Genomic DNA, 115343 nt, shown 5'->3' on the forward strand with positions numbered 1-115343 from the left:
ATTTGATTAATGAAATTTTAGATCTTTCCAGAATTGAAACAGGAAAAATAAAAATTTCAAATGACGAAGTACAAATTGATTCGGTCATATGTGAATGTATAGCATTGATGAAGCCAGCGGCAAACAAAAAAAGGATCAAAATCATCAAAAGCATTGATCAGTGTGTGGATCAAATGATCCACATTGATTCGTTAAGATTAAAACAAGTCATTTTAAATTTGTTAGATAACGCGATTAAATATAATGTTGAAGGTGGACAGATCCATATAACCTGTAAATGTCAAAACGGATTTCTAGTTATTCACATAATTGATACCGGAATCGGGATATGCGAAGAAGAATTGAAAAAAATATATGAACCTTTTTATCGTATTCAACATGTGCAAGTTGAAGGAACCGGTCTCGGACTTTCACTTGTAAAACAACTGATAGAGCTGATGAACGGGGAATTTGGGGTTGTTAGCAAAATAGGAGAAGGAAGTGACTTTTGGATTAAACTGCCTATGTTGAATCGAGAAACGAATCATGCTGTTAAGAAAGATCTAGAACACAGGCAGCACCATTAATATATATATATAAACTGTTTTCTATGTTTACGGAAAATGCCGCATGAGTTATGGGAAAAATGTTATTTTGTTCAAATAGGTTAAAAGAGTTCCGTTTAATGTTGGAATTTAATGACTGATCGTTCAGTTGCCTTGTTACAAAGTGTTTTGCAATATTCAATATGCAAAAGTAAAAGGTTTGATGAAAATCAAAGCTTTTTTCATTCCAGTGATAATGAAAACCTTTTCTTAAGCAAAAGATACCATTTTGTGGAAATACAGGAAATGAGAATTATAAAAAACTTTATTAGACGAACACGTCAAACTTGCCGGCAATGTCGAAAAAGCAGAAGAATTTCATACTTGAACAGGAGGCTTGCTAATCATAGCAGCTTCTTTTTTTCATAAATACAATTTCCTAGTTACAAAATCATGAATACAAGACAATGACGATTCTGAAGCTTTTCCTTCTGGATTCAAACTTCTGCTAAAAAAATGAAATAATTTTAGTATGATTATTTAGTCATAGGTCTTTTTTGCTATTGTTTTTAGTTCAAAAGAACTATTTGGGCAATATTTGTAAGTTTGAATAAAAAAGTCGTAAAATGTCGGATTTTTGACATATTCTGTCCTCTATCATTTTTCTTAAGTCAAAATACGTTCCTCTCATGCTGGAGGCTGGTTAGACAATAAGTTGGAATACAGTTACATTGAACATAGAACAAAAATATCATAAAACATGGCAAGGGAGGGAAAAGATGAGAAACAGTGCAGCCAATAAAATGGAATCAGTTTATCAACCGATTTGGGATTTAAATAATTGGAATGTATTTGGATATGAGGCATTTTTAACCTTTCCAGATGGCCAAATGGACATAGAAAAAATATATGAACTGGCACGGGGAAAAGGATGTCTTTATGAACTGAACATAAAGGCGATATTAAATGCGATTACGTGTTTTCCGATTGAACGTTTGGATGATTCATTAATATTCGTCAATCTTTTCCCTTCCACACTCATTCATCATCAATTCGAAAAATTTGTCGAGCGGTTATTGAAACAATATCCTCAAATACAAGAAAAAGTTGTATTTCAAATAAATCATACACCAAGTGAAAAGCATATATGGGACTTGCCAGATTTAAAAGATAAAATAAACATGTTAAAGAAAAACGGTTTTGATGTAGCATTATATGGCGTTGGAAATGGAACGGCTGTTTTACAACAAATTGTTGATTTTTCAGCAAGCTATATTAAACTTGATCGGCATTTTACTAAAGAATTATATTGTTCTAAAGAAAAACAGCACATTGTCTCGCTTTTAGTGCAATATGCAAAACAACAAATCACTATTATCTTGGAAGGAATCGAAAAGGAGATGGACTTAGCTAAGGCAAAATTGTTAAAAGTTCCTGTTGGCCAAGGAAATTTATTAGGAAAACCAGAAAAATCAGCCGTCCACACCATTGAAGATATTTTTCGATAAGCACTCCGACAGATGAATGAACATGTTTCTCCTGAATTTTATATGGAGAGGTAGATGCAAATGAATCAGTCAGTTTTAGCGAAAGGAAAAAACATACAGGAAGCGATCGAACTAGGTTTGAGTATTTTAGGGACTGATAAGGAGAAAGTTTCGATTGAAATCATCGAAAAAGGCGGCAAAGGATTTTGGAAAATTGGTTCTAAACAGGCGATCGTCAGATTAACAAAGCTGGATGATCAGGAAACATCTTCTAAGCAAAGCTCTATAAAACAGGATCCCTTAGAACAGATCATTGATTCGTTAGAAATCGAATCATTTGCAAGCTCTGAACCAATAAAAGAAAATTCATTAGAAGGTAAAGTGTGGATAAAAGATGGAAAATTATATTGCCAGCCAGCTTCAAATAAATACCCGACCGTTACTGTTGGAAAAGGAATAAAGTTGTATAAAAATGGTCAACTCATTACCGGAACAACCATCGTAACAGAAATGGATGAGTATAAAATTCAAACGGATGAAGTTGTAACGGAAGGTAAATGGGATATTACGATCGACTCTGACAAGCTGCATGTTTTTTTACAAATAGAACCAGGGTATCGAAAAACGTATAAAGTGAAAGATATCGAACCTAGTGAGCATATTGTATTAGAAGGAGAAGAAATTGTTGAAACGATTCCAGCAGTTGATTACAATCAAATTTTAAAAAAACTAGAAGAGCTGCGAGTTATTCATGGATTTAACCATAATGAGATTATTAAAGCAATTCATACGGACCGGCCAGGAAAATTTACAATTGCATCTGGCATGAAACCAAAAGAAGGGGAAAATGGAAAAATCGAGCTTCTCGTTGATTTAAATAAAGGAGCAAAAGTGAAAGAAAAAGAAGACGGAACCGTCGATTTTCGTGAAAAACAGGAGTTTCCTTCAGTTGAAAAAGGACAGGTCATTGCTATTGTACATCCTCCTGTCCCTGGAATACCTGGAATTACGGTTACGAACGAACCTTTACCACCTAAACCGACATATCCGCTTACGATTCAGCCGGGAAAGGGAATCGCTCTTATCGAGCAAGGTAAAAAAATTTTAGCTACAGAAACGGGGCGTCCTCTCATTGAACAAAGGGGATTAATCGTCAGAGTATCTATATTGCCAAAACTTGTACATTCTCATGATGTGAATTTATTATCAGGAAACATTCGTTTTAAGGGTGATCTGGACGTTCTTGGCAATGTGGAAGAGGGAATGGTTGTAGAGGCGGATGGAAACATTTTGATTCAAAAAAATGTATATGGAGCTACAATTTCATCGAAAAATGCCATTGTCGTTCATGGAAGCTTTATTAAAAGCACAATCTCAGCAGGAAAACAAAATATTTATTCATCCGAGCTCATTCGATTATTAACAAGTATTCAAGAACAAATGGATCAATTGATCAAATCCATTTATCAAGTCATTAAGCTCCCTGCATATAAAATGTCAGACTATTCATCAAAAGGATTCCAGCCGTTAATAAAAATTTTGCTTGAAAAAAAGTTCAATAATTTGCTTACGCTTGTAAAGCAATATATTGCGACCTGCAATAATGGGAGTCATATTTTAGAGCTGGAATGGCTAACAATTAGCGAACAGTTAAGACTATGTTTCCTTTCACCTGCTGTAAATGAATACCATACGATCGAAAAAATCAATCAGCTCATGCAAAAAATAACTGAACTGTTAGAGCGGCAAAAAAATGAACAAGATGATCACTGTTTTGTCAAACTAAAGTATGCTCAAAATAGCACCATTTATTCCCGAGGGGACATTTTTATAACTGGACAAGGCTGTTTTAACAGCAAAGTGTATGCTGGTGGAACGATCGCCATAAAAAATGTCCTCAGAGGTGGGGAAATATTTTCCGAAAAAGAGGTCATGGTGAGAGAGAGCGGTTCAGAAAGCGGGGTTATGACAAAAATCAGCGTGCCAAGCAATGGAAAAATTATCATTGATCATGCCAATGAAGGGACAATCATCGAAATAGGAAAAATGAAGCATGTGTTTCATGAAGGGAAAAGAAACATAATAGCGAAATTAGATAAAAATGGAAATCTTGTATTTTAGCGACATAAAAACAGTTGACGTTTGAAAAGGACGTGCCGTTTATTAAAAGATTTTTCAGCAAAACGAACAGGCATGATTTAGAAAGGAAGAATTTTTGTATGTTTTCTTATAGCCTCGATCAATTGAACGAAAAAGCATACGTCCGGTTTGTCGGAGATTTAGATATTGAAGTCGCGGAATTAATGGAAACAGAAATTATTCCGGCTCTGCAAACCTATACAAATATTGAGTTTGATTTTCAAGAAGTTCCTTTCGTTGATTCCACCGGGATTGGACTGTTATTAAATTTAATCGAGACAGTCAAAAAGAATGGGTTGGATGTTCAAGTGAAAATAAAAAACGTTCAACCTTTAGTGAAAGATGTATTTGATATGCTCCAATTAGATAAAATTTTAGGAGAAAATGTATTTGTATAGGTATTACGATAATGAAGTGGGATGAGAGCTATTTTAGAAGCAGAAAACATCATGTAGACAATGCAGTATTGGTAGAAATCAGCAAAACAGCCGATTTCTACCTTTTGATATGTAAAAAAATACTAATATTAGCATTTTGTGTATTTTACAGATTGTTGAGACTGAGTTGGGAGCCCGGGGAAAAATCAAATTTTTTCTATAATGTTTCTGTTAAAATAATTTTTATTTCAAATTGGCATCCCGGCGGTTTTATATCGGGAAAAGATTTGAATTGCAGAACGATCCTTTCAGAATCGACGCATTTCAACTTTTTCGCAGCTTGCAAGCATCTTTTCGGCGACAAAATTTGATTATAATGAAAAACTTATTTTATGAAAATATTTATGTGAAGTTCATAAAGCAAAACGGCTTTTCAGCATTTTAAGTACTTGGATAAACATCGAAGACGCTGTCTGCATCATGGAGACATCCAACAAGGAAAGATGCCGGTTTCATCCGTAATTCATGCTTTCCTTTTGAAAAGGAACATCATCATCCATGCAGAATACACAATAAACTCAAAAAGACGGCACGCAAACTAGAGCAACGAGGTGGAGATTTATGGAGAAATACAAACTGATTATTGCAGATGATGATCACCCTTCAAGACTGATTTTATCCCATTTTATTCAATTGTTCCCCCAATATGAAATCGTCTGTGAGGCAGCTGACGGAGAAGAATTAATTCAACGATTTATGAAGAAAATTCCTGATATTGTTTTAGTTGATGTCGATATGCCGAAAATTAACGGAATGGAAGCTATGAAAATATGTAAAGAAATACATCCGTCCTTGCAAGTCATCTTTACAACTGGGTATGATGAATTTGCTGTTGAGGCATTTAATCTGTCTGCTACAGATTATATCGTAAAGCCAATTGAACGGACTCGATTATTTACAGCGCTTGAAAAGGCGAAAAAAGCGATTGAAATAGAGAAAAAATTATTAAACAAGCATCCATTTAAAGAGATTAAAAAGCTTTCGATTAAATCGAATCAAACCTTTCATTACATCTCATCAGACGACATTCTTTTTATTGAGAAGAACGGAAGAAAAACGGTGTTTCATACTGCAGAACATCAACACGAAACAAACGAATCCCTGCAAGAAATAGAAGGGAAATTGCCTTGTAATTTCTATAAAACTCATCGTTCCTATATTGTTAATTTGAAAAAGATCATAAAAATTGAACCACAAGGCGAAACGTATGCCGCCCATTTTTCTGGAAGCGATAAAGTTGCCTACATTTCGAAATTGAAAATACAAGAGGTGCACGGATTGTTAAGGGCATGATATTTGCAAGGGAGAAGTTTTAAAATGGATTTTTTCTTTTTTATATTGAAAAAGCTTTAAAAATTATTCGGGGATTTTTCATTCAATTCGTAAAATATGTCTGACCCGAGTTTTTAAAAGAAAGGTGTATCATACATGCCGATCTTGTTGAAAGAGAAAGGGTTCATGCTTATTGTCATCGGCTTTGGCCTGCCCATTATTCTAATACAATTATGGAGTTTAGAGAAAACACATATGCCATTTGCCATTTTAATAGCGATTCTTGCAGGGATATTAGAAATATTTCCTATCGAACTCCGCAATGGTAAGAAGCTTTCTTGTTCAAGCATTTTTAACATTGTGGTTCTTGTTCAAATGGGAATTCCGGAAGCTGTGATTGTTGTTTTCATCGCTTCTTTATTCTTATTTTACAATAGCAAATTAAGCTTTATTTCTTGGTTATTTCAGGCTAGTCAATGTGCGGTTGCTGTTTTTTTAGCAGGATTTGTATTTGAGTATTTTTTTGGCAAACTCGGCGTTTTTACATATATAACCTCCGTTTTCGCATTTGCATGCACAACGTTTATATATTTTTTCATCTTTTTTGCCATTACAGTGATCTATAAGGGTCTCGTTTTCTCTCAAAATTTTTCAGATGTTTTGACAAAAGAGATGAATGATACATTGTTGGCATTTGCTGTGACATTTATTTTAGGATTTCGGCTTGCTGCTATTGATTACGATCAACAGCCTTTTCCATTTTGGTTTGAAACGATCTTTGCTGTCGCTGTTTTTTTATTCGCTCGATCCATTGCTCAAGTACTAGTTCGTCATAGAAAAAACCATTTGGCCACCTTAGAAAATATTACACAGTACCCATGGTGCTAGTTGAGCGTCAACGCTCAACTAGCCCAAGAACAACGAGCGAATAGGCCAACAAAATGGCATCAAGCGCCGTTTCAAATCCAGAGATCGAATTGGCGCGAATTTTCGTGATCCGAAATGAATCCACTAAAACCGAGAACGCGGTTTCGACGATTTTGCGTTTTCGTTTCATCCATCGTTTCCATGCTTTCGATTGATGGATTTTCTGGTTTTTCCGAACGGGCGTCCAAAAAGTGATCTTGTATTCATCATACAGCTTCTTTTGCAAGTCTTGGCTCACATATCCTTTGTCACCAAGTGTATACGGATGAGGAAGTTGGGCCATCACGGTTTCCGCAGCTGTCCGGTCGTGACAGGATGCTTCGGTGACGACATATCCCATCGGAAGCGCTTGGTCAGTGATCTGGAGATGAAGCTTAAACCCATAGTAAGCCATCTTTTTGGATGCACAATACCCGATATCTGCGATTCCTTGAAACCGTTTGACGCGATACATTCGTGCGTGGTGGCAGAGTTCAATAGGTAAGCTATCCACTACCGCATAAGCGTGATGTTGCCCACGTTTGGCTAGTTGATATCGTATCCATTTGACGGCAAAGCCAAGATTTCGACAACGGCGGTTATATCGAGAACGTTCAGGAAATAAATCTTTCGAAAATAAGTTTCCGATCACAAATCGGTGCCAAGCTCGTTCGGATGTAAAACCTAACAACTTTCCAAGAACATGGACGGCGATGATGACTTCATCTTCTTGCTTCAACAAATGGTGATTTCGGCGTTGTAAATACATCTGAATCAAAGACAATTGTCCAGATACAAAGAACAAAATCGCTGCATATTGTTTTTGAATTTTCGCTTCGTCTGTTGTAAAATGAAAGTGCTCTTGCATGGGACTTCTCCTTTTAAATGTTTGGTAGCACTTTCATTTTAAAGGAATTTTCCATGCAAGGGCTATTTTTATATCCTGTGATCTTTATCTAGCACCACAGGTTACACAGTATATGGAACAAAAAGTTCATTTGCCGAAGGGGCATTCTAAAAGGGTAGGAGATTTAGCACGCCGCATCGCAGAAGAGTTAAAGTTAAGCCCCAAACATGTTGATGCTGTTCATTACGCTGCCTTGTTGCATGATATTGGAAAAATACAAATGGAGCATGAAATTTTTCAGAAGCACGGGGCTCTTACGCTTGAAGAAGAAAAGCTTTATAAACAACATTCCGAGTTAGGGGCAAAGATGGTTTCAGCAATAATGGGAATCGAAAAAGCTGCCCAGTATGTCCGTTTTCATCACGAACAATGGGATGGAAACGGCTATCCGGATGGAAAAAAAGGAGAAGAAATTCCATTGGGAGCCCGCATTATTGCTGCGGCAAATGAGTATGACAAATTGATGCATTCTTCTGGAATTATCAATCAAAAGAAAGCTTTTCAAAATTTAAAGAATACAAAACTTGATCCAAAATTAGTAGAAATTGTTTTAAAAATAGCTGATTTCAAAAAGGCAGGCAAAGATCATCATCCGGGATTGATTCAGGCTCAAAATCAGCAGCACTTTCACGATATAAAATATAAAGGCTCGAAGCTTCTGAAAGATTTTGCTGTTGTACAAGCTGTATTTTATCAAAATGGCAGCTTCTATCATATAAATGGCGAAAAAGTTCAGATTCCTTGTGAACAACAAATCAAAAGCCTGATTACGAATCATCCTATTCAAAATGGATATGCACATGAATTTATTGAAGATGTTCCAAGTCGGAAAATGTATAACGTTCATTGGATCTGTTTGGAAAAGAAAATATTATGTCTATTGTTTGATGTAAGTCATTTACGAGAATATGAGAGAAAACAAGAATTGAGGATACGTACAATTTACCGTGATTGTTTATACGCCGTCACACAAGGAAAATTGACTCTGATTGAACGGGAAGAATTAAAAAGCTTTAATCAAGGTGAGAAAATTGCAGAATTTCCTGTTTCTGAAAAAAATGATGTTGCGGCATGTAGAACATTTATTGACCAGTTGTTAAAAGATCGGCATATTTCAGAAAAGAAAAGATATAATGTGCTCTTATCTATTTCTGAAGCTGTAACAAATGTATTAAAGCATGCGGTTGAAGGAAAAATGAAAGTTTATTTGAACCATGATTGGTTAAAAGTGATTGTAGAAGATAAAGGAAATGGCATCAAATTAAGCGAACTGCCGAAATCCATATTGTTAGAAGGTTATTCCAGCAAACGGTCATTTGGGCACGGTTTCAGCATTATGTTAAAAATGATGGATAAAATTTCAATATATACAAGTACAGAAGGAACGACGATTATTTTAGAAGTAGATTTAAAGGATCGACTCATAGAGAGAAGAAAAAACATTCCATTATGATAAAGATCATTTTGCAATCAAGTACTTGATCCTTTCGTTCGGAGTGAATGCGGATGAATTTCTTAAAGAATAAAACGATCATTGGTCAAATTATTACAATGATTGCGCTTATTCCGATTATTATTTGTTCTATTTTCATCTTTATTTTTGTCAGGCAGATGGAGAAAGAATTTGATCATTTTCATAGAAATGATGTGTTACGAACAGCAAACATTTTAAAAAGCGCGATTGAAATCAGCGAAAATTCCAAAAAAACGGTTGAACGTTTAATTGACGAAAAGCTGCATTTAATTTCAAAAGAGATTGCAAAAGAATTGCGCGGGAAAACGATCGAGGAAGTGACTCAGCAAGATTTAATTGCATTGCGCAATAAATATGATGTGTACAATATTTCTTTATTGGTAAGAAGAAATGATGATATAATCATTGCCCAATCTTCAGACCCCAATGAAATTGGTTTAAGCACAAAAGAGTGGGGGTATTGGTATGATGCTTTTCAACAACTGATGTCAGGTAAGCCTGTAACAGTAGGGAAAGGTTATTATCAAGAACATTATTGGGTTGGTCCGATCTCCAAATCAGACTGGGAAAACAAATATTTTAAATATGCCTATTATTATGACGGAACAACTGAATTTATGATTAATCCGTATATTCTTGATTCTGAAATTTATCATGCAACGAAGCATTCGGATCCTGAAGCGCTTATTCATTCCATTTTAAAATTTAAAGAAAGTGAAATCGAAGAAATTGCGGTTATAAATGCCAATGTACTGCTTCGGAGCGAAAATCGAGATATTATTGAACCGGAAAGAGATGCGCCGATATTATATGGAAAAAATTCATATAAGCATGAAAAAGATCATTTTTATATTCAAAAAGTTCTGAAAGAGAATCAAATGGAGTCAGTGAAACTGGGGGAAAACTATCGGAAATATTATCTGCCAATTCCAAATGACAGGGTTATTACGATTGTCACCGACTTAAGCGCTGGCACAAAGTTTTTTCATAATATCATTTTTTTGTTTGTCCTGTCATTTGTTGCTGCCTTTGTCATTATATTTTTCGTTTTGCAGGTCATTACGAAAAAATATTTAACTCCGATCCCTACTATTCACCGTTATATTAATAAAATTGCAGCAGGCGATTTGACCGAAGAAATTCATGTCGATCAGAAAAATGAATTCGGTGATATTGCTGCCCATTTAAATGAAATGACTAACCGCATCAGCCAATTAATTGTCGATATTAAAAACGATATTGAAACATTAAGGCTCGTTTCAAACGTTTTATCAGAGACAGTGCACTCTTACTTTCATGTCATGGACGAAGTTTCAACAACCATGACGAAGGAATCGCGGGAAATTTTTCATGAAATAGAATTAGAGGTGAAAGAAATACGACAAAACTATGAAAATATCAATCAACAATTTGAAAAACTAAAAGAAGCGAATCATCTTGAATTCCATCATGTCTCTAATTTTATTATTCAATCAAGTCATCAACTCATAAAACTGAATGATTTGATGAAACAAAATGTCAAAAAAGTTACGGAAATGAATTTATCTTCTTTTGATGCGATACAGCAATTGAATGAAATTATTATTCAATTAGACAACCTTTCAAAGGATTTAGAAAATAAAATAAATAAATTTAAAGTTCAAGAATCATGAAACACATAAAGGTGAAAATGAATTGCTCAGTTTTTCTGCTAAGGAGGGTATGTATGGGTCTTACGGTTCAAAAGGAAATTCAAGATCAAAGCCTCACATTATACATTAAAGGAGTTTTAGATATTTCAACGGCTCATGTGTTTCATGCACATTTTAATGAAATCGGCAATTTTCAAGTATTGACGATTGATTTTAGCTATTTGGAATTCATTGATTCATCCGGAATTGGTGAAATCATCGATTTAATTTATTTATCTCAAGAAAAAAACATAAAATTAGTTTTTAAAGGTATGAATGATTTCACAAACCATTTATTTGAAACAGTTGGATTATACGAAATTTTAAAATCGATTCAAGGGGAGGTTGTTTGATGCAAAGAGACTTTTTAACGTATCAGCAATCTTCCTATACGATAGAAGATGTTAAGAGAAAGGAACAAATGCTGCAAAGGGAAATAAACTTGGCACGGACGATACAAACAACGTTGTTGAACGGGCATGCTCCATCGATCGAAGGGGGAGAGGTATTTGGCTATTCTATACCTGCCCGATTAATTGGCGGGGATTATTACGACTTTTATCCGCTTGTCAACGGAAAAGTGCGCATCGTTATTGGGGATGTGATGGGAAAAGGGATTCCTGCTGCGATGCTCATGATCTTAACGCGCGGCGCCTTTCGGACAGCCGCTGAAAGCACGCAAAGCCCCGGAAAGACGCTGACTTCAATGAACAAAGCGTTATACAATGATTTGAGAAAGTTAAAATCTTTTGTTACCGTTTTCTGTGCCGATTGGGATCCGCTGTCGGGAACGTTTACATATGCAAATGCCGGCCATCATCTTCCGCTGATTATAAGAGGCGATGCGGTACATGAGCTTCCAAAAGTGAAAGGGCTTATGATTGGCGGTCTTCCTAATCAAATTTACCATGAAGAATCGATCCAATTATTTGAACATGATTCAATTTTCTTTTATACAGACGGAATCATTGAGGCGCAGAATAAACGCGGCGAGCAATTTACATTGGCACGGCTGATCGAAACGTTAAAACAAAATCAGGATAAAAATGCTGGGGAGATTGAAAAAAAAGTGCTGGAATCGATTCATAAATTTACAGAAGGCGTTCCGCAAAAAGATGATATGACTATGGTATTCTTAAAAGTAGGGAAACAAAAAGTCGATATTTCAAGTTTAAATTCGCCTGTCATGTAACGTTTATTTGAAAACGTGATTGTTTGGAGGAATTGAAATAAAAAATTTTACACTAGTTGGGAAAATAAATCTTGGGCTGGGAATCGCTTTTATCATAGCTGCTCTTTTCCTATTCATGCAGCATTTTTACAATGTGATTTATTTAAACCGTTTTCTTTTTGAGATTTCGTTCGTTTGTCTTGGACTTTCATGAATGTTTTCAGCAGCTTTTTATCAAAAATCGAATGGAACATGATTATGCTTTTTGGACAAAATGACCCAAACAGCCCATTGTACTGTCTGGGTCATTTTTATATATATATTTCGGTACACGAAAAACATTGACTCGGATAAACGATTGTCATATGATAAATAATGCAGTTTATAAATATTTCACAAAATGAAATATTTATTTAATGAATATTTTTTTTGTAAGGGGGATAAAAAATGAATGTGAAAAAGTTGGTCATATTAAATATTGTTGTTCTCGTTGTTTTGGTTTTAGGAGGTTTTGCCGGATTCTATTATTACAATGAGTCGGTCAACTATATTAAAACAGATTACGCAAAAGTGGACGGACAGCAATTAGTGATCGCCGCCCCTGCTTCCGGAGTCTTGACAAAATTTGATGGAAAGGTTGGAGCACAATTTCAGAAAGATAAAGTCATTGGAAAATTAGCCGTACCTGGGGAGGATGAACCTGTCAGCATTCAAATGCCCCAGTCCGGAACGATTGTCCAAACAAATGCGGTAGAAAATTCATTTGTGGCAGCTGGTACCCCTTTGGCATATGCATATGATTTCGATCATATATGGATCACTGCCAATATTAAAGAAACCATTATTGGGGATGTAAAAGTTGGTCAAGATGTTGATATTTACATCGACGGGTACAGCGAGTCTAAACTTTCGGGAAAAGTAGAGCAAATCGGAAAAGCAACAGCTAGCGTCTTCTCATTGCTTCCAAGTGAAAATGCGGACGCAAACTATACGAAAGTAACACAGGTGATTCCTGTGAAAATATCTATTGCGGATGCAAAAGGGCTAGGAATTATGCCGGGAATGAATGCAAAAGTACGCATCCATAAATAAATGATTTAACCATATAAACTGAAGGAGGTGGAAGCATGCCGTTTATCATCAGTTATACGTTTTTCACTCTGATTGTGCTGATCGTCATGAATGTTTTCCTTGTCAGAAAGAAAAACTGGCATACAAAAAAAGAGGAAGCACTTGATAAGGAAGTGCCGGTTGGAAAAGTGCTGTTCGTTTTAATGTTTGGAATGTTCATTGCGATTTTGAACCAAACAATTTTAAATGTAGCGCTTCCGGTCATGATGACGGATTTAAATGTCAATGCGACAACAGCACAATGGCTGATGACAGGCTTTATGCTTGCAAACGGAATTTTAATACCGATCAGCGCATTTTTAGTTGAAAATTTCGGTTTTCGCAAGCTGTTTATTACAGCGATGATCTCGTTTACAATTGGATCGCTCGTTTGTGCCGTATCAGCAACATTTCCATTGGTGATGATTGGCAGAATTATTCAGGCGATTGGTGCAGGAATTTTAATGCCGCTTGGCATGAACATTTTTTTGACTGTTTTTCCTCCTGAAAAAAGAGGAACAGCCATGGGGACGATGGGGATTGCCATGATTCTGGCTCCTGCAATTGGTCCGACACTCTCAGGATGGGTTGTGCAAAATTATGATTGGCATTTTTTGTTCTACGCGATGGCTTTGATCGGTTTAATTGATATCTTTTTCGCCTTTATTTGGTTCCGTTTAGAAAAAGAATTAACTCGCCCGACGTTTGATATCCAAGGGATTGTTTATTCAAGTATTGGATTCGGCGGCATTTTATACGGGTTTAGCGAGGCTGGAAGCAAAGGATGGTCAAGCGCGGAAGTTATCATCAGCTTAATGGTCGGAGTTGTTTTTTTAATTTTCTTTGCCGTAAGACAATTGAATGTGGAAAAACCTCTGCTTGAACTAAGAGTATTTAAGTACAACCTCTTTACGTTCACATTAATTATCAACTCGATTGTTACTATGGCATTATTTGGAGGAATGCTGCTTCTCCCGATTTATTTACAAAATATTCGCGGTTTTACACCGATTGAATCGGGTTTATTATTGCTTCCAGGAGCAATGATCATGGGATTAATGGGGCCGATAGCAGGAAAAATTTTCGATCGATATGGTGTAAGAGGATTAGCAATTGTCGGTTTGGCCATTACAACATATGGAACATATGAATTCACGCAGCTGACGGCCGATACGCCCTACACAACCTTATTAGGAATATATATGCTGCGGTCTTTCGGAATGTCATTGATCATGATGCCGATCATGACTGCCGGTATGAATCAGCTGCCATTAAAGATGATTTCCCATGGAACAGCCATGTCGAATACGATACGCCAAGTGGCTGGATCTATTGGAACCGCATTATTAGTAACGGTTATGACACAGCAATCAACAAATCATTTATCAGATTATACGAATCTTGTGTCAAAAACTGATCCAATGTTGATGAATCAGCTGCAAGCACTTGGCAGCAGTATGGCTCAATCAGCCGGACTTTCTGCACATGCTGGTCAAACTATTGGTGCTCAGGCACTTTTAGGGCAGGCATTGCAGCAATCAACCATCGAAGGGATCAACGATGCATTTTACATTGCGACCGTTTTGGCATTCATCGCGCTAGTTCTTTCCTTTTTCTTAAAAACACCAAAGAAAACGCTCCAGGAAAGCTCGTTCGAAGCAGCAAAAGTTAAAACCGAAGCATCTTCCCAAGAGTTATAAACAAAGATATAATGAATGAAACGGGGATGTCCGGCAGAGGACACCCTTTATATATGTGAAAGGAAGGGAAAGTAATATTATGAATCCGACATCCTCCTCCATGACGGAATTAGAGAACGAATTTATAAGGATTTTTCGTGATTTGCGAAATTTTTATACAATGGGGAAAAAATATGGCTTGTCAAGAAATGAATTTTTTATTATGAAGTTTTTGCTGAAAAACGGCCCTCAAAAACTATCTACCATTTCCCAAGAATCTGATATATCTCCCAGTTTCCTCACAGGTATTACTGATCAGCTAATCGAAAAAGGCTACATCGAACGGAATAGATCAAAGAAGGACCGCCGAGTTGTCCAAATCTCTTTAACAAAAAAAGGAGAAGAAACCATCATAGCGGTTCAACAGGACTTGATTCAATATATGCGTTCCAAATTCAACGCATTTACAGAAGAAGAAATTCAAGATTTAATTCGACTTTTGCGGAAAATACCATAATATCGTCCGTGGTATTCAAAATCAGTAGTGCCTGACTTTGTGATTTTAGTCAAAAAGAGACGAGCTTGTTTTAAAACGGTGCACTTTTTCAGAGATGATCCATTGACAAGACGGGGAAATTTGTGTATTCAATGTCAAAACGGGTCATGCTGCCTGTTTGACGTGGAGTAGAATCTTAACGGCTGCAAAGGGGGAAAAGAAAATGTGCAAAATTACGATCATTGGCGGAGCAGGAACTCTTGGAGCCGCCATCGCTTTCAAATTAGCAGGGAAAAAAGCGATCGATGAAATTTGTCTCATCGATCAAAATGAAAAGCTGCTGCTCAATCATTTAATGGATATGGAAAATGCTTATCCGTCCAAAACGATTTATAAAGGGACTTTTCACGATTTAAAGCACTCTAATATCGTCATCATTACGGCAGGCATCCCAAACCGAACCGATATTTCTTCTAGAGATGAGTTTTTAGAAGGAAACTTGCAATTGTTTCGTCAAATCGGAGAAGCCGTCGCAAAACATGCCCCAAACGCTTTGATTATCACCGCTTCCAATCCAGTCGATGTTCTGAATTACTATTTAGTTCATACGTTTCAATTTGATAAGAAAAAATTAATCGGATACACCATGAATGACTCCTACAGGTTTGAATGGGCGCTTCGCCGAGTTCTAAAGCTACACGAGAATGATAAAGTATCAAGCCCTGTTATAGGTGAGCACGGAGAAACACAAGTTCCGCTTTTCAGCCAAGTCAAAGTAAACTATAAGCCGCTGCTTTTATCAGAAGATCAGAAAATTCAAGTTAAAGAAAAGCTGACAAATTGGTTTCGAAACTTCAATGACCTAGGCATAAACCGAACAACCGGGTGGACGTCTGCCGTCGGTATGGAAAGGCTGATTGATCAGCTGCTTCAACCAAAAACGTCGACAGCAATCGGTTCTGCGGTATTAAACGGAGAATATGACGTTTCTGGCATTAGTTTAGGTGTACCTCTAACAGTGAATCATACAGGCATCCAAAGCATCCTTGAATGGGAAATCGAACAAAAGGAAAAAGAGTTATTTCAACAATCTGCTGAAAAAGTGAAGCGTCTCATTAACGAGTTTATTATGAATAAAAAATAGACAAAATGGAAGTTTCTTCAAAAAGAGCGCATCTATCTAGTAGACAATAAAAAAGCTCACTATAAACTATGCTAGTTTTTGTTTTGTTGTTCCCAATTCAGCTTTTTAACCATTTTAGGAGGTTACAGCACTGGAATAGATTTTTTTATCCTGTATGATTTTTTGAAAATCATACAAACTGCAGACTTGCCGCTTAACGATAATCTATTGCTGCTCCCAAACGAAGTTGGAAGATCTTAAAGAATTAATGGAGTTGATCAAAATGGAAGCAAAAACTTATGAAATTATTTCTATAAATGTAGGAAAACCGAAAAATTTCATATATAACGGCAAAGAATTCGTCACTGGAATTCAAAAGCAGCCTGTTGATGGACCGGTTTTTTTGTCATTTCTTAATTTTTCAGGCGATGGTCAGGCAGATCTTGTTCATCATGGCGGTAGAGATAAAGCGGTATGCGTTTATCCGTATGATCATTATGCCTATTGGGAGCATGAGCTTGAAAGAAAGCTGGATGTGGTGGCATTTGGTGAAAATTTGACAGTAAAAGGCTTGTTGGAAACAGAAGTTTGCATCGGTGATACGTTCCAATTAGGGGAAGCGGTTGTGCAAGTTAGCCAGCCTCGGCAGCCATGCCATAAGATTGCCAAAAAGCACAGGGTGAATGACTTGCCGCTTCGTGTTCAAAATACTGGTTATACCGGTTTTTATTTTCGGGTGCTGAAAGAAGGCTGGGTGGAGACACAATCAAGCTTGCAGCTCATTGAAAAACATCCGCTAAACATAACGGTTTCTTTTGCGAATCAAATCATGTTTCATGATAAAACAAATAAAGAAGGAATTGAACAAATTCTTCGTGTGGACGAACTATCGGAAAGCTTTCGGGATTCATTGATGAAACGCTTACAATCCATTTAGGAACATCTACCAAAAGAAGGGGTTGGAAAATCGGCTTGTATATAAATTAGAAATGCAAGAGAGATCATTAAAATTTCAATGATCGTTGTTTTTAGATTACTATTTTCAAAGGTTGAGCTTCTGTGGAGAAAGCGTCTTACATTTCAGCTACTTCCCATATAATAAGCCAACGATCCACTGATGCAGGGCAGATCGTTGGCTTATTTTACAAAACTTTGCCATCTAAAAAGCTCCAAAATTTGAGTTCTTGCTTTTTGTGAGAAAATGGGAATTCCTCCAATCTATTTCTGCAACTAGAATCTGATGATTCGATACTTTTTCTCCAGCATTTCGTCTAATTGATTGTACGAGAAAGAGAGGTGCACCTCGGCATGCGAGATGAAGATTTGGTTCAAAAGGCTTTAGAGGGGGACGATTCAGCCTTCCGTGAGCTTCATGACCGCTACATTGGCCAAGTGCTCCGCTATGCATATATGCAGACGGGGGATTATCATCGGTCAGAAGAAATTGCTCAAGATGTCATGTATAAAATGGCGGTTCATTTAGCGAACTTTCAAGGAAGATCAAGCTTTAAAACTTGGCTGTTTACAATTGGAAGGCGGGTTGTTATCGATTACCATCGCAAGTATAAAAAAGAAAATAACACAGTCTATTTAAGCCCTGAGGACTTAGGGCATAAACAGGATAAACATTTAGTAGAACAAAATATTCTGGAATATTCGCTCAGAGAACAGATCATAGCCAGTATGGAAAAATTGTCCCCGGATGAAAAGACGGTCCTTTATTTAAGATTTTTTGAAGGAATGTCTATAAAAGAAACAGCCAAGGTAATGTCGAAAACGGTTATGGCGGTTAAATCGCTGCAAACAAGGGCTAAAAAGAAATTGTCAGCCCATTTAAAAAGCGAGGTGAATGATCATGAAAAAACAACTCGTACCGCCGAATAGCGAAAAGCGTGAAGAGTCAATAAAACAGCTTTTTCATCACTTTTATATAGAACCGACAGATGAATTTAAAGAAAAAAGTTTTCAAAAAGCTTTAGCCGGAATTGAATTAGCTAGAAATAAAGAGAGAAGGAAAAAAGCCGCTAGCAAGCTTCAGCTTGTATTCTCATTTGCGGCCGCAGCAGCTGTATGCATCCTTCTAATGATTTTTCCTCCTTTTCAAACAAATGAGACGAAAGAAGGCGGCCAGCATTCAGATCAACAAAGCATACTAATGTCTCCCCAACAATCTCAAAATGCAGAAAAGGAAGAAGAAAAAGGAGATATCAACCGACCTGAATCGATCGAAATGACAATTTCATTGGAAGGAATGGAAGAAAAGGAGCTGTATCACCTCGTAAACATAAAGCAACTACCTTTTACCACATATATTCCGGATCGTTGGCAGGCAGAATATATTGAAGAAAAAAATTTGATCGGAGCAAAGCTGATAGCGGTGAATGAAAAATATGGGGAAGTTGATGTCATGTTTTTTCCAAAAGGGACATCTTTAGGAGAGGCGGAAAATTACATTACAGATGAATTGCTGGGAAATGTTTCTTATAAAGTTTTATCAGCGGAAGAAGAAGAGAAAAGAAATATACCTGATTGGTCTCTCCGTTCCTTTCATTATGAAAATGTAGAGCAGACGAGAACGGGCGAGATTTATTTAAGCGAGCATAACAGACAGTACTTTTATATACAGAGAGAGTTTGCTAATGAAGCATTGGAAGGATGGGGTTCAAGAACAACAACGATTTTGGAGCAATGGGAATGGAAGGACACGAAAAAAGGATTGTGGGATTAAAAAGTTTTATGAATCAGAAATGTGAGCAGCTACTATTTTTTCCGGTAAATACTTTTTCATCCACGGGGCAAACCCCGTGGATGGTTAATCTTCAGGCAATACTGTTTTTACAATCGTTTGGTCGAGCGCTTCGAAATCATCGTAATGAATCACTTCATAAAGTTCCTTGCGAGTTTGCATATTCTCGAGCTCGCTTTTTTGAGTTCCAGACGATTTAATGGTTTGGAATAGGCGTTCATACGCTTTAGCGGCGGCGCGAAGAGATGAAACAGGATAAATCACCATTGAATAGCCGAGTTCCGAAAATTCTTCTGCTGTATAGTAAGGAGTTTTTCCAAACTCTGTCATGTTTGCGAGAAGAGGAGCTGAAATTGCCCGGCTCACCTTTAAAAAGTCTTCTTTTGTTGAAAGAGCCTCAGGAAAAATAGCGTCTGCTCCCGCTTCAACATATCTTTTGGCGCGTTCAATGGCGCTTTCAATTCCTTCAACTGCATAGGCATCCGTTCTGGCAACAACGACAAGAGTCGGCGCTGCCTGTTTAATAGCTTTAATTTTTTGCATCATCTCCTCTACAGACACAAGCTTTTTGCCGTTTAAATGTCCGCATTTTTTCGGAAGATCTTGATCTTCGATTTGGACAGCAGCTACTCGTGCTTCTACCATTTCTTTAGCTGTTCGGGCGGCATTTAAAACACCGCCGAAACCGGTATCAATGTCAACGAGAAGCGGCAGATCAGCCGCCCGCACGATTTCCCGCGCCCGGCGGGCAACCTCTTCTGACGAGACGATGCCCAAGTCAGGAAGCCCTTGGCTCGCGGTATAGGCGGCGCCTGACAAATAAAGCGCTTGAAATCCTGCTTTTCTCGCTATAAGTGCAGCCATTCCATCATGGGCTCCAGGAATTTGAAGGATTTCCGGTGCGTTCATTAACGTTCGAAACCGATCGGCCAACTCCTCTTGTGTCGATTCTTTTTCAACGATCCAAACCATGGAATCACCTTCTTTTCTGTCATTTCATCTTAGCTTTACAGAACCATTAATTACGTTTCTAGAGGCAAGCCGCGTTTTTCATTAAACGAGCGCTGCCTTTGCTTAGCTCGTCAAGTCTACTCGAGGGTGCCGCCCTGTATCCACGCTTCGCTTACGGTCTGTTTTGTACCCTGATCTTTTGTCTCTTAACTTCCGTCATTTGGTACAAAATCGATTCTTTTCGTTCTTTTTGACTGCCCAAAAAATTTTCGCTTTACAGAACATTTTTCGGTGTGGCTGATTGCCACACCAGCTCGATAGAGTTATCTCAAATGTTCTTACAAGGTTTATAACATGTTTTTTCTTGCCAAACAATGAAATTGCGCCAAAGTAACATGCATCTGATGCAAAACAACGTGTGATCTGCCCCGGATTTATATAACAAATAAGTTTACAAACTCATGTACAAACATCTCTTCCAGCACGTTCTGGTCAAGCGAAACGTCTAAGATTTGCTTGAGCTGCTTGTTTGGGAACCGTGTTGCCAAATTGTTTTCATATTTTTGGATCAGCTTAGGCAGACCTTCTTGACGGCGGAATCTGTGGCCGATTGGATATTCCCGAACAACTTGGCGCGTTTCCGTTCCGTCTTTAAACCGTATTTGAACTGCGTTGGCAATTGACCGTTTGTCCGGATCGAGATAATCTTTGCTGAACTGTTTATTTTCCACAACTGTCATTTTTTCACGAAGCGCATCGATTCTCGGGTCTTGTGCGATTTCATCTTCGTAATGATCTGCTGTTAAATCGCCATAAATAAGACCGATGGCAGTAATATATTGAAGGCAATGATCACGATCAGCCGGGTTGAGAAGAGGTCCCGTTTTGTCGATGATGCGAATGGCTGATTCATGCGTCGTGATCGTGATTTCTTCGATCTCATCAAGGCGATCTTTTACTTCAGGATGAAGCTCAATGGCGCATTCAGCAGCTGTTTGCCCATGAAACTCTGCTGGATATGATATTTTAAATAAAATATTCTCGATTACGTATGATTCCAAAGGACGGGCGAGCTTCAGTTTCTGTCCTCGGAACAGCACGTCTTCAAATCCCCAGTTCGGAGCCGATAGGGCAGAAGGATATCCCATTTCACCTTTTATGGCCATAAATGCAAGACGTACAGCGCGGCTTGTTGCATCGCCAGCCGCCCACGACTTGCGAGAACCAGTATTTGGAGCATGTCGATATGTCCGAAGACTTGAATTGTCAATCCAGGCATTGGAAAGGGCGTTGATGATTTCATCTTTTCCCCCGCCAAGAAGCTTCGTAACGACAGCAGTTGAAGCAACCTTTACGAACAGCACGTGGTCAAGCCCGACTCTGTTCAGGCTGTTTTCAAGTGCCAGCACCCCTTGAATTTCGTGGGCTTTTATGATCGCTTCAAGAACTGTCCTCATATTGAGCGGCTTTTTCCCTTCTGCCACATTCGTTCGGCTTATGTAGTCGGCCGCAGCTAAAATTCCCCCCAAGTTATCAGAAGGGTGACCCCATTCCGCTGCAAGCCAAGTGTCATTATAATCGAGCCAGCGAATCATGCAGCCGATGTTAAATGCACCGTGCACGGGGTCTAATACATATGAAGTGCCAGGGACGCGGCACCCGTTTGGAACAATCGTCCCCGGAACGATCGGACCTAAAAGCTTTGTGCATTCAGGGTAGCGAAGAGCAAGTATGCCGCAGCCCAGCGTGTCTAACAACACATAGCGGGCGGTTTCAAACGCTTCTTTACTTTGAATTTCTTTATTTAGAACATAATCGGCAATTTCTTCAAGCAGTTTGTCTGTTTGTCGATTTTCATTATTTTTTACTAGTACTTCTGCCATTTTTACAACCTCCTAAGCTATCCATTACTGTTGTACTTTCAAAGAGCGTTTTCCTGTATATTTCACGCGCGGACGGAACAAACGGTTGTTATTATGCTGTTCGATCACATGGGCGCACAGGCCTGCTGTTCGAGCGCTGAAGAAAATAGGAGTATATAAATCAATCGGAATGCCAAGCATGTAATAGACAGGAGCCGCATAATAATCGAGGTTCGGATACAATCCTTTTTCCTCTCTCATAATGGTTTCCCCGGCTTCGCATATTTCAAGCAATCGAAAATCGCCCCGTTGTTCGGACAGCTGCTGCAATGCTTTTTTCATAAGCAATGCTCTTGGATCCATTTTTTTCATATAGACGCGATGGCCAAATCCCATGATCCGTTCTTTATTTGCTAATTTTTGTTTAATCAATCGTTCAAAATTTTCCTTTGTACCTGCTTCTTCAATTAAATACATCACCGCTTCATTGGCTCCGCCATGCAGGTGTCCTTTCAATGAGGAAACCGCACCGGCGAGAGCGCCATACAAATCTGCATGTGTAGACGATATGACGCGAGCGGCAAATGTAGAGTTTGGCATTTCATGTTCGATATAAGCGATGAGCGAGCGGTCGAATATTTTCGTTTCAAGTTCAGTTGGTTTTTTTCCTGTAATCATATATAAAAAATTTGCACTGTAGGAGAGATTTTCATCTGGTGAAATGACTTCTTGTTGATTGAGTAGATGATAACTGCTGGCAAGAATGGATGGCATCTGTCCTAGAAGATTGATAGATTTCGTTTTATTGGCCTGTTCAGATCTGTCATCAATGAGCGGGTCAAATCCTGCTAAAATGGAAATGCCTGTTCTCAGGGCGTCCATTGGATGAGTTGTCTTCGGCAGTTTGGAAAATACGTCGTAAAGCACGTCTGGAAGCTCTCTTTTCGCTAGAAGCTCGTTTTCAAATCTAGCTCTTTCTTGTTCAGACGGAAGCTTGCCTTCAAGCAGCAAAAACGCAACCTCGACATATGATTTTGTTTCGGCAAGTTCAATTAAATCGTATCCTCGAATGACAATTTCTTCATTTTCTACATCGAGAAACGAAATCGTTGTCTCAGCTGCCACTACGTTTTCTAATCCTGGTCTAAACTCCATCAAATATACCTCCTTCAAAAGTTTTCGAAAACGCTTTACTTTTAATGCAAACAGGGAAAAATGAATATCGGGATGATCGATCGCTTTCACAAATTTTGTTATTGGGCAATTGCTGAGACAATAACATTGTTCATTTCTTAAAGCCTATTCATTTCTCCCAAATCTCAAAGCGATCTTGCTATAATTGACCGCCTCTCCTTGTCGAAGCTTAAATGGTTAGGAAACCATTTTTTTACTTCTGGAAAAAATATAGCACATTTTTTAAAAAAAGAAAATGAATCTTCGGAATTTTCGTTTTTGTAAAACGACAGCTTTCACAAAATTCATTTGAAGAACTGACTTTAAAAATGGAAGTCAGCTTCCAGCAATCGGAGGCTTTGCGGTTTTAATGTCTTTTGGATGTTGACTGCTTATTTATATTCTATTCAAATCTTTTAAATAGACTGGAAAAATAGTACGATATAAGTAAAAAATAACATACTTTCTTCATTGGATTTCATAAAAGGATGGGAAAAATGACAGAGAAAAAAATCGGCATAATAGATTTAGGATCGAACTCCATTCGCCTCGTTATTTTTCATATTGATCAAAATGGACAATATAAAGAGCTTTACAATTTTAAGATCAATGCCCGTTTAGCTACGTATATTGACGCCGAAGGAAATTTGTCCAACGAGGGGATCGAGGTTGTCATCGATTCTTTAAAAAAATTTGTTCCAATCGTTCAATTTCATCAAGTGGCAGAAACGAAAGGGGTTGCAACGGCAGCTATTAGATCTGCCAAAAACCGGAAAATGGTCTTAGAGGCTATAAAAAGAGAGACGAATTTCGATTTTCGCGTCCTTTCCGGCCAAGAAGAAGCCTATTACGGCTACTTAGCTGTTATACATTCCGTATATTTAACTGAAGGCATAACCATTGATATAGGCGGAGCAAGCACGGAAGTTGCGTATTTTAAAAATCGGGAGCTCGTCCATTCATACAGTTTTCCGTTTGGGGCCCTCACATTAAAGAAAAGGTTTATTGCCAACAGCGAACCGAAAGAATCGGAAATGAAAGAGCTGACAGCGTTTTTGCGAAATGAATTTTCTTCGCAAAAATGGCTTAAAAACAAAAATGTTCCGGTAATCGGGATAGGCGGCAGCGCCAGAAATCTAATACGGCTTCATCAAAATAAAACCAATTACCCGTTATTTGGTATTCATCAATATGAAATGGAACCGAATGAAATTAAAAAAATAAATCAATGGCTGATCGGAATGACTGTCTCGGAGCGTCAAAAATTAGATGGACTGTCGAAGGAACGCGCGGATATCATCATTCCTGCAATTGAAGCAATTTATACGCTGACGGAAATCGTATCAGCTCCATTTTTTACAATGAGCAGCAAAGGCTTAAGGGAAGGGGTCTTTTTTGAGGAGGTGTTTTCCAACTTAAACGTCCGGTCTTTTTCTCAAGTAGCGGACGAAACATTTTCCAAGCTGGCAAGTGATTATAAAATCAACTTGAAGAATACATCATTTCTCCTTCGTCTTGCTTACGTATTTGTCAGTGAATGTGAGGCAAAGAAAATTATATCTTTTACTCAAGAGGAAAAAGAAATTTTGTTTAAAAGCACAAAGCTGGTTCAATTCGGGGAATTTATCGATCATCATTCAAGCAGTCAGCATACGTTTTATATTTTGACAAATCGATCGCTTGACGGAATCAGTCATAAAATGCGGTTGAAACTCGCATGCGTCGCTTCCTTTAAGTCCAAAAAAACTTTGATGAAATATATCTCTCCTTACAAATCATTATTAACGGAAGAAGAAATTTTATCGCTGGAGCGATTAGGCGCGATTTTGAAATTCCTTTATTCCCTCAACACGACACACCGTTGCATCATTTCCGAGCTGGAGGTGAACAAAAAGGAGGGGGAAAAGATGGAAATATCTTTAGCCTGCAACAGTGATTATACTTTTGAAGAGCAGGAAGCAAATAAGCAAAAAAAGCATATGGAACGCGCTTTTAACTGCCAAGTCGAATTATCATTTACACTCGTCTAATGGACATACGAAAGGTAAAAGGTGGGCGAAATTATGCAAGATAAGAAAGAACAATTGATTCCAGATATAAGCCGTCCAGAATTTTATAATAACCGGGAATTAAGCTGGCTTGCATTTAATGAGCGTGTCATGCAAGAGGCCATTGACTTTGAAAATCCTTTGCTTGAGCGGATGAAGTTTTTAGCTATATTCAGCTCGAACTTAGATGAGTTCTTCATGGTGAGGGTTGCTGGTTTAAAAGATCAAGAAAAAGCTGGTTTTAATTTACCGGAAAATAAAGCCGGCATGACGCCAAAGCAGCAGCTTAACGCCATTTCGGCGAAATGCCACACATTGGTCAAACGCCAATATGCAATATTTAATGAATATGTACAGGGGGAATTAAAAGAGGAAGGGATTGAATTTCTCAAGCTTAATGAATTAACTGGCGAACAATTCCGCTTTTTGGAACAAAAGTTTGATGAGCAAATTTTCCCGGTTTTGACGCCTCTTGCGATCGATGCGTACAGACCGTTTCCAATGCTTTTAAATAAATCGTTGAACTTGGCCGTATTGCTTCAATATAAGAAAAAAGAGCGGAAAAACCCTTTTTTTGCGATCGTTCAAGTTCCTGCTGTTTTGCCTCGATTCATTGAAGTGCCGAATCAAGATGGAAAGAGGCAGTTTGTATTTCTTGAGGATTTGATCAGCAGTTTTATTTACAAACTGTTTCTCGGTTACAACATCATTTCGGTCTCACCGTTTCGCATTACGAGAAATGCAGATCTGACCATTGATGAAGAAGGGGCGCGGGATTTGCTGGAAGTGATTGAGAAGGAGCTGAAAAAGCGGAAGTGGGGTGCGGCGGTCAGGCTTGAAATTCAAAAAGGAACGATAGATGAACGTGTTTTAAATTATTTAATGGATGTGCTGGAAATTCAAAAAATGGATGTTTATGAAGTGGACGGCCCGATCGATTTAACGTTTTTATTTCCATTTTATACCCATTTGCTGACCGATTTTGAGCACCTTGTTCATGATTCGTTCATTCCACCACCCCCGCTCGACTTGCCGAACGGAAATTTGTTCGAAGCTATATTAAAACGGGACTTATTATTACACCATCCGTACGAGTCCTTTCAGCCTGTTGTTGAATTTATTGAAAGTGCAGCGGATGACCCTCAAGTGTTGGCAATCAAGCAGACGCTGTATCGTGTAAGCGGAAATTCGCCGATCGTTCAAGCATTGGCAAAAGCGGCGGAAAACGGGAAGCAGGTGACGGTTTTAGTTGAATTAAAGGCAAGATTTGATGAAGAGAACAACATCCATTGGGCAAAAATGCTTGAACAGCACGGAGTTCACGTTATTTACGGCTTTCACCATTTAAAAACGCACAGCAAAATTACCCTTGTCGTCCGGCAGGAAGAAGGAACGGGTAAAATTCAACGCTTCGTTCATCTGAGCACGGGAAATTACAATGACGTCACGGCGAAACTGTATACGGATATCGGCTTTTTTACAAGCGAAGAAACATTTGGGATCGATGCAACCAACTTTTTTAATTATTTGAGCGGTTATGCGGAAAAACCGGATTGGAATCATTTTTCTGTATCGCCATATGATATGCGGGAGACCTTTATCAAACTCATCAATCAAGAAATCGAATGGCACCAGAAAAGCGGCAAAGGCCGGATTATTGCCAAAATGAATTCTTTAACAGATAAAACGATCATCATGAAGCTTTATGAAGCTTCGCAGGCTGGAGTCAAAATTGACTTGATCGTAAGGGGAATTTGCTGTTTGCGACCGCAAATAAAAGGCGTGAGCGAAAACATTCAAGTGCGAAGCATCGTCGGCCGCTTTTTGGAGCATAGCCGTATTTTTTACTTTCACCATTTTGGGGAGGAGAAAATTTTCTTATCCTCTGCTGACTGGATGACAAGAAACATGATTAAACGTGTTGAAATTCTTTTTCCGATTTATGATGTCCGTTTAAAAGAGCGTTTGAAAAACATCTTGGACATACAACTAAAGGACAACGTCAAAGCGCGTTTTCAGGATGCAAACGGCGATTATCATTATGTTGAACGGTCGGAAAACGAACCAGTCATTAACTCGCAAAAAATTTTTTATGAAGAAGTGGTTCGCTACCATGACGCTGACTGATCGGCAGCGCAAGTTTTATGAAAACTAGAGAATTTCTTCCGATGCGGAAATGATCATATCCGATTAAAATGATAGATTTTTGTCCCCTTCAAACAAATTGCTTTCAGATTCGAAATGTTTAGTATTATAATGAGTCTTGAATGAATTTTTTGCTATTTTTTAAAAAAAGGGGATGAATAAATGAAATATCGCAAATTGGGAAGAACGGGGCTAAAGGTTAGCGAAATCAGTTTGGGAAGCTGGCTTACATACGGAAACTCCATCGAAAAAGAAACGGCCATTCGGACGATTGACAAAGCGTATGAGCTAGGCATCAATTCTTTTGATACAGCGAACGTTTATGCAACTGGGGAAGCGGAAAAGGTCGTCGGTGAAGCATTGCGGAAATATCCGCGTGAATCATATGTTTTGGCAACGAAAGTATTTTGGCCGATGGGAGATGGCCCCAATGACAAAGGCTTATCGCGGAAGCATGTGTTTGAACAGCTCCATGCCAGTTTAAAACGCCTTCAATTAGATTACGTTGACATTTATTACTGCCACCGCTATGATCCGGAAACACCGGTCGATGAAACGCTGCGCACAATTGATGATCTTGTCCGGCAAGGAAAAGTGTTATATGTCGGCGTCAGTGAATGGACTGCTCAGCAAATACAAGAAGCTCTTGGCACAGCAGATCGATATTTGCTGGACCGCATCGTGGTCAACCAGCCGCAATATAATATGCTGAACCGTTATATTGAGAAGGAGATTATTCCAGTCTGCGAACAAAACGGTATTAGCCAAATTGTTTTTTCGCCGCTTGCACAAGGTGTTCTGACGGGGAAATATAAGCGCAATGGAGACATCCCGGAAGGAAGCCGTGCGAGTGATCCAAAAGCAAATAAATATATCAATGATTTGCTGACAGATGAAAATTTATTGAAGGTAGAAAAATTAGGAAAAGTGGCGGATAAATTAGGAATTAAACTTTCCCAATTGGCGATTGCTTGGGTATTGCGGCAGCCGAATGTTGCCAGCGCTCTGATCGGATCCACCAAGCCGGAGCAAGTCGAAGAAAACGTCAAAGCAATTGATGTGGAATTAACGGAAGATGTGCTCGAGGAAATTGAGCAAATCCTGTCGTAGTTCTCCTTATGGCAGAATTTTGATTGAAGAACAGACGTTTCAATAAAAAAGGGGAGAAAGGATTGTTTTTGTTCAACAAGTCTTTCTCCCTTTTATTTTTCATTTTTTGGACTTGGAAGCGATGCAGTCACCCCTTTAATTTCTTAATTGATTTGAGTGCCGGACCTTCTACAACATCGCCGTCTATTGAAAATCTCGAACCATGGCATGGACAATCCCATGTTTTCTCGCCGCTGTTCCATTCTAATTCACAGCCTAAATGGGTGCAGGTAGTATCTACGATGTGGAGGCTGCCATTTTCATCTTTGTAGGCACCGGCTCTTTTTCCGTTATAGGAAACGACTGCTCCTTCATCAGGGGCTAAATCTTCCGGCTTTCTTAGAGCAAACTCAAGCTTTCCTTCAATCAAATGCTTTGCAACATCTGTATTTGTTGAAATAAACTGCTTCACGCTTGGATCTGCTTGAAATCTTGCTGGGGTAAAAAGCTCGCGATATCGGTTTTCCTTCCCTTTAATTATATCGACAAGCAGTCGTGCGGCGGCTGTGCCGTTTGTCATTCCCCATTTTCGAAACCCTGTCGCAAACAGGATATTTGCTTTCTGTTCGTTTATATGTCCAATATAAGGAATTTTATCCAACGTTGTTAAGTCTTGAGTAGACCATCGGTAAGGAATTTTTTGTATGCCGAATGCTTGATCGCCAAAAGCTTGAAGGGACTCGTAATGCTGAATCATCGGGATTCCTTGTCCAGTTTTATGATTTTCACCTGCGATCAGCACAAGCTTTTCTCCATTGATCGTGACGGACCGAAGCGACCGAACCGGATTTTCGGCGCTGATGTACATGCCGCCGGGATACTCAATTTTTGTTTTGACAGCAATAATATACGATCTTTCCGCATACATTCTTGAAAAATAAAAGGCGGCATCATAGAAAGGAAAATGCGAACAAATGAATACATAGTTGCACAAAATGTGATAACCGTCTTTTGTCAAAATTTTCGGGTGTGGGCCATGTTTTATATCGACAGCTGCTGTATTCTCATAGATGTCTATCCCTTTTTCCGACGCGTTTTCCACAAGCTTTTGCAAATATTTTAACGGATGAAATTGGGCTTGATTTTTCATCACAACTGCTGTTTTTGCCTGTACGGGAACAGGGATGTTTTCCACAAGCTCTCCTTGAATTCCAAGCTTTTCATATGCTTTATATTCGTTTTCGATTTTTTTTATGTATTGCTCTGAATTCGTATAAACATATGCATCCTCTTCTTTCCAATCGCATTCGATGTTGTGCTCCTGTATCGTTTGTTTGATAAACTCCATTGCATCGCTGGCTGCTTCATAATATAGCTTTGCATTACTTTCCCCAAAGTGCTGTATAAATTCATCATAAATCAGCCCGTGTTGTGCGGTGACTTTTGCGGTTGTATGCCCGGTCGTACCATTTAAAATACGATCCGATTCGATCAGCGCGGTTTTGATTCCTTCTTTCGCAAGCAGATAGGCGCTTGTGATGCCTGTGATCCCGCCGCCTACAATCGCTACATCAACAAAAATATCTTTGTCAAGCTTGTTGAAGGAGGGCAGCTGAACAGAATCTGGCCAAAACGGTTTCGAAAGCTTAGGAAGTTCATTTTTACTAACGGCTTCTTTCATAAAAAAGTTCCTCCTATTAGATCTGATGATGCTTTTATCTTTTCCTAATATTTGGGTTGTTATGTGCATCTGATAATTTTGAGCGACCTTTTTATTTCAATTAAGATATGCTGCTACGTTTCAAAGAAATAAGTTTTTTGCTGATTCCAATCATTCCTTGCTTCTACTTAGGGTTGCTGTAGGAAAATGCAGATTGAGAACACTAAGTAAATTCCGAAATAAAAAGCCTAATTCTCTCATTTTAAATGATGAGAAATTAGGCTTTTTCCTTAATTAGACAATATAAATTATAATGGACAAACATTAAAGCATAAGTTTCTTTACGAAGAGCACTCGAATAGTTATTATATGACTACAACCGAAATAACTAAAATTACACATTTTTATTATCATTGTATTCTTTAAGTAATTTTTCACATAAATCCTTGCAAATTCCTTGAGAATGGTATCTACTCAATAATTCACTTAGGTTTATGAATATTTTATTTTCATTTAATACCACTAGCATTGCAGTAATTAAATCTGATGATTCAAAATACTAAGAATGTTCAATTTTTTATTGATTTCGAAACAAAAAAATCCTTTACAATGGAAGTACAGGTGGTTCCTGTCCAAATCCAATCGTAAAGGATAAGAGTTATGGACAAGAATACACTAATTTCATCATTTGGTAAATGGGTTTCACCCATAAATATTCAAAAACTTAGCGAACAAGTCAAAGAATTGAAACAGGACTATTACACAAAAAAGCTGACAACAGAAGCCTATATTAAACTTTTATTGGTAGCCCAGCTGCTCGAATTTAAGAGCTTAGAGGAAATGAGTGATGCACTTGTAGACGAAGATCTTCAAAAAGCACTCGGATTTGAATCGATAAGTGCCTCTCAGCTATCCCGAAAAAACAATCAGATCCACCCACTAATTCTTGCAAATTTGTTCTTGGATCTTGTTTGGAAAATTCAACGGTACCATTATAAAAACGGAAAGAATATGCCACTGAAAATCATTGATTCAAGTACACTCCCGTTGAATTTGACCCATTATAAATGGGCAAAATTCCGGAAAACAAAAGCTGGTGTAAAGCTACACTTACGGCTCGTTTTCATGGATAAAGACACCGTCTATCCTGAAAAAGCAGTGATTACGACAGCAAAAGAACATGACCGAAATCAACTCGAAGTCCTAGTGGATGATCAAGAAGCCATGTATGTGTTTGACCGCGGTTATGTGGACTATGAACGTTTTGATCGGATGACAGATGATGGCTATTTCTTCGTTTCAAGACTGAAGAAAAACGCAGTCATTCGTGAAGTCTATACATTTTCACTTCCTGATGATTGTCACGTTCTATCCGATAAAATGGTCTACATTGGTACCACACAAAATCGTACTGAAAATGTCTTTCGTCTACTAGAAGTTATGGACACAAAAGGGAACTTACTTCGTTTCATCACCAACCGATTTGATTTAAAACCAGAAGAGATAAGTGATATTTACCGATCTCGCTGGGCTATTGAACTCTTTTTCAAATGGCTCAAGCAACACGTAGAAATTAAGCACTTTTATGGAATGAGTGAAACAGCTATTCAAAATCAAATTTTCTTAGCCCTGATCACGTATTGCTTACATGTTCTCATTCAATTGGAGATGAAAAGTAAGAAATCCCTACTTCGAATTACTCGTTGGTTAAAGAGAGCTCTGTGGAAACCAGCTTATGTTTGGTTGCGAAAATTTGATGGGCGAGCCAGTCCATAATCTCCCTTTTGTCGTTGTCGCTCTGGTTTAACTGTATATATTTACCAAATGGGCAGTGCCACCTTTCTTTAGGTTTTGTCTTTTTGGCACAAATTCACAAAAAATAATTAACAGAAAATTCTAACTATATTTATGCAATGCTAATGATTTAATACATTTTTAAAATCTTGATAAGTGCCCTTTCTATTAATTTTCACCTTTCTTTCAGTGAAAAGGCTATTTATTTTATTATTGACTTTGTTATTGATTCTTCACTCTCAGCCACTGGGTTTTATAATGTTGAAGCAAAAGTCAAAATTGTTTCGATAAAATGTATATCATCTTCATGTAAACCATTTTTTCATCCATTCACTTACAGCTAAAATCCCCACAAGTATCTCTCCTAAAAGAATAAGGCATCTGCCATACGAATAGCCCAGCTTACAGCTATTGCAATGTTCTCAGCGGTAGTTTTACTCATTCTAGTATTCTTTTTTAAGTAAACTGGAAGTCTTGTTCTAACCATAGCAGCTGCATCTGAACCAGCATTTTCAAATTGGGTTAACCAATTTCCGATTTTTTACTATTATTTTTAAACGTTCTGGCAGTAGCTGCGTCTATTATGTTAAAATGTCTTGCCGCATCAAATACCGCATCTCCACCCGCTCTAAGCAACTGTGCGACTTTCACTATAACACCCATATTATAATGAGTACTGCCTAAAAATCCATTTTGAGAAGCTTAAAATGTAATAGTAATGATAACCATTGTGAACATTAAACTTTATTCAGCACCCTTTAATAGGTACAATGAATATTGACACCGCGAGCGAACAAAAGCTGGAATATCGGTGTAAAGGAGTGTGTCTGTCTTGTTTGATTTAATGCCTTTAATGCTGGAGCGAGTGGGAATTTTAGTCATTTTAGCTTTTTTGTTATCAAGGATGAAGGCATTTCGGCGAATGATTCATCATGAGCATGGATTAAGCGAAAAGCTAATGCTGATTGCCGTATTTGGATCTTTTGGCATTATTAGTAATTATACTGGTGTCGAAATTGCTCAAGGCAATATCAGCTCACAAACATGGCAAATAGAAGTGGATGGAGATGCCGCAATTGCCAATACAAGAATTATGGGAGTAGTGATTGGGGGATTGCTTGGCGGTCCATTCGTCGGCATCGGCACTGGTTTAGTAGCAGGACTGCATCGGATGACATTAGGAGGATTTACCGCGTTTGCTTGCGGAGCATCTACTATTTTGGCTGGATTCGTGACCGGTTTCCTTTGGAAGCGTTTTAGAATAAAAGACAATTTTTCACCTTGGAAAGCTGTTTTGACCGGAATTTTTATGGAATGTACTCAAATGGGACTTATTCTCTTACTTGCCCGCCCGTTTGAATCCGCAGTTAAGCTTGTAGAATTAATCGCTCTTCCGATGATTACGATTAACGGATTTGGGACTCTTATTTTTATTTTAATTATTCATTCGATTCTAGTGGAGGAAGAGCGGACGAAGGCGCTTCAAACACATAAATCTTTTTACATCGCGCAGCAGACCTTGCCATTTTTCCGAAAAGGCTTAAATGAGCATTCGTGTAAAAAAGTAGCGGAAATTATTTTAAAATGGACGAAAGCAGATGCCATTTCCATTACCAATCGGGAAATTGTCCTCGCTCATATCGGTGCCGGTTCTGATCATCATAAGCAGGGGCAAACTTTAGTAACAAAGCTGACAAAAAAGGTTTTAGAGCAGGGTAAAATCATTAAAGCAAAATCGAAGGAGGAAATCCAATGCCCAAATTCTGATTGTCCGCTTCAGTCAGCGATTGTTATGCCGCTTCAAGTACACAACCAAACGGTTGGCACGTTAAAGCTTTATTTTTTAGACCCGAGTCTTATGGATAAAGTGGAGCAAGAGCTGGCGGAAGGACTTAGCAAGCTGTTTTCTACCCAATTGGAGCTTGCTGATGCAGAACTGCAGAGAAAACTGCTGAAAGATGCAGAAATTAAAGCTTTGCAGGCGCAAATTAATCCGCATTTCCTGTTCAATTCGTTAAACACGATTTCCAGCTTGATCAGAACTGATGCGGATAAAGCTAGAAAGCTTCTTTTAAAATTAAGCGTGTTCTTCCGAAGTAATTTACAGGGAGCTAGACAATTTGTCATTCCGCTTGAAAAAGAGCTTGAGCATGTTGAAGCGTACTTATCTATTGAGCAGACAAGATTTCCTGATAAATATCATGTAAGTTTTGATATTGACCAAAGCTTAAAGAAAGTAATGGTTCCGCCGTTTACGCTTCAGCCTCTCGTCGAAAACGCCATCAAGCACGCTTTTGCCAATAAGGAGCATGGGAAAGTGTCCATTCGGGCGTATGCAGAAAATGATCAAATGATCTTAATCACCGAAGATAATGGCAGCGGCATTCCTGATCATTTATTGTGCCAATTGGGAAATCAGACCGTTCAATCGAATGATGGAACAGGAACAGCTCTTTGGAATATAAAAAAACGAATAGAAGAAATTTATGGTTCCGCCGGAGCCTTCCATATTAAAAGTGATGAAAATGGAACGAAAGTGACGATTAAGTTTCCATTAGAAATGAAAGGAGAAGTAGCCGTATGATCAAGGCTTTTATCGTGGAGGATGAACCGTTGGCAAGAGACGAACTTATTTACTTGCTTAAAAGGAGCAAGCAGGTAGAGATTGTTGGGGAAGCGGAACAAATGGATGAAGCGATTGAAAAAATCCGCCAGACCGACATGGATGTGATCTTTCTCGATATACAGCTGTCATCTCATGAACAAGGGATTAGACTTGCTGAAAAGCTAATGGAGATTGATCATAGACCTGAGATTGTTTTTGCAACCGCTTATGATGAGTACGCTTTAAAAGCATTTGAGCTGAATGCGGTTGATTACATTTTGAAGCCGTTTGATGAAGAAAGGATATTTCATACAATTGAAAAAATTTCAAAGCGGCTGGAAGCCCGCCAAGAAAAAAGACCGCAATATTTTCAAATGCAGGATGAAAAGATTCCTGTATCATTAGACGACCGCATTCTGCTTATTAACGTGAAAGATATTCTTTATATTGAGTTTAATGACGGAAAAACTATTATCACTTGCCGCGATCAAAAATATGAAGTTAAAGAATCGCTTGTCACTTTTGAAAGAAAGCTGCAGCAAACGCACATCATGCGTGTTCATAGAGCTTATTTAGTCAACTTGAATGAAATAGTTGAAATTCAGCCGTGGTTCAACTCCACGTATCATGTAATCATGAAAAATGGCGAATCGATCCCGGTCAGCAGAACTTATACGAAGGAACTGAAAAAGCGATTGGGCATTTAAAAAAAGCTGAAAGCTTTAAGCAATATTTGTGACAAAATTGTTGCAATTCAATTTAAGAAATTGACGATTTATCCCCGGATTCTTGCATTTTGTTTTGAAAACCGATCATGAAGATGTTTATTTAATACAATGAATGTAAAAAGCAAGAACAAAGGGGAGGTTGCAAAAAAATGAATGCGATTACAATCGTGATTGCCTCAATGTGTATTTTAATGATCGCCTACCGTCTTTACGGAACATTTATGGCTGTAAAAGTGTTGAAGCTGGATGATTCAAAACCGACACCAGCTCACGAATTAAATGATGGAAAGGATTATGTTCCAACGAATAAATGGGTAAGCTTCGGGCATCACTTTGCCGCTATTGCTGCAGCAGGACCGCTCGTCGGACCGATCCTGGCCGCACAATTTGGATATTTGCCCAGTCTGCTGTGGCTTTTGATTGGTGCCGTAATTGGGGGAGCCGTCCATGATGCAGTCGTTTTATTTGCTTCCATGCGGCAAAAAGGGAAATCATTATCGGAAGTAGCAAAAGAAGAATTAGGTCCGGTAGCCGGCTTTTGCACAGGACTTGCCATGCTGTTTATTATTACCATAACAATGGCTGGTCTTTCCATGGTTGTTCTTCATGCATTGGAAAAAAACCCTTGGGGCACGTTTGCAGTCGGAATCACCATTCCTATTGCAATGGGAGTCGGAATTTTCTATAAGAAAACAGGCAATTTAAAATTAGCTTCAACAGTTGGCTTTATTTTATTAATGATAGGTGTTTTCGCAGGACCTTCCATACAAGAAACAGCTCTTGGGGATTGGTTGACATTCGATACTAAAACTTTGGCGCTTATTTTACCAATCTATGCATTTTTTGCTGCGGCTTTGCCGGTTTGGCTGCTGCTTGCTCCTCGTGATTATTTGAGCAGCTTTATGAAAATCGGTGTGTTCATTGCGCTGATCATTGGTGTTTTTATCATTAATCCTTCTATTGAAATGCCGGCCTTTACAGAATTTATCCACGGCGGAGGGCCGATTTTAGCTGGACCTGTTTGGCCGTTTATATCGATTACAATTGCATGCGGTGCGATTTCAGGATTTCACGCTTTTGTCGGATCGGGTACAACGCCGAAAATGCTTAATAAGTGGAGCGATATAAAAGTTGTCGGCTTTGGAGCCATGTTGGTGGAATGTTTGGTCGGCATCATGGCGCTGATCGCTGCAACAGCTCTTCATCCGGCAGATTATTTTGCGATCAATTCCGCGCCGGAAGTATTCCGGACACTTGGAATGGATGTTATTAATTTACCAGCTTTAAGCCAGGAAATAGGTTTAAATTTGGAAGGAAGAACAGGTGGAGCGGTTACACTTGCAGTTGGAATGACTTATATTTTTACTGCGATTCCATGGTTTGAGAATTTGGCTTCGTATTTTTTCCAATTTGTTATAATGTTTGAGGCTGTTTTCATTTTAACTGCGATTGATGCAGGAACACGTGTAGCACGTTATTTAATTCAAGATTTCTTCGGTGAAGTGTATAAACCATTAAAAAAGGTAGACTCCGTTCCGGCTTCCGTATTTGCAAGCGCTTTAGCCTGTTTTATGTGGGGGTACCTGCTTTACTCAGGAGATATTGGATCGGTTTGGGCATTGTTTGGCGTATCGAACCAGCTGATGGCATCCATCGGACTGATTGTCGGTGCGACAGTCATTTTAAAAATTGCCGATAAACGAAGATATATGCTTACTTGCCTCATTCCGTTAGCTTATTTATTTGCTACAGTAAACTATGCAGGCTACTGGATGACCGTAAATGTTTATTTGAATCCGGAAGCTGCAGGCTACAACGTATTAAACGGAATTTTATCCATCATTATGCTCGTTCTTGGTATTGTCATCTTGGCAACGGCATTGAAAAAATGGATTGAAATATGGAATGATCCGGGCTTTCAAATGGAGGCTAAATCAGCCTGACACAAGGGTAATTGGGCGGCTCATTTGTTGATGCCGCTCTTTATTTGTTTAAGCATCACAACAGCGGTGGCGACAGAGGAGGAGAAATGATCAAACGATGGCAAAAAAACTTAATGGAAGTAATGGATCGTAAAAGCAATATCATGTACAATAACAACTAACTAATTAGTTAGTTGTATAAAAAAGGGTGATTTTTATGGCGAGAAATAAAGGAGAAGAGAGCAAAAAGAAAATATTTCAAGCTGCTGCGGAGCTGTTCGCTCATAAAGGTTTTCATGCTACAAAGATCAGCGATATTGTGGCAAAAGCAGGGCTCACGCAGGCAGCTTTTTATCTTTATTTCAACAGCAAGGAAGAAATTTTCGAACAAATGCTTGAAGATTTTGAAAAGCAGTTAATTCATTTTAGTGATGCAGGAAAAAAAGTGGCTGATATACAACCGGAGCAAGTGAAAGACCATGTCCGTGAGACAATCGCTGACATTCTGAAGTTTCTCGGAAAAAATCCTCACTTAACGAAAGTTGCACTCAGGGAGAACAAAGATGATCGTTTACGAAGCATCATTGTTGAAAAAATAGCAGCAAATATGAGCAACAATCAAAGACTTGGAATTGTTAAAACGGAAATTGACACTCAATTTGCCGGTGAAGCATTTCTCTCAGTGATCGAGCACATTATTGAACGATATGTAATGACAGGAGAAAAAACAGAAAATGAACTTGCGGACCAAGTGTCCCTTTTGTTCTTAGAGGGGATTTTGAATAAAAATTAAAAGGGGAACATGAAAGGTGCTGGAATGACGTTAACATCATTTCGCATTAGTGTATATGCGAAATAAAAAAACGAGATTAGATCAGTCGTTTTCCATTGGATAAAATGCTATTTAAAACCGCTAACCAATTTATTCGGTTAGCGGCTGCTCCGTTTTATTAAACGTTACACGATTTGCCAGTTCTAAGTCTTTCACGGCGTCTTCAGCTGTAACAAATCCTTCCCATCCTTCTTCTTCAATGATTCGGCAAAAATCAAGGAAACGGTCTTGGACCATTGCCTCATACCACAATTGCCGCTGCTCCAATTTGATTGTCCGTTCGTATGAAATGCTGGATAGTGCTTTAAGCGGGAACGATTTATTTTTGAAACAATGAAAGGCTGAAGAGCGTACTTTTTCAACAGCGTTTTCTACCGGTTTTTTCGGTATGCTGTCTAGTATTTGATCGATCAGCTCGCCCTGTTCTTTTGAGATTTTGCCCTCTAAATATAATTTTTGGGGAATCCATCCTTCAAGTACAATCCGTCCATGAGTGCAATGAATTTCCCATTTTGTCGATTCCGGTGCGTCAGGATCCATCGTAAAGCCGTGGTAATATTGAACAGGAACTAAAGAATATATGTTGTTTCCCGAACTTTTTTCGTCTTGTTGATAAACTGGTTTATGAAGAACGCTTGCCCAAACACGCTGTTTTTCACCGTTTTCCTCCGTCAGAGCAAAACCGTTCGCATCGACCGCTTCTCCGAGTATGTGGCGACCGACCTCAAAAAAATGAACTCCATGTTCAATAAAAATGCCTCCGCTTAGTTGATCATTCCAAAACCAATGGCCATTGGCGACGTGATGAGCCGAGTTGGTGAGACTTGCATGATGCACGAATCCAAGCAGCCGATGGCGGACGATCCATTCAACAGCTTCTACTAGCGGATTGTAACGCAATACAAGGTTCACGGCGAATGCACGCTTTTGTTTTTTTGCATAGTTCGCATTTTCCAAAAGTTCCTTGGCATAAAGGGCACCAGGTTTTTCTAACAAGACATGCTTTCCGTGTGTTAAAGCCAGTCGGCTAAGTGAGGAGTGAAGATGAGGCGGTGTTGCTAAAATGACAATATCGATTTCAGGATCGGCTATAAGGTCGGCTGCCTCATAATATTCTTTTGGCGTTATCGCATTATGTCTCTGTTTTTGAAAAGCAGCCATCACGCTCTCCCGTTTTGTATCCGTCCTTCCTGCGACAGCTGTCAATTGAAATTCAGGCAGCCGTGCAAGCGCACCGGACAAAAAAGTGGCAAAAGCGCCCGCACCTGCGATCCCCACTCGGTAAGTCTTCATCTTGCCAGACATGGTGTTTTCCCCCTTTACGTTATGGAATTTGACAACTTCATTATAAACGAAAATATAGTCTCGTAAATTTTGAATTGCACAATTAGTAGGATGTATATTTTTCAAAACCGATTCTGTCAAGTGTAAAAAAAGTTTGAAAGATTTGCGTGAATGAGAGCAAGGAAATGACAGGATGATCGTTGAATCAAATCTAGGAAACCTGCTCAAACAACGATTCCTAACAAATAACTTTTAATTATTTATTTGTATGCAAAAGCGATTGCCATCATGATTCAAAGGAAATTCGGGAGTTGCTTCCGGAAAAATCCAATCTGCCTTGATTATAAACATTAGAAAATATAGCTTTCTGCAAATGGACTGATGCAAACAGTTTGGAATCACTTATTGATGCTAAGCTTATTGAACAAAAATCAGCTTTCGAAAATATTTGCCGGCGCTTCCATTAGTTTAGTTGAGACGGGGAAAAAATATAACTGCTGCAACGAAATTTTTTTGTAATGTTTAAAATATTAAAACAATCAATTCATATTTTTTGATATGATGAAAGTAAGGTTTTGCAAAAAGAGGTGTAAAATGGATTTTCCTGTTTATATACATTTGGGTCCTGTTTCGATTCATCCGCATTTATTTTTTGAGACTTTGGCTTATTTTGTCGGTTTCAGAGTTTACTTGCATACGAGAAATAAAGAAAGAATTCCGCTTGATAAGGCGATGTGGGTCGTGATCGGTGCGATAGCCGGGGCTGCGTTAGGATCAAAGCTCCTGTATTGGCTTGAAAATCCTGTTGAAACGCTGAAAAATGTGACGAATCTCAACTATTTAATGGCCGGGAAAACGATCGTCGGTGGATTGCTGGGAGGATTGATCGGAGTTGAAACCGCAAAAAAGCTAATCGGCTGGAAGCGCTCGACAGGCGATGATTTTGTCTTACCGCTTATTATTGGCATGAGCATTGGCAGGATAGGCTGTTTTTTCACCGGCCTCTCAGACCATACGCACGGCACCCCAACGACTTGGGTGACGGGTGTTGATTTTGGAGACGGCGTACCGAGACATCCAACTCAAATATATGAAATTGTCTATTTATGGCTGATCGGTTTTTTCGTTCTATACATAAGAAAAAAGAAAACATCTCCGTGGGAAGGGTTTCTGTTCCAGTTTTTTATGGTTTCCTATTTGCTGTTTCGCTTTTTTATTGATTTTATCAAGCCGACACCTCACCCGTATTTTGGGTTAAACAACATTCAGTTAGCAGCTTTCGTCGGATTGATGTACTATTTGTTCCTTATAAGGAAAAAGAGAAGGGAGAAATTTCAGTATGCCAAATAGACCATACATTTTCTATGAATTAACGAACAGCATTTGTTCGAAATGTTTGCGGAAAACGGAAGCAAAAGTCATATTTGAGAATGATCAAGTTTTTTTAGTAAAACATTGCCGTCATCATGGAAGAGAAAAAGTATTGATCTCAACCGATATCGAATATTACAAAAAATGCCGTGAATTTTTGAAGCGTGCAGAAATGCCGTATCGCTGGAATACCTCCATTCAATACGGGTGCCCGTATGATTGCGGCTTATGTCCGGATCACGAGCAGCACAGCTGCTTGGCATTGGTGGAAGTTACGGATCAGTGCAATTTGCAATGCCCGATCTGTTATGCGGAGTCTTCCCCGAAAAAACAGAAATGGCGCCCACTAGAGGAAATTGAGAAGATGTTTGATGCGATTGTGAAAAATGAGCGGGAACCAGATATCGTTCAAATCAGCGGCGGTGAACCAACGATCCATCCACAGTTTTTCGAGATATTAGAAATGGCGAAATCGAAGCCAATTAAGCATATAATGGTGAATACAAACGGAATTAAAATTGCCCAGGACAAAAAATTTGCTGAAAAGCTGGCTCGCTACATGCCCGGATTTGAAATTTATTTGCAGTTTGACAGTTTTGAAAAAGAGGCGTTAATCGATCTGCGCGGAGTGGATTTGCGAGCAGTCCGAGAGAAGGCAATAGAACATTTAAATGAATACAACATTTCCACAACATTAGTTGTCACGTTAAAAAAGGGTGTAAACGATCAGGAGGTCGGAAAAATCATTAAATACGGTCTTTCGCAGCAGGCAGTCAGGGGAGTCACCTTTCAGCCGGTGCAAATTGCCGGAAGAACAAAAAATTTTAACCCTGCAACTGACCGATTAACGTTGAGCGAAGTTCGCAGCATGATTATCGAGCAATCGGAGGTTTTTCAAGCAGACGATATTATTCCTGTCCCTTGCCATCCTGACTGTTTGGCTATGGGGTATGCGCTGAAGTTAAACGGGGAAGTGAAGCCTCTGACGGGTATGATCGATCCACATATTCTCCTTGAAGGAGATCAAAATACGATCGTATTTGAACAAGATGAACAATTGAAACATAAAGTTTTTGAGCTATTCAGTTTAAATCATTCTCCCGGCTCTTCCGCGATGTCACTAAAAGATTTATTATGCTGTCTGCCGAAAGTAGCGATACCGGAAAATATTAGCTATAACAATGTGTTTCGTGTAATTATTATGCAATTTTTAGATGCTTACAACTTTGATGTTCGTTCAGTTAAAAAATCCTGTGTTCATATTGTACATCACGACGGCCGCATCATTCCGTTTGACACGTATAACTTGTTTTACAGGGACAGCCTTGAAAACCGGCTGAAAGAAATTCAAACAGAAATGGCGATGACTGTGCATGAATGAGCATACAAAAGACATTTGGAAAGGCATCGGTATTGTGCTTCTTTTACATGGGCTATTGTTGATTTTTCCGATTACGATCTTTTTTATCGGTTTTGTTCAGGTGATTTATATCATTCCAGCAGTCGTGATCGCCTTAATGAAAAGAAAAACAGCGATTGCTCAAGGAATACTGATCGCAGCTGGGATTACGTTTTTAGTGAATACAGCATGTTTCGGAGTGTTTATGATGGGATGGTACTAACGTAAAGAGTTTACAAACATGGTATAAAAAGCTGTAAATAAAACTTGTAGAGAAAAATATTGTCCTTCTCTACAAGCTCTGTAGCGCTAATCTAGGGGAAAATGGTCAAATTCTAGGATTAACTTTCATAATGCCCTTTCGCCTCTTTTTTCGGCCATATTGTATAGCTGAAGCTCCATAAAAAATCGATAAACAGGATGAACGTCCATTTTGCCGAAAATGATAAAAGTGCTTCTGTTTTCTGGAAATCGTTGACGAAAAGAACCATGAACAGGAGAAGGGCATTCCCAATAATCCATGCTAGAAGGTGGCGGTACCAGCCTTTCCGTTCATAAGCAGCATGCTGTTTTCCGAATTGAGGCCGTTTATTTGGCCGCTTTCCTCCAGCAAATCGGTAAGCAAACTGTTCATCCGCCCACTGAATCATCCGTTTGCCAAATGCAACCGAAACCCCAATATATACAGCAGACAATCCGTGTACAAAATGAGCTGTTGCGCCGTCTTTCAAATCGAAAACCGTTGCGATGATTAAAACAAGATCGATAAGAGGCGTACACAATAGAAGGAGCGACCCGATTTTTTTCCAGCCTAGAATATATCTGGCGAATAATCCGGCGCCGACAAATATCCAAAACAAAATTTCGCATATGACAATGAGCCAACCGATCATGATTCCACTCCTTTTTAAAACACACGTATTAAATAAAAATTTAACACAAGTGTATTAAAAAAACAACCATGATATAATAAAAATATGCCGAAAAAAGTGGATCACGTAAAACAAAGAGAAAAAATTGCTGTAGCGACATGGAATGTCATTGCGAAAGGCGGGATGGAAAAAGCAACCGTTCGCAATATTGCGAGAGAAGCAGGAGTTTCCGTTGGTTCATTAAGACATTATTTTTCAACTCAAGCAGAATTGCTGTCATTTGCAATGAAATTGGTGTCGGAAAGGGTGAGTCAACGAATTAACGAAATTGATTTTTCTATGCCGCCGCTTGATGCAATGAAAAGGATGATCCGGGAGGTTTTGCCGCTTGAAGATGATACAAAGAAAGAAATGGAGGTATGGTTTGCTTTTACCCAGAAAGCTCTTTCGGAGCCGGAACTTCAGTCTTTAAGCAAAGAAGTATATCTTAAAATGCGTTATGGATTTGAACAGGTCATCAAGACTTTAGTCAAACTTGATCTTGCGCGGCCGAATATCAATGTAGAGCTGGAGGTGGACCGTCTGTATGCGCTGATCGATGGCTTGGCCATTCATGGATTAATGCATCCGGAATATTTATCTAATGAGATGATCGAATCCATTTTGGACAGTCACTTAAAATCTTTGTGCAAACAAGAGGTTTTATAATGGTTTCCGTCGAAACTAAGAATATAAATCAAACAAATTCACATCCGCAAAAAAATGAAAGTTTAGGAATCCTTTCTAGCTTCTGATATAAAAGGAGGTGGGAAAATGGTTCAGCTTTATTACACAGATCAATTCAGTTTTGCACCTATTGTTGCTCTGCAGCAATCATTGAAAGAACATGAGAAAAAACAGTCTATTGTTGAAAAAATATATGAATCCAATCTTGGGGCCCAATCAGAAAAGGACAACATAAAAGATTTGAAGAAGGAAGCGCTGGCACACGGATCTGTTCTGAAAACAATCACGTTAAAAAGGGGGAAGTCAAACGCTCTAATCGTTCCTTGGAAATCAACTAAGTTCTACGCGAAAGCAAGGGGGCGGGCAGGATTTGGGCGTTTTGACCGCCTCGGTGAAAAAATTGATGATCTAGCTTCAGAATATGTTTATTTAAAAAACTGGATTGAAGAAAATTTTTTTGGTGAACAACGAAAAGAGCGGCTCGACAAACTCGATCATTTTTTTCAACAAAGCATCCAACAGTTAGCTGATTCTTTTTCAAAATCAGTTGGCGGCTTTTTTGTGAAGCATGGTCTCCCAGACGTGAAAGAGGAGATGTATAACGATATTTTAAAAGCTTATGAACAGCGCATCGAACAATATACATCTTTTTTACGCAAGCATGAGGATTATGCCCCAATCGACAGAACGGATGGTGAACAGCTGTTAAGGGGAAACCATACTTTTAAGTTGGAGGCGCTCCGCCAACAATTTTTACAGAAGGAAAGCGCTTTAGAAACCGGCGATCATTATACAATATATGATTTTGAAGCGGCTGGGTCCTTTTATCAAGAAGCGGTCCGAACAGAACATGGCTATACGGCTGCAAAAAGCGAAGAACAAATCGGGATTGAACTCGGATTATTAGGGATGAAGCTGGAAGCATTGCTTCATACACCATTGTCTGAAAAAATGCGTGGCAACCTTGAGCATGTATACCATTCATATATCCAAAAAACGATTGAATCATACAACCGCTTCCAGGAGGAAAAGAGGGAAGAAGCATATGGACGGAGCAAAAGGGCTTATTCCATACTTGATTCGAAAATCATCGATGACATTATTTCAAGTATGAGAAGGCACGCAAAAGAAAAAAATATAGATCATGTCTTTTTGCATATTATACCGTCTGCTTACGTTTCATATGAACAAAAAACAAATGATGCGAATTGGAATGATCTTGTCCGTTATCATTCCTCAAAAAACGACTGGGACATGTTTTTTCAAAATGATTGGTCGGCGCATCATGCGTATTATCCATTTACTTACAATAATCTTATCAACAATTGGAACTCTTTTATAAATAAAACAGAGGGTCTATTGGATATGAAATTTGATCAAGAGGCGGTCATTTTTGAAGCGAGAATTTAATTTATGAAGAAATGGATAATCAAACATTAAATGGAAAAAAGTCCGTTCTTTGAAATCATTTACAATGTTGCGATGGATGAAAAATTCATAAATTTGAAGGGAAAATGGAGATCCACGTCAAAATCCCAGTATTTTACCTCTGGGACTTTGACGTGGATTTTTTATTTCGGGTGCAAGTGTAATAAAATGGAAAGGTCTTTGCATCATTCAAGAAAAAAGGAATAGCAGATCAACAAGAAAAATAGTTAAACGATTCATCACCGTTATGAAGACATAATGAGCGGCCGCACCGCCTAAATTTCATAGTTTGAGGAGTAAAGTAAGAATTGTTCCTCTAAAGAAAACTTGGGAAGGTTAGTCAATGTAACAAAGGATGTAAACATTGATAACCTGACGATTCGGTTCTTTTATATGTGTTAACAAACGAATTTAAGTAAATAAATTAAACAAACTTTGCGATGTGAGCAATTGACAGATCGTCATGAACTGAAAGAAATACAAAAGGAGGACACGTCGTTTTTGATGACCGTTGTTCCTCCTGTCCATTTGCGGTCAGGACGAATTACATTTTACAGCTCTGATCGTTGCATAGTCCTCCGCCATCAGCTGCCAGTGGTTTGAGCGGCGAAGAAGAGTTTTCTTTATCCCATATTTTTTGAAAGCTTTTCAAAAATACTTCTGTTGGCTGCGCCCCAGAAATGGCATATTTGCGGTTGATGACGAAAAACGGCACACCTCTGACACCGAGACGTGAGGCTTCCTGTTCATCCTTTCTAACTTCCTCTTCCAATTGACTGCTTGAAAGCACTTGCTTGACTTCGTCGCCATCCAAGCCGATTTCTTCTGCGAGTTCAACTAAAACTTGATGGTCACTGATTAATTTCGATTCAGTGAAATAAGCATAAAAGAGCCGTTCGTGCATTTCTCTTCCTTTCCCTTTTTTATCTGCATATTTCGCTAATCGATGGGCATCGAACGTATTTGTTGGCTTCATTTCCTCGAAGCGAAATGTCAATCCGACGGACTCTGCCTGTTTGGCAACATCGTTATTTGCCCGCTTCGCTTCCTCAACGGAAATACCGTATTTTTGAGCAATGATTTCATGGATGGAAAGATCGTATTCCTTTTTGGCGGTTGGATCAAGCTCAAAGCTGCGGAACACGATTTCCGCTTGCTCCTTGTGCTGAAACAGCTCGAGCGCTTTTTCCATACGCCGTTTTCCGATATAGCAAAATGGGCAAACATAATCAGACCATATTTCAATTTTCACGTTTTCACCTTCTTTTATGAATCAATCGCACATCCATTGTATCGAATGAAAAGAAACAACTTCAACTTTTTCGACTTGACAGAAAGAAACAGGAAAACTTCATTTTTCATAAAACATTAAAATGATTGAATCTGTTTCGGACCTATGACGTTTGCGAAAAAAACGTGAGATTTATCTACAAGAAGATGTAAAATGTTGATCAACGGAATGGAATCGGAGCGTTTCATGTAAAACGGCCAGCGAAACATTAGAACTAACAGCAATTTTGTTAATATTACAGATGAAATCAACCTGAAGCCTTTTTATTAAAAAATTACGGAAAAAAATGAACTTTTTCCTTTCACGATTTGTATAAACAAATGAATGATGGGAAAGGAGATGACAATTATGCCTGTAACCGGCTGGGTAATCAGTTTAATTGTAGGCGGAATCATCGGAACGATTTTCGGTGTTTCGATCGCTTCTTTAAATAAAAAGGTCGTTCGGGATCGATGGGGAAACATTGATTTTAAAAAAACCGATCTTTATTTCTATTGGACCCGTTGGGATACGATTACGGTTATATCCGCAATTTATTCATTTTGCTGCCTCACAGGACTCTTTATCTTTCTAATAAAGGGAGATAACATTAACAGTCCTGTCATTCAATTTTTCCTTCATCAATCGTTTATGTTTACTTTAATGACGTTTCTTTGGTTTATCGGAAGAATCCTGTATGTGTTCAAAGGAATTAAAGAGCGGTGGTCAGATGAATTTAACAGATGAAAAGCTGATGGAAAAATTTCAAAACGGTGATACGGAAGCTTTGAACGAGCTTTATGAACGATATCGAGCACCGCTTTTCCGCTTTATTTACCGTTGTACACGGGACGACCAGCTTAGCATGGATGTCGTTCAAGATGCATTTTTGAAGCTGCAGCAAAAAAAGCATTACTTTTCCCCTGAAAAAGGGAGGCTGAAGACATATCTTTTTCAAATTGCTTATCATACGATGATCAGCAAAATAAAAATGAGAGCAAGGTGGCACCGTCTTCTTCCGTTTTTATATAAAGAGCCTGTCAACATATCCCGTTCCGATGAAAAAATGGAGGTCGAGAGGATGCTTCAATCGCTTTCAAACGAACAGCGGGCCGTTATCGTATTGTTTTATTATCATGATCTGTCGAAAAAGGATATTGCGCGCATCTTAAACATACCTTTGGGCACGGTGAAATCAAGGCTGCATCAAGCGGTTCAAAAAATGAGGAAAGAATGGGGGATCGAATCTGATGGAAAAGGATCGTGAAATTGATAAATTATTAAAAAAATATACAGTGGAAGTACCGGATTTTCCAATGAAAAAGTCAAAAATGGAGAAGCTTGCTAATTGGCTGTGTGAAAAGGCTTCATTTCCGATTCCTGAAGAACGAATCACATTTAAAGGGATGGTATGTATTCAGGTTATTCCAATTGTTGTTTCGCTAGCTGTTTCGGTTTGGATGATTTTGTGAACCGATGGATGGGATCATCTTTGCAGGTTGATCCCTTTTTCCATGAATTGCTCGCCGTTTAACTGACACTTGAAACAGGAGCTTCTCTGTTCTATAACGAAAGCATTGAGAGTGCAACGGACAGTCCTGACTGCTGCTCGTCGAATCTGCTCTTTTACAGTATAAAAGCTTAGCTCACACAACATTTTTCTATGCTAAACATATTTTAGAGAATGGAAACTAGCGTTCAGCACGTTAGAGAAGCCTTCATTTATTGGAATGCACCTTTCACGCGTTTGAAGAAGAGGAAGTTTGCCAATTTTCATACAAATTGATTGACAGGTTGATAGTTAAATAGTTTAATAGTTAAATAGTTGAACTTTTTAAAATAGGGGGGGGAGACAATGGATCGAAAAAAAATAGATGAATTGATCGAACGGTATATTAAGGTTTCGTTCATTGTAACGAAAAGAGCGGAAGAACTTGTGAAATGTGAAATTGATCCAGATATCACAAACGAACAACACTATCTCTTACGCTATATCCATCAAAAGGAAAGGTGCACTTCAACAGAACTAGCCAATGTTTTTCGAGTGAACAAAAGCGCGATCACAGCGATGATTAATCGGCTTGTTGAGAAAGGATTTGTTCGGCGAATTCGCGATGAAAAAGACAGGAGGGTCATTTATTTGGCTTTGACTGAAAAAGGGAGCAATTTGTTTGCAAGCACAGAAGAGAGAGTTCATAAAGTTGTAGGATCGTTCATAACAAAATTTTCGGAGGACGAGATCGAATCATTTATTCAAACCTATGAAAAATTGGCAAACGTATTGCTTGAACTGGAGGTTGAGTCATGAGGGCAATCCTGAAAGGAAAATGGTTTGTACTCATTTTATGGCTTGTCGCTGTTATTGGTTTGCTCTTTACATCGCCAAACATGGAGGAGCTTGTGCGCGAAAAAGGGCAAATTACGGTTCCGGAAGGTTATTCCTCTTCGATCGCGAATGACATTTTAAAAGAAATTCAGAGCAAAGAGCATTCAGGAGATCTAATATCAGTCGCCCTTGTGCTGCATAATGAGGACGGGCTGACAAAGGAAGATTGGAAAGAAGCGGAACAAGCTGTAAAACAGCTTGAACAACACAGCGAGAATTTACGGATTACAGAAATTGTTTCGCCTTTTCATCAAGAGGAGTTAAAGGATCAGCTTGTTTCAAAAGATAAAACCACCATCTTGACGTCAATACAAATGGAAAGAGACGGAAGAACGGCAAAAGAAATGACATCCGCTCTTTATAAAGTGATCGATCATATTTCATTGGAGCATTATTATACCGGCAGCTGGATCATCGATGAAGACGTTATTGTCAGCTCGCAGGAAGGAGTGAAAAAAACAGAAGGCATAACAGTCGTGTTTATTTTGATCGTCTTGCTGATCGTTTTCCGCTCGCTTATAGCACCATTTGTGCCGCTCTTGACAGTCGGCATTACATATTTGGCATCACAGTCAATTGTCGCCTTTTTAGTTGAAATGGTGAAATTTCCATTGTCCACTTTTACGCAAACATTTTTGGTCGCCATTTTGTTCGGGATCGGTACAGATTATTGCATTTTACTGCTAAGCCGCTTTAAAGAGGAGCTTGGCAAACAAGAAAGCCGAACTGAAGCGATTATAACAACCTATCGCACGGCAGGAAAAACTGTGTTTTTCAGCGGTTTAGCCGTTATGATCGGCTTTGCGGCAATCGGATTGTCATCATTTAAGCTTTATCAATCGGCTGCGGCAGTCGCTGTCGGAGTCGCCATCCTGCTGGTAGCACTTATGACGCTTGTTCCGTTTTTCATGGCTGTGCTTGGCCCGGTGTTGTTTTGGCCAGTTAAAGAAAATCTGGAACATAAACAGAGCAAGCTATGGGACTTTGCAGGACGTTTTTCGTTCACCAGACCGCTTGTTTCTTTAATCATCGTAGGAATCATTACCCTCCCAGTGCTGCTTTCCTATGACGGCAAGCTGTCGTTTAATTCCCTTCAAGAAATCGGGGATGATTACGACTCTGTCAAGGCTTTTAATATTATTTCGAAAAGCTTCAACCCAGGCGAAGCGATGCCGACAAAAATTGTGATCAAAAATGATGACAACATGAATAGGACGGAATACTTTGCTTTAATTGAAAAAATAAGCAGAAGCATCGAAAAAGTTGAAGGTGTCGAGACGGTCCGTTCAGTAACGAGACCGACAGGCGAACAGATCGACCAATTATTTGTGACAGAACAGGCGAAAACGCTGAAAGACGGAATTGGTCAGGGAAATGAAGGGCTTGAACAAATCAGCTCCGGTTTGAATGAAGCGAGCAAAGAGCTTTCTGCATCATCTCCGAAATTAAAACAAGCAACAGACGGTATTGAAGCGCTCGTTTCCGGAACAAATGAATTAAAAGCAGGCGTCGGTGATCTTGAAAAAGGGCTTTCGCAAGTTAAACAGGGGATCGAGAGCGGATCGATGGGGGCCGGCGACATAAAGAAAGGGATTGAGACCGTTCGAAACAATACGAAAAAGCTGCAATCCGGCGCAGAACAGCTTTTGAAAGGATATGAAACAGCCGGAAGCAGTCTACATTCATTGCTGAAACAATATCAACAGATGGAATCACATCTCGGTCAATTGTCAACACATTTATCCGGCATGAGTGAATCTTTAAACCGCATCGAACAACGACATCAGCAGCTTCAGCAGGATGCTGAGTATCAACAGGTGAAAATGGCAGCTTCCCAGCTTAGTGAACAAGCAAAACAAATGAGAAGCGGATTTCAGCAAATTAACGGAGCGCTTCAGCGAGTGACAAATGGAATAGAGCAGGCGAACCGTTCATATTCTGAATTACTTTCAGGTCAAAAAGCGCTCGTTAATGGAATGGGAGAGCTCATCAACGGGCTTGATCAGCTGCAAAAAGGGTTGAATAAAGCAGCGGTTGGACAGCAAACCATCATTTCAAAATTGCCGGAGCTGTCTAACGGCTTAAGCCAAGTCAACAATGGACAGGAGGAATTGCTGCAAGGTTTTTCTCAGCTGGATGGACAAATGAATCAGCTGATTTCAGGCCTTGACAAAAGCGTGGATGGTCTAAAACAAGTAGCCGACGGTCTCGGTTCTGCCGAGAATTACTTATCGGGTCTTTCTTCTTCAAATCAGGAAATGGCAGGCTGGTACATGCCGAAGGAAGTGCTTGAAAGCAAAGAATTTGCGGATGCGAAAGAAGCTTACATATCGAATGACGGCAAAGTGACAACCATTGATGTTGTTTTCGAGAAAAATCCATATTCAACTTCAGCGATGGATCAGCTTACTGAGGTCAAACAAGCGGTGGAGTTTGCCGTAAAAGACACGAAGCTTGAAAATGCGAAAATTGCCTATGACGGGGTTACTAGCATTTACTCCGACTTGAACGAGATTTCAGCAAACGACTACTCCCGCACAGTTGTATTGATGCTGATAGGGATTGCTCTTATATTAATTGCATTGCTGCGCTCGTTTGTCATGCCGATTTATTTAATTTTATCGCTTATTCTAACGTATTACACATCAATGGCAGTGTCAGAAGCCATTTTCGTTCGCCTTCTTGGATACGACGGTTTGAACTGGGCAGTTCCATTTTTCTCATTTGTCATTTTAATTGCGCTTGGCATAGATTACAGCATCTTCCTTATGAACCGCTTCAACGAATACAGAGATTTGCCTGTCACAGAAGCGATGCTTTCAGCTATGAGTCATATGGGAACGGTCATTATTTCCGCCGCGGTCATTTTAGGCGGAACATTTGCGGCGATGCTTCCGTCCGGTGTGCTGTCGCTGCTCGAAATTGCCACAATTGTTTTAACAGGATTATTTTTATATGCTCTTGTTGTACTGCCGCTATTTGTACCGGTGATGGTCAAAATGTTTGGTAAAGCGAACTGGTGGCCGTTTATGAAAGAGGAATAAGCGAGAAGGGAACATACGCTTTGTGCGTAGGTTCCCTTATTGTGCGCCCGGCATGGGTGTAATCTATAGGGTGAAAGTCCCGAGCTGCGAAGGCAGAAGTAGCAGTTAGCTTAACGCAAGGGTGTCCGTGGTGACGCGGAATCTGAAGGAAGCGAGCGGCAAACTTCCGGTCTGAGGAACACGAACTTCATATGAGGCTAGGTATCACTGGGTGAGTTTGCAAGACAAAACAAAGCCCTTTCTGCCGAAGGTGATACAGAGTAAATGAAGCAGATGGATGGAAGGAAAGATTACACTCTTACCCGGGGAGGTCTGGCTGGCACGCCAAGTAACCTTGGTAACCTATCTAGTGATAGATAGCTGAACAGTCAGAAGTCAGCAGAGGTCATAGTATTAGTTGGTCTAGAACAACTAAGAAGGACCGAACAATTAAGAGAGAATAGCCCTTGGCATTCAGTGAGTCATGATGAACACAGAAAACGTAGTACCTCACTTGAGGGAGGAAGCGGTGAATCCCGTGGGAGATCTCTTGGAGGGTGGAGTGACCACTGGCATAAAGAGAACAGCTATTCACGGAAGTTATAAAGACTTGCGTCAATTATCTTAATTGAACCGCCGTATACGGAACCGTACGTACGGTGGTGTGAGAGGACGGGAGTTAATCGCTCCCTCCTACTCGATTGTGCGCCCGGCATGTATATGAACTATAGGGTGTAAGTCCCGAACCCCGAAGACAGAAGTAGAGGTTAGCTCAACGAAAGGGTGTCCGTGGTGACGCGGAATCTGAAGGAAGCTGGTGGCAAAACACCGGTCCGAGGAACACGAACCTCATATAAGGCTAGGTATGATTGAGTGAGTTTGCAAAACAAAACAAAGCTCTTTCTGTCGAAGGTCATATCGAGTAAATGAGGCGGATAGATGGTGTGAAAGTGCATGTACTTACCCGGGGAGGTCTGGTGGATATGTGAAGTACGCTTCATAACCTACTTAGTGATAAGTAGCTGAACCGTCAGAAGTCAGCAGAGGTCATAGTATTAGTTGGTCTAGAACAACTAAGAAGGACCGAACAATTAAGAGAGAATAGCCCTTGGCATTCAGTGAGTCATGATGAACACAGAAAACGTAGTACCTCACTTGAGGGAGGAAGCGGTGAATCCCGTGGGAGACCTCTTGGAGGGTGGAGTGACCACTGGCATAAAGAGAACAGCTATTCACGGAAGTTATGAAAACTTGCGTCAATTATCTTAATTGAACCGCCGTATACGGAACCGTACGTACGGTGGTGTGAGAGGACGGGAGTTAATCGCTCCCTCCTACTCGATTCATTTGTGCTATGAGAGACTTCTGCTATCAATGAATTGAACGGGATTTCCGCACTTGAAAATTGTCTTCAAGTAATACCCAATTTTGTGGGAACGGATAGCCAAGTACCCAATAACTAATTCCCCGTAAACCGTAATCCTTTACCACATCAAATTTTGCCCGGGTGCTGCGCGCGTCTTCAAACCAGACCTCATGCGTACGGCCTTGTTCATCCACATACCGATAAAACGGAGATTGAGATGTTCGATCATACTGTATCACAGCACCGTGTTGAACTGCTCGACGAATCGCTTCTTGCATATCAAATGTTTCTGCTTCCTGACCTTGAACATGGGGAAGGAGCCAGTCACGAGCATATACTTGGAAGCCCATAAAGATTTTATTTCTTGGAATGACGGTTACAGCATAATCTAGCACTTGTTTGATTTGATTAAGCGGAGAGATCGCCTGAGGAGGTCCAAGCCTATAACCCCATTCGTATGTCATTAAAATAACGAAATCTGCAATCCTGCCGTGTGCGGCATAGTCGTGCGCCTCATATAATATTCCTTTTTGTTCTGCGCTCGTTTTAGGGGCGAGCGCGGTCGAAACAAAATATCCTTCTTTGTGCAATCGGTCAACGGCGCGCTGTAAAAATTGATTATATAACTCACGATCGTCAGGATATACATTTTCAAAATCAATATTTAATCCACGATAACCTTTTTCTTTCATAGTGTTTATAATGGTGGTCAATAATCGATCTTGCAGTTCCGTATTTGAAAGGATGACATGAGCCAGCCGTGACCCGGGGTCCCTGAACGTAAAATTTGTTATGCTCATCATTGGTATCACTTGTTCTGCTAAAGCAGCTTGAAGAATCGCTGTGTCGTTTATTGCATCGAGTCCGCCGTCTTCCCGGATGATATAGGCAAATGGAGAAACGTATGTTAAAAAGCTGCCAGCTTCTCGAACTTCTTTGCCTCCTTCTTCACCTGCATGGATCGTATATGCATTTACGTCAATGACTGGTTTTACAAAAGGAATCGTTAATCTTGTCCCCGGATAAAGAAGGTCGGGATTTTGAATTCGATTGGCTTTGGCAATTTCCTGTACGGATATACGGTAAATTTGAGAAATTTGCGATAAATTCTCTCCAGGCTTCACAGTATGGATGCGAGGCGGAATGTTTAAAATCATTCCCGGATTAATTTTTGAAGGATCACTAATATGGTTAGCCTGAACAATAGACCCGACGGCAACTCCATATTTTTGGGCAATTTGCCATAATGTTTCCCCTGCTCGGACGATATGTTGACGAAAAGCAATGGGAATCACAAGTGATTGGCCAATCAGTAATCGATTAGGATCGGGCAGACTGTTTGCAGCAATAATTTCTGAAAGACTGATACCGTAGCGTTCAGCTATGTTCCATAAAGTCTCTCCTCTTTGTATAATATGAATGATCATAAGTGCCTCCTTTTTTTGTTTATATATATGTTGAAAATGGTTGATCTAGAAAATGACATGAGAGAAAATAGTTTGCTGAATATAATTTTTTAAGGTCTTTACATATAACAAGTGTAGTAAATTGTCGTTAATGGATAATTGAACTAATCATCAGGCCGAATATACTTGTAAACGTTGTGCTCTTCATCAAACAAATAGATCGGTCTTCATCTCCTCCTTTACAGCGTCATTTTCTGTGTGGGTGCTAGAAAATTATTTAACGGGTTTGATTCTCATCTGAACGGCAGGTTTGCACTTTCAGACAACAGAAATTTATTGAAAAATTCTGTTGTCTTTCATCATTTTAAGAGCTTTTACGAAAGCGCCGTTTTTTTAAGTCTCTTCTTTTTTTACAAAATGAAAATTTTAGAAAATCAACTTTTTTACTTAAGAACGTTTTTACGTAAAGGAGTTCAAGCGGGTAGAAGAGAAATTATATTTCTGGGGAGGGTTCAGGATGAAATGGATTTACATTTTTTTAGCGATACTGGGTGGGATGATGATAGGAATACAGTCGCCGGTTAACGGAAGTCTAGGCAAAAAAATCGGTGCTGTTGAAGGAGCATTTGTCTCTTTTTTTGTTGGAACAATGGTTTTAGCGTTCCTTGTTTTATTTTTTGGAAAGGGCAACATTACCGATTTGTTTCAAGTTCCAAAATGGAATTTGCTTGGGGGATTTTTAGGCGCGATGTTCGTCACGTTTACCATTATTTCTGTTCCGAAGGTTGGGGTGGCCGTAACGCTCCTTGCAGGAATCATCGGTCAAATGGCCATCAGCGTCATCATTGATCATTTTGGATTATTTGGAATGCCGAAAAATCGAATAGACATAAACCGCCTGATTGGGATCGGGCTAATGCTGACAGCTCTGTTCTTTCTTTACCGCGGCAGTGAATGAGATTTGTTTTAAGGGGAAAGCAGCGCATAACATAAAGTATCACCCTTAAAGAGTCAAGAACATTCTTACATTTTCTTGACTCTTAATGTTTGATTGGTTATAATGAATTAGCCATTTAGTTCGTTTTATCATGGATCCATTATAAGTCGTACCTCATATTGAAATGCAGGCGATCTTATATGGTCTGCATTTCTCATGAGTGTACGGCTTTTTTTCTTATGAAAAACAAACAATGAATGGTAAAATCTTTTTTTGGAGGAAAAAGCATGAACACAGGTAAGGTAAAATGGTTTAACAGTGAAAAAGGGTTTGGATTTATTGAAGTCGATGGTGGAGACGATGTGTTTGTTCATTTTTCGGCGATTCAAGGCGATGGTTTTAAAACGTTAGAAGAAGGGCAAACTGTTAAATTTGAAATTGTCGAAGGCCAACGCGGACCTCAAGCGGCAAACGTACAAAAAAACTAATCCTTTCAAAGTGGCGCCTTATTTAGGTGCCGCTTTTTTTTAGAAATTTATAAACATCTCGACTTGAGGATTACTGTTCGATAAAGACCCTGCAGCATGTGTATAAACATTCTTGATTTTTAAATATATTGGGGAGGTCGAAAGAGGGGAGACCATTTTCGAATATATGTGGTTGACTGTTTTTGAACTTTTTAGAAATGCAGGGGGGAACAAATAGTACATAACGTTTTAATTCGCGTGTAGTTAACGAATGATAAGGAGCTGTCCAGAAAGTGGAGCCCATTAAAATCATAAACATCGATATGAACGTTTCTAAATATTAAAGGGGTTTGTCTATAAGCCGAAAAAATGACTTATTTGACAAATCCCTTTTAAAATTTGAAACAAACTGCATACCATTCCAGATTCGTCGTGACACCGTTTTTTAAATAGAAACAAGCTAACTTTTTGTCGTAAACGCAGCATCCGGAAGCTTTTTTATTTATTGCTGTTTTTCTTCCAACACCTGTTTTAACAAATCACCTAAACTTGTGCCAAAAGAATCGCTTTTCGGGCTGTATTTTTGAATTAAAGCCCGATCTTTGCGGTTATTGACTGCTGTTTTCTTTTCTTCCGCTTTTTCAACCACATTGCAGCGGCGGCATTGGAAGTAAACACCGGCTTTGCCGTTATGGATTTCCATTGGTTTTTTGCATTGTGGACAGCGCCGGTTGGACAGCTTCGGATCTTTTCGTTTGCTATAGCGGCATTCCATGTTCGAACATACTAATAAACGTCCTTCTTTTGTAGAACGTATTTTTAAAAAGGAGCCGCATTCCGGGCACATGGAGCCGGTTAAATTGTGTGCTTTGTAGCTTCGGTCGCTATTTTTTATTTCATTAACGAGCCGTTTCGTTTGCTTGCGAATGTTGTTTAGGAAAAATTCAGGATTTCCTTTTCCCCGTGCGATCGCTTCAAGCTCTTTTTCCCAGCGCGCTGTCAGCTCAGGTGATTTTAGTTCATCATTGACAAGTTCAATCAGTTGTTTACCTTTTTTCGTTGGGTAGAACCTTCCGTTTTTTCGCTCAACCGCTTCTGTTTCGATAAGTCTTTCAATAATATCCGCCCTAGTTGCAGGAGTGCCGAGTCCGAACTTTTCCATCTGCGTAAGAATGTCCGCCTCTGAATAGCGAAGAGGAGGTTCTTCCAATTTTTCTTCTATTTCTACTTGATGAACAGCAAAAGATTGTCCTTTAACTAAAGCAGGGATGTTTCTGTTTTCCGGCTCATCCTGCTGCTTCCCTAAAACGGCTTTAAATCCATTATTCAATACAATTGTCTCTTTTGCAGTGAGTGTTTCTCCGTTCACATCAAAAACCGCATGGACGGTTTCATATTCGTAAGCAGGATAAAACAGCGCCAAAAACCGGCGGGCAATCAAATCATACAGCTTCCTTTCATCATTGGAAAGCTGGCTCATATTTAGCGGTTCCTCCGTCGGGATAATGGCATGATGATCGGTCACTTTTTCATTATTGAACACCCGTTTTAATAAAATTTTTCCTTTGTTGGAAAGGAGAGGGCGGATTTCGTCTTTATAGCCGGAAGCCATTGCCTGAAGCCTGTCAAACATTGTCGATTCCATATCCGCAGTTAAATAACGGGAGTCTGTCCGCGGGTATGTGACAAGCTTATAATGCTCATAAAGCTTTTGCAGTATCGTTAACGTTTTCTTTGCGGAAAAGCCGAAACGCTTGTTGGCATCCCGCTGCAGCTCGGTTAGGTCGTATGGCAGCGGCTGATTTTCTTTCTTTTGCTTGCGCTCCACTTTGATGACTGTACCTTTTTTACCATTCAGGTTTGCCAATAGATGTTCAGCCGTTTCTTTGGAAAAAATTCTTTTTTCGCCGTTTCGCTCCCAGATGGTATGAATGGAACCGATTTTTGCATGAATCGTCCAATACGGCTTCGGTACAAATTTTTGAATTTCTGTTTCCCTTTTCATGATCATGGCAAGGGTTGGGGTCTGCACGCGCCCTGCCGAAAGCGGGTCATTATATTTCGTCGTCAAAGCTCTTGTCACATTTAAGCCGATGAGCCAATCTGCCTCTGCACGGCAAACAGCAGACTGATATAATGCTTCAAATTGTTTCCCAGGTTTTAAATGCTTGAAACCGTCACGAATGGCTTTATCGGTCTGAGATGAAATCCATAGGCGCAAAATCGGCTTTTTCCATTTCAGCTTTTTTAAAATCCATCTTGCAACAAGTTCGCCTTCACGTCCGGCGTCTGTTGCGATAATGCAATCTTTAATGTCCGTTCGTTTCGCCAACAGTTCTATGCCTTTATAATGCCGGCTCGTTTGTCTAATTACTTTTAACCCCATTTTTTCCGGGATAATTGGCAAATCTTCCAGCCGCCATGTTTTATATTTTGGATCGTAATGTTCCGGCATCTTCAATTCAATTAAATGACCGAGCGCCCACGTTACGATATACTTGCTTCCTTCAAAGTGAAATTTATGCTCTTTTTTGCAGCCAAGCACACGGGCTATCTCACGTGCAACGCTCGGCTTTTCAGCTAAAACGAGAGATTTCATATAATGCTCCTTTCTTTCAATCAACAACGTTTTAAGTATAACGGAAAGGAGGGAGGTTTGCATTAGTTGAATGAAAAAGCATAATATGTTTCAGTTTTATATCTCTAAAGGCAATGAATTCTTGTAAAGGTTGCACTATGGGATGATTGACTGTTCACATACAGAGGATGCATGTTCAAATTTAGTTCTTTCGTATTACCTCAAGAAATCAATCACACTCCATTTAGGAACATGTTCGTTTCTTAAAATCAGCAGAGACAAGGAGAAAGCTGGCAATTTTGAAAATTAACAAAAGTAAAAAACGAAATATTTTAAAATCTGTTACAATATAGGTAAAAAGGGGGGGATTTGTGGAAGCTTGGCAATTTGATAAAAAAAGGTATATATGGTTGTCCTTATTAGTGCTGGTGCTTTGTTCCAATTTTCTAATATATAGGTCGCCTTTGTCGATTATGGTATTGCCTGAGGAAATGGGATGGGTCATCCTAGGCACTTTAATGGATTTGGCAATCGTTGTTCCGCTTTTAATGGCAGTAATATATAAAAAGAATTTTTCAGTTGCTGCTAAAGACGGTGCAGTCAGGAAAAATTAAACCGGAACAGTTAGTCACTCATCGTTTTTCGCTGGACCAGATTTTGCAGGCATACGAAGTATTTCGCAATGCGGCTAAAGAAAAAGCGATGAAAGTCATTTTATCCAATGATTAACCTTTAAAAATCTTGATGTAAGTGAAGCATTGTTCTTAAAAAGTAAACCATTTTATTGTAACCCCGTCCTAAACTTAGAACGGGGTTATGTGTGTTGGATGGATGCTTAAACCTATCTGTTCATTTTTCATATAAACTGTAAAATTTAAGAAAGCAAAAACGTGCCAGCTGCTGTATGTTTACAAGACTTGAAAATAAATTAGGCGTATTTTATTCGAAAGCTAAGTCAACGATTCGGTGGGGGAGAGAAGCTATTTCACGGAGTTCGTTCATTTTGGAAAGGCTTTTTTCAACTTCTGCTTCTTTTTTTATAGCATTGCCGTCATTTTAAGTTATGAGTGTTTGTGATCTGCGCGCTTTGCGAATCCTCATGGAACATAGAATAAATCATAATAGTCTAGAGTCTGATATTGATTTCAAGATTATTATCTGTTTTGGAGGCTCGTTTTTACTATTGGTTTTAAACACTCAAGACTTTTCAGTCCCGAATGCTTTCACTTGATTAATGAAAAGATTAGGTTAATAATTGAGGTGCAAAACTTGCATTTCATTATTTTCTGTTTATTCTGTCATTCATAAGCTTTTTGATTCAATTGAAGGGGGAATGTTATGAAAATCGCTGTTGCTGGAGCTGGCGCGGTCGGCGGCTATTTTGGAGCTTTGTTAAAGAAAGCCGGACATGATGTTGTTTTTCTTGCAAGGGGCAAGCATTTAGAGGCAATGAAAAAATCAGGTTTAGTGGTTAAAACGAATGATCAACTCCTCACAATAGACGGTGTTTTTACAGATAAAATAGAGGATTTTGCTGATTGTGAGCTGATACTGTTTTGTGTGAAATCAACAGACACGGAAAGTACAGCAGAACAGATTGCCTCTTTGCAGAATGATCGCGCAGTTGTTTTGACGCTGCAAAATGGAGTCGACAATGAAGAAAAGCTCGCTCAAATTTTAGGTGGAAAAAGGCTCTTGTCAGCTGCAACCTATCTGTCGTCACATGTGGAAGAGCCTGGGGTCATAAAGCATAGCGGAAGAGCAAAACTAGTAATCGGTGCTCTGGATGAATCTCTCATTTCGTTCCGCGATAAAGTGGCAGATCTTTTTCGTCAAGCTGAAATTTTTGTAAAAACAACAGATGATATCATGCTGGATAAGTGGAAAAAGCTGTTGTGGAATGCAACCTTCAATCCGCTTGCTGCTTTATCCAAAGCGACTGTCGGTGAAATTATGGAGCATAAAGAATTGAGGAAAACAGCTGAAAATGCTTGCCGAGAAGTGATGCGAGTAGCCAATAAAATCGGGATTCCATTAGATGAAGAAATGTTTCATCGCACTTTTGCCAATTCAGGAGCAGCTCTGAAGCATAAGCCGTCCATGCTGCAAGATCGATTGAAAGGAAAAAGGATGGAAATCGAATCATTGTGCGGGTTTATCGTGAAAAAGGGGCGGCAGATTGGTGTTGAAACGCCTGTTCTTCAAACGTTGTACAGCAATTTGCTTTTTCTTGAAACACATCGATGATCCGATGGACAATTCCTATACACATGTAGGATTCAATTCCATTCATACATAAATATCGATCGATTGATAAAAACAGAAAAATAAGACATAAAAGAAAGGACGATTTAGCATGAAGACCATTCCAGATACAGAAATTTATGTAAGATATTGCGAAACGGATGCGTCAGGCCATGTTAACAATACAAGCTATTATTTGTATATGGAGGAAGCTCGGACTAAATTTTTAAAACACATATCAAAACAAGTAGGGAACCAAGACTGGAAATTTATTTTAGCATCCACAAAATGTGATTACCTTGCCCAAGCGTATGCCCATGATACATTAACGGTAACTTCAAAAATTACGCGGATTGGAACGAAAAGCTTTTCGATGGAGCATGAAATAAAAAATGCAGAAACGGGGAAATTGATCGCAAAAGGGGAAGGAGTTATCGTTCATTACAATTTTAAGTTGCAGCGTTCTGAGCCTTTAACTCCTGAAATGCGTTCGATCCTTGAACAATACTTAGTAGCTGTTTAATGAGCAAGGCAATTTTGTAAGCCTTATCAGTTGAATTAATATCATTCTGATGAAATAACTAAAGAAAAAGGATTTTCCGAATGTATCCACCGGAAAATCCTTAAAATTTGTTATTCAAACGCATCACGCACAACTTTTTTGACCGGGTCGACTGCATACCAGCCCCATGTAGAAGTATGTCCCTCTTTTGTCTCCGGATCACTGATCACGATTTCATAAACGTGAATAATATATTCGCCTTTTTCATTATCATGATCATATTCAACGTAAACGTTAGAAGTATTTTCAATTTTTAAATACTCCCGAACTAGCTGTTCAGCTTCTGTATGGCTTATAGGACGGCTTTTCTTTGATTCCTCAGCCTTTTTTTGCTCTTCCTTTCTCTTTTTTGCTTCTTCTTCAGCTTTTTGCCGCTCTTCTTGAAGTTTTTTCTCCTGCTCCTGCAAGTATTGATTTTTCGCCGCAGCCGCTTGATTCATTAATTGTTCTGCATTTTTGGTAACGCTGACGATCTTCTCGTTATTTGATGTTGTTTCCGCAATTTTCTTAAATATGGCGAATGCTTCGTCAAACTTGTTTTCTTCCAACAATGCTTTCCCTGACTCAAGTTCAGATTCCATTTCTTTTAAAGCGGCGCTCGTTTTTTCCGCCTCTTCGATTATTTTTTCAGCTTTCGGTTTGAGAATATCAAGAACCTTGGAGGTTTCATTTGAATTTTTGATTTTTTCTGCCAATGATATGGCGGTTTCAAATTCTCCTTTTTCAAGGGCAGCAACGCTGTCTTTAATTTGTTTTGACAAATCCAGCGCCAATTGAACTTCTTCAGTGTTTTTTTCATGAAGAGCTTTGTTAAAAAACGAGATGGCGTCGCTGTATTGTTCTTTTTTTAGCGCTTCAATACCAGATTCCATGTTGGATTTATATTCTTTTGATGTACATCCGAACAGAAACATCATGGCAAAAATCAAAATGTAGAAAAATAAGTTCCGCTGTTTCAAGTTTTTACCGCCTTTTCTAATATTATTGATTTCATGTAAATTATATCCCTCAAAATACGGCTCTTACAAGAAAAAATTTTATTCAAAACGTTACTAAGAAGTGTAATAGGCAAAGCGTTTAAAAGGAATGATATAAAAAGATTGAAATTCAGAAAGGAGAGATGAACGTGTCAAATGACTTTTATTCAGCAGTCAAACATCGACGCACTTATTACGGAATCAGTAAAGAATCAACTGTTTCTGATGAGCGTATTCAAGAAGTGATCAGCCACGCAGTTCTATATACACCATCCGCTTTTAATTCCCAAAGCGCCCGAGTCGTTCTTTTGCTTGGCGAGCATCATAACAAATTGTGGGATATAACGAAAGAAACGTTGCAAAAAATTGTTCCAGCGGATCAATTTGCTTCAACAGATGAAAAAATAAATTCATTCCGAAATGGATACGGTACTGTATTGTTCTTTGAAGATGACCGCGTTGTTCAAGGGTTGCAGGAACAATTCCCATTATATGCGGACAATTTCCCGATTTGGTCACAACAGTCTTCTGGAATGCTGCAATTTGTGATTTGGACTTCGTTGGAAATTGAAGGATTGGGCGCCTCGCTGCAGCACTATAATCCGCTCATCGATGATGAAGTGAAGAAAGAATGGAATATACCAAATGAATGGAAACTAATTGCTCAAATGCCGTTCGGAAAAACGACAGCTGAGCCCGGTGATAAAGAAATAAAACCAATAGAAGAGCGATTGAAAATATTTAAATAAGATGCTTTTGTTTTCAAATTGTTGTCACCCCTTTTCAAAAAGTAAAGCTGAAAAGGGGTTTTGCATTTGAAACAATTCAAACCGAAAGAGAAAAAACGGCTGTTCTTTTTTATATTGGAAGGAGTGATATTTTTTTTGACACTTATGATGTAAAAATTTTTTCAAACGTTTCCTACTTATTATCAAAAAAGAAAATAAAGGTGAGCGAAACAATTGCTTTTTTCTTCATCTTCCTTCACTATGGTAATGTACGCTAATATAAATATAAAGACAACAATTGCTTCATTTATGGAAAACGCTCTTCAAGTTTCATCCCCATCAAGTATATATTCTTCCTATTTACAAAGAAAAAATATTACAATAACATGTATTAAGCAGTCTATTTGTATCGCTAAATAATATAGAAAAATTGTTAGAAAGAAGGATTTATATGGGAGAAGAACGAGACCTAGCACAGGAAACCTTTAATAAAGTGCCGCTCATGATTGTGTTAATGTCCGGTGCTTTTGTTGCCATTTTAAACCAAACGTTGCTTGGAACTGCTTTGCCGCATTTAATGATGGATTTCAAAGTTGATGCCAATACAGTTCAATGGCTGCAATCGATTTTTATGCTTGTTAATGGGATTATGATACCGATCACCGCGTTTTTGATTGGTCGTTTTACGACAAGAGGACTGTTTCTTACAGCCATCGGAATTTTTGCTGTTGGAACTGCAATTTGTGCAATTGCTCCTAATTTTTCTGTTTTAATGGCAGGGAGAGTGGCGCAGGCTGCTGGTGCCGGAATTATCATGCCGCTGATGCAGACAATCTTGTTTTTAATTTTTCCCGTTGAAAAAAGAGGAACGGCAATGGGGATGTTTGGACTCGTTATTGCATTTGCGCCAGCAATTGGTCCGACTTTATCTGGTTACCTTGTAGAGCATTTTGCATGGAGAAGCTTGTTTTATGTGCTCTTACCTATTGTAGTCATTGATCTTATCTTAGCTTTTTTCATCCTAAAAAACGTTACGCGGCAAACTTACCCAAAAATCGATATTTTATCCATCATCCTTTCAACGTTAGGCTTCGGCGGTTTATTGTATGGATTCAGCGCAGCTGGAAGCAGCGGCTGGGGGAGCGGTCAAGTTATTTTATCGCTCTTCATCGGTTTGACCACTCTTACTTGGTTTATAATTAGACAGCTGCAATTGGATGAGCCGATCCTGGAATTCAAAGTATTTAAAAGCAAGACATTTTCGATCACAACTGTTTTAGGCATGATTGTGTTTATGTCTATGATTGGCGGAGCAGTTATTTTGCCGATGTTTATGCAAAATATGCTGGGATTTTCAGCATTTGAGTCCGGACTGGTGCTCTTGCCAGGCGCACTTGTCCAAGGGGTGGCCAACCCGATAACAGGCAGATTATTTGATAAATTCGGTGCCAAATGGCTGGCGATTATTGGATTTTTTACCTTAACGATCACGACGTTTATGCTGTCGCACCTCACCTTACATACAACGTTTACCTATTTAGCGGCAGTAAATGCTTTCAGGATGGTCGGTGTTGCGATGGTCATGATGCCGGTGACAACCGCCGGTTTAAATCAACTGCCTACATATTTAATTTCACACGGAACTGCGATGAACAACACAATGCGGCAAGTAGCTGGTGCAGTTGGAACAGCCTTGCTTGTGACAGTCATGACAAATACAGCCTTGCCTGAAAAAGGTATGGAAGGAATGATACATGGAGTAAATATATCTTTTGTAGTGGCAGGGATATTCTCTGCGATCGCTCTCGTCTTATCGTTTTTTATGAAAAATTCGCAAGAAGTAAAAGACGGAAGTCTAGAGGAAAAAGAAAACAAGCAAATTATGAGCGAAAGCTAAATTTTTTTCTTCGCAATAGCTAAAAAATAAAGCAGAAGCAGGGTAAGCCCTGCTGCTTTATCGTTTTATGTCTGCTGATTGTTCATTTGATTGCCAGCCGGTTGATAATGATTGATGATCGCTTGAGCAGTATTTTGCTGAAAGACCGGCACTTGATAATAACCTTTTTGGTTCATATATTGCCAAACTTCATAAGCTTGCTCTGCGCAATTTTTCGCCCCTTGGAGCACGACATTTCTTAATTCCGGATCTGAGCATTCCAATGCAGCATGCATCCTTAATGCTGCTGACGCTTTTAAACATCCTAACATTCCTGACGCAACATCATGGTCGTTCATCTCGTTTATTGAGCTGTTGGGAGCTTCCGGTGTTCCGCCTGAGGTGCCAAAGGAAGGGCTTGCATTTTTCAATGGGCGGTAAGTGCTGAAATTTTGCTGACTGCTCTTGTTTCTTACTATTTGAACGATTGAATTGTATTCATTTGTCATAAAAATGATTTGATTTTGCAAAATGTTTTGCAGCTCTGGATCTTTGCAATGGGGCTGATAAAGTTGAAATTGGTTAATTCCATCAATTGTGTTTGTTAAAACTTCATGTACTTCCATTAATTCATGAGCACCTAATTGATTCATACCTTCAATCCCTCCTAAGTAATTTTTTAACAGTTAGTATTATGTTTGAAATTTTTCATTTTATACAAAAAACCCCTCAGTCTGCGATACTGAGGGAAAACTTTTAAGAAATTATTTTTACACGCTCTTTTCCAGAAAAGCTTTTACATACTAGCATCTGACTAAATCTATTAGAATAATTTGTACGTGCTTGTATCGTTCCTTGTTCATCCATTGTGAGGATCCATCCTGCAGGCAATTCTCCTTCAAAATATTCAATGAAAGATTGAAGCTTTTCAGTCGATTCAGGGATTGTTACATACCCTTCCGTTAGTTGATACCATAAATCTCTGACAGAACGAAGGGCTTCTTTTAGTTTATATTCTTTTTCCAGTTGTTTGACACTTCGATAGATCATTTGATATTCACTCCCTAATAAAAACTTATAACATTGAAGAGTGAATCACTATGAAAAAATTTTTCCAGTTGAAGGTAAAAAAGCCAGACAATTTGCATCTATAGCCTATTGTACGTGTATCTATCTATTTGCCATCTTCTTGTCATTTGTTGTATGCCCAGCCGATGCTTCGAATCCAGCTATTTTTGCATAGATGTCACTGTCCATTTTGTGCTGAAGCTTTCTTTTTAATTTTCTAAACCTCTTCAATCTTTTGGGCTGCCATCAACCGAGCGGAAAGTGACTTTCTGGCAAATCAAGCTCTTTGACCGATAATGCAGTGATTTTCTTGTAAACAGGAAATCTTTACAGCGATCAGGACGATTTTGATAAAATAGGTAAGAGAAAAATAAGAAGTTTCTTTATTATTTTAAAAAAAGAAAGGAATTGGGATGAGGATATGAAATGTTTTTCAATTGATTTAGATGGCACACTATTAAATTCGCAGCATGAAATTTCACATGAAAATTTATCAGTTTTACATGAATTGAAAAAGCAAGGACATGAAGTCATTTTAAATACGGGACGTGCATTTCCGGACGTCATCAAGATTAAAGCGGTTGAAGAGCTCCAAGTGCCGATTTTTTGTGTTAATGGGGCTGTATTATATTCCGATAAAAGAGAGCTGATGTATGAAGCAACAATAGATGAAAAAACGTTTAAAGAAATTTTTGCAGCAGTAAATGCTCTGGATGTCGGAATTCTCGTTTACACCAATCAGGGTGGCTTTCCATCCACTTTACCGCCTTTGCATAAGCTGAGCTGGAAAGAGATCGAAGAGATGTTTCGCCAATTTGATTATGACTCTATTTTCAAGCTGGAAAATGTAAAAATCTATAAGCTGATTGGATTAGTGAATCATGATGAAACGGAAAAAATCGATCGAGTGAAGGAAGCTTTAAGCGAAAGAAGCGACCTCTCCATTGCCTCATCATTTCCGAATAATATTGAAATTACCTCCAGCGAAGCACATAAAGGAAAAGCGATTTTACGCTATCAAAAAATGAAGCAGCTGACATTTGAAGAAATTTATGCGTTTGGCGACGGAGGCAACGACATTTCCCAATTCGAGATCGCGACCACATCGGTTGCAATGGGAAATGCTCCAAAGGAAGTGAAAGAAAAAGCCGATTTTGTCACGAAAACGAACGATGAGAACGGCTTTGCCTATGCGGTAAAAGAACTGTTGAAGGCTGTATCAGTTTAAGCAATGCTTCATGCTGCCCGAAAGAATTCATGTAAAGCAGGAAGCCGCTTATTTTACTTATTTATATAAAATATAGAAAACGATTTTTTTCCATTTTTGGCTTAAGTCAATATATTGTTTGAGCGGGGATAAAGACTCGCAAAAAAGGATTCTAAATTTAGTGAAAGCTTATCAAGATATGTCAGATATTTATTCCTTGTTTTAGCAAATGTAGTGGAATCTGCCTTCTATTTTGACTTGTATTAGAGAAAAGTCCGCATTGGAAAACTAGCTTAATAGTTTTCCTTGCTGGAAGGCAAATTTTTTTGAAAAATATTATCGAAATTTGCAAAAAAATAATGAACGTTTTGGACATATTGCTAAATAATTTGTTACTATATGTTATCATAGAACTGTTAACAAATGATGGGGGAGTGATACATGTGGCGATGCCAAAATATATAACAAACATCGACAAAATTGAACAAATCCCAAAAGAGGAACGGGAAAAGCTGAAGCCGATCACAGAAAAATATGTGTTTCGGGTCAATGATTATTATTTAAGCCTGATCGACTGGAATGATCCGAACGACCCTATCAGAAAATTAGTTATTCCAAATGAAGGAGAAATGCGAGAGTATGGGAGGTGGGACGCATCAGATGAAGATACAAACTATGTCGTTCCTGGCTGCCAGCATAAGTACAAAACAACAGCATTGCTGCTAGTTTCTGAGGTTTGCGGAGCATATTGCCGCTATTGCTTTCGAAAAAGATTATTTAGAAGTGATGTAAAAGAAGCGATGGCAGACGTACAGCCTGGTATTGACTATATTCGCAAAACTCCTGAAATCAACAATGTTCTTCTAACTGGAGGGGATCCTTTAATCCTTGCTACGAAAAAATTGCGCATGATCATTGAAAGCTTACGAGAAATCGAGCATGTAAAAATTATCCGCATCGGCTCCAAAATGCCTGTCTTTAACCCTATGAGAATTTATGAAGATGAATCTTTACTCCAACTCATTAGAGAGTTTTCATCTCCTGAAAAACGAATCTACATTATGGCTCACGTCAACCATCCGAGAGAAATTACGAAAGAAGCAAAAAAAGCTTTTGAAGCGCTCCATGATGCCGGAGCAATAGTGGTCAACCAAACTCCAGTATTAAAAGGAATTAATGACGATCCTGTTGTTTTAGGCGAATTATTAGATAAGTTATCATGGGCGGGAGTAACACCTTATTATTTCTTTGTGAATCGACCTGTTGCTGGCAACAGTGACTTTGTATTAACATTGAAAGAAGTTTACGATATCGTTGAACAAGCAAAAGCAAGAACGTCAGGTCTAGGCAAGCGCGTCCGCCTGTCAATGAGCCATACCTCTGGGAAAATCGAGATTTTAGCTATCGAAAACGGAAAAGCGTATTTGAAATATCACCAATCTAGAGATGGCAATTATGGACAATTTATGGTGCTTGATTGCCCTGATGATGCAACATGGTTTGATGATCTGCCTGGCAACGAAAAGTATTGGAAAAAACCAAAAAAGAAAACAGACCAAGTTGTTTCAGTCAATGAATTGCCAGATCATCCTAAAAAAATAGCACAATAAAAAGTGATGGACAGGGGCTGTCTAATAAGTCGATTTTCCGGCTTATAGACGCCCCTTAATGTTTTAGAGACGTTGATATATCGACGTTTATGATTTTTTGTTTTCGATAGGGATTTGACTTTCTGGATAACCACTTTTAAAAAAATACATTATAAGAAAGGCAATTTATGACGTGAAAAAAATAACGAAAAGAAGGTACAGGTTGTTCTTGTGAATGAAGTGGAGCTGATGAGAATTTTGTTCAATAATAGCATGTATGATGCATTTGTATACAATAGAAGATTTTACCCCTTGGTATGGCCGTTCAGATATTATAGCAAGAGAATTTTTTTGCAAAAATTAGGAAGGCGATAAATTGAAGGGAAGTCTGTGCAGAACAGCACACCGATTCATCAGTTTTAATCGAAAAGAATTGAAAAACGATGAAATTTGCGGTTGTTTTTATTGTTTAAAAATATTTCATCCTTCTAAAATGGTGCGATGATGAAAAGACTGCCATTTGCCCTTTTTACGGCACCGATTCAATGATCGAGCAAGTTCCGGTTATCCTATCACAAAAAGTTTTTGAACCGCATGTGTAAGAAATGGTTTTAGTCTATTAAATTATTTATCATTTGGAATGAATTAGAAAGTTGAGGAAATGAATTTGAAAATCGGAAAAATGGCTCGAATGTACTTTTAGACCGAGTAAGTGTCCTGTAATTTTTTTCTACAAGACTTTTTACATCATTTTAAACACCGTCATCTCAGAAGTAATGGAGATTTCGAAACGGCGCCAAGCGTTTTATATGAATTAACGAACATTTGTAAAACTAAACGGAAGCGATATTGTAAAGACAATAAGACCCTTTTTTTAGCAGCTCCACAAATAAGCGGGGGATGAGTTGTATTTGGAAAAGAAACAGCTTCTCCCATCATCGTTACAAAGAAAATTCCAAAAGATAAAAGCTTTGCTTCTTTGTCATACGTGTATGATTTCTTCAGAACTTTTTTAAAAATAATCTGAATGGATTGCGGCTGCACAAAGGCGCCGGAAGAGAACGGTGCAAATGTCTGTAACCGCCACCCATTATTTAGTAAATCCTGATTATTTCCTCATAATTTTTCTTCAGTTTTCCTGAAAAACACCGAACTCCATTTGTATTCAAGCAGAATCATTCCTCTTTTCATATGTCATCTTATATACGAGAATATTGAAGGGAAAAGTTGCAGTTATAGACGAAATACCGCTTCTTTCAATGAAAAAAGAAGGGTTTTCGGAAAATTTTGCGAATACTGGAAGAGAAATTTTTTTATGAAAGGATGTGCCTGTCTGTATGGAGAAGGAAAACGAAATATTACTGCATTTGCCAAGAGGGAAAAAGTCAATGTCAGATATTTCAGGCTACAGTTATATATCATTGCTGAGAAAAGGAAAAAAAGCTTCTGTTTATCGGGGGATACGCGATCGTGATCATCAATGCGTTTTGCTGAAAGTTTTAACATCACAATCCCCATCGATAATTGATCATGCATCTTTTTTGCACCAATATGACTTCTACTCGCAGCTGAAGATGAAGGAAATTGTGACGCCTATAGAAGTTGAGCAATTGGGGAACACGTATGCACTTGTTTACCGAGATCCTGGGGGAATGTTATTAAAAGAATATATCAAAATTCATCGTCCACGAATTAGCGAATTTCTTCAAATTTCTTTACAACTTGCAGAAAAATTAATCGTCCTTCACGAACAAAACATTTCCATCACTATACTAAGTCCAGCTCACATTTTCATTCATCCTGAAAAACTAGATGTGCAATTTTTTGATATTGGAGGAGCCGAAGAGGATGATGAAATTTACGATATTTATCATTCGCCGGAACAGAGCGCACAAATCAATCCATCCTCCAGCCATCTCAGCGATATTTATTCGCTTGGTGTCATTTTCTATGAACTATTAACTGGCCGTCTGCCTTTTGACGTTGACTCTGATTTTGAATGGATGCATGCTCATATGACAAAAAAGGTCATTCATCCGTCTGAAAGACGTCAAGATGTGCCGAATGTGGTTTCCGACATCGTTTTGAAAATGCTTGCAAAAGCACCTGAAGATCGTTATCAGTCGGTTTTCGGACTGAAAGAAGATATTTTCCATTGCTTAAAGATGCTGGAACAAAACGGAACAGTCCAATCATTTCAGATTGCCCGATACGACTTTTCTTCACAATTTCAAATTACAAGCAAGTTATACGGAAGGGAGAAAGAAATACAAAGCTTAATGGAAGAACTGAAAATGGTTCGATTTGGTTTGACGAAAATGGTGCTTATTTCAGGAAGCGCCGGAACAGGAAAAACAGCGCTTGTGAATGAAATTGAAAAGTTATGCGCAAAAGAAAATGGTTATTTTGTTTCCGCAAAATTTGATCAATTTCAGCGGGATATTCCATATGAACCGTTTATTCGCGGATTTCGTCAGCTGATTAATCAATTATTGGCGGAAAGCAGAGAAGAACTTCAACGTTGGAAAAGAGAGCTTCTTGAACATTTAGGTTCAGGAGCGGCGGTTATCACGGAGGTCATTCCTGAACTGGAACTGTTGATCGGCAAACAAGACGCTGTACCTTTATTGCCTTCTTCCCAATCGAAGCTTCGTTTTCATTGGGCATTCAGGCGTTTTATGCAAACATTTGCGAAAAAAAGCCATCCATTGTTATTCTTTTTAGATGATCTTCAATGGTGTGATACAGCATCGCTAGAATTGCTGCAATCCATACTGAACGATCCAGAGTTTGAAAGTTTGCTCATCATTGGGGCTTATCGCGATGATGAAATGAAAGAAGGACATCCTTTCTTAACGAAATTAAAAGAAATGAAAAGAAGCAAAGAAAATATTAGGGAATTTCCACTCGGCATGCTGAATGTTGATCATATTAACCAAATCATTGCGGAAACGTTGGGATGCAGCCCGGACGATGTTCGCGAGCTTGCCATTGTACTATATGAGAAAACAGCGGGAAACCCATTATTTTTTAAACAGCTTTTCCAAACAATATACGATGAAAAGTTTCTATGGTGCAACTTAAAAAGAGGAAAATGGGAATGGAATCTCAACAAAGTGAAGGAGCAGCCCGAATACGATGAAATGATCGGATTCATTGTCAGCAAAATTGAAAAACTGTCGCCGTTAACCCGAAAACTTATCTTGACAGCTTCCTGTCTTGGACATCGCTTCGATTTTCAGTTTTTGTCTTTTCTTCATGATGGAATCAATACGGAGAAAATGACCGACGCATTGTCCGAAGCAGTCCAGGAAGGGATGATAATCCAGGTTTCAGATCAAGGAAGGTATCAGTTCATTCATGACCGTGTCCAGCAAGCTGCCTATTCATTGCTTGATCAAAGGAAAAAACAAGAAATTCATTATAAAGCAGGTCAATTCCTCTTCAAAAGAACAAGTAAAGAAGAACATGAAAAGTTTTTTGAAATGATCAACCATCTTAACTTGGGCCGGAGGTTCATTCAACATCCCGAAAGAAAAGCAGATTTGGCTGAGCTCAATTGGTCGGCGGGTGAAAAAGCGAAAAACGCAGCGTTATTTGATCAAGCATTGAATTATTTTCAAACAGGGATTGAATTGCTACCCGAAAATTATTGGGAATCCTGTTATGAATTAAGTTACAAGCTTTTTTTAGGCAAAGGGGAAAGCGAATATTTAAATGGACTTTTTCGGGATTCGGAAAGGACATTTAACGAAATGTTAACATATGCCAAAACAAAGGAAGATCAATTAAAAGTCTACAATATGAAATCTTTGCTGTTTTCTCATCAACAGCAGTTTGAAAAAGCGGTTGAGGCAGGGTTAAAAGGCCTTCGATTGTTCGGATGGAAGCTCCCGCAGCATCCGGGCAAGTTTAAAGTGCTGCTCGAGATGATTTTAACAAAAACAGCGCTTAGAGGACGTTCGGCTGCTGATCTCACCGCTTTGCCGACGATGACAGATAGGAACAAACGTTTACTAATGGAGATTTTAATTAATTTGAACAGAGCCAGCTACCAGTATGATCAAAATCTAGTCAGCATTCTCATACTTCGGGCGCTCCGGCTTACATTACGACATGGAATGACTGATGTGTCCGCTCTTGCTTACAACAATTATGCATTATTTTTAAGCGCCGGGTTTCAAGATTATGAGGGAAGCTTTCAATTTGGACAGCTTGCTTTACACACAGCTACCCGATTTCAATCAAAACACCTAATGGGGCGGGTCGATTTCGTTTTTGGCACATTTGTGAACCACTGGAAAAAAACGATGGAGGACAATCTTTTTTATATTAAACGTTCACAAAAACATTGCGTTGAATCCGGCAACCTTCATCTGGCCGGGGAATCGAGCTCATTTCTGATCATTACAATGTTGATTAAGGGGGAACCGCTCAATCAGTTGTTAGTAGAAATTGAGAAGCAGCTAGAGTTTGTCTTGCAAATTAAATTGGAACATTCCATTAAGTTTTTAAAAGCGGTGAAATCTTGGCTGCAATGTCTCGTTCATCTTAATGCGAAATTTACTATGTATGAAGAAAGAGAAAATCTAGATGAATCATCGGTTATCGTTTATGATACCATTCAATTGAAAATCGCATTTTTGTTAAAAGAAGATGAGCTGGCATATCAACTGGCGGTCCGTCTTGAAAAACTTGTCAAAAAATCACTGTTGCTCATCATTTCGCCTGAATTTTACTTTTATCATAGTTTATTGTTAATCAGGCGTTGCGAACAGAAAGACAGGAAAAACATGAAAATAGTTAAAAAACAGCTGAAACGGGCTTTGAATCAATTTAAAAAATGGTCTGAGCATTGCCCTGACAATTTTCGACATAAACAGCAATTACTTTTGGCGGAATGGGACAGATTGCAAAAAAAAGAGACAGAAGCCATGAAATGGTATGATGAGGCAATTCATTCCGCAAAAACTTCTTCTGACATTCAGATTGAAGCACTCGCTAATGAATTGGCAGGGGACTTCTATGCCAAAAAAGGCATGCATCGCATTGCGCAAACATACTTACGTGAAGCGCATCGATGTTATCGGCTGTGGGGGGCGCACAACAAAGCGGAACAGCTGCAGCACGATTATCCTGAATTTACTTTGATTGAGGAAACAAATCAAACAAAAAACGATCATAAAAGCATGATAACGTGGGAAGGGACCAAACGAACAAAAGGTGAGGAACGGGGCTTGTCCGCCATCATTCAAGCAGCAGCCTCTTTGTCTGAGGACATGAACTTAGAGCAATTGCTCGGGAAATTATTAATGCTCATTGCCAGATTTAAAGGGGCTGAAAAGGTATGCTTCATCAGGCCAAATGGAAAAGAAACCGTTTTTTCGATTGAAAAAGTCATTTCCACACATGGCGAAACAAACGAAATGGATCAAAACGTTGGCGAAAACATTCCGATTTCTGTTATCCAGTATGTGCACCGTATAAAAGAAACGATAAAGCTCCAGGATGCAGTAAATGATTTTACTTTTTCAAAAGATCACTATATTCAAAAAAACAAAGTCAGGTCAGTGTTATGTTTTCCTGTCGTCCAACAAAAAACGGTCAAGGGGATCTTTTATTTAGAAAATAATCAGTTAAAAAACGCCTTTGAATCCGAGAATATGGAAGTGTTGACAACCATCGCATCACAGGCTGTCTATGTACTTGAACTGCTGTATTCATTTGGAAAAGAAACAAAAATCGCAGTCGAGAAAAAAGCAGAGACGATCAAGAATGAGTTGGTTGATCCGTTGACAGAACGCGAATTGGAAGTGTTAAACCTTGTTTCAATCGGCTTAACGAATAAAGAAATTGCAGAAAGACTTGGTTTGGCTGTCGGAACGGTAAAAGTCCACTTAAACAATATTTTCAGCAAATTGCAAGTAAATCGCAGAACAAAAGCAGTGGTCCAAGCAAAGGAGTTAAACTTGTTGTAAGAAATGAGCAAAAGTGGCTCATTTTTTTTTTTGCGAAATTTGCCCATCTATAACTTTTGATATATGACAATTTCAAGAAATCAATGTATTGTGTTTTCAGTGACAGATGGAAAGGAGGATGGAAACATGAACAATAAAGAATTGGAAGAACAACAAATATTGGATATAGAATGGGTTGAGCTTATATTAGAAGCTAAAAAACTCGGATTAACAGCTGATGAAATTCTTCATTTTTTACATAACAGTGAATTTTATAAATATTGGATGAAAAAAGATATATCTACAAAATAATTAAAATAAACTAGAGTATGCATCCATGAATATTTTTAACTGTCAATTTAAATCACTACTTTCAACAAGATGATAATACAGAACGTATTATTCTAATAAATGAAATTACATAAAGCATATGACTAAAAGCCAAGAAATGGTGGTACTGTTCATTTAGTAAATAGTTATGTACGTTTTGATCGAATGACAGGAGATGGATCGTGAAAAATGCCTAATATGCACTTATTCACACGTAAATACGAGTGACTTCATGAATTTGAAAATTGTTCAATTGTTTGGGCTGGCTATTACAAATGCAATGGACAACCCCATTTACGCTATAATCCCTTTTATAAAGAAATAAAAAGGGCCTTATGTGAGACAAAGGGAACAAACCCAAAGTCTAGGCAGAAGGAGTGTTCAGTTATATTAAAGGCATCGGTGCTTCAGCCGTTTTTCGCTAAGATTCTGGAAAAAGCGATATTGTGTTTTATCTAAAACGGCAAGGCTCACAACTTCCTAAAGATGGAAGGGAAATGCTCCTATTACTGTAAAAAACCACAGAAATTCATTGAAGAGTTCTGTGGTTTCATATTTTTTAAGGAGCTTTTAAAAAGAACCCGTTAACTAACGGCATTATGTCGAGTAGACATGAAATGGAGAATACTTCAAGTTTTCATTCAAACTCAATGTCCGGCCTTTTCCTCGTTGCAAAAGTCTCTTCAGAAAATATCCACAAAGTTCCGCAAATGCCGTTATCATCACAATTTGCTTTTCGTCTCTTGCTTGTTGGCCCATCCTTTGCAAAATACCTTGTTACAAGATGTGTTTTGTTAAAAAACATTTTCCCAAAATTTGAATGTCCGTCAGCAATTACGAATATGATAGAAAACGATATATGACATTTATCATATTCTGAATATGACATATATGACTTCACAGATCGATTTCCCTCTTATATGATTAGAAATATCAAATAAAGAAGGGAATCAAAAAATGACGAAACAAATGCAAAAAAATTTGAGAAAGCAAATGGCTCCTTATGAAAAACCTCACACTATGAATAGTGTTTGGCAGTTAGTCAATACAACTGTGCCGTTTTTTCTGTTATGGTTTTTAGCTTATCAAAGCTTATCCATTTCTTATGTTCTTACTTTCGCTATTTGCATGATCGCAGCTGGATTTTTAGTTCGACTTTTCATCATTTTCCATGATTGCTGTCACTATTCCTTTTTTAAAAACCGCCTTGCCAATAAAATTTTTGGAACAATAGCTGGTATTTTAACGTTGTTTCCGTACAGCAAATGGCAGCACAACCATTCAGTCCACCACGCAACCAGCTCAAATTTAGATAAGCGCGGAACAGGGGATATATGGGTTTTGACAGTTGATGAATATTTGTCAGCACCGCCTTTAACTAAATTCGCCTACAGGGTGTATCGAAATCCGTTCGTGATGTTTGGGCTAGGACCGATTTACGTTTTCCTTATTAAAAATCGGTTTAACAGAAAAAATGCGAGGTTAAAGGAACGCATCAACACATATATAACAAACATATCAATCGTTGCCTTAGTTGGACTGCTTGGTTGGACGATCGGATGGGAGCCGTTTCTTATCATTCAAGGCACAATCTTTTTCATTTCAGGCTCTTTAGGCATTTGGCTTTTTTACGTACAGCACACATTTGAAGATTCTTATTTTGAAGAAGATGAAAACTGGGAGTATGTGAAGGCAGCTGTTGAAGGGAGTTCATTCTATAAGCTTCCGAAACCGCTGCAATGGTTTACCGGAAACATCGGATTTCACCATGTGCATCATTTGAGCCCAAGGATACCCAATTATAAGCTGGAAGAGGCACACAATCAAACGTATCTTTTACAGAATGTACCAACCATCACTCTAGCGACAAGCTTAAAATCACTCCGATTCCGCTTATGGGATGAGCAAGCGAAAAAGTTTGTCGGGTTTAAAGACTTATCGAAAAAGAAGGAAAAAAAGCCGAAAGTCCATATTGAACCTGAATTGTAAAATCTTTAGAGAATAGCGGCAAAGTTTTGAAGACGCAGTGTACCTTTTTATGATAAGATAACATGTAAAACAAATTTATTTAAGAGGATTTGACCATGACAAAAAAGTATATGATCTTAGAGAAATTCTCGGGAATTTCTCCTTATATATGGAGCGTTTTTAGCATTTTGCCGTTTTATTTTATTTTTCAATCTTCCTCCACTAAGGAAATCATTGCAGGGATCGTGCTGACAATTATCTTTTTCTTTGTATATCGTTTAGCTTTTATTTCCAAAAAGTGGCCCGTCTACTTGTGGACGTCTATCTTGATTGGGATTTCCATCGCGATGACGATTCTTTTTCAATTTATCTATTTTGCCTTTTATATTGCTTACTATAACGGTCATATCAAAAACCGCATTGCTTTTTTAATATTGTACATCATTCACTTAGCTGCAACGACCATCTCGATCAACTATAACGTGGTTCTACAGGAAAAGTTATTCTTAAAACAATTGCCATTTGTCATCATCATTTGGATTAGCGTCATCCTTCTTCCATTCAACATTTATAATCGAAAAAAGCAAGGGCAGCTCGAAGAACAGCTCCAAGATGCCAACAAAAGAATTTCCGAGCTCGTGAAACAGGAGGAGCGCCAGCGAATTGCCCGCGACCTTCATGATGCGTTAGGCCAGAAGCTGTCCCTTATCGGTCTAAAAAGCGATTTGGCTAGAAAATTAATTTACAAAGACCCTGAACAAGCCCGCAGCGAATTAAAAGACGTTCAGCAAACGGCCAGAACTGCATTGAATGAAGTAAGGAAAATAGTTTCACAAATGCGCGGGGTTCGATTGAAAGAGGAAATCATACATATAAAACAACTACTCCAAGCAGCTGAAATCATGTTAGTCAGTAATGAAGAAGAATTCACACTATCAAACGTATCCCCGTTTATTGAGAACATTTTAAGTATGTGTTTGAAAGAAGCAGTAACAAATGTCGTCAAGCATAGCAAAGCTTTCACTTGCCGGATTGCCATTCAGCAATCTTGGAACGAAATATGTATGACGGTGCAAGACGACGGAATCGGCATGGAGGAGGAACGGGATCTTGCGAAAGGAAACGGACTGATCGGAATTAAAGAACGTCTGGAGTTTGTGAACGGCAGTCTGGAAATTTGCTCGGAAAAAGGGACTACATTAATCATGAAAATACCTAATGTAGTAAAACAGACCGTTAAGGAGGGACTCAAATCATGATTCGAATCGTCATAGCTGAAGACCAGCGTATGATGCTGGGCGCTTTAGGGACTTTGCTTAATTTGGAAGAGGATATGGAAGTGGTGGGGAAGGCGAGCAACGGAGAAGAAGCTGTTTCACTTGTGAAGCAATATCAGCCTGATGTTTGCATCATGGATATCGAAATGCCCAAAAAAAGTGGCCTCGAGGCAGCTGAAGAGCTGAAAGACCTGGAATGTAAAGTGATCATTTTAACAACGTTTGCCCGTACTGGTTATTTCCAACGGGCTTTAAAAGCTCGTGTCAGCGGCTATTTATTGAAAGACAGCCCCAGCGAGGAGCTGGCAAGCTCGATCCGCAGCATCATGGCAGGCCGGCGAATCTATGCACCCGAGCTGATGGATGATGTTTACAGTGAAGAAAATCCTCTCACGGAAAGGGAGAAGGAAATATTAGAACTCGTTGCCGATGGGAAAAACACAAAAAAAATCGCGGACGAACTGAAACTAAAAACCGGAACGGTCCGAAACTATATTTCAACGATTTTGGATAAGCTTGAGGTAACGAACCGGATCGAAGCGATAAAACAATCCAAAGAAAAGGGATGGTTTAAGTAGATGTGGAAAAATTTGTTTTTTAACGACAAAACCAACACATAAGGGACGGAACAGAAACCTTCCAGGGTGTTTAAAATGAACAGTACTGAACACTTTTTCCCCTAAACTCGATAAGTTCCTGAAAATATCCTCCTGAAATCATGAGATTCACGTTCCGCTTGCCAATGAACCATTCCCATCATTATTAACCATATTTAGGGTACCCTATTAGAATTTATACTTTTCTAGAGAAAACGATTTTTATATGATGCTTGTTTATGTGTTTTCAAGTATCTCGATCCAAAAACATCTCTTCGTGAGCGTCAAGTTTCCTAGTATATGGATTGTAGCATCCTATTGTTTTTCATAGATAGGTTTATTGCATAAGATCTGACATGTTTTTCGCGTTTCCCCGCTTTCTATTGCTTGATATTATCAACCATTGTACCAGCAAAGCCGCCAATACTAGACAACCTGCAGCGAACGGAAGGGAGGAAGGAGTTAATCCGGCAAGCAACACAATCCCTCCAAGAGCAGAACCTACCGCACTTCCTAAATAATTAGCGGAACTGTTTAAAGCGACAACAGCAGCGCCGTGATTAGGCTGCAAACGTAGCAGTTCATGTTGTTGCGGGGCTTGCGAAGCCCAGCCCATCGCCCCCCATAGAACAAAAGGCAAAAAGGATAGGATCGGAAAAGGGAGTGCAAATGGTATGCAGAACATAGCGAAAGCCATGATGGTTAAAATGCCGGCCATAAGCATTTTCGGTCTTGCTGTCCGGTCAATGAAATACCCAACGGAAAAGCTCCCGATGACGCCCCCAATGCCCCATGCCCACAAATAAGGTGCAAGGCTGGGGGTGTCTTTTAAGTTATCCAAAATGGTTGAAATATACGTATAGAGTCCCAAGCTGGCAATGCTTGTTATAAAAGTTACGCTGATGATTGCGGCAACTCGTCCGTTCGCCATTATGGCAAAACGATGCTGCATCGATGGCGGTGGAAACGAGATAATCCCTATCATAGCGACAAAACCTAATTCTCCTATTTATAAAAAGGGATAAGCTTGAATTCTATTACGAATATGTAAAATCGGTGTCTTCTTCATTGATCGTTTCAATTTTCCGACCTTCCTAATCTCGTTCGAATCATACGTTTATTTTAAGCAAACATCTTCAGTCCCTTTATCGTTTATAATAGAACAATACGGCGAACTGGAGGAAGTAATTGCATCTAAAAATAAAAAGCGTTGACTTTTAGAGCAATGTTTTGTAATATTGAGACCATAAATACCCATACATGTATATGTAAAATGATTAGTTTAAACCAAATTTACAACATTCGATAGGAGGAAGAAGGGAATATGACGGTAAAAACTATCACGGTAAAAGAAATTGCAAACAAAATCATTCGCGGGGAAGACTTGTTTATAGTCGATGTACGCAATCAAGAGGAGTATGCTGATTGGAGAATTGAAGGAAAGAACGTACAAGTTGTAAATATTCCTTATTTTGAAGTTCTTGACGGTGTGGATCCATTTCTTGAGCAATTGCCTAAAGAGAAAGAAAACGAAATTTATGTGGTCTGTGCCAAAGGAGCATTCCTGTTAGAAAGGTTTTCGGGGACTTGAAAGAAAAAAGTCCTCTTAGTATGATGCAGGGGTGTCAACAAACACCTAACATCAGACCAAGGAGGACTATACAATGAATTGTACACAAAATCGCAAAATTGAACAAGTCACCGACCAAACGTTAGTGATTGGAATGGACATTGCCAAACAAAAACATTATGCGTCAATGGTTGACGCACGAGGTCGGGTGCTGAAGAAGCCGTTTCCTGTGATTCAATCGAGATCCGGATTTGAACAGTTCTATGCGTCGATACAAGAAACGATGAAGGAATTTGGCAAAACCGAAGTCATCGTCGGAATCGAGCCGACCGGACATTACTGGTTGAACCTCGCCTACTTCCTCGAGGAAAAAGGGATCCCGTTGGTGATGGTCAACCCGATGCATGTCAAACGGTCAAAAGAGCTCGACGACAACTTGCCAACGAAGCATGATGCCAAAGATGCTCTTGTCATTGCGAAACTGGTTAAAGACGGACGCTTTAGCTATCCACGTATTCTCCATGAGGTGGAGGCGGAATTGCGGGCAGGAAGTACGTTTCGAGAGTCGTTGACAAAAGAGTTGAATGCCGTCCAAAATCAAATGATTCGTTGGCTCGATCGTTATTTTCCTGAGTTTGTGCAGGTGTTTCCGTCGTTTGGCAAAATGGCATTGGTGGTGTTAGAGAAAACGCCATTTCCGATGGACATTGCGAATCAGACGGTAGAGGGGCTAATGGAGCGTTATCGGCAAAGCGAGAGGCTAAAATGCCCACAGAAGCCGAAAGTGCAAAAGCTGTTAGAGGTGGCCTGCCATTCGATTGGGATAACGGAAGGACAACAGATGGCCCGTATAGAAATCGCCATGCTTGTCCGCCGATATCGCCAATTGGAACAAGAGATCGCAACCCTCACAGAAGAGTTGACGGCACTTGCTCAAACAACCGCCGAATACGAATGGCTCCAAACGATCCCAGGGCTAGGAGATGCGACGATCATTGAACTGTTATCGGAAATCGGAAGCTTTGCCCAGTATCAAGATCCGAGGCAACTCATCAAATTAGCGGGCTTGACACTGAAGGAGAACTCGTCAGGGCAACACAAGGGGCAAAAACGAATCTCGAAGCGAGGACGAAAACGGCTACGCGCCCTTTTATTTCGGGTGATGATGCCATTGATTCGCCATAATGAGGCTTTCCGTCAGTTGCACGAGTACTATACGACACGCCCAATCAACCCGTTACGTAAGAAGCAATCGATCGTCGTGTTATGTGGCAAGCTATTGAAAGTACTATACGCGGTTTGTGTGAAACAGCAAGCATTTGATGGGGAACGAATGATTCAAGATATCTTTTCCCAATACCAAGCGCAGGCAGCCTAGAGTCGCCACCTTTCGCAAAAAGAACTGTCTGAACAACCAGATGACACGGAGAAGCTGGCACGATTTCATCCATTCGACCTAGAGTCCCTTAAGGAGCTTAGCCGGCCTCTGCCTGGTGAAGAGACCGAACGAAGGAATGTTGGCACAAGGATGCCCAGAGACATGGGAGGGTTCGTCCTCATCAGTTGTGCAGAGATCCAAGGTGCGTCGCATACACATCCCCCCACTGGAGTAAAAAATACAAAAATATCCAGTGGCCGCGAAGCGCACCCATGGACTGTTAGATATCAACAAAAATTCAAAAGTATGTGATGAGTTTTGTCGAAAAATATTTTTTTGGCACCCCTAAGATGCCAAGAAACCTTGATATATCAACATTTCTAGAGGGAGGAAAAATATACTCGTTATCCAGTTATTGATGGCGATAAAGATCACGTTCTTGGACTTATTAATGTGAAAGAAGTGTTTACCGATCTTGTGACAAATCCATCCGAAGAAAAACAAATGAAAGATTATATCCGCCCAATCATTCAAGTGATTGAATCAATCGCGATCCATGATTTGCTTGTGAAAATGCAGAAAGAACGCATCCACATGGCCATTTTAGTCGATGAATATGGCGGTACGTCGGGACTTGTTACTGTCGAGGATATTTTAGAAGAAATTGTTGGAGAAATTCAAGATGAATTTGATGTAGATGAAATTCCGTTGATCCAAAAAATTGATGAAACACGTACGATTATCGACGGGAAAGTGCTGATTAGCGAAGTGAACGATTTGTTTGGCCTTTCCATTGATGATGAGGATGTCGATACGATTGGAGGATGGATTTTAACGAAGCATTATGATATTAAAGTAGGCGATAGCGTCGAAATCGACAATTACTTGTTTACGGTGAAGGAGATCGATGGTCACCACGTGAAGACGCTAGAAGTCGTGAAGCAGGAAAAAGAAGAGAGAGAAGCAGATAATGAACTCGGTGAAAAAGAGGAATTGCATTTATGAGGCAGACGTTTATAGGACGTCTGCCTTTTATGGTGGATCCATGTAAAACCGAGCGATATCAACAGGAAAATCATCAACGTGAGCGATGCATGAAATCATTTCGTTCGTAAAAGGATGCAAAAATGATAGTTTAACGGCGTGAAGTGCTTGTCGATGAAATGTGTCTTTTCCGCCATAAAGAACATCTCCGACTAACGGATGACCGATGTAACTCATATGGACGCGGATTTGATGAGTGCGCCCGGTATCGAGGGAAAGCTCTACGAGCGATGTTTGTTCATCGGGAAACGTATGTAAGACGCGGTAGTGTGTTACCGCTTTTGCACCCGTTTTCGAAACTCTGCGTCTCGTCGGATGATGGCGATCGCGTCCAATCGGTGCAGAAATCGTTCCTGATTTATTTTTTAGGATGCCATGGACGAGCGCTACATACGTCCGTTTGATGAGCCGTCTTTCCAACATCCGATCAAGCGTGGCTCCTGCAAGCGTATGTTTGGCAAACAAAATCGTTCCCGATGTGTCACGATCAAGCCGGTGAATATGCCGTACTTTCGTCAAAATCCCTTGTGATTGTAAATAAAAAGCGACCGCGTTCGCTAAAGTCCCTATTTGAGAAGGTTCAGAAGGATGGATATCGATTCCAGCGCCTTTATTAATAATAAGGAGATGCTCGTCCTCCCATAAAACGGAAAGCTCTCGATATTCAGGAATAATGATGGAAGGTTCAGGTTTATAAAGATACAACTGCAGGCGGTCTTTTTCTTTTAATGGCGTTTGCCATGATACTTCTTTTCCGTTGAGCTTGATTCCTTTTTCCATTCGCAGTTGATGAGCTAACTTTTTAGAGGCGCACCATACTTCTTTTAGCAACGATTCAATCGTACGTCCTTCCCAAAAAGAAGGAATGACACATTCAAGCCAGTCTCCTTTTTTGGACCACATCATTATTTCACTCCAAAATTTCAAAACAGTGGAAACACTTTCTACCTCAATATATGTATCAGATATGATACACTCATAGTAGCGTTTTATAGTATGTTATGCAAGTGCGAAAAGGTGGTAAGAACATGAAAATGGTTTATGCAGCCACGAAAGAACAAGAGGAATATATGAATTATTTAGTCAATTATTTTTACACAAACATTTTTCCGTATTATTTTGATGATGAACAAATTAATAAGTTTGAAAATTCGAAAATCCTTTCATTACCAAGGGAATACGTTACATACAATGGAACGATGAAAGAAGCGTTTCAAATTATTTCATCACTTCAATCGTTAATTACTGTGATCGAATATGTAGGAGAAAGCGGAGATTGCGAACGGTATCGTGATCTATTTGAGCGGAACGTCAAATTACTTAGGCGGTACGGTATTACGTTTCCGTTTATGATCGAGCAGTTTATGAGCAAGCGTCATTACCCATGCAGTATGTATTTGCCTTCACAAAGCGATTGGTTAATGTAAGATGGAGCTCGTCCATCACAGGGCGAGCTCCTTATTTATGTGCGCCCGGCATGTACATGAACTATAGGGTGTAAGTCCCGAACCCCGAAGACAGAAGTAGAGGTTAGCCAAGAGCAAGGGTGTCCGTGGTGACGCGGAATCTGAAGGAAGCTGGAGGCAAAACACCGGTCCGAGGAACACGAACCTCATATAAGGCTAGGTATGATTGAGTGAGTTTGCATAACAAAACAAAGCTCTTTCTGTCGAAGGTCATATCGAGTAAATGAGGCGGATAGATGGTGTGAAAGTGCATGTACTTACCCGGGGAGGTCTGGCGGATATGTGAAGTACTCTTCATAACCTACTTAGTGATAAGTAGCTGAACCGTCAGAAGTCAGCAGAGGTCATAGTATTAGTTGGTCTAGAACAACTAAGAAGGACCGAACAATTAAGAGAGAATAGCCCTTGGCATTCAGTGAGTCATGATGAACACAGAAAACGTAGTACCTCACTTGAGGGAGGAAGCGGTGAATCCCGTGGGAGACCCCTTGGAGGGAGGAGTGACCACTGGCATAAAGAGAACAGCTATTCACGGAAGTTATAAAGACTTGCGTCAATTATCTTAATTGAACCGCCGTATACGGAACCGTACGTACGGTGGTGTGAGAGGACGGGAGTTAATCGCTCCCTCCTACTCGATTGCTATGTTGAATCGAAGAAAACCAGTCACGGAAAACTGCTTTTTCATGATAGCCATCGATTCGTTTTACTTCTTTCCCTTTTTCATAATGAACAAGGGTTGGTGTTCCATCAATATGGTACTTATCCCATCCATCTTCAAATTCAAGCAAATTAAACATTTTTAAGTCAATGCCCATTTGTTTTGCCAAAGGGACGACGATCGGAGTTATTTTTTTACAGTGCGGACAAGTCGGGCTGTAAAAATAGACGGTGACCGTTTCTTTGTTTTTTAACTTCTGTTCTAATTCGTTCGGCAAAATGATGTTTTGATAATTTGGATCATCAAGCTGCGCAACAGTTGCAGGGTCAAGTTCTTCTTTATGATAAGGATTATTTTTGGCAGCTTGTTTTTGCTGATACGATGTGATAAAGGAGATCGCCGCAAACAGCGCTACAATAATCGATCCGAAGATAAGGAGCTTTTTCAACTTATTTTCCCTTCTTTCTCTTTACGAATAATGAAGATGCTTAATACACTAATGAGAAAAAATGCAACTAACGCTAAAAATGGAATCGTAATAAAGCCAAGCCAATTAATGTACTGTCCCGTGCAAGGGACGCGGCCGCACGAAATCGCATGGGTTTGGAAAAACGAAATTTTTTGCAGAGCATAATGGTAAAGAGAAATCGCTCCACCGATGATGGATAATGCAAGGCTATAGCGAGCGATGCCATATTCTTTCCGAATGGCCGCAAGCCCTAACAAAACCACCTGTGGATACATAAAAATGCGTTGAAACCAGCAAAGATCACAAGGGATAAATTTTAAAATTTCGGAAAAGTAAAGGCTACCAAGCGTCGCGATCAATGAAATTCCCCAAGCGCCGATAAGCGCGTTTTCCAATGTTTTGGCATTGTTATTCATACTGTAGTCCCCTTATTTCTCATGTTTATTGCCATTTTCATTATATTGGACGAAAAGGAGAATGTAAAATTTTAATAAATATATAAGCCGCTATTTTTATTTGAGCATTTTGCACATTTTTCAACCCAAGAGCCATAAGGATTTCAAAGACATAAAAAAGGACTTCACCCCTAAAATGTAGAATTTTTGAAGTGACGAAACCACAAAAATTCAAAAGGAGGAAGTCACTTTGTATATTCTACAAGAAAGCCTATTTTCCTTTGAAGAACTGCAAAAATTAGAGTCAAAAGAGAAATTACCTATCTTTTTTAGCTCGCTTGATTTACGCCCTTATGCTAAACAGTTGAGAAGTTCTTCACCCCGAGGGGCTGACGGTCATTCCAGAGAAGGGATTCTAAGGGCTCTCATCGCTGCCCCACTCGAAGGCATCGACACCTTTACCGCCCTTCATCATCGATTGGATAAAGACCTTCGTTTCCGTTATCAATGCGGTTTATCGATTGATCGCCCCGCACCGTCTATCTCCACTCTCAGCCGGGTTTTTGCGGCACTTACCAAAAAAAAGCTGGCTGAAAAGATCTTCCTTGACTTGGTACAGTTAGCTCAGGAGGAAGGAATAATTGACGGCAGCCACCAGGCCATCGACAGTGCCGCCATTGATGCCTATGAAAAGAAACAGCCCAAAAAGCGTAGTGAACAAACGGGTAATGCCAATTGGGGCGCAAAATATGATTCCTTCGGCAATAAAATTACCTGGTTTGGCTATAAGATGCATCTTTCAGTCGATACCGCAAGCGAACTGCCAATAGCCATAAAAGTAACCCCTGCCCATGTGAACGATGGAGAAGTCGCACCAGAATTAATAGAGCAAGTGGCAGAGCGTACCAAATCCAAAATTGAATTTCTGATCATGGATGGCGGATATGACCAACTAAAAAACTATGAATCAGCCAAAAACATTGGAGCGCAAGCCATTATCCCGCTCAATTTGCGCAACGAAAAAGAGCCTCCTGAAGGGATTTCTTCCAATGGAACTCCGCGTTGTTCCATGGGTTATGAAATGACTTATTGGGGAGCTGATAAGGACCAGCTCAAGTTCAGATGTCCTCACGCAACCGGCAAAGTGGATTGCCCATTAGGAATGGCAGCCTGTTCATCTTCCAACTATGGAATGGTGGTAAAAGTCGACATCAAAAAGGATGTGCGCCGATATTCCAATCCGCACCGTGATACAAAACGTTGGAAAGAACTTTACAATGAGCGAACCAGTGTAGAACGGTGCAATTCAAGAATGAAAAGTTATCTTACAGCGAACTCCCTGCATGTGTGGGGAATCGATAAAGTAAAAACTCATATTTACTTGAACGCCATCGTATTACTGGTTTCAGCTCTCGCAATGGCAAAAGAGAGTAAAAAGCAACAAACCGCTTAAAAAATTTTTAAAGCGAAAAATTCTGCAAGTACGCCCAAAAAAGGACAAACAGAATATTTGTAAACCAAAGATACAAAATACCCCAATTTATTTGGGTTTCTTTTAAAACTCTTTTTAATAAAAATCTAATTTTGCAAAATGCTCATTTTATAGTACAATGCTTGTGTACAACTGGACATAGAGGTGAGAAATTTGGAACGAGCATGGTGGAAAGAGGCGGTTGTGTATCAAATTTATCCGCGCAGTTTTTACGATTCCAACGGGGATGGCATTGGCGATATCCGCGGCATTATCGCGAAACTTGATTATTTAAAAGAACTTGGCGTGGATGTGGTATGGCTATCTCCGGTATATAAATCGCCAAATGATGACAACGGATATGATATAAGCGATTATCGGGAGATTATGGATGAATTTGGTACGATGGAAGATTGGGAAGAAATGCTTGAGGAAATGCACAAACGCGGGATTAAGCTAGTGATGGATTTAGTCGTCAATCATACATCAGATGAGCATCCGTGGTTTATCGAATCAAGAAAGTCAAAGGACAATCCGTATCGCGACTACTATATATGGCGGCCTGGAAAAGATGGAAAGGAACCGAACAATTGGGAGTCAATTTTTAGCGGTTCAGCGTGGGAATATGACGAAACGACGGAAGAATATTATTTGCATCTTTTTTCAAAAAAACAACCAGATTTAAACTGGGAAAATCCAAAAGTGCGCCGCGAAGTGTATGACATAATGAAGTTTTGGCTTGATAAAGGCGTCGACGGCTTCCGAATGGATGTCATCAACATGATTTCGAAAGTGCCAGAATTACCGGACGGAAAACCGCAGGAAGGGAAGAAATACGCTTCGGGAAGCAAGTATTTTATGAACGGTCCGCGCGTTCATGAGTTTTTGCAAGAGATGAACCGCGAAGTATTGTCAAAATACGACATTATGACGGTCGGAGAAACGCCGGGAGTCACACCAAAAGAGGGAATTTTATATACCGACCCATCGCGTCATGAGTTGAACATGGTGTTTCAATTCGAGCATGTTGGTTTAGATTCCGGACCTGGAGGAAAATGGGATATTCGTCCATGGTCGTTGGCCGATTTGAAAAAAACGATGACAAAATGGCAAAAAGAGCTAGAAGGAAAAGGATGGAACAGTCTTTACTTAAACAATCATGATCAGCCACGCGCTGTTTCTCGCTTTGGCGATGATGGAAAGTATCGTGTGGAATCGGCGAAAATGCTTGCAACATTTCTCCATATGATGCAAGGAACACCGTATATTTACCAAGGTGAAGAGATCGGAATGACCAATGTGCGCTTCCCGTCGATTGAATACTACCGCGATATTGAAACATTGAACATGTATAAAGAACGTGTGGAAGAATATGGTGAAGATCCGCAAAAAGTGATGGAGAAAATTTATTATAAAGGGCGTGACAACGCGCGCACACCGATGCAGTGGGATGACAGCGAAAACGCAGGATTTACAACGGGGACGCCATGGATTCCAGTAAATCCAAATTATAAGGAAATCAACGTAAAAGAGGCTTTAGCGGATCCAAATTCGGTGTTTCATTATTATAAAAAATTAATTCAACTTCGCAAGCAGCATGACATTATTGTCTATGGAACATATGACTTAATTTTGGAAGACGATCCGTATATTTACGCATACACACGCACATTGGGAAATGAAAAGCTGATTGTTATTACTAATTTTTCTGAAAAAACTCCTGTTTTCCGGCTTCCGGATGATATCACCTACAAAACAAAAGAACTGCTTATCAGCAATTACGATGTTGATGAAACGGAAGAACTGAAAGAAATTCGCTTGCGTCCATGGGAGGCGCGCGTATATAAAATCCGTTTGTCATGAAACATTTGCTTTTTCCGGTGCCAATACTAAGCGATACAAACATTATTTTCTACCTATATCCTCCCGCCAATCCGCCCATAATAATCGGTGAAAGGGGAGGATCACATGAATAATAACAACAAAGTTCAAGACGTTATGACGAAAAATGTAGCGACAGTTTCTCCTAACCAAACAGTTCAAGAAGCTGCGCAAATCATGAGCCAAAAAAATATTGGGGCTCTTCCAGTAGTGGAAAACGGTCAAGTAAAAGGAATGATCACGGACCGTGATATTACACTTCGTACATCGGCGCAAGGAAAAGATCCAGCTTCCACTCCTGTATCGGAAATAATGACGAATCGCGTGGTCACTGGTACGCCTAATATGAGCGTTCAAGAGGCGGCAAGTGTGATGGCGCAACATCAAATTCGTCGTTTGCCAATTGTCGAAAATAACCAAATTCAAGGAATTGTCGCTTTAGGCGATATCGCGACAAACAGCGCGTCCGATCAAGCGGCGGGACAAGCATTGACAAACATTTCTGAGCCGTCGCAACCACAAGGATAAAAAAATGAAGGATGTCTCTGACTTATGAGACATCCTTTTCTTGTGCGCCCGGCATGGGTGTAATCTATAGGGTGAAAGTCCCGAGCTGCGAAGGCAGAAGTAGCAGTTAGCTTAACGCAAGGGTGTCCGTGGTGACGCGGAATCTGAAGGAAGCGAGCGGCAAACTTCCGGTCTGAGGAACACGAACTTCATATGAGGCTAGGTATCACTGGGTGAGTTTGCAAGACAAAACAAAGCCCTTTCTGCCGAAGGTGATACAGAGTAAATGAAGCAGATGGATGGAAGGAAAGATTACACTCTTACCCGGGGAGGTCTGGCTGGCACGCCAAGTAACCTTGGTAACCTATCTAGTGATAGATAGCTGAACCGTCAGAAGTCAGCAGAGGTCATAGTATTAGTTGGTCTAGAACAACTAAGAAGGACCGAACAATTAAGAGAGAATAGCCCTTGGCATTCAGTGAGTCATGATGAACACAGAAAACGTAGTACCTCACTTGAGGGAGGAAGCGGTGAATCCCGTGGGAGATCTCTTGGAGGGTGGAGTGACCACTGGCATAAAGAGAACAGCTATTCACGGAAGTTATAAAGACTTGCGTCAATTATCTTAATTGAACCGCCGTATACGGAACCGTACGTACGGTGGTGTGAGAGGACGGGAGTTAATCGCTCCCTCCTACTCGATTTATGAAGGATATTGTATGATGATAACGAATATATAAAGAAAGGGAGGGATGTCCGTTGGATTGGAAAAATAAATATGAACAATGGTTAGCACATAAGTCATTAGACAAAGAATTAAAGCGTTTATTAACAGAGCGTCAAGACGACCTGAAATGGCTGGAAGATTGTTTTTATAAAAACTTAGAATTTGGCACAGGCGGCATGCGGGGAGAAATTGGTCCGGGGACAAACCGGATGAACATATACACGATTCGGAAAGCATCAGAAGGTTTGGCGCGATACATAGAGTCCTTTGGCGAAGAAGCAAAAAAACGCGGTGTTGTCATTGCCTATGATTCGCGGCATAAGTCTCGGGAATTTGCGATGGAAGCAGCGAAAACATTGGCTACTCACGGCATTCAAACATATGTATTTGATGAGCTGAGACCAACGCCGGAGCTTTCGTTTGCTGTTCGTTATTTGCAAGCATTTTCCGGCATCGTCATCACCGCAAGCCATAATCCGCCAGAATATAATGGATATAAAGTATATGGATAAGATGGGGGGCAGCTTCCTCCAGACACGGCAGATGCGGTGATTCGATACGTCAATGAAGTGGAAAATGAACTTGATATCCATGTTGAGGACGAAGCAATTTTAAAAGAAAAAGGGCTCATTCAAATCATCGGCGAAGAAGTGGACAATGCTTATATTGACGCTGTAAAAACGGTCTCCCTTCAACCGAAGCTTGCGGAAGAAGTCGATATTCACATCGTTTTTACACCGCTTCACGGCACATCAAACAAACCGATTCGCCGCGCGTTAAAGGAACTTGGATACCGAAATGTATTTGTTGTTAAGGAACAAGAGCAGCCAGATCCGAACTTTTCCACAGTTGCATCGCCAAACCCAGAGGAGCATGCGGCATTTGCGTTAGCGATAGAGTACGGCAAAAAAGTCAATGCTGACTTGTTAATTGCGACAGACCCTGACGCCGACCGATTAGGGATTGCCGTAAAAAATGAAAAAGGCGACTATGTTGTATTGACCGGAAATCAAACAGGAGGCTTATTGCTTCATTACCTGCTATCCCAAAAGAAAGAAAAAGGGATATTGCTGCAAAATGGCGTGGTGCTAAAAACGATTGTAACCTCCGAGTTTGGCCGCGCGATTGCGCAATCTTTCGGCTTAGATACGGTGGATACATTAACAGGATTTAAATTTATCGGCGAAAAAATCAAAGAATATGAACAAACGGGGCAATATACGTTCCAATTTGGCTATGAGGAAAGCTACGGCTATTTAATCGGTGATTTTGCCCGCGACAAAGATGCGGTGCAAGCAGCGGTATTGGCTGCGGAGGTATGCGCATTTTACAAAAAACAAGGGATGTCTTTGTATGAAGGATTAATACAATTGTTTGACCAATACGGCTATTACCGGGAAGGACAGCAGTCATTAACGTTAAAAGGAAAAGAAGGAGCAGAAACGATTCAAGCGATTTTAACATCGTTCCGCAATGAGCCTCCGACAGAAGCAGCAGGAAAAAAAGTAACCGTGATCGAAGATTATAAAACGAAAGAACGGATCCATACGTTGACGGGCGAAAAAACAGTGATTACCCTTCCAACTTCCAACGTATTAAAGTATATATTGGAGGACGATTCATGGTTTTGCTTGCGTCCTTCGGGAACGGAGCCGAAAATCAAAGTGTATTTCGGTGTGAAGGGACAGTCATTGGCCGACAGTGAAGCAAAGCTGCAGCAACTTTCCAATGTAGTGATGAAACGAGTTCATGACTTTCTTCGCACTGCTTCGTTATCTTAACCGTAAATAAACGAACGCATACAGAAAGGATCATGCTATATGTTAACAAATCAAGTAGCGATTGTTACAGGGGCTTCTCGAGGAATCGGAAAAGCCGTTGCATTTCAATTAGCGGAGCAAGGAGCAAAATTGGCGCTGGCGGGAAGTTCTGAAGGGGTTTATGAAACGGAAAAAGAGCTGAAAGAAAAAGGATTCTCTTATGTGAAGGCGTTCCGAGTGGACGTTGCCAATGAACAGCAGATGCAAAAGATGGTCACAGAAGTATTAGAAGAGTTTGGACAAATCGATATTCTCGTCAACAATGCAGGAATCGGATTTTTTAAAGAAGTGGAAGAGACGACCGTGGAAGAATGGGAGCGCATCTTTGCCGTCAATGTTCAAGGTGTGTTTATTGGGGTAAAAGCCGTGCTTCCGCATATGAAAGAAAGAAAATCGGGAACAATTATTACCATTTCTTCCGATGTCGGCCGCTACACGATTCCGAACGGGGCGGCATACACCGCGACCAAATACGCCGTTCAAGGATTTTCCGGTTCGCTTGCGCAGGAAGTAAGAAAGTACGGCATTCGCGTTGGCACGATTAACCCGGGAATGGTTGATACGTACTTTGCTAATTCGATTCAAGGCGTTCCGGAAAAACGCGATTGGCTGAAAGCCGAAGATGTCGCAAAAGCGGTCGTGTATATGGCAAGCGCTCCAAAGCATATGCTTATTGATGAGATTATTCTTCATCCGCTCATTCAACAATATCCTATTGCATAAGACAAAAAAGACAATGCCGATGGCGGCGTTGTCTTTTTTTCGTGCGCCCGGCATGTACATGAACTATAGGGTGTAAGTCCCGAACCCCGAAGACAGAAGTAGAGGTTAGCCAAGAGCAAGGGTGTCCGTGGTGACGCGGAATCTGAAGGAAGCTGGAGGCAAAACACCGGTCCGAGGAACACGAACCTCATATAAGGCTAGGTATGATTGAGTGAGTTTGCGAAACAAAACAAAGCTCTTTCTGTCGAAGGTCATATCGAGTAAATGAGGCGGATAGATGGTGTGAAAGTGCATGTACTTACCCGGGGAGATCTGGCTGGCACGCCAAGTAACCTTGGTAACCTATCTAGTGATAGATAACTGAACAGTCAGAAGTCAGCAGAAGTCATAGTACTCTTTTCGAGCTCGAGACGAAAGAGGAAGGACTGAACAATTAAGGAGAACGAATCGCTAGGCGTTCACCTTCTGTGTGGAAGCAGACAATCCGATAGGACTTACTTGAAGGAGGAAGTGGTGAACCCCACGGGGGACTTCAAGAGGGTGGAGCAGAAGATGGCACAAATAGAAGAATTCGTTCACGTGGAGAGGATATCAATGTTGATGGAAATGATTTTGTCACGGGAAAATCTCCTGGCGGCACTGAAACGAGTCGAACAGAATAAAGGAGGTCACGGAGTAGATGGCATGTCCGTAAAAGACCTACGAAGACACCTCTACGAAAATTGGGACTCCATTCGACAGTCGTTGAGAGAAGGAACCTACAAGCCCTTACCCGTCCGTCGAGTCGAAATCCCGAAACCGAACGGTGGAGTAAGACTTCTAGGGATCCCTACCGTGACGGATCGTTTCATCCAACAAGCGATTGCCCAAGTGTTGACGAAAATCTTTGATCCGACCTTCTCGAACCATAGCTATGGTTTCCGACCAGGTAGAAGGGGACATGATGCGGTTAGGGAAGCAAAGGGTTATATCAAAGAAGGATATCGTTGGGTAGTCGATATAGACCTAGAGAAATTCTTTGACAAGGTGAATCACGACAAACTGATGGGGATCTTGGCGAAAACGATCAAAGATCGAATTCTACTGAAGGTAATTCGCCGGTATCTTCAATCAGGCGTGATGATCAATGGAGTGGTAATGGAAACGGACATGGGAACGCCTCAAGGCGGCCCGCTTAGTCCACTTTTATCAAACATCATGCTTCATGAATTGGATAAAGAGCTTGAGAAACGTGGACATAAGTTTGTTCGGTATGCGGATGACTGTAACATCTATGTGAAAACAAAGAAAGCAGGAATTCGTGTCATGAACTCCATTACGAACTTTATAGAGAAGGAGTTAAAGCTCAAGGTAAATAAAGAGAAATCGGCGGTAGACCGTCCTTGGAAACGGAAGTTTCTCGGTTTCAGCTTCACACTCAATAAGACTCCAAAGGTACGGATTGCGAACGAAAGTGTGAAACGTTTGAAGAACAAGATCCGTGAAATTACATCAAGGTCGAAACCGTATCCAATGGAGAAAAGGATTGAGAAACTGAACAAGTATTTAATGGGATGGTGCGGATATTTTGCCTTGGCAGAAACACCAAGTAAGTTCAAAGAATTTGATGAATGGATTAGACGAAGGCTTCGGATGTGTTTGTGGAAAGAATGGAAAACCCCGAAAACAAGAATTCGGAAACTCAGAGGATTAGAAGTTCCAAGCCATAAAGCATTCGAATGGGGCAATACACGCAAGAAATATTGGCGGATTGCCTGCAGTCCCATTCTACACAAAACCCTCGACAACTCCTATTGGAAGCGTCGAGGGTTAAGAAGTCTATTCGAAAGATATCAAGCACTACGTCATACTTAATTGAACCGCCGTATACCGAACGGTACGTACGGTGGTGTGAGAGGTCGGGGGTTAGTCACCCCCTCCTACTCGATTATACGATTGGAGCGAAGGGGGAAGAAAAATGAGCAAGGACAAGCAGGATATTCAAGAATTGCTTACATTAAAATCCATTGCCGAAACATTGAATGAGTGCAATGATTTAAAGGAAATGCTGCAGACGGTATTAAAGGAATTAATACAAGTGATGAAACTGCAATGCGGCTGGATTTTTTTTGTTCATCCAAAAGAAGGATACTCTCTTATTGCTGACTATCAATTACCTCCTGCACTGACATGGGAAAATAAGAAGCCGATGTGCGAAGGAGGCTGTTGGTGTTTGGAACGGTACAGAGATGGGCGGCTGCAGCGGGCAGCGAATGTCATTGAATGCAAGCGGCTTGAAAAGGCAATCGAAGAGCAATGGGGAGATACCAATGGCGTTACCCACCACGCGAGCATTCCTCTTCGTGCAGGGGATGAGAAATTTGGAGTGCTCAATGTAGCTGCTCCGCATAAAACGAGCTTTACAAATGAGGAACTGGCATTATTAGAAGCGGTTGCTTATCAAATCGGGACAGCAATAAAGCGAATCAAGCTCGCCGAAAATGAACAAAATCTCGCGTTAATAGCAGAACGCAACCGCTTAGCGCGAGATTTGCACGATTCGGTGAGCCAATTATTATTTTCGCTGCAGTTGACGGCCCGCGGCGCAAAAGAAATGACTCAAGGCGAAACAATAAAAGATACGTTCGCCTACATTCAGCAATTAGCGCAAGAAGCCCTTCAGGAAATGCGGGCGCTTATTTGGCAGCTTCGTCCGCACGGGTTAGAACATGGGCTAGCCAACGCCTTTCAGCATTACGGAGATATGCTCGGGTTAAAAGTAACCGTGGATATTAACGGACTGATCGATTTATCTAATGAAGTCGAAGAGTGTTTATGGCGCGTGGGACAAGAAGCATTGAATAACTGCAAAAAACACGCGGGAGTGTCTGAGGTTGATATGGCGATCCACGTCCAAAAGCACTATGTCCATATGAAAATACATGATGAGGGATGCGGATTTTCCAAGACGGATGGACATCCTTTTTCTCTCGGCTTAAATAGTATGAAAGAGAGGCTTCAGAGCCATGCCATTCTCCTTGACGGACTTTTCTCTCGGCTTAAATAGTATGAAAGAGAGGGTCGCATCGTTAAATGGAGAAATTCATATTAAAAGTGCCGCAGGAGAAGGAACGGCGATTGATGTCATCATTCCGTTGAAAAAGGGGAGAGGATAATGGGGATCAATGTACTTATTGTGGATGATCATCATGTTGTTCGGCGAGGATTAGCATTTTTCCTCAACACGCAAAAAGAAATTAACGTAGTCGGTGAAGCGTCCAATGGAAAAGAAGCGGTGGAACGGGTGAAAGAACTGCAACCAGATGTCGTGTTAATGAATTTGGTCATGCCGGTTATGGATGGCGTGGAAGCCACGAAAAAAATAAAGGAGCTGTCTCCTCATACGAAAATTCTCATTTTAACAAGCTTTTCTGATGTGGATCATGTTATTCCCGCCATTCGTGCCGGCGCGTCGGGGTATCAATTGAAGGATGTAGAACCAGATCAGTTAGTACAAGTGATTATATCTGTGTACCGAGGCGAAAATCAGCTTCACCCGAAAGTCACCACGCATTTAATGACTCATGTGTCAAAGGGAGGGGATCGTAAGGAACAACTTATTGAAGTATTGACGAAGAGGGAAAAAGAAATGCTTGCGGAAATTGCGAAAGGAAAAAGCAATAAAGAGATTGCCGCAGCATTAATGATTACAGAAAAAACGGTCAAAACGCATGTATCCAATATACTGGCTAAGTTAAATCTTGCGGATCGCACCCAAGCGGCTCTTTATGCTGTAAAACATCTCAGACTTTAGTTGTATTTTGAGGCTTCGGCTACTTTCGTATGTACAGCTCCCCCGATTTGCCGGTGAAAGAAGCCATTCCTTTGATTACACTATAATCAGAAAAACAAGGAAAAAAGGAGAGAAATGCCACGCATATCGTTGTAGTGAACGGAAGTTAATAGAGCTTATGAGGGGGATGACGAAAATATGACGAGGCAAGCAATCAAGAATGCTCTCAAGGATGTTCTTGACAAAGTTTTGGATAAAGCTGTAGGCAGGGCTGGAGGCGTACCAGGAGTGGTTGCAATGATAACTGATCGCGAGGGCAACATCTACGAAGGTGCAGCCGGGGTGCGCGAACTCGGAAAGGAAACGCCGATGACCACCGACACAGTGTTTGCTCTTTTCTCGACCACTAAAGCCATCACCGGCACAGTATTGATGCAATTGGTCGAGGAAGGAAAAGTCAGTCTCGACGATCCAGTCAAAAAGTATGTTCCTGAGATTGCCGAGATTAAGGTTCTTGAGGGATTTGACGCTGACGGGCAGCCTAAAGCCATCTCTCCTCACCGAAGCAAAATAAAGCTGCCGAGAAATGAACGGCAGCTTTTGTCTATTTCAGCAAATATACGCGTGCTTCATACGGTTTCAGCTTAAAGCGTGTTGCGTTTTTATGCGGTTTTACATCATAGTTTTGCAGCACCAAATTTTCTGAGCTTAATCGAATGCCATCATATCGATACAGCGCTGGTTTATCGCTTAAATTGACAATAACCACCGCTTTTTCGTTTCCAAGCGTTCTTGTGTACGCATAAATCGTCGGATGCTTTTCTAAAATCAAATCGTACGTTCCATAAATAAACACTTCGTTCTCCTTGCGAAGCCGAATCATTTTTTTGTAAAACTGAAGGACGGAGTTCGGGTCGCGCAATTGCGCCTCGACGTTAATGGTCTTATAGTTTTCGTTCACTTTCATCCATGGCGTTCCCGTCGTAAACCCCGCGTTTGGCGCGTCGGACCATTGCATTGGGGTTCGCGAATTGTCGCGCCCTGTTTTCCAAATCACTTTCATAATTTCTTCATGGGAGCGACCCTTTTCCCGTTCGATTTGATACATTCTTTTAATAGCAACATCATTGTAGTCTTCAATATTCGAAAATTGGACGTTCGTCATCCCAATCTCCTGTCCTTGATAAATAAACGGTGTTCCTTGCATCAAAAAGTACATCGCACCAAGCGCCTTCGCACTTTCGGTAAGGTACTCCTTATCATTTCCCCATGTCGAGACAGAACGAGGCTGATCGTGGTTTTCTAAAAACAATGCGTTCCAGCCGCGGTTTTCCAGCCCTTTTTGCCATTTTGTCAACGTACGCTTTAATTGGCGCACATCCACTCCGCCATTCGTTCCTTTTTGCCATAACCCTAAATGTTCAAACTGGAAGATCATATTGAAAATACCGTTTTCCTCACCGACCCATTCTTCCGCGTCCTCGACGGTAACGCCATTCGCTTCTCCAACCGTCATAATATCATAGCGTGCAAACGTTTGCATTTTGAGCTCTCTTAAATAATCCATAATTCCCTCTTGGTTCATATGGCCAGCAAAAGACGGAACATAATCTAGCCCTTTCGGATTCGGCAAATCCGGCAATCCCGGCTTTTTCTTAATATGTGAAATGGCATCCACTCGAAATCCATCCATTCCTTTATCCAGCCACCAATTAATCATTTTATACAACGCTTGGCGCACTTCTTCGTTTTCCCAGTTTAAATCCGGCTGCTTTACATCAAATATGTGCAAGTAATATTGATCAGTTTTCGGATCGTACTCCCACGCCGATCCACCAAAGATGCTTTCCCAGTTGTTCGGCTCTTTGCCATTTTTTCCATCACGCCAAATGTACCAATCCCGTTTCGGATTATCCCTTGATGAACGCGATTCAATAAACCATGGGTGTTCATCGCTTGTATGGTTAATGACTAAATCTAAAATCACTTTCATGCCGCGCCGGTGAATTTCCTCGAGCAATAAATCAAAGTCTTCCATTGTCCCGAATTCTTCCATAATCGCATGATAATCGCTAATATCATATCCGTTATCGGCATTTGGCGACTTGTAAATTGGACAAATCCATATGATATCGATTCCAAGGTCTTTTAAATAGTCAAGCTTCTCGATAATTCCGCGAAGATCTCCAATTCCATTGCCATTTGAATCCATGAAGCTTCTCGGATAAATTTGATACGCGACTCCTTCTTTCCACCAAGCTTTCTTCACGTCTGTATCCTCCTCTTTTTGTGCATAGGTTTTCACTATTAACTGTACACTACATGATGCCAATATACAATCTTTTTTGCAAAAAAGAAGGCAGCCTTCTTTTGTATACATAGAAAGCTGCGCTTTTTCTATTCTTACTCTGTTTTGGAGCGATTCGCCTCGTAAATTTTTAAATTATGGTACGCCAATTTTAACAGTGGCGTTTCGATTTCGTATTGTTCCGCCAATGAAAGCAAATATCCTTGCAAATGATCCGCTTCAATGAGTTGTCCTTTTTCCATATCCCGCTGCATCGATGATTTCATCGTCGCTTCTATTCGGTTTAATTGCGCCAGTTGTTTTTCTTCGATATCATCGCGGCAATTGGTGCTCCATGAGCCCGCATCACGGCCGCAATCTCTTTTAGCAATCCGAAAATAATTTCTTGTCCGTACTTTCCAGAACGAATTGGTCCAATCGGCGCTCGAAACAGCGTCGTCACCCCTGACATTGTCGCGATAAATAAATATTTATTCCACATATCTGTCGCAATATGCTCGCTTAAACGAAAACGGGCGTTGCAGCCGGAAAATAATTGTTCCAACGCAAGAACGCGCTCCGTCCGCTCCCCGGACCATTCCCCAAATCGAACATCATGGGAAGCGCTTGTTTGCGCGATTTCTCCATGCTCATTCAGCGTTGTTTCAATAAAACAAAGCCCTCCTAACACGTTTTCCTTTCCAAACTCATTCCAAAGTATTTCCATATGCGCCATGCCGTTTAACAGCGGTAAAATCATCGTTTTTTCTCCAACATACGGTTTCACATCGCGAATCGCTTCCGGCAAATGGTATGCTTTGTTGGAAAAAATGACGACATCAAACGGCTCGGCTTGCTCACCCGTTACAAGCAGCTTCGGAGACAGCACCGCATCGCCGTGAACGCTATGAATCACTAGTCCCTTCTCTTGCAGCTGCTTTTTTCTTCGCTTGCGAACAAGAAATGTCACGTCCACTCCTTTTTCGAGCAATCTTCCGCCGAAATAACCGCCAACCGCGCCTGCACCGACTACAAGTATACGCATATATTTATTCCCCCTTATAAAACAAAAAGAAAGTTATTTTTCTTATGACAAAACAGTGAATGAACAGGAAAACACAAACGAAAAAGCTCGTCCTCATTTAACTTGAAATAAATACGAAAAAGGAAAAAAGGGGAATAGTTTCCCCTTTTTATGTCAGCAACAGCGTGATACTTTTCCGCTTTTGCCGTTATAGCGCGCTTCCTGCACTTCGCAGAAAAACTCTTTTCTTGATTTTATCGGCTCTCCTGGATGATGTGTTTTCATATGTTCTACATATTTCTCGTAGTTTGGAACACCAACCAGCACCTGCAACCAATGAAGCACAAATGCGGCAAATCATTATGAACGACTACAATAATGCCGATATATCCAAAATGATCGATAAAATAATGTAAATAATGCTCCACCATTATGCGTAAGTGGCTTCATACGATTCTTAACGGGAATCGTCGCTAGACATATTGCAAAGCAATATGGAGCGCAGCTTATCTGATGTGGCGGTGGTTTTTGGAGTAAAAGGAGTCCAGCTTGCGCACCATAGTTTGTCTGTGCGGAAAGTAAAACATCATTTTCCTTCGTTGTCTATCGGTTGTTCGGTTCATTCGATCGCGGAAGCGATGGAAGCGGAAGAAAGCGGTGCTGATTATTGTATATACGGCCACGTTTTTGCTACTGGAAGCAAAGTAGGGGTACCGCCGCGCGGAATAGAATCATTGCGAAGTGTCGTCAATCACGTGAATATACCTGTTATCGCGATTGGCGGCATCCATTCCAATAATGCAGAACAAGTACTGAAAGCTGGTGCGCAAGGGATTGCCGTCATGTCAGCGGTATTTTTTGCCGACGATCCTGTTAGCGAAGCAAAGAAACTCGCAAAAATTGTGAAGAAAATGGTATGAATGTGGAGGAAATCGTTAGGAAAAAGAGAAGAGGGGATTTAAATGGAACGTTATCATTATGACGTTGTGATCGTTGGCGGCGGAATTATTGGCGCTTCTATTGCTTTTCAGTTGGCGAAACGTCATTTTCGCGTCGGTGTGCTCGAAAAAGGGCGGATTGCGAGCCAATCGTCAAGCGCGGCGGCAGGAATGCTTGGGGCGCAATCTGAATTTTTCGAAGAAAGTCCGCTTATTCCTCTCGCGATCAAAAGCAGGGGCATGACTCCTAAGCTTGCGGAGGAATTAAAGGAACTCACCGGAATCGACATTGGGCTTGTACAGAAAGGCATGTTGAAAGTGGCAGTAACGGAGGAAGAAGCAGCCGCCCTTCGCCGTCATTACGAATTTTGGCAGCATACCGATTATCCAGTACGATGGCTGTCGGTGGATGAGGCAGCGGAAATAGAGCCGAATGTTTCCCGTGATTTAGCGGGCGCGATGTACATCCCATCAGACGGACAAGTGAGCGCTTCTGATTTCGCTATCGCTTTTGCGAATGCCTCGATTGTCTATGGAGCAAAGTGGCATGAGTATACGGAAGTCATCGATTTACAACGAGCAGATTATTCATACATGATTCACACCAATCATGGAACGATCGCAGCCGATGTTGTGGTTATTGCGGCAGGAGCATGGTCTTCGCGTGTTCTTGCCAAAACGGGCATATCGCTGCCGATGTATCCAGTCAAAGGGGAATGTCTTCTTGTAAAAACAGAAAAACCGTTAATTCAAGCGACCGTATTTGCGAAAAACGGTTGTTATATCGTTCCAAAACGAGGAAATCGCCTGTTGATAGGGGCAACTTCGACACCGCACACATTTGACCGAAAAGTATCGATTCATGGAATCATGAATTTGCTTGAACGTGCGCATCATCTTCTTCCAGAAATGAAAAATGCGGAATGGGAAAAAGCGTGGAGCGGCATCCGCCCGCAAACGAGCGATGGCTTGCCATACATAGGGGAGCATCCGTGCTATCCGAATGTATGGATCGCGACAGGTCATTACCGAAACGGAATTTTGTTAAGTCCGATTACCGGCGTATTGTTAGCCGATCTCATTGAAGGAAAAGGAAGCGAGGTCGACCTTGCTCCATTTTCACTTACAAGACATCAAGCAAAGGTGGGAAAGTGATGGAACTCATTATTAACGGCGAATCGATTCATGTTCCAGATGAAGTGAAAACGGTTAGCGATTTGCTTGCCCATTTTCAGTTAAACAATAAAATTGCGATTGTCGAAGTAAATTTAACGATTATCCCAAAACAGCAATATGAAACAGCGGTGTTATGCAACGGCGATAAAGTAGAAATCGTTCATTTTGTAGGAGGCGGTTGATATGTTAAAAATCGGGCCATATGAATTTCAATCAAGATTGTTGCTAGGAACAGGAAAATATCCAGACTTGGAAGTACAAAAGCAAGCAGTGGAAGTGTCAGGTGCGGAAATTTTAACGTTTGCTGTTCGACGCATGAACATTTTTGAACCAAACCAGCCTAATTTTTTGGAAAATTTAGATCTTACCTGAATCCGTGACAAAACATCTTTACAATGGTCGCAAACCGTTGATACGATAAGGGAAAACGACGTTGACGATTCTTCATCAAGTAGGTGATGTGATGAAAGATTTCCCGATTCGGTTTGTATTGACAGATGAAGCGATTACCCCAAGTGCTGGGCTTGCTCTCGTTGGCTACTTACTCCATCGAACGAAACTGGATAAACGGGTAAACGCACTTCGGCTTCCAACGGTTCGTCGAGAAGTGCACATTTCCCATAGCGATGTCATTCGCTCGATGATTGGCTTGCTTGCCACAGGAAAAACGGATTTCGATCATATCGAAGCGTATCGTCAGGACGATATCTTTTCGGCATCGATGGGGATTCAGCACGTGCCTTCCTCTCCAACCTTGCGACAACGACTCGATCAGCTCGCTTGTCTTCCGATGACCGAAACGATTCTTTGGGAGGAGTCCATACGTCTGTTGATTCAACGACATGCCACTTTGTCCCCTTGTTGGACCAAAGGAAAGACGACATGGCTTCCCCTTGATATAGATGGTTCCCCATTTGACAACTCCGATACGAAAAAAGAAGGAGTCAGTCGAACGTATAAAGGATTTGACGGTTTTACACCGTTGTTTGCGTATGCAGGGAAGGAAGGGTATCTCGTTCATGCCGAGTTGCGTCCAGGGAAACAACATGTGCAAGACAACATGCCCTCGTTTTTAGTCACCGCTATCCGTCGAGCTCGTCAACTGACTTCATCTCGTCTGCTTGTTCGCATGGATGCAGGAAACGATGCAGAAGCGAATGTGCACGTATGCCTAAAGGAAGACGTGGACTTTGTCATCAAGCGAAACTTACGCCGAGAATCGACAGCGCTTTGGTTCCAGATCGCTTCGCAAAAGGGCAAACGTGTCGATGATGGACAAAGCGAAGGAGTACAAACCTATGAGCTATGCCTTCCACAGAAGGCAGCGATCGATGGAAACACGTATACGTACGTTCAAGTCACCCAAGTGACGGAACGGACGATGGAACGCAATGGACAGCTGATGCTCGTTCCTGATTATGAAGTGGAAAGCTATTGGGTGCGGCTCAAAGGATACGAGCATGTTCGAATGAGCGATGTGCTCGCGTTGTATCATGACCATGCGACATGCGAACAGTTTCATAGCGAACTGAAGAGCGACTTAGATTTAGAGCGGCTTCCATCTGGGAAGATGAAAACGAATGCGCTCGTGTTGGTCATGGGAGCCTTCGTTTACAATCTTCTTCGTCTGATTGGACAAGATCTATTAAGCGATCCGAGACATCCGTTGCACCACAAAGTGAAACGCCGCCGCATCAAGACGATTATTCAGACGGTGATCACGATGGCAGGGCGACTCGTCCGTCGATCACGACAGATCTGGATGAAACTGACGCGAAGGAGTGGCTATAGCGAGCCCCTACTGAACGTCTATCAGAAATGGAGAGAGGCAAGATAACGAACGAATGTTCGGGCACTGATGTCCAACGTCACTCCCTGTGCTTTTTTGTCTATTTTTTTGGTTCGTATACCTAAAAAAGAGATTTGTTCCATTTTCGGAAATAGAGATGACATAGGTCATAAGCATAAAAAGGGTTTTATGGATTATCAATCCATCAAAATTACAACAAAATCAAAGTCGATTTCAATTCATCACGGATTCAGGATTTTTTTATGGTAATTTTTGACGTTTTATGGTTGAGGATATTAGGGAATATGTAAAATAAGGTATTGTTTTAGTAGGAGGAAACATCATGAACATTTGCCCGCTATGCAACGGATTACGTAATGTGGCAGTGCATTGTTCGCGCTGTCAGAAGCAAATGGTGGATCAAGGAAAAATTACGGATTATTTTGATGATTACAGCCCGTATATGGATATTGATATGATGAAATTGGTCGATGGGTATCCGAAGACATTGATTCGGCACGAATGTGTGCATCTTTTTTATTGTCTGCATTGCTGTCACGAAGAAGTGCGGTTTATTAATCGAGTAGGAGGGAGCGATTAACTCCCGTCCTCTCACACCACCGTACGTACGGTTCCGTATACGGCGGTTCAATTAAGATGATTGACGCAAGTCTTTATAACTTCCGTGAATAGCTGTTCTCTTTATGCCAGTGGTCACTCCACCCTCCAAGAGGTCTCCCACGGGATTCACCGCTTCCTTCCTCAAGTGAGGTACTACGTTTTCTGTGTTCATCATGACTCACTGAATGCCAAGGGCTATTCTCTCTTAATTGTTCGGTCCTTCTTAGTAGTTCTAAACCAACTAATACTATGACCTCTGCTGACTTCTGACTGTTCAGCTATCTATCACTAGATAGGTTACCAAGGTTACTTGGCGTGCCAGCCAGACCTCCCCGGGTAAGAGTGTAATCTTTCCTTCCATCCATCTGCTTCATTTACTCTGTATCACCTTCGGCAGAAAGGGCTTTGTTTTGTCTTGCAAACTCACCCAGTGATACCTAGCCTCATATGAAGTTCGTGTTCCGAGAGACCCAAAGTTTGCCGCTCGCTTCCTTCAGATTCCGCGTCACCACGGACACCCTTGCGTTAAGCTAACTGCTACTTCTGCCTTCGCAGCTCGGGACTTTCACCCTATAGATTACACCCATGCCGGGCGCACAAGAATAGGCTCTAGCATCATCGCTAGAGCCTGTGCAATATTTTGGGGAACGATATCGTTATTTTTCATCCGCAGAACGGATTCGTTTTTCCGTTTCGATATCGAAAAAGTGTGCTTTGTTCATATCTAAGGCAAGGTCTAATTGGTGGCCTGGCTTGATTTCTGTGCGGGCATCGATGCGTGCGACAAATTCTTGTCCATTAATATTGGAATAAATCATCGATTCTGCACCAAGCAGCTCGGCTACCTCAACGCGGGCGGTAATTTTCGTATTTGGCGATGCTTCAAGGAAGAGTGGTTCATCATGGATGTCTTCTGGGCGAATGCCTAAAATGACTTCTTTACCAATATAGCCCTGGTCATGAAGCACTTTCATTTTTCCTTCTGGAACGCTAATAGTAATATTACCAATGACAAACTTGCCATCTTGCAATGTTCCTTTTAAGAAGTTCATCGCTGGAGAGCCGATAAAGCCACCGACGAAAATATTTTCTGGTTTTTCATATACTTCCCTCGGTGTGCCGACTTGCTGGATGACACCATCTTTCATGACAACAAGCCGTGTTGCCATTGTCATCGCTTCCGTTTGATCATGTGTGACGTAAATCGTTGTTGTTTCTAAACGCTGATGTAATTTAGCGATTTCGGAACGCATTTGCACACGAAGTTTTGCATCCAAGTTCGAAAGCGGTTCGTCCATTAGAAATACTTTTGCGTCGCGGACGATGGCGCGTCCTAATGCCACCCGTTGTCGTTGGCCGCCAGAAAGCGCTTTTGGCTTGCGATCTAAGTATTGCTCAAGGCCAAGAATGCGCGCTGCTTCGCGGACGCGGCGTTCGATTTCTGCTTTTGGGAATTTCCGTAATTTTAAGCCAAACGCCATGTTATCGTAAACGCTCATATGCGGATAAAGCGCGTAGTTTTGGAATACCATCGCAATATCGCGGTCTTTTGGCGCGACATCATTCATGCGCTTGCCGTCAATATATAAGTCGCCTTTTGAAATTTCCTCAAGACCGGCAATCATTCGCAATGTTGTCGATTTGCCGCAGCCGGATGGACCGACAAAGACGATAAATTCCTTATCTTTAATATGTAGGTTAAAATCTTTTACAGCGATTACGTTGTTATCGTAAATTTTATAAATGTGCTCTAAACGAAGCTCTGCCATATTCTCACTCCCCCTATTAGAAAACGTTTTCAACTGCTTTAAGCGTACCGAAAATAGCAGAATTCGTAAATGGACAACATGCACAAAAAAAGAGGGAGATTTCAGGCAAGATGACGAATAGACGGACTATGCGCTTGCCTCGTATGGTGATCCTGGCTTTACTGTAGTTCAATTGTCCGCATATTGCTGTAATAATATTGCTAAATACACAGCGACAGCTCCTTTAAAATGTTTAATATCGATTCCTGTTTTTTCAATAAATTTATCAATGCGATATTGTAAACTGTTGCGGTGCATATATAACTTTTTTGCCGCTAAGGAAACGTTTAGATTGCATTGAAAAAACGTTTTGATGATATGAAGTGACTCGTCATCCAATGTTTCGAGAAAAGGAAGCGACTTCTTGATCATTTCAAGTTCCGAGGAACCATGGATAAGCAATAGCGGAATCACATCTTCCATCTGATATACCGTTTGTGTTGGCATATACGTTTGTGCTAGCTGGAAACATTGTTTTTCGTGGCAAAATAATTCATAAAGATGGTCACCATATGGATGGATGTGCCCGATAAATAGATGAATGGTGATATAAAAATCAGTAGATAATGTATCAATAATTTCAGCAAACGGCAAAGGATCTAGGGTTGGTTTTTGTTTTTTTTCAATAATGACACCTCGGTAGTCGTGTTCCCAAACGATAATAATATGTTCGGAAAACAACCCGCTGATGACATCGAAAAAATTATCTTTGTTGACAACAGAACCTTTTATGAAAAAATGAATAAAGCGATAATACGGGGAGTGGGAGGAAAAATGCTGCAGCAACGTTGAATCTCCATGCGTGACCCAACGATGCCACGCCATTTCTTCATCGCTAATCGTACGGCTGACATCGGGAATCGGCGTGAGAAAAATCGATAATAGCTGTTTTTCCTGTTTCGATAGACGTTGTTTGCAAATTCCAATTTTATCTCCATCTTTTGTATAAAACCATTCATATGCATCAGTGTCGGCTACTTGTTCATTAATGACGATTGCATCCTTATAGTAGGATTTTAGCTGTTTGAGCATGGCGATGTTTCCTTTCTACATCTGAATGATTCCTTTCACTTATTATACAAAAGAAAAACCGATTTTCCCAATAAAAAGGAAAATCGGTTTTTGAATGGCTACGTTGTTTCATGAGGAGGTTCTTCTTTTGCTAAGTCGCGCGCTTCCTCGATGTTTACGGCATCACCGTGGCCATGGACATAGCCCCCTGCCAATCCCTCATTGATCATACGGTCGATATCCATATAGTGTTCATCACGTCCTTCATATTGGGAATCTTGATAATTCCGTTTGTTTCGTTCCGTCATAATGCGTCCCTCCTTGTTTTTTGTAGTTTGTATTATAAAAGCATAGATTATTCGTATTCATTATATATATGTCAAAAAGCAGGACAAGCAAGGAGGGAACACAATGATACGCACGGTGAAACAACTGCTGTACATAACAAGAACATCAACGCAACTAGCAGAACAGATGGCAGAAATAGTGAGCGATGAAACGTGGAAACAACAATTTATTCTGTATTTAGAGGATATAACACGTCAATATAAGCTATGGCAATATATTCACTATTTACTTGCCGGGGCATATGAAGAAAGCGACAGTGAAAAGATCGTAACAGCTTCGGTTTCCGAACTGTTGTATGCGCTTTGTTCCAATGAATTAAAAAAAGGAATGTTGTGTCGAAAAGCAAGTGAGATGTTATCGGGAGCTGCACAAAAAGCGGCAGATCACTCATTACAGCAGGCCATTCAATATAGCCAGCTATTTTTTACGATGATAAAAAACCAGCTAATTCATCAAATAGGGAGATAAGCTGTTTGGCACCATGATGTTGAATGTCCGGTTCGTCGAAAATCATCGGTTTGGCGTTCAGTTCGTACATGTACAATTGTCCATCTTTGCTAAGGCCAATATCCGCGGAAAACTCGCCAATAAAACGACATGTACCGTCTACATTGTCATAATACAGAAGAATTGTATGACTTTATCGCACAGCACCACCTTGCCCAATATGAACATATTTTTGTACAAGTTGCAGCCAATAAAGTCGATCAGCTTGAACTTCGGAAAATGATTGGGTTGCTTCAGCGTTATCTTCCACAAGCGCAGCTATTTGGCGTCACATACGGCGAACATTTTGGTTTCGATGACAAATTTTTTATATGTTTTACTGTGTTCGAAAAAGTTAGCGTTCACTCTGTTTTATTATCATACGAAGAATTTGCAAATGAACTTGAGCTTGTAACATATATTTCGGATACGCTTATAACGGAAGAAACAAATCTTCTTCTTTTATTTACTGACCAGAATAGCAATCTTCATTCCCTTATTCGCCATATACCACTAGCAAATGAAAAAACGGTTGTGATTGCCGGGCGAATTAATGAAGGAGAGCGTTTGTTTTCGCATGAAGGATTTGTCACTGGCGGTATGCTGGCAATTAGTTTTAACGGTTCTTCTTTTCGTGTTCAATCATCACATCCGTTTTTATGGGAACCAGTTGGCACTGCTTTTCGAATAACGAAATGCAGCGGAAATAAGTTATACGAGCTTGATGGAAAAAAAGCAATAAAATTGCTGCAACGTTATTTAGGAAAGGAATTTATCGATCGATTGCCTTTTTCCGGAGCGGAATTTCCGTTCATTATTGAGAAAAATGGCCATAAAGAATGTTTATCCATCGTTAAAGTAAATGAGGATGGTTCTATTGAACTAAACGGTTACGTCCATCAAGGGGAGAAGGTTAAGTTTAGCTACGTTCATTTAACGTCATTGGTTTGGACTATATCCGATGAATTAAACAAATTGACGAAAAAATACACGGAAGCGATTTTTTTCTATCGTAGCATCGCCGTACAAGGCTATGCATATCCAGTGCTAGAGCAAATAACGACAACGCTGGAGCAAGTTGCTCCTACTTTTACGCCATTTATATTTGTAGAACTGGTGATCAAGGATAGAGATATACGTTCAGCCACTTTTAGCATGCTTGCGTTATCGGAGGGAAATCAGAACGGAGAGAATAGCAGTGCTTCCGTTTCTTTATCTATTCCTGAGATGTTTCAAGGGGTGATGACGCTAGCGAATTTAATGTCCACCTCCTCTCGAGAAATGGAGAGGCTTCGCGTTCATGTACAAATATCACAATCACTTTTTGAACATAATACAGATATTGTATATTCTACTGATTTACATGGGAATTTTACGAACGTGAATCCCGCTTTCGAGAAAATTCTAGGTTACACAAAAGAGGAAATTTTACATACGAACGCTTTAAAATACATGCATCCGAATGATGTACCTCGTGTTAGCAGACATTTTTATCGAGCTTTGCGTGGAAAAATTCAATATTATAATTTGGAGATTCCTACAAAATCAGGGGAAACATTATTATTCCAAATTAAAAACGTTCCAATTATCGTTGATGGGAAAAAAGTAGGCATTTACGGGATTGGAAGAGATATTACCGAACAAAAAAAGCGGAAGAAAAAATTTCATATTTAGCGTATTATGACCCGGATACCCATCTTCCAAACCGGACAAAGTTTATGGAAATCATCGATGAACAGTTAGAAAAGGCGAAGCAAAAAATAGGAAGCTAGCAGTCGTATTCATCGATTTAGACCGTTTTAAGCTAGTTAACGATAGTATAGGGCATTATGCGGGAGATGAAATTTTAAAACAAGTCGTTCAGCGCATTCAGCATGTTTTGCCAGCTGGAGCGTATTTAGGAAGGTTTCATGGGGATAAGTTTTGTTTACTTTTAACAGAGCGCACCGATTCAGAAGGAGTGTTTAAAACAGCAGCGCACATTTCAAAAGAAGTGATGAAGCCGATTGTATATGAAAACAAAGAATTTTTTATCACTATAAGTATTGGAATCAGCTTCTATCCAAACGATGGTGTGGATAAACATTCATTGCTCAAAAGTGCTGATATCGCCCTAAATAGAGCAAAACAGAGTGGGGGAAATCGAATACAATTTTATTCTGCAAAAATGAATGAAGAAACGTTATACCGTTTAGAGATGGAAAGATATTTGCGAAAAGCACTGGAAAATCAAGAATTTTTTCTATGCTATCAGCCGATTATTGATATACATAAAGGTGTTATTGTCGGAAACGAAGCATTAATTCGTTGGCGCCATCCAAAGCTAGGACTTGTTAGACCGAATGAATTTATTTCACTAGCAGAAGAGACGGGGCTCATTCATGAAATTGGAAGATGGGTATTAGTAACGGCTTGCAAACAAACAAAAAAATGGCAGCAATTATGGAATCAACAACTCTTCGTTTCTGTGAATGTGTCGGCGAGACAATTTCAGCATGAAGGCTTTATTGATGATGTAAAACAGGCGCTAGAGCAATCGCAGCTCTCCCCAAATTGCTTACATTTAGAATTAACGGAAAACTCTATGCTTCGTAATCTTCATTACAGTATTCAAGTAATGAAAGAATTACAGCAGCTCGGTGTCGGTATTGCTATTGATGATTTTGGAAGTGGATACGCTTCTTTTAGTTATTTAAAAAATTTACCAGTAAACATATTAAAAATTGATCGTTCATTTGTTGAGAAAATGCATACAAATTCTTCGGATATCGCGATCGTAAAGGCAATTATTACGATGGGGCACGGATTAGGGCTAAAAACAGTAGCCGAAGGGGTGGAAACGGTCGAGCAGCTGGAATTGTTAAAAATGCTGCATTGCCATCACGCACAAGGATATGCATTGTATCGTCCTGTAACCGCAGAAGAATTGTCAACATATATGACGGTAAGCCACAAATAGAGAATTGGGGAAAGAAAACAACTCTTTCCCCATTATCCGATGTGCGCGCAAATAAACCGTTTTCCGGTATTAAATGTGATTTCAAAGCGGTCTTTATATGTATCTCCACGCTCATAGTAATGTTGGACGTTGATAATGAATTCAGTATTATCATAAATAATAAAATTAACACCAGAATATTTTTTAAATAACAATCCATTATAGCAGTATAAACAATCGTATAAAGAAAAGCCGAGTTCATTTAGCCACTGTACAAAATGAAAAAACGTTTTATCCGAAAGCGATTCGAGCCATTGTTGATAAGCGTATGGAAGCCGCTTTCGAAAACGGACGTGTTCGCCGCTTTGAAGAGGGAAAACTTCGATCCCTATATCGACCATCCCGTCTTTTTGTAATTGGCCGCACATCCAATGACCATGGCGGAAAATCTCTATATTTCCTTCTGTCATTTCCTCAAGTAATGATGCTTCCTCATCTTCTTCATCAAAAAAGATCCACTCGTCGTTTACGAATTCAATCGTTCCTTGTATATAAGCTCGTTTTTGTTCATTTATGCATTGAAGACGATGTTCGATGTTCACTTTTCCTCCTCCTCCTTTATTTCCTGTTTTGCCAAATTGTCTTCCATTTATTCACATCGTTCTTACAATCGGACAATTCATCGAAATGAGAGGTGCTGCATAAAATGGAATCATGCCAATACGGAGAATGCCAAATTAAAAAGAAAGCGAAGGTTAAAAAGAAAGCGAAGGCGGGAAGAACTATGATAAAATCCCTCAAGCGCGAGATAGCTTGGCTTAGCTAAGGAAAAGAAAAGGTATGGCGTTCGAGACGTGTTATGTTAAAAATAGCTTTTTTGTTATCTATCAAGAAAGGATTGGTTCGTATGTGTGGTATCACCGGTTGGGTTGATTTTCAGCGCGACTTGCGAATGGAAAAAGAGATTACCTCTAAAATGACAGAAACATTAGCGAAACGTGGACCTGACGATACAAATGCTTGGTTTAGCGAACATGCCGCATTTGGACATAAGCGGCTTATCGTGGTCGACCCAGCAGGCGGCAAACAGCCGATGACAAGAATGAAAAATGGGTATCGTTATACCGTTTGTTATAACGGAGAATTATATAATACAGAAGACATTCGTAAAGAACTATTAAAAAAGGGGTATACATTCCAAGGGCATTCGGATACGGAAGTATTATTAAACGCTTATATAGAGTGGAAAGAGCACTGTGTTGATTATTTTAACGGAATTTTTGCTTTTGCGATTTGGGATGAACAGCGCGAACAGCTATTTTTAGCGCGGGACCGACTTGGCGTGAAGCCGCTTTTTTATCGGCATGTCCATGATAGTCTTTTATTTGGCTCAGAAATGAAAGCAATTTTGGCACATCCGGAAGTAAAAGCAGAAGTGGACTATGAAGGACTAGCAGAAGTGTTTGGATTAGGTCCGTCACGGACACCAGGGCATGGCGTGTTTCGCGGAATGAAAGAATTGCGCCCGGCGCACGCGTTAAAGTTTTCCCGCGAAGGGATAAGAGTATGGCGCTACTGGAATGTGCAAAGCGATGTGCATAGAGACTCGCTGGATGAGACGGTGGAAAAATTGCGTTTTCTTCTTATTGATGCTGTTACGCGCCAGCTTGTTTCCGATGTTCCTGTCTGCACTTTTTTATCCGGCGGGATTGATTCGAGTTCCATTACCGCCATTGCCGCAACGGTGTTTGCGAAAGAAGGAAAAGGACAGCTTCATACGTATTCTATTGATTACGAAGGGAACGACCAATATTTCAAAGCAAATGATTTTCAGCCAAATGCCGATGCGCCTTGGATTGAACTAATGTCAAAAACATTCCAAACCGTCCATCATCATTGTGTCATTAGTCAGGAAGATTTGTTTCATCATTTACAGGAAGCAGTGATCGTCCGTGATGTCCCAGGCATGGCGGATGTGGACTCTTCGTTGCTATGGTTTTGCAAAGAAATAAGAAAAGATTTTGTCGTTAGTTTATCCGGGGAATGTGCGGACGAAATTTTTGGCGGCTACCCATGGTTTCACCGTCCTGACGATTTAGCGCGGAACGGATTCCCTTGGATGCGTTCGACAGAGGCACGGATGGATTTATTAAAAGAAGATTGGAGAAAGAAATTGCAGCTGGATGAATATGTACAAAAGCGCTTTGGTGAAACGATCGCGGAGGTTCCAAGACTGGAAGGGGAAAGTGCGGAAGATGCGAAGCGGCGCGAATTGTTTTATTTGAACATGATTTGGTTTATGACAACGCTTTTGGATCGAAAAGACCGCATGAGTATGGGCGCGAGTTTGGAAGTTCGCGTGCCGTTTGCCGATCATCGGTTAGTAGAATATGTTTGGAATATTCCTTGGGAGATGAAAATGTACGGCAACCGCGAAAAAGGCATTTTGCGCAAGGCATTGGAAGGAATTTTACCAGAGGAAGTGTTATATCGCAAAAAAAGCCCGTATCCGAAAACCCACCATCCGCTTTATACGAAGCTAGTAAAAAATTGGGTAAAAGAATTATTGCACGACCGCTCATCGATTCTTTATGAATTTTTTGATGCGAAAAAATTAGAAGAGTTAGTGGAAACAGAAGGAAAATCATTCCAAGCGCCTTGGTTTGGACAGTTAATGACAGGACCACAACTATTGGCGTATCTTGGCCAAGTGCATGTTTGGTTCCAAAAATACGGCATTACCATAAAAGAATAAGAGCTGCCTTTGTCGCAGCTCTTTTTGTCTATGCAGTTTCTATGCTTGGTATAAGTGATTTTCTCATCCACACTTTCGAACGCCAACGCCATAACATCAGCAATCCACGCAGCCATTCATCAGCAATAAAGGAAATCCATACCCCAATCAGTCCTAAACCAGCCTCAATACCGAGAAAATAGGAAATGGCAACACTAACGCCCCACATGGACAATATCCCCATATATACTGGAAATTTAACATCTCCAGCTGCTCGCAGTGAACTAATGATAACGAGATTAAACGAACGTCCGGGCTCTAATACTATTGTCAATAAGAGAAGCAATCGGCCTGTTTCGATAATTTGTTCATTATCTGTAAACAATGAAAGCAGCTGTCTTGAGAAAATGAAACTAATCGATGCCATCGTGATCGAGATGACGATGGCGCTGCGCAAACTTTTTAAACAACGTGTATATGCTTCTGTATAGCGTCCGGCCCCGACGAGATGGCCGACAAGAATTTGCGTCCCTTGACTTATCGCAATGCCAAATAAAAAAACAAACATCATAATATTTTGCGTATATACTCTCGTTGTCAACGCTTCTGCTCCAAGCCAAGTAATAAAATACGTAATAAGCATTTGCGCCGTATTGTACGCCAAGTGTTCTCCAGCGGATGGAATTCCGATTTTCAATAGATCCCGGATATGATGAAATGGCAAAGAACGAAGAACAGATAATGAAAATGGCATTTTTGTCCGTTTCAATAATAAAGAAAAGATAACGATCAATCCGATGAGACGGCTGACGGTTGTCGAGATTGCCACCCCTTTTACTCCTAATACTGGAAAATCGAACGGTCCAAAAATAAATAAGTAGTTGCCAATCACATTCAGTATGTTCATGCCGATGGTTACGTACATCGTTTCACGGGTAAAACCATAGCTTTTTAATATAGCTCCAATGGTCATAATGAGCGCTTGAATAAATAAAAATCCGCCGACGATCATTAAATAGTCGTTCGCCTCTGTAAGCAAATGGTTCGATAGTTTCATCGTATATAAAATTGGCTTTCCGAAAAAGAATAGCACACTGCTAAGTACAAGGCCGAACAAAAAGTTAACAGCGATAGAGATGAGCGAAACTTCCACTGCATGCTGCTTTCTTTCAGCCCCAAAATATTGCGCCACTAAGACGGCAGTGGCTAAGGCAATAAAATTAAACATGACAATAATCACAGCAATAATTTGATTCGCTACGCCGACAGCGGCAACAGAGTGATCCGAATACTGGCTTAGCATCAATGTATCGGCATTTCCCATGACCATATATAATAGCGTTTCAATAAAAATCGGCCATGTCAGCGCAAATAAGGAAAGTTTTTTCTGATCGGTGTTCATCAAGACAACTCCTTTAATCATTCCGACTTTAAAACTATATCAAGTTTATCTAGTT

The 115343-nt window shown here is 40.1% G+C and carries 91 protein-coding genes and 7 pseudogenes (1 of these 98 cut by a window edge); 72 read left to right on the forward strand and 26 right to left on the reverse strand.

Features of this window, described 5'->3' with window-relative positions:
• The 6 genes from NSS70_RS09650 to NSS70_RS09675 all read left to right on the forward strand — a co-directional run.
• Window positions 1-566: the 3' portion of a PAS domain S-box protein gene (locus NSS70_RS09650; protein WP_340881373.1), read on the forward strand. Its footprint begins 2020 nt before the window's first position; the window shows 566 of its 2586 coding nt (coding positions 2021-2586); its start codon lies off the left edge, out of view; it ends in the stop codon at window positions 564-566.
• Window positions 567-1303: 737 nt separating this feature from the next.
• Complete coding sequence (locus NSS70_RS09655) at window positions 1304-2032, forward strand: EAL domain-containing protein (RefSeq protein ID WP_130157252.1); 729 nt, start codon at window positions 1304-1306, stop codon at window positions 2030-2032.
• A gap of 60 nt (window positions 2033-2092) precedes the next feature.
• Window positions 2093-4132 (forward strand): FapA family protein, encoded by a 2040-nt coding sequence (locus NSS70_RS09660; RefSeq protein WP_340881376.1) that lies wholly within the window; start codon window positions 2093-2095, stop codon window positions 4130-4132.
• A gap of 98 nt (window positions 4133-4230) precedes the next feature.
• Window positions 4231-4548 (forward strand): STAS domain-containing protein, encoded by a 318-nt coding sequence (locus NSS70_RS09665; protein ID WP_063389572.1) that lies wholly within the window; start codon window positions 4231-4233, stop codon window positions 4546-4548.
• Between the two features lie 600 nt (window positions 4549-5148).
• A complete protein-coding gene (locus tag NSS70_RS09670) occupies window positions 5149-5880 on the forward strand; it encodes a LytR/AlgR family response regulator transcription factor (RefSeq protein ID WP_063389570.1) in 732 nt (243 codons plus the stop codon).
• Between the two features lie 135 nt (window positions 5881-6015).
• Complete coding sequence (locus NSS70_RS09675; RefSeq protein ID WP_340881379.1) at window positions 6016-6747, forward strand: hypothetical protein; 732 nt, start codon at window positions 6016-6018, stop codon at window positions 6745-6747.
• A gap of 7 nt (window positions 6748-6754) precedes the next feature.
• Here the strand turns inward: NSS70_RS09675 and NSS70_RS09680 are convergent, their stop codons facing one another.
• On the reverse strand, window positions 6755-7633 hold the full coding sequence (locus tag NSS70_RS09680; protein WP_339196453.1) for an IS982 family transposase: 879 nt from the start codon (window positions 7631-7633) through the stop codon (window positions 6755-6757).
• A 112-nt stretch (window positions 7634-7745) separates the two neighbouring features.
• Here NSS70_RS09680 and NSS70_RS09685 point away from each other — a divergent pair, with 112 nt between their 5' ends.
• The 11 genes from NSS70_RS09685 (at window position 7746) to NSS70_RS09735 (ending at window position 19123) form a co-directional block, all read left to right on the forward strand.
• Window positions 7746-9125, forward strand: a complete 1380-nt coding sequence (locus NSS70_RS09685; protein ID WP_340881383.1) for an HD domain-containing phosphohydrolase — start codon at window positions 7746-7748, stop codon at window positions 9123-9125.
• A gap of 53 nt (window positions 9126-9178) precedes the next feature.
• Window positions 9179-10798, forward strand: a complete 1620-nt coding sequence (locus NSS70_RS09690) for a methyl-accepting chemotaxis protein (protein WP_340881385.1) — start codon at window positions 9179-9181, stop codon at window positions 10796-10798.
• Between the two features lie 53 nt (window positions 10799-10851).
• Window positions 10852-11169: an STAS domain-containing protein gene (locus NSS70_RS09695; RefSeq protein ID WP_063389567.1), complete on the forward strand. Its 318-nt coding sequence runs from the start codon at window positions 10852-10854 to the stop codon at window positions 11167-11169.
• A gap of 68 nt (window positions 11170-11237) precedes the next feature.
• Window positions 11238-12008: a PP2C family protein-serine/threonine phosphatase gene (locus NSS70_RS09700; protein ID WP_339199996.1), complete on the forward strand. Its 771-nt coding sequence runs from the start codon at window positions 11238-11240 to the stop codon at window positions 12006-12008.
• A gap of 426 nt (window positions 12009-12434) precedes the next feature.
• The gene (locus tag NSS70_RS09705) at window positions 12435-13079 is read left to right on the forward strand and encodes an HlyD family secretion protein (protein ID WP_340881388.1); all 645 of its coding nucleotides are present in this window, start codon (window positions 12435-12437) and stop codon (window positions 13077-13079) included.
• 86 nt (window positions 13080-13165) lie between these two features.
• The gene (locus tag NSS70_RS09710) at window positions 13166-14797 is read left to right on the forward strand and encodes a DHA2 family efflux MFS transporter permease subunit (protein WP_375338809.1); all 1632 of its coding nucleotides are present in this window, start codon (window positions 13166-13168) and stop codon (window positions 14795-14797) included.
• A gap of 79 nt (window positions 14798-14876) precedes the next feature.
• Window positions 14877-15293, forward strand: coding sequence for a MarR family winged helix-turn-helix transcriptional regulator (locus tag NSS70_RS09715; RefSeq protein WP_340881390.1), 417 nt, complete (start codon window positions 14877-14879; stop codon window positions 15291-15293).
• Window positions 15294-15495: 202 nt separating this feature from the next.
• Window positions 15496-16416, forward strand: coding sequence for a malate dehydrogenase (locus NSS70_RS09720; RefSeq protein WP_094245712.1), 921 nt, complete (start codon window positions 15496-15498; stop codon window positions 16414-16416).
• A 262-nt stretch (window positions 16417-16678) separates the two neighbouring features.
• Entirely contained in the window at window positions 16679-17332 is a 654-nt protein-coding gene (locus NSS70_RS09725; RefSeq protein ID WP_063389562.1) for an MOSC domain-containing protein, read from the forward strand.
• Between the two features lie 371 nt (window positions 17333-17703).
• Window positions 17704-18279: an RNA polymerase sigma factor gene (locus NSS70_RS09730; protein ID WP_339199836.1), complete on the forward strand. Its 576-nt coding sequence runs from the start codon at window positions 17704-17706 to the stop codon at window positions 18277-18279.
• A complete protein-coding gene (locus NSS70_RS09735; protein WP_066246656.1) occupies window positions 18251-19123 on the forward strand; it encodes a hypothetical protein in 873 nt (290 codons plus the stop codon). The genes NSS70_RS09730 and NSS70_RS09735 overlap by 29 nt, the downstream gene beginning before the upstream one ends.
• Before the next feature lie 84 nt (window positions 19124-19207).
• Here the strand turns inward: NSS70_RS09735 and prpB are convergent, their stop codons facing one another.
• From prpB to mmgD, 3 genes are all read right to left on the reverse strand, one after another.
• Complete coding sequence (prpB, locus tag NSS70_RS09740) at window positions 19208-20113, reverse strand: methylisocitrate lyase (protein ID WP_340881391.1); 906 nt, start codon at window positions 20111-20113, stop codon at window positions 19208-19210.
• Window positions 20114-20526: 413 nt separating this feature from the next.
• Window positions 20527-21975, reverse strand: a complete 1449-nt coding sequence (locus NSS70_RS09745; RefSeq protein WP_340881392.1) for a bifunctional 2-methylcitrate dehydratase/aconitate hydratase — start codon at window positions 21973-21975, stop codon at window positions 20527-20529.
• Window positions 21976-21999: 24 nt separating this feature from the next.
• On the reverse strand, window positions 22000-23109 hold the full coding sequence (gene mmgD / locus NSS70_RS09750) for a citrate synthase (protein WP_340881393.1): 1110 nt from the start codon (window positions 23107-23109) through the stop codon (window positions 22000-22002).
• 515 nt (window positions 23110-23624) lie between these two features.
• Here mmgD and ppx point away from each other — a divergent pair.
• From ppx to NSS70_RS09765, 3 genes are all read left to right on the forward strand, one after another.
• Window positions 23625-25157 (forward strand): exopolyphosphatase, encoded by a 1533-nt coding sequence (gene ppx, locus NSS70_RS09755; protein ID WP_165381924.1) that lies wholly within the window; start codon window positions 23625-23627, stop codon window positions 25155-25157.
• 33 nt (window positions 25158-25190) lie between these two features.
• The gene (locus NSS70_RS09760) at window positions 25191-27302 is read left to right on the forward strand and encodes an RNA degradosome polyphosphate kinase (protein ID WP_066246664.1); all 2112 of its coding nucleotides are present in this window, start codon (window positions 25191-25193) and stop codon (window positions 27300-27302) included.
• A 180-nt stretch (window positions 27303-27482) separates the two neighbouring features.
• Window positions 27483-28430 (forward strand): aldo/keto reductase family protein, encoded by a 948-nt coding sequence (locus tag NSS70_RS09765; RefSeq protein WP_340787069.1) that lies wholly within the window; start codon window positions 27483-27485, stop codon window positions 28428-28430.
• Window positions 28431-28557: 127 nt separating this feature from the next.
• On the opposite strand, the gene NSS70_RS09770 is transcribed toward NSS70_RS09765, so the two are convergent.
• The gene (locus tag NSS70_RS09770) at window positions 28558-30090 is read right to left on the reverse strand and encodes an FAD-dependent oxidoreductase (RefSeq protein WP_066246668.1); all 1533 of its coding nucleotides are present in this window, start codon (window positions 30088-30090) and stop codon (window positions 28558-28560) included.
• 639 nt (window positions 30091-30729) lie between these two features.
• Here NSS70_RS09770 and NSS70_RS09775 point away from each other — a divergent pair.
• The 5 genes from NSS70_RS09775 (at window position 30730) to NSS70_RS09795 (ending at window position 37911) form a co-directional block, all read left to right on the forward strand.
• The gene (locus tag NSS70_RS09775) at window positions 30730-31845 is read left to right on the forward strand and encodes an IS4 family transposase (protein ID WP_003352762.1); all 1116 of its coding nucleotides are present in this window, start codon (window positions 30730-30732) and stop codon (window positions 31843-31845) included.
• Window positions 31846-32695: 850 nt separating this feature from the next.
• Window positions 32696-34447: a sensor histidine kinase gene (locus NSS70_RS09780; RefSeq protein WP_340806431.1), complete on the forward strand. Its 1752-nt coding sequence runs from the start codon at window positions 32696-32698 to the stop codon at window positions 34445-34447.
• Complete coding sequence (locus NSS70_RS09785; protein WP_063389552.1) at window positions 34444-35175, forward strand: LytR/AlgR family response regulator transcription factor; 732 nt, start codon at window positions 34444-34446, stop codon at window positions 35173-35175. Before NSS70_RS09780 ends, NSS70_RS09785 begins: the two co-directional genes overlap by 4 nt.
• A gap of 170 nt (window positions 35176-35345) precedes the next feature.
• Complete coding sequence (gene cstA, locus NSS70_RS09790; RefSeq protein WP_063389551.1) at window positions 35346-37139, forward strand: carbon starvation protein CstA; 1794 nt, start codon at window positions 35346-35348, stop codon at window positions 37137-37139.
• 196 nt (window positions 37140-37335) lie between these two features.
• Window positions 37336-37911 (forward strand): TetR/AcrR family transcriptional regulator, encoded by a 576-nt coding sequence (locus tag NSS70_RS09795; protein WP_066246672.1) that lies wholly within the window; start codon window positions 37336-37338, stop codon window positions 37909-37911.
• Between the two features lie 129 nt (window positions 37912-38040).
• Here the strand turns inward: NSS70_RS09795 and NSS70_RS09800 are convergent, their stop codons facing one another.
• Window positions 38041-39255: a Gfo/Idh/MocA family protein gene (locus NSS70_RS09800; protein ID WP_311067263.1), complete on the reverse strand. Its 1215-nt coding sequence runs from the start codon at window positions 39253-39255 to the stop codon at window positions 38041-38043.
• Between the two features lie 573 nt (window positions 39256-39828).
• On the opposite strand from NSS70_RS09800, the gene NSS70_RS09805 reads away from it, so the two are divergent.
• From NSS70_RS09805 to NSS70_RS09815, 3 genes are read left to right on the forward strand one after another with little or no spacing between them, the layout of a single operon-like run.
• The gene (locus NSS70_RS09805) at window positions 39829-40584 is read left to right on the forward strand and encodes a prolipoprotein diacylglyceryl transferase (protein ID WP_063389548.1); all 756 of its coding nucleotides are present in this window, start codon (window positions 39829-39831) and stop codon (window positions 40582-40584) included.
• Entirely contained in the window at window positions 40574-41986 is a 1413-nt protein-coding gene (locus NSS70_RS09810) for a radical SAM protein (RefSeq protein ID WP_339195537.1), read from the forward strand. Before NSS70_RS09805 ends, NSS70_RS09810 begins: the two co-directional genes overlap by 11 nt.
• Window positions 41979-42227, forward strand: coding sequence for a hypothetical protein (locus NSS70_RS09815; RefSeq protein ID WP_063389546.1), 249 nt, complete (start codon window positions 41979-41981; stop codon window positions 42225-42227). The genes NSS70_RS09810 and NSS70_RS09815 overlap by 8 nt, the downstream gene beginning before the upstream one ends.
• A gap of 118 nt (window positions 42228-42345) precedes the next feature.
• Here the strand turns inward: NSS70_RS09815 and NSS70_RS09820 are convergent, their stop codons facing one another.
• Window positions 42346-42897, reverse strand: coding sequence for a hypothetical protein (locus NSS70_RS09820; protein WP_130156567.1), 552 nt, complete (start codon window positions 42895-42897; stop codon window positions 42346-42348).
• 84 nt (window positions 42898-42981) lie between these two features.
• On the opposite strand from NSS70_RS09820, the gene NSS70_RS09825 reads away from it, so the two are divergent.
• Complete coding sequence (locus NSS70_RS09825) at window positions 42982-43584, forward strand: TetR/AcrR family transcriptional regulator (RefSeq protein ID WP_339211458.1); 603 nt, start codon at window positions 42982-42984, stop codon at window positions 43582-43584.
• A gap of 105 nt (window positions 43585-43689) precedes the next feature.
• On the forward strand, window positions 43690-45012 hold the full coding sequence (locus NSS70_RS09830; protein ID WP_339195546.1) for a hypothetical protein: 1323 nt from the start codon (window positions 43690-43692) through the stop codon (window positions 45010-45012).
• 562 nt (window positions 45013-45574) lie between these two features.
• Here the strand turns inward: NSS70_RS09830 and NSS70_RS09835 are convergent.
• Window positions 45575-46282, reverse strand: coding sequence for a DsbA family oxidoreductase (locus NSS70_RS09835; protein WP_340881395.1), 708 nt, complete (start codon window positions 46280-46282; stop codon window positions 45575-45577).
• Window positions 46283-46669: 387 nt separating this feature from the next.
• Here NSS70_RS09835 and NSS70_RS09840 point away from each other — a divergent pair, with 387 nt between their 5' ends.
• The 5 genes from NSS70_RS09840 to NSS70_RS09860 all read left to right on the forward strand — a co-directional run bounded on the left by NSS70_RS09840 (window position 46670) and on the right by NSS70_RS09860 (window position 51730).
• Window positions 46670-47047: a hypothetical protein gene (locus tag NSS70_RS09840; protein WP_339211463.1), complete on the forward strand. Its 378-nt coding sequence runs from the start codon at window positions 46670-46672 to the stop codon at window positions 47045-47047.
• A complete protein-coding gene (locus NSS70_RS09845) occupies window positions 47031-47567 on the forward strand; it encodes an RNA polymerase sigma factor (protein ID WP_340881396.1) in 537 nt (178 codons plus the stop codon). Before NSS70_RS09840 ends, NSS70_RS09845 begins: the two co-directional genes overlap by 17 nt.
• Entirely contained in the window at window positions 47551-47772 is a 222-nt protein-coding gene (locus tag NSS70_RS09850; RefSeq protein ID WP_094245728.1) for a hypothetical protein, read from the forward strand. Before NSS70_RS09845 ends, NSS70_RS09850 begins: the two co-directional genes overlap by 17 nt.
• 383 nt (window positions 47773-48155) lie before the next feature.
• A complete protein-coding gene (locus NSS70_RS09855; RefSeq protein WP_327863395.1) occupies window positions 48156-48608 on the forward strand; it encodes a MarR family winged helix-turn-helix transcriptional regulator in 453 nt (150 codons plus the stop codon).
• A complete protein-coding gene (locus tag NSS70_RS09860) occupies window positions 48605-51730 on the forward strand; it encodes an MMPL family transporter (RefSeq protein ID WP_339211468.1) in 3126 nt (1041 codons plus the stop codon). Before NSS70_RS09855 ends, NSS70_RS09860 begins: the two co-directional genes overlap by 4 nt.
• A gap of 1350 nt (window positions 51731-53080) precedes the next feature.
• Here the strand turns inward: NSS70_RS09860 and NSS70_RS09865 are convergent.
• A complete protein-coding gene (locus tag NSS70_RS09865; RefSeq protein WP_340881398.1) occupies window positions 53081-54502 on the reverse strand; it encodes a LysM peptidoglycan-binding domain-containing protein in 1422 nt (473 codons plus the stop codon).
• Between the two features lie 496 nt (window positions 54503-54998).
• Here NSS70_RS09865 and NSS70_RS09870 point away from each other — a divergent pair, with 496 nt between their 5' ends.
• Together NSS70_RS09870 and cspD are read left to right on the forward strand one after the other, a co-directional pair.
• A complete protein-coding gene (locus tag NSS70_RS09870; protein WP_340881400.1) occupies window positions 54999-55439 on the forward strand; it encodes a DMT family transporter in 441 nt (146 codons plus the stop codon).
• A 266-nt stretch (window positions 55440-55705) separates the two neighbouring features.
• Window positions 55706-55906 carry a cold-shock protein CspD gene (gene cspD, locus NSS70_RS09875; protein WP_063389535.1) on the forward strand — a complete coding sequence of 67 codons (201 nt, stop codon included), beginning with the start codon at window positions 55706-55708 and terminating at the stop codon, window positions 55904-55906.
• A gap of 481 nt (window positions 55907-56387) precedes the next feature.
• Here cspD and NSS70_RS09880 read toward each other — a convergent pair whose 3' ends face one another.
• Entirely contained in the window at window positions 56388-58484 is a 2097-nt protein-coding gene (locus NSS70_RS09880) for a DNA topoisomerase III (protein WP_340881402.1), read from the reverse strand.
• A gap of 350 nt (window positions 58485-58834) precedes the next feature.
• Here NSS70_RS09880 and NSS70_RS09885 point away from each other — a divergent pair, with 350 nt between their 5' ends.
• From NSS70_RS09885 to NSS70_RS09900, 4 genes and pseudogenes are all read left to right on the forward strand, one after another.
• Window positions 58835-59077 (forward strand): hypothetical protein, encoded by a 243-nt coding sequence (locus NSS70_RS09885; RefSeq protein WP_339195561.1) that lies wholly within the window; start codon window positions 58835-58837, stop codon window positions 59075-59077.
• A pseudogene (locus tag NSS70_RS09890) lies at window positions 59043-59192 on the forward strand (alcohol dehydrogenase); the annotation flags it as partial. The gene NSS70_RS09885 and the pseudogene NSS70_RS09890, both read left to right, overlap by 35 nt.
• Window positions 59193-59801: 609 nt before the next feature.
• Entirely contained in the window at window positions 59802-60710 is a 909-nt protein-coding gene (locus tag NSS70_RS09895; protein WP_063389532.1) for a ketopantoate reductase family protein, read from the forward strand.
• A gap of 109 nt (window positions 60711-60819) precedes the next feature.
• Window positions 60820-61230, forward strand: coding sequence for an acyl-CoA thioesterase (locus NSS70_RS09900; RefSeq protein WP_339199868.1), 411 nt, complete (start codon window positions 60820-60822; stop codon window positions 61228-61230).
• Between the two features lie 110 nt (window positions 61231-61340).
• Here the strand turns inward: NSS70_RS09900 and NSS70_RS09905 are convergent, their stop codons facing one another.
• Window positions 61341-62228 carry a hypothetical protein gene (locus NSS70_RS09905; RefSeq protein ID WP_066246698.1) on the reverse strand — a complete coding sequence of 296 codons (888 nt, stop codon included), beginning with the start codon at window positions 62226-62228 and terminating at the stop codon, window positions 61341-61343.
• A gap of 167 nt (window positions 62229-62395) precedes the next feature.
• On the opposite strand from NSS70_RS09905, the gene NSS70_RS09910 reads away from it, so the two are divergent.
• Window positions 62396-62995, forward strand: a complete 600-nt coding sequence (locus tag NSS70_RS09910; protein WP_339199871.1) for a nitroreductase family protein — start codon at window positions 62396-62398, stop codon at window positions 62993-62995.
• Window positions 62996-63425: 430 nt separating this feature from the next.
• Entirely contained in the window at window positions 63426-64871 is a 1446-nt protein-coding gene (locus NSS70_RS09915; protein WP_339199873.1) for a DHA2 family efflux MFS transporter permease subunit, read from the forward strand.
• A gap of 65 nt (window positions 64872-64936) precedes the next feature.
• Here the strand turns inward: NSS70_RS09915 and NSS70_RS09920 are convergent, their stop codons facing one another.
• Entirely contained in the window at window positions 64937-65503 is a 567-nt protein-coding gene (locus NSS70_RS09920; RefSeq protein ID WP_063389527.1) for a spore coat protein, read from the reverse strand.
• Window positions 65504-65606: 103 nt separating this feature from the next.
• Window positions 65607-65900 (reverse strand): hypothetical protein, encoded by a 294-nt coding sequence (locus NSS70_RS09925; RefSeq protein ID WP_066246704.1) that lies wholly within the window; start codon window positions 65898-65900, stop codon window positions 65607-65609.
• 439 nt (window positions 65901-66339) lie between these two features.
• Here NSS70_RS09925 and NSS70_RS09930 point away from each other — a divergent pair, with 439 nt between their 5' ends.
• The 7 genes from NSS70_RS09930 (at window position 66340) to NSS70_RS09965 (ending at window position 78824) form a co-directional block, all read left to right on the forward strand.
• Window positions 66340-67146: a Cof-type HAD-IIB family hydrolase gene (locus NSS70_RS09930; RefSeq protein WP_066246706.1), complete on the forward strand. Its 807-nt coding sequence runs from the start codon at window positions 66340-66342 to the stop codon at window positions 67144-67146.
• A 422-nt stretch (window positions 67147-67568) separates the two neighbouring features.
• Entirely contained in the window at window positions 67569-68735 is a 1167-nt protein-coding gene (locus NSS70_RS09935) for a KamA family radical SAM protein (protein WP_144597999.1), read from the forward strand.
• 1316 nt (window positions 68736-70051) lie between these two features.
• On the forward strand, window positions 70052-74692 hold the full coding sequence (locus NSS70_RS09945) for a helix-turn-helix transcriptional regulator (protein ID WP_340881406.1): 4641 nt from the start codon (window positions 70052-70054) through the stop codon (window positions 74690-74692).
• Window positions 74693-74818: 126 nt separating this feature from the next.
• On the forward strand, window positions 74819-74983 hold the full coding sequence (locus NSS70_RS09950; protein WP_242009324.1) for an anti-repressor SinI family protein: 165 nt from the start codon (window positions 74819-74821) through the stop codon (window positions 74981-74983).
• Window positions 74984-75958: 975 nt separating this feature from the next.
• On the forward strand, window positions 75959-76990 hold the full coding sequence (locus tag NSS70_RS09955) for a fatty acid desaturase (protein ID WP_340881407.1): 1032 nt from the start codon (window positions 75959-75961) through the stop codon (window positions 76988-76990).
• Between the two features lie 95 nt (window positions 76991-77085).
• Window positions 77086-78228, forward strand: coding sequence for a sensor histidine kinase (locus tag NSS70_RS09960; RefSeq protein ID WP_340881409.1), 1143 nt, complete (start codon window positions 77086-77088; stop codon window positions 78226-78228).
• Window positions 78225-78824 carry a response regulator transcription factor gene (locus NSS70_RS09965; RefSeq protein ID WP_340881410.1) on the forward strand — a complete coding sequence of 200 codons (600 nt, stop codon included), beginning with the start codon at window positions 78225-78227 and terminating at the stop codon, window positions 78822-78824. Before NSS70_RS09960 ends, NSS70_RS09965 begins: the two co-directional genes overlap by 4 nt.
• 355 nt (window positions 78825-79179) lie before the next feature.
• Here NSS70_RS09965 and NSS70_RS09970 read toward each other — a convergent pair whose 3' ends face one another.
• Window positions 79180-79827, reverse strand: a complete 648-nt coding sequence (locus tag NSS70_RS09970; protein ID WP_340881412.1) for a hypothetical protein — start codon at window positions 79825-79827, stop codon at window positions 79180-79182.
• Between the two features lie 339 nt (window positions 79828-80166).
• Between NSS70_RS09970 and NSS70_RS09975 the strand changes: the two genes are divergently transcribed.
• From NSS70_RS09975 to NSS70_RS09985, 3 genes and pseudogenes are all read left to right on the forward strand, one after another.
• On the forward strand, window positions 80167-80433 hold the full coding sequence (locus tag NSS70_RS09975; protein WP_094245743.1) for a rhodanese-like domain-containing protein: 267 nt from the start codon (window positions 80167-80169) through the stop codon (window positions 80431-80433).
• Between the two features lie 73 nt (window positions 80434-80506).
• Window positions 80507-81790 (forward strand): IS110 family transposase, encoded by a 1284-nt coding sequence (locus tag NSS70_RS09980; RefSeq protein ID WP_340881413.1) that lies wholly within the window; start codon window positions 80507-80509, stop codon window positions 81788-81790.
• Window positions 81791-82174: 384 nt separating this feature from the next.
• Window positions 82175-82795 (forward strand): annotated as a pseudogene (locus NSS70_RS09985) (hemolysin family protein); the annotation flags it as partial.
• 27 nt (window positions 82796-82822) lie between these two features.
• Here NSS70_RS09985 and NSS70_RS09990 read toward each other — a convergent pair.
• Window positions 82823-83737 (reverse strand): RluA family pseudouridine synthase, encoded by a 915-nt coding sequence (locus NSS70_RS09990; RefSeq protein WP_339195742.1) that lies wholly within the window; start codon window positions 83735-83737, stop codon window positions 82823-82825.
• A 125-nt stretch (window positions 83738-83862) separates the two neighbouring features.
• Between NSS70_RS09990 and NSS70_RS09995 the strand changes: the two genes are divergently transcribed.
• Complete coding sequence (locus tag NSS70_RS09995) at window positions 83863-84261, forward strand: YhcU family protein (protein ID WP_081189044.1); 399 nt, start codon at window positions 83863-83865, stop codon at window positions 84259-84261.
• Between the two features lie 656 nt (window positions 84262-84917).
• On the opposite strand, the gene NSS70_RS10000 is transcribed toward NSS70_RS09995, so the two are convergent.
• On the reverse strand, window positions 84918-85409 hold the full coding sequence (locus tag NSS70_RS10000; RefSeq protein WP_340856589.1) for a thioredoxin family protein: 492 nt from the start codon (window positions 85407-85409) through the stop codon (window positions 84918-84920).
• Window positions 85406-85846, reverse strand: coding sequence for a disulfide formation protein C (locus NSS70_RS10005; RefSeq protein WP_339195588.1), 441 nt, complete (start codon window positions 85844-85846; stop codon window positions 85406-85408). The genes NSS70_RS10000 and NSS70_RS10005 overlap by 4 nt, the downstream gene beginning before the upstream one ends.
• A 229-nt stretch (window positions 85847-86075) precedes the next feature.
• On the opposite strand from NSS70_RS10005, the gene NSS70_RS10010 reads away from it, so the two are divergent.
• The 9 genes and pseudogenes from NSS70_RS10010 to NSS70_RS10050 all read left to right on the forward strand — a co-directional run bounded on the left by NSS70_RS10010 (window position 86076) and on the right by NSS70_RS10050 (window position 97374).
• Window positions 86076-87278, forward strand: coding sequence for a transposase (locus NSS70_RS10010; protein ID WP_340881415.1), 1203 nt, complete (start codon window positions 86076-86078; stop codon window positions 87276-87278).
• A 192-nt stretch (window positions 87279-87470) separates the two neighbouring features.
• Entirely contained in the window at window positions 87471-89159 is a 1689-nt protein-coding gene (locus tag NSS70_RS10015) for a glycoside hydrolase family 13 protein (protein WP_081189041.1), read from the forward strand.
• A gap of 105 nt (window positions 89160-89264) precedes the next feature.
• The gene (locus NSS70_RS10020) at window positions 89265-89705 is read left to right on the forward strand and encodes a CBS domain-containing protein (protein ID WP_062756343.1); all 441 of its coding nucleotides are present in this window, start codon (window positions 89265-89267) and stop codon (window positions 89703-89705) included.
• Between the two features lie 738 nt (window positions 89706-90443).
• Window positions 90444-92192 (forward strand): annotated as a pseudogene (locus NSS70_RS10025) (phospho-sugar mutase).
• Window positions 92193-92231: 39 nt separating this feature from the next.
• Window positions 92232-92954 (forward strand): SDR family oxidoreductase, encoded by a 723-nt coding sequence (locus NSS70_RS10030; protein WP_340881417.1) that lies wholly within the window; start codon window positions 92232-92234, stop codon window positions 92952-92954.
• 594 nt (window positions 92955-93548) lie between these two features.
• The gene (gene ltrA / locus NSS70_RS10035; RefSeq protein WP_094245397.1) at window positions 93549-94808 is read left to right on the forward strand and encodes a group II intron reverse transcriptase/maturase; all 1260 of its coding nucleotides are present in this window, start codon (window positions 93549-93551) and stop codon (window positions 94806-94808) included.
• Window positions 94809-95034: 226 nt separating this feature from the next.
• Window positions 95035-96000: a GAF domain-containing sensor histidine kinase gene (locus NSS70_RS10040; RefSeq protein ID WP_420534723.1), complete on the forward strand. Its 966-nt coding sequence runs from the start codon at window positions 95035-95037 to the stop codon at window positions 95998-96000.
• Window positions 96001-96108: 108 nt separating this feature from the next.
• Window positions 96109-96747, forward strand: coding sequence for a response regulator transcription factor (locus NSS70_RS10045; protein WP_340881420.1), 639 nt, complete (start codon window positions 96109-96111; stop codon window positions 96745-96747).
• Window positions 96748-96924: 177 nt separating this feature from the next.
• Window positions 96925-97374, forward strand: coding sequence for a serine hydrolase domain-containing protein (locus NSS70_RS10050; RefSeq protein ID WP_339195604.1), 450 nt, complete (start codon window positions 96925-96927; stop codon window positions 97372-97374).
• On the opposite strand, the gene NSS70_RS10055 is transcribed toward NSS70_RS10050, so the two are convergent.
• From NSS70_RS10055 to NSS70_RS10065, 3 genes and pseudogenes are all read right to left on the reverse strand, one after another.
• Complete coding sequence (locus tag NSS70_RS10055; protein WP_340881423.1) at window positions 97331-98995, reverse strand: glycoside hydrolase family 13 protein; 1665 nt, start codon at window positions 98993-98995, stop codon at window positions 97331-97333. The genes NSS70_RS10050 and NSS70_RS10055 overlap by 44 nt on opposite strands.
• A gap of 134 nt (window positions 98996-99129) precedes the next feature.
• A pseudogene (panE, locus tag NSS70_RS10060) lies at window positions 99130-100058 on the reverse strand (2-dehydropantoate 2-reductase).
• A 153-nt stretch (window positions 100059-100211) separates the two neighbouring features.
• Complete coding sequence (locus tag NSS70_RS10065) at window positions 100212-100382, reverse strand: YbdD/YjiX family protein (protein ID WP_340881425.1); 171 nt, start codon at window positions 100380-100382, stop codon at window positions 100212-100214.
• Window positions 100383-100549: 167 nt separating this feature from the next.
• Between NSS70_RS10065 and NSS70_RS10070 the strand changes: the two are divergent.
• The 6 genes and pseudogenes from NSS70_RS10070 to NSS70_RS10095 all read left to right on the forward strand — a co-directional run.
• Window positions 100550-100957: pseudogene (locus NSS70_RS10070) on the forward strand (DUF561 domain-containing protein); the annotation flags it as partial.
• A 42-nt stretch (window positions 100958-100999) separates the two neighbouring features.
• Window positions 101000-102130, forward strand: coding sequence for a glycine oxidase ThiO (thiO, locus tag NSS70_RS10075; RefSeq protein WP_309218821.1), 1131 nt, complete (start codon window positions 101000-101002; stop codon window positions 102128-102130).
• A complete protein-coding gene (gene thiS, locus NSS70_RS10080) occupies window positions 102130-102333 on the forward strand; it encodes a sulfur carrier protein ThiS (RefSeq protein WP_062753947.1) in 204 nt (67 codons plus the stop codon). The genes thiO and thiS overlap by 1 nt, the downstream gene beginning before the upstream one ends.
• Window position 102334: 1 nt before the next feature.
• Window positions 102335-102520, forward strand: a pseudogene (locus NSS70_RS10085) (thiazole synthase); the annotation flags it as partial.
• Window positions 102521-102614: 94 nt separating this feature from the next.
• The gene (locus NSS70_RS10090; protein ID WP_327847978.1) at window positions 102615-103988 is read left to right on the forward strand and encodes an IS1380-like element ISGsp2 family transposase; all 1374 of its coding nucleotides are present in this window, start codon (window positions 102615-102617) and stop codon (window positions 103986-103988) included.
• 295 nt (window positions 103989-104283) lie between these two features.
• A complete protein-coding gene (locus tag NSS70_RS10095) occupies window positions 104284-104541 on the forward strand; it encodes a hypothetical protein (RefSeq protein ID WP_339211487.1) in 258 nt (85 codons plus the stop codon).
• A gap of 676 nt (window positions 104542-105217) precedes the next feature.
• Here the strand turns inward: NSS70_RS10095 and NSS70_RS10100 are convergent.
• The 3 genes from NSS70_RS10100 to NSS70_RS10110 form a co-directional block, all read right to left on the reverse strand.
• Window positions 105218-106330 carry an ABC transporter ATP-binding protein gene (locus NSS70_RS10100; protein WP_094245756.1) on the reverse strand — a complete coding sequence of 371 codons (1113 nt, stop codon included), beginning with the start codon at window positions 106328-106330 and terminating at the stop codon, window positions 105218-105220.
• Between the two features lie 168 nt (window positions 106331-106498).
• Window positions 106499-107401 carry a PucR family transcriptional regulator gene (locus NSS70_RS10105; RefSeq protein WP_094245757.1) on the reverse strand — a complete coding sequence of 301 codons (903 nt, stop codon included), beginning with the start codon at window positions 107399-107401 and terminating at the stop codon, window positions 106499-106501.
• Window positions 107402-107499: 98 nt separating this feature from the next.
• Window positions 107500-107688: a hypothetical protein gene (locus tag NSS70_RS10110; protein WP_012749319.1), complete on the reverse strand. Its 189-nt coding sequence runs from the start codon at window positions 107686-107688 to the stop codon at window positions 107500-107502.
• A gap of 103 nt (window positions 107689-107791) precedes the next feature.
• Between NSS70_RS10110 and NSS70_RS10115 the strand changes: the two genes are divergently transcribed.
• Window positions 107792-108196 carry a hypothetical protein gene (locus NSS70_RS10115; protein ID WP_328268072.1) on the forward strand — a complete coding sequence of 135 codons (405 nt, stop codon included), beginning with the start codon at window positions 107792-107794 and terminating at the stop codon, window positions 108194-108196.
• On the opposite strand, the gene NSS70_RS10120 is transcribed toward NSS70_RS10115, so the two are convergent.
• Window positions 108153-108359, reverse strand: a complete 207-nt coding sequence (locus NSS70_RS10120) for a YheC/YheD family protein (RefSeq protein ID WP_339195746.1) — start codon at window positions 108357-108359, stop codon at window positions 108153-108155. The two genes, NSS70_RS10115 and NSS70_RS10120, sit on opposite strands and share 44 nt — an antisense overlap.
• Here NSS70_RS10120 and NSS70_RS10125 point away from each other — a divergent pair.
• Window positions 108326-111173 (forward strand): annotated as a pseudogene (locus NSS70_RS10125) (EAL domain-containing protein). The gene NSS70_RS10120 and the pseudogene NSS70_RS10125 sit on opposite strands and share 34 nt — an antisense overlap.
• A 32-nt stretch (window positions 111174-111205) precedes the next feature.
• Here the strand turns inward: NSS70_RS10125 and NSS70_RS10130 are convergent.
• A complete protein-coding gene (locus NSS70_RS10130) occupies window positions 111206-111754 on the reverse strand; it encodes a DUF2777 domain-containing protein (protein ID WP_340881429.1) in 549 nt (182 codons plus the stop codon).
• A 305-nt stretch (window positions 111755-112059) separates the two neighbouring features.
• On the opposite strand from NSS70_RS10130, the gene asnB reads away from it, so the two are divergent.
• Window positions 112060-113907 (forward strand): asparagine synthase (glutamine-hydrolyzing), encoded by a 1848-nt coding sequence (gene asnB / locus NSS70_RS10135; protein WP_340881431.1) that lies wholly within the window; start codon window positions 112060-112062, stop codon window positions 113905-113907.
• Between the two features lie 28 nt (window positions 113908-113935).
• Here asnB and NSS70_RS10140 read toward each other — a convergent pair whose 3' ends face one another.
• Complete coding sequence (locus NSS70_RS10140) at window positions 113936-115288, reverse strand: MATE family efflux transporter (protein ID WP_340881434.1); 1353 nt, start codon at window positions 115286-115288, stop codon at window positions 113936-113938.
• Window positions 115289-115343: the final 55 nt, after the last annotated feature.

It is taken from the genome of Aeribacillus sp. FSL K6-2848 (genome assembly GCF_038004325.1).
Classification (GTDB): Bacteria; Bacillota; Bacilli; order Bacillales; family Aeribacillaceae; genus Aeribacillus; species Aeribacillus composti.

Coding starts and splice junctions, on each gene's coding strand:
- NSS70_RS09655 (WP_130157252.1), top strand. CDS start 1,304: ATGAGAAACAGTGCAGCCAATAAAATGGAATCAGTTTATCAACCGATT.
- NSS70_RS09660 (WP_340881376.1), top strand. CDS start 2,093: ATGAATCAGTCAGTTTTAGCGAAAGGAAAAAACATACAGGAAGCGATC.
- NSS70_RS09665 (WP_063389572.1), top strand. CDS start 4,231: ATGTTTTCTTATAGCCTCGATCAATTGAACGAAAAAGCATACGTCCGG.
- NSS70_RS09670 (WP_063389570.1), top strand. CDS start 5,149: ATGGAGAAATACAAACTGATTATTGCAGATGATGATCACCCTTCAAGA.
- NSS70_RS09675 (WP_340881379.1), top strand. CDS start 6,016: ATGCCGATCTTGTTGAAAGAGAAAGGGTTCATGCTTATTGTCATCGGC.
- NSS70_RS09680 (WP_339196453.1), bottom strand. CDS start 7,633: ATGCAAGAGCACTTTCATTTTACAACAGACGAAGCGAAAATTCAAAAA.
- NSS70_RS09685 (WP_340881383.1), top strand. CDS start 7,746: ATGGAACAAAAAGTTCATTTGCCGAAGGGGCATTCTAAAAGGGTAGGA.
- NSS70_RS09690 (WP_340881385.1), top strand. CDS start 9,179: ATGAATTTCTTAAAGAATAAAACGATCATTGGTCAAATTATTACAATG.
- NSS70_RS09695 (WP_063389567.1), top strand. CDS start 10,852: ATGGGTCTTACGGTTCAAAAGGAAATTCAAGATCAAAGCCTCACATTA.
- NSS70_RS09700 (WP_339199996.1), top strand. CDS start 11,238: ATGCTGCAAAGGGAAATAAACTTGGCACGGACGATACAAACAACGTTG.
- NSS70_RS09705 (WP_340881388.1), top strand. CDS start 12,435: ATGAATGTGAAAAAGTTGGTCATATTAAATATTGTTGTTCTCGTTGTT.
- NSS70_RS09710 (WP_375338809.1), top strand. CDS start 13,166: ATGAATGTTTTCCTTGTCAGAAAGAAAAACTGGCATACAAAAAAAGAG.
- NSS70_RS09715 (WP_340881390.1), top strand. CDS start 14,877: ATGAATCCGACATCCTCCTCCATGACGGAATTAGAGAACGAATTTATA.
- NSS70_RS09720 (WP_094245712.1), top strand. CDS start 15,496: ATGTGCAAAATTACGATCATTGGCGGAGCAGGAACTCTTGGAGCCGCC.
- NSS70_RS09725 (WP_063389562.1), top strand. CDS start 16,679: ATGGAAGCAAAAACTTATGAAATTATTTCTATAAATGTAGGAAAACCG.
- NSS70_RS09730 (WP_339199836.1), top strand. CDS start 17,704: ATGCGAGATGAAGATTTGGTTCAAAAGGCTTTAGAGGGGGACGATTCA.
- NSS70_RS09735 (WP_066246656.1), top strand. CDS start 18,251: ATGAAAAAACAACTCGTACCGCCGAATAGCGAAAAGCGTGAAGAGTCA.
- prpB (WP_340881391.1), bottom strand. CDS start 20,113: ATGGTTTGGATCGTTGAAAAAGAATCGACACAAGAGGAGTTGGCCGAT.
- NSS70_RS09745 (WP_340881392.1), bottom strand. CDS start 21,975: ATGGCAGAAGTACTAGTAAAAAATAATGAAAATCGACAAACAGACAAA.
- mmgD (WP_340881393.1), bottom strand. CDS start 23,109: ATGGAGTTTAGACCAGGATTAGAAAACGTAGTGGCAGCTGAGACAACG.
- ppx (WP_165381924.1), top strand. CDS start 23,625: ATGACAGAGAAAAAAATCGGCATAATAGATTTAGGATCGAACTCCATT.
- NSS70_RS09760 (WP_066246664.1), top strand. CDS start 25,191: ATGCAAGATAAGAAAGAACAATTGATTCCAGATATAAGCCGTCCAGAA.
- NSS70_RS09765 (WP_340787069.1), top strand. CDS start 27,483: ATGAAATATCGCAAATTGGGAAGAACGGGGCTAAAGGTTAGCGAAATC.
- NSS70_RS09770 (WP_066246668.1), bottom strand. CDS start 30,090: ATGAAAGAAGCCGTTAGTAAAAATGAACTTCCTAAGCTTTCGAAACCG.
- NSS70_RS09775 (WP_003352762.1), top strand. CDS start 30,730: ATGGACAAGAATACACTAATTTCATCATTTGGTAAATGGGTTTCACCC.
- NSS70_RS09785 (WP_063389552.1), top strand. CDS start 34,444: ATGATCAAGGCTTTTATCGTGGAGGATGAACCGTTGGCAAGAGACGAA.
- cstA (WP_063389551.1), top strand. CDS start 35,346: ATGAATGCGATTACAATCGTGATTGCCTCAATGTGTATTTTAATGATC.
- NSS70_RS09795 (WP_066246672.1), top strand. CDS start 37,336: ATGGCGAGAAATAAAGGAGAAGAGAGCAAAAAGAAAATATTTCAAGCT.
- NSS70_RS09800 (WP_311067263.1), bottom strand. CDS start 39,255: ATGTCTGGCAAGATGAAGACTTACCGAGTGGGGATCGCAGGTGCGGGC.
- NSS70_RS09805 (WP_063389548.1), top strand. CDS start 39,829: ATGGATTTTCCTGTTTATATACATTTGGGTCCTGTTTCGATTCATCCG.
- NSS70_RS09810 (WP_339195537.1), top strand. CDS start 40,574: ATGCCAAATAGACCATACATTTTCTATGAATTAACGAACAGCATTTGT.
- NSS70_RS09815 (WP_063389546.1), top strand. CDS start 41,979: ATGAATGAGCATACAAAAGACATTTGGAAAGGCATCGGTATTGTGCTT.
- NSS70_RS09820 (WP_130156567.1), bottom strand. CDS start 42,897: ATGATCGGTTGGCTCATTGTCATATGCGAAATTTTGTTTTGGATATTT.
- NSS70_RS09825 (WP_339211458.1), top strand. CDS start 42,982: ATGCCGAAAAAAGTGGATCACGTAAAACAAAGAGAAAAAATTGCTGTA.
- NSS70_RS09830 (WP_339195546.1), top strand. CDS start 43,690: ATGGTTCAGCTTTATTACACAGATCAATTCAGTTTTGCACCTATTGTT.
- NSS70_RS09840 (WP_339211463.1), top strand. CDS start 46,670: ATGCCTGTAACCGGCTGGGTAATCAGTTTAATTGTAGGCGGAATCATC.
- NSS70_RS09845 (WP_340881396.1), top strand. CDS start 47,031: ATGAATTTAACAGATGAAAAGCTGATGGAAAAATTTCAAAACGGTGAT.
- NSS70_RS09850 (WP_094245728.1), top strand. CDS start 47,551: ATGGAAAAGGATCGTGAAATTGATAAATTATTAAAAAAATATACAGTG.
- NSS70_RS09855 (WP_327863395.1), top strand. CDS start 48,156: ATGGATCGAAAAAAAATAGATGAATTGATCGAACGGTATATTAAGGTT.
- NSS70_RS09860 (WP_339211468.1), top strand. CDS start 48,605: ATGAGGGCAATCCTGAAAGGAAAATGGTTTGTACTCATTTTATGGCTT.
- NSS70_RS09865 (WP_340881398.1), bottom strand. CDS start 54,502: ATGATCATTCATATTATACAAAGAGGAGAGACTTTATGGAACATAGCT.
- NSS70_RS09870 (WP_340881400.1), top strand. CDS start 54,999: ATGAAATGGATTTACATTTTTTTAGCGATACTGGGTGGGATGATGATA.
- cspD (WP_063389535.1), top strand. CDS start 55,706: ATGAACACAGGTAAGGTAAAATGGTTTAACAGTGAAAAAGGGTTTGGA.
- NSS70_RS09880 (WP_340881402.1), bottom strand. CDS start 58,484: ATGAAATCTCTCGTTTTAGCTGAAAAGCCGAGCGTTGCACGTGAGATA.
- NSS70_RS09895 (WP_063389532.1), top strand. CDS start 59,802: ATGAAAATCGCTGTTGCTGGAGCTGGCGCGGTCGGCGGCTATTTTGGA.
- NSS70_RS09900 (WP_339199868.1), top strand. CDS start 60,820: ATGAAGACCATTCCAGATACAGAAATTTATGTAAGATATTGCGAAACG.
- NSS70_RS09915 (WP_339199873.1), top strand. CDS start 63,426: ATGGGAGAAGAACGAGACCTAGCACAGGAAACCTTTAATAAAGTGCCG.
- NSS70_RS09920 (WP_063389527.1), bottom strand. CDS start 65,503: ATGAATCAATTAGGTGCTCATGAATTAATGGAAGTACATGAAGTTTTA.
- NSS70_RS09925 (WP_066246704.1), bottom strand. CDS start 65,900: ATGATCTATCGAAGTGTCAAACAACTGGAAAAAGAATATAAACTAAAA.
- NSS70_RS09930 (WP_066246706.1), top strand. CDS start 66,340: ATGAAATGTTTTTCAATTGATTTAGATGGCACACTATTAAATTCGCAG.
- NSS70_RS09945 (WP_340881406.1), top strand. CDS start 70,052: ATGGAGAAGGAAAACGAAATATTACTGCATTTGCCAAGAGGGAAAAAG.
- NSS70_RS09950 (WP_242009324.1), top strand. CDS start 74,819: ATGAACAATAAAGAATTGGAAGAACAACAAATATTGGATATAGAATGG.
- NSS70_RS09955 (WP_340881407.1), top strand. CDS start 75,959: ATGACGAAACAAATGCAAAAAAATTTGAGAAAGCAAATGGCTCCTTAT.
- NSS70_RS09960 (WP_340881409.1), top strand. CDS start 77,086: ATGACAAAAAAGTATATGATCTTAGAGAAATTCTCGGGAATTTCTCCT.
- NSS70_RS09965 (WP_340881410.1), top strand. CDS start 78,225: ATGATTCGAATCGTCATAGCTGAAGACCAGCGTATGATGCTGGGCGCT.
- NSS70_RS09970 (WP_340881412.1), bottom strand. CDS start 79,827: ATGATAGGGATTATCTCGTTTCCACCGCCATCGATGCAGCATCGTTTT.
- NSS70_RS09975 (WP_094245743.1), top strand. CDS start 80,167: ATGACGGTAAAAACTATCACGGTAAAAGAAATTGCAAACAAAATCATT.
- NSS70_RS09980 (WP_340881413.1), top strand. CDS start 80,507: ATGAATTGTACACAAAATCGCAAAATTGAACAAGTCACCGACCAAACG.
- NSS70_RS09990 (WP_339195742.1), bottom strand. CDS start 83,737: ATGTGGTCCAAAAAAGGAGACTGGCTTGAATGTGTCATTCCTTCTTTT.
- NSS70_RS09995 (WP_081189044.1), top strand. CDS start 83,863: ATGAAAATGGTTTATGCAGCCACGAAAGAACAAGAGGAATATATGAAT.
- NSS70_RS10005 (WP_339195588.1), bottom strand. CDS start 85,846: ATGAATAACAATGCCAAAACATTGGAAAACGCGCTTATCGGCGCTTGG.
- NSS70_RS10020 (WP_062756343.1), top strand. CDS start 89,265: ATGAATAATAACAACAAAGTTCAAGACGTTATGACGAAAAATGTAGCG.
- NSS70_RS10030 (WP_340881417.1), top strand. CDS start 92,232: ATGTTAACAAATCAAGTAGCGATTGTTACAGGGGCTTCTCGAGGAATC.
- ltrA (WP_094245397.1), top strand. CDS start 93,549: ATGTTGATGGAAATGATTTTGTCACGGGAAAATCTCCTGGCGGCACTG.
- NSS70_RS10040 (WP_420534723.1), top strand. CDS start 95,035: ATGAAACTGCAATGCGGCTGGATTTTTTTTGTTCATCCAAAAGAAGGA.
- NSS70_RS10045 (WP_340881420.1), top strand. CDS start 96,109: ATGGGGATCAATGTACTTATTGTGGATGATCATCATGTTGTTCGGCGA.
- NSS70_RS10050 (WP_339195604.1), top strand. CDS start 96,925: ATGACGAGGCAAGCAATCAAGAATGCTCTCAAGGATGTTCTTGACAAA.
- thiO (WP_309218821.1), top strand. CDS start 101,000: ATGGAACGTTATCATTATGACGTTGTGATCGTTGGCGGCGGAATTATT.
- thiS (WP_062753947.1), top strand. CDS start 102,130: ATGGAACTCATTATTAACGGCGAATCGATTCATGTTCCAGATGAAGTG.
- NSS70_RS10090 (WP_327847978.1), top strand. CDS start 102,615: ATGAAAGATTTCCCGATTCGGTTTGTATTGACAGATGAAGCGATTACC.
- NSS70_RS10095 (WP_339211487.1), top strand. CDS start 104,284: ATGAACATTTGCCCGCTATGCAACGGATTACGTAATGTGGCAGTGCAT.
- NSS70_RS10100 (WP_094245756.1), bottom strand. CDS start 106,330: ATGGCAGAGCTTCGTTTAGAGCACATTTATAAAATTTACGATAACAAC.
- NSS70_RS10105 (WP_094245757.1), bottom strand. CDS start 107,401: ATGCTCAAACAGCTAAAATCCTACTATAAGGATGCAATCGTCATTAAT.
- NSS70_RS10110 (WP_012749319.1), bottom strand. CDS start 107,688: ATGACGGAACGAAACAAACGGAATTATCAAGATTCCCAATATGAAGGA.
- NSS70_RS10115 (WP_328268072.1), top strand. CDS start 107,792: ATGATACGCACGGTGAAACAACTGCTGTACATAACAAGAACATCAACG.
- asnB (WP_340881431.1), top strand. CDS start 112,060: ATGTGTGGTATCACCGGTTGGGTTGATTTTCAGCGCGACTTGCGAATG.
- NSS70_RS10140 (WP_340881434.1), bottom strand. CDS start 115,288: ATGAACACCGATCAGAAAAAACTTTCCTTATTTGCGCTGACATGGCCG.